The organism is Dyadobacter flavalbus, from assembly GCF_006149045.1.
GTDB lineage: Bacteria > Bacteroidota > Bacteroidia > Cytophagales > Spirosomataceae > Dyadobacter > Dyadobacter flavalbus.
Map to the genome: position 1 here is coordinate 115,343 of NZ_VBSN01000049.1, position 115,343 is coordinate 230,685.

The 115,343-nt window shown below is 47.2% G+C and carries 77 protein-coding genes (2 of these 77 running past the window's edge); 45 read left to right on the top strand and 32 right to left on the bottom strand.

Translation table 11 applies throughout. The features are described from left to right. On the bottom strand, positions 1-139 hold the 5' portion of the coding sequence (locus FEM33_RS16445; protein WP_229214277.1) for a hypothetical protein. 236 nt of this gene lie to the left of the window's left edge; the window shows 139 of its 375 coding nt (coding positions 1-139); the start codon lies at positions 137-139; its stop codon lies beyond the left edge, outside the window. Positions 140-375: 236 nt separating this feature from the next. Here FEM33_RS16445 and FEM33_RS16450 point away from each other — a divergent pair, with 236 nt between their 5' ends. Beyond that, a complete protein-coding gene (locus tag FEM33_RS16450) occupies positions 376-1,770 on the top strand; it encodes a purple acid phosphatase family protein (RefSeq protein WP_139013093.1) in 1,395 nt (464 codons plus the stop codon). A 57-nt stretch (positions 1,771-1,827) separates the two neighbouring features. Here FEM33_RS16450 and dgoD read toward each other — a convergent pair whose 3' ends face one another. Next, positions 1,828-2,976, bottom strand: coding sequence for a galactonate dehydratase (gene dgoD, locus FEM33_RS16455; protein WP_139013094.1), 1,149 nt, complete (start codon positions 2,974-2,976; stop codon positions 1,828-1,830). A gap of 668 nt (positions 2,977-3,644) precedes the next feature. Here dgoD and FEM33_RS16460 point away from each other — a divergent pair. Further along, positions 3,645-3,872 carry a hypothetical protein gene (locus FEM33_RS16460; RefSeq protein ID WP_139013095.1) on the top strand — a complete coding sequence of 76 codons (228 nt, stop codon included), beginning with the start codon at positions 3,645-3,647 and terminating at the stop codon, positions 3,870-3,872. A gap of 665 nt (positions 3,873-4,537) precedes the next feature. Beyond that, positions 4,538-5,473 carry an NADP-dependent oxidoreductase gene (locus FEM33_RS16465; protein ID WP_139013096.1) on the top strand — a complete coding sequence of 312 codons (936 nt, stop codon included), beginning with the start codon at positions 4,538-4,540 and terminating at the stop codon, positions 5,471-5,473. Between the two features lie 283 nt (positions 5,474-5,756). Here the strand turns inward: FEM33_RS16465 and FEM33_RS16470 are convergent, their stop codons facing one another. From FEM33_RS16470 to FEM33_RS16480, 3 genes are all read right to left on the bottom strand, one after another. Continuing rightward, complete coding sequence (locus FEM33_RS16470; protein WP_139013097.1) at positions 5,757-7,628, bottom strand: T9SS type A sorting domain-containing protein; 1,872 nt, start codon at positions 7,626-7,628, stop codon at positions 5,757-5,759. A 152-nt stretch (positions 7,629-7,780) separates the two neighbouring features. Then, positions 7,781-8,497, bottom strand: coding sequence for a YqjF family protein (locus FEM33_RS16475; protein ID WP_310588827.1), 717 nt, complete (start codon positions 8,495-8,497; stop codon positions 7,781-7,783). 364 nt (positions 8,498-8,861) lie between these two features. After that, positions 8,862-9,839, bottom strand: a complete 978-nt coding sequence (locus FEM33_RS16480) for a sugar phosphate isomerase/epimerase family protein (protein WP_139013098.1) — start codon at positions 9,837-9,839, stop codon at positions 8,862-8,864. A gap of 350 nt (positions 9,840-10,189) precedes the next feature. Between FEM33_RS16480 and FEM33_RS16485 the strand changes: the two genes are divergently transcribed. Beyond that, the gene (locus FEM33_RS16485; RefSeq protein WP_139013502.1) at positions 10,190-11,449 is read left to right on the top strand and encodes an Hsp70 family protein; all 1,260 of its coding nucleotides are present in this window, start codon (positions 10,190-10,192) and stop codon (positions 11,447-11,449) included. A 186-nt stretch (positions 11,450-11,635) separates the two neighbouring features. Here the strand turns inward: FEM33_RS16485 and FEM33_RS16490 are convergent, their stop codons facing one another. The 4 genes from FEM33_RS16490 to FEM33_RS16505 all read right to left on the bottom strand — a co-directional run bounded on the left by FEM33_RS16490 (position 11,636) and on the right by FEM33_RS16505 (position 18,732). Further along, complete coding sequence (locus FEM33_RS16490; RefSeq protein ID WP_310588828.1) at positions 11,636-13,690, bottom strand: beta-L-arabinofuranosidase domain-containing protein; 2,055 nt, start codon at positions 13,688-13,690, stop codon at positions 11,636-11,638. An 87-nt stretch (positions 13,691-13,777) separates the two neighbouring features. Further along, positions 13,778-16,297 carry a PAS domain-containing sensor histidine kinase gene (locus FEM33_RS16495; protein ID WP_139013099.1) on the bottom strand — a complete coding sequence of 840 codons (2,520 nt, stop codon included), beginning with the start codon at positions 16,295-16,297 and terminating at the stop codon, positions 13,778-13,780. Between the two features lie 335 nt (positions 16,298-16,632). Next, positions 16,633-17,850, bottom strand: coding sequence for an MFS transporter (locus FEM33_RS16500; RefSeq protein WP_139013100.1), 1,218 nt, complete (start codon positions 17,848-17,850; stop codon positions 16,633-16,635). Positions 17,851-18,084: 234 nt separating this feature from the next. Then, complete coding sequence (locus FEM33_RS16505; RefSeq protein ID WP_139013101.1) at positions 18,085-18,732, bottom strand: START domain-containing protein; 648 nt, start codon at positions 18,730-18,732, stop codon at positions 18,085-18,087. A gap of 301 nt (positions 18,733-19,033) precedes the next feature. Between FEM33_RS16505 and FEM33_RS16510 the strand changes: the two genes are divergently transcribed. From FEM33_RS16510 to FEM33_RS16540, 7 genes are all read left to right on the top strand, one after another. Further along, on the top strand, positions 19,034-19,612 hold the full coding sequence (locus tag FEM33_RS16510; RefSeq protein ID WP_139013102.1) for a hypothetical protein: 579 nt from the start codon (positions 19,034-19,036) through the stop codon (positions 19,610-19,612). Positions 19,613-19,840: 228 nt separating this feature from the next. Beyond that, positions 19,841-23,659, top strand: a complete 3,819-nt coding sequence (locus FEM33_RS16515; RefSeq protein WP_161597160.1) for an ELWxxDGT repeat protein — start codon at positions 19,841-19,843, stop codon at positions 23,657-23,659. Positions 23,660-23,967: 308 nt separating this feature from the next. Further along, the gene (locus FEM33_RS16520) at positions 23,968-24,477 is read left to right on the top strand and encodes an RNA polymerase sigma factor (RefSeq protein WP_139013104.1); all 510 of its coding nucleotides are present in this window, start codon (positions 23,968-23,970) and stop codon (positions 24,475-24,477) included. Between the two features lie 9 nt (positions 24,478-24,486). After that, positions 24,487-25,059 (top strand): hypothetical protein, encoded by a 573-nt coding sequence (locus FEM33_RS16525; RefSeq protein ID WP_139013105.1) that lies wholly within the window; start codon positions 24,487-24,489, stop codon positions 25,057-25,059. Between the two features lie 11 nt (positions 25,060-25,070). Beyond that, on the top strand, positions 25,071-25,964 hold the full coding sequence (locus FEM33_RS16530) for a DUF4097 family beta strand repeat-containing protein (RefSeq protein WP_139013106.1): 894 nt from the start codon (positions 25,071-25,073) through the stop codon (positions 25,962-25,964). Between the two features lie 18 nt (positions 25,965-25,982). Next, positions 25,983-27,236 (top strand): hypothetical protein, encoded by a 1,254-nt coding sequence (locus FEM33_RS16535; RefSeq protein WP_139013107.1) that lies wholly within the window; start codon positions 25,983-25,985, stop codon positions 27,234-27,236. Between the two features lie 269 nt (positions 27,237-27,505). Beyond that, positions 27,506-28,945 (top strand): energy transducer TonB, encoded by a 1,440-nt coding sequence (locus tag FEM33_RS16540; protein WP_229214278.1) that lies wholly within the window; start codon positions 27,506-27,508, stop codon positions 28,943-28,945. A 241-nt stretch (positions 28,946-29,186) separates the two neighbouring features. On the opposite strand, the gene FEM33_RS16545 is transcribed toward FEM33_RS16540, so the two are convergent. After that, complete coding sequence (locus FEM33_RS16545) at positions 29,187-31,601, bottom strand: TonB-dependent receptor (protein WP_139013109.1); 2,415 nt, start codon at positions 31,599-31,601, stop codon at positions 29,187-29,189. Positions 31,602-31,962: 361 nt separating this feature from the next. On the opposite strand from FEM33_RS16545, the gene FEM33_RS16550 reads away from it, so the two are divergent. The 6 genes from FEM33_RS16550 (at position 31,963) to FEM33_RS16570 (ending at position 40,821) form a co-directional block, all read left to right on the top strand. Continuing rightward, positions 31,963-32,160, top strand: a complete 198-nt coding sequence (locus FEM33_RS16550; RefSeq protein WP_139013110.1) for a hypothetical protein — start codon at positions 31,963-31,965, stop codon at positions 32,158-32,160. Between the two features lie 230 nt (positions 32,161-32,390). Next, positions 32,391-32,561, top strand: coding sequence for a hypothetical protein (locus FEM33_RS26425; RefSeq protein ID WP_161597161.1), 171 nt, complete (start codon positions 32,391-32,393; stop codon positions 32,559-32,561). 425 nt (positions 32,562-32,986) lie between these two features. Further along, positions 32,987-34,126: a chemotaxis protein CheB gene (locus tag FEM33_RS16555; RefSeq protein ID WP_229214279.1), complete on the top strand. Its 1,140-nt coding sequence runs from the start codon at positions 32,987-32,989 to the stop codon at positions 34,124-34,126. A gap of 79 nt (positions 34,127-34,205) precedes the next feature. Continuing rightward, positions 34,206-39,470, top strand: coding sequence for a PAS domain S-box protein (locus tag FEM33_RS16560; protein ID WP_139013111.1), 5,265 nt, complete (start codon positions 34,206-34,208; stop codon positions 39,468-39,470). 43 nt (positions 39,471-39,513) lie between these two features. After that, positions 39,514-39,942 (top strand): response regulator, encoded by a 429-nt coding sequence (locus FEM33_RS16565; RefSeq protein ID WP_139013112.1) that lies wholly within the window; start codon positions 39,514-39,516, stop codon positions 39,940-39,942. A gap of 396 nt (positions 39,943-40,338) precedes the next feature. After that, entirely contained in the window at positions 40,339-40,821 is a 483-nt protein-coding gene (locus FEM33_RS16570) for a DUF4385 domain-containing protein (RefSeq protein ID WP_139013113.1), read from the top strand. Between the two features lie 80 nt (positions 40,822-40,901). Here FEM33_RS16570 and FEM33_RS16575 read toward each other — a convergent pair whose 3' ends face one another. Together FEM33_RS16575 and FEM33_RS16580 are read right to left on the bottom strand one after the other, a co-directional pair. Continuing rightward, entirely contained in the window at positions 40,902-41,339 is a 438-nt protein-coding gene (locus FEM33_RS16575) for a putative quinol monooxygenase (RefSeq protein ID WP_201747775.1), read from the bottom strand. A gap of 334 nt (positions 41,340-41,673) precedes the next feature. Beyond that, positions 41,674-42,468: a glycerophosphodiester phosphodiesterase family protein gene (locus FEM33_RS16580; RefSeq protein ID WP_161597162.1), complete on the bottom strand. Its 795-nt coding sequence runs from the start codon at positions 42,466-42,468 to the stop codon at positions 41,674-41,676. A gap of 595 nt (positions 42,469-43,063) precedes the next feature. On the opposite strand from FEM33_RS16580, the gene FEM33_RS16585 reads away from it, so the two are divergent. Next, the gene (locus tag FEM33_RS16585) at positions 43,064-43,633 is read left to right on the top strand and encodes an RNA polymerase sigma factor (RefSeq protein ID WP_139013115.1); all 570 of its coding nucleotides are present in this window, start codon (positions 43,064-43,066) and stop codon (positions 43,631-43,633) included. Positions 43,634-43,814: 181 nt separating this feature from the next. Further along, a complete protein-coding gene (locus tag FEM33_RS16590) occupies positions 43,815-44,729 on the top strand; it encodes a pirin family protein (protein ID WP_139013116.1) in 915 nt (304 codons plus the stop codon). Positions 44,730-44,794: 65 nt separating this feature from the next. Here FEM33_RS16590 and FEM33_RS16595 read toward each other — a convergent pair whose 3' ends face one another. Then, on the bottom strand, positions 44,795-45,661 hold the full coding sequence (locus FEM33_RS16595; RefSeq protein WP_139013117.1) for an AraC family transcriptional regulator: 867 nt from the start codon (positions 45,659-45,661) through the stop codon (positions 44,795-44,797). A 341-nt stretch (positions 45,662-46,002) separates the two neighbouring features. Between FEM33_RS16595 and FEM33_RS16600 the strand changes: the two genes are divergently transcribed. The 5 genes from FEM33_RS16600 (at position 46,003) to FEM33_RS16620 (ending at position 55,173) form a co-directional block, all read left to right on the top strand. Next, positions 46,003-49,068, top strand: coding sequence for a SusC/RagA family TonB-linked outer membrane protein (locus FEM33_RS16600; RefSeq protein WP_139013118.1), 3,066 nt, complete (start codon positions 46,003-46,005; stop codon positions 49,066-49,068). A 21-nt stretch (positions 49,069-49,089) separates the two neighbouring features. Then, positions 49,090-50,637: a RagB/SusD family nutrient uptake outer membrane protein gene (locus tag FEM33_RS16605; protein WP_139013119.1), complete on the top strand. Its 1,548-nt coding sequence runs from the start codon at positions 49,090-49,092 to the stop codon at positions 50,635-50,637. A 108-nt stretch (positions 50,638-50,745) separates the two neighbouring features. Then, positions 50,746-51,531 (top strand): L-fucose dehydrogenase, encoded by a 786-nt coding sequence (locus tag FEM33_RS16610; RefSeq protein ID WP_139013120.1) that lies wholly within the window; start codon positions 50,746-50,748, stop codon positions 51,529-51,531. A 75-nt stretch (positions 51,532-51,606) separates the two neighbouring features. Continuing rightward, positions 51,607-52,620, top strand: a complete 1,014-nt coding sequence (locus tag FEM33_RS16615; RefSeq protein WP_139013121.1) for a zinc-binding alcohol dehydrogenase family protein — start codon at positions 51,607-51,609, stop codon at positions 52,618-52,620. Positions 52,621-52,668: 48 nt separating this feature from the next. After that, entirely contained in the window at positions 52,669-55,173 is a 2,505-nt protein-coding gene (locus FEM33_RS16620) for a glycoside hydrolase family 95 protein (protein ID WP_139013122.1), read from the top strand. A 185-nt stretch (positions 55,174-55,358) separates the two neighbouring features. Here the strand turns inward: FEM33_RS16620 and FEM33_RS16625 are convergent, their stop codons facing one another. Both FEM33_RS16625 and FEM33_RS16630 read right to left on the bottom strand, forming a co-directional pair. Then, positions 55,359-57,686 (bottom strand): DUF7133 domain-containing protein, encoded by a 2,328-nt coding sequence (locus tag FEM33_RS16625; protein ID WP_139013123.1) that lies wholly within the window; start codon positions 57,684-57,686, stop codon positions 55,359-55,361. Between the two features lie 170 nt (positions 57,687-57,856). Further along, positions 57,857-58,294, bottom strand: a complete 438-nt coding sequence (locus tag FEM33_RS16630) for an RrF2 family transcriptional regulator (protein WP_139013124.1) — start codon at positions 58,292-58,294, stop codon at positions 57,857-57,859. Between the two features lie 117 nt (positions 58,295-58,411). Here FEM33_RS16630 and hmpA point away from each other — a divergent pair, with 117 nt between their 5' ends. Then, a complete protein-coding gene (hmpA, locus tag FEM33_RS16635; protein ID WP_139013125.1) occupies positions 58,412-59,614 on the top strand; it encodes an NO-inducible flavohemoprotein in 1,203 nt (400 codons plus the stop codon). 89 nt (positions 59,615-59,703) lie between these two features. Here the strand turns inward: hmpA and FEM33_RS16640 are convergent, their stop codons facing one another. Further along, positions 59,704-60,981, bottom strand: a complete 1,278-nt coding sequence (locus FEM33_RS16640) for a chloride channel protein (protein WP_139013126.1) — start codon at positions 60,979-60,981, stop codon at positions 59,704-59,706. A 311-nt stretch (positions 60,982-61,292) separates the two neighbouring features. On the opposite strand from FEM33_RS16640, the gene FEM33_RS16645 reads away from it, so the two are divergent. Then, positions 61,293-62,177: a YitT family protein gene (locus tag FEM33_RS16645; protein ID WP_139013127.1), complete on the top strand. Its 885-nt coding sequence runs from the start codon at positions 61,293-61,295 to the stop codon at positions 62,175-62,177. 99 nt (positions 62,178-62,276) lie between these two features. Here FEM33_RS16645 and FEM33_RS16650 read toward each other — a convergent pair whose 3' ends face one another. Both FEM33_RS16650 and FEM33_RS16655 read right to left on the bottom strand, forming a co-directional pair. Further along, the gene (locus FEM33_RS16650) at positions 62,277-62,687 is read right to left on the bottom strand and encodes a response regulator (RefSeq protein ID WP_139013128.1); all 411 of its coding nucleotides are present in this window, start codon (positions 62,685-62,687) and stop codon (positions 62,277-62,279) included. Positions 62,688-62,885: 198 nt separating this feature from the next. After that, a complete protein-coding gene (locus tag FEM33_RS16655) occupies positions 62,886-66,857 on the bottom strand; it encodes a hybrid sensor histidine kinase/response regulator transcription factor (RefSeq protein ID WP_139013129.1) in 3,972 nt (1,323 codons plus the stop codon). Positions 66,858-67,104: 247 nt separating this feature from the next. On the opposite strand from FEM33_RS16655, the gene FEM33_RS16660 reads away from it, so the two are divergent. The 3 genes from FEM33_RS16660 to FEM33_RS16670 are packed head-to-tail and all read left to right on the top strand — an operon-like array spanning position 67,105 to position 74,892. Beyond that, on the top strand, positions 67,105-70,119 hold the full coding sequence (locus FEM33_RS16660) for a SusC/RagA family TonB-linked outer membrane protein (RefSeq protein ID WP_229214280.1): 3,015 nt from the start codon (positions 67,105-67,107) through the stop codon (positions 70,117-70,119). A gap of 20 nt (positions 70,120-70,139) precedes the next feature. After that, positions 70,140-71,867 (top strand): RagB/SusD family nutrient uptake outer membrane protein, encoded by a 1,728-nt coding sequence (locus tag FEM33_RS16665; protein ID WP_139013130.1) that lies wholly within the window; start codon positions 70,140-70,142, stop codon positions 71,865-71,867. A 10-nt stretch (positions 71,868-71,877) separates the two neighbouring features. After that, the gene (locus FEM33_RS16670; protein ID WP_139013131.1) at positions 71,878-74,892 is read left to right on the top strand and encodes a PA14 domain-containing protein; all 3,015 of its coding nucleotides are present in this window, start codon (positions 71,878-71,880) and stop codon (positions 74,890-74,892) included. 204 nt (positions 74,893-75,096) lie between these two features. Here the strand turns inward: FEM33_RS16670 and FEM33_RS16675 are convergent, their stop codons facing one another. Then, positions 75,097-76,350, bottom strand: coding sequence for an alkaline phosphatase family protein (locus FEM33_RS16675; protein ID WP_139013132.1), 1,254 nt, complete (start codon positions 76,348-76,350; stop codon positions 75,097-75,099). 653 nt (positions 76,351-77,003) lie between these two features. Continuing rightward, on the bottom strand, positions 77,004-77,309 hold the full coding sequence (locus FEM33_RS16680; RefSeq protein WP_139013133.1) for a hypothetical protein: 306 nt from the start codon (positions 77,307-77,309) through the stop codon (positions 77,004-77,006). A gap of 1,551 nt (positions 77,310-78,860) precedes the next feature. On the opposite strand from FEM33_RS16680, the gene FEM33_RS16685 reads away from it, so the two are divergent. The 3 genes from FEM33_RS16685 (at position 78,861) to FEM33_RS16695 (ending at position 85,443) form a co-directional block, all read left to right on the top strand. Continuing rightward, on the top strand, positions 78,861-79,565 hold the full coding sequence (locus tag FEM33_RS16685; protein ID WP_161597165.1) for a porin family protein: 705 nt from the start codon (positions 78,861-78,863) through the stop codon (positions 79,563-79,565). 419 nt (positions 79,566-79,984) lie between these two features. After that, entirely contained in the window at positions 79,985-81,307 is a 1,323-nt protein-coding gene (locus FEM33_RS16690) for a gluconate:H+ symporter (RefSeq protein ID WP_139013135.1), read from the top strand. 284 nt (positions 81,308-81,591) lie between these two features. Then, the gene (locus FEM33_RS16695; RefSeq protein ID WP_139013136.1) at positions 81,592-85,443 is read left to right on the top strand and encodes an ELWxxDGT repeat protein; all 3,852 of its coding nucleotides are present in this window, start codon (positions 81,592-81,594) and stop codon (positions 85,441-85,443) included. Between the two features lie 81 nt (positions 85,444-85,524). Here the strand turns inward: FEM33_RS16695 and FEM33_RS16700 are convergent, their stop codons facing one another. Next, positions 85,525-85,959 (bottom strand): hypothetical protein, encoded by a 435-nt coding sequence (locus FEM33_RS16700; protein WP_139013137.1) that lies wholly within the window; start codon positions 85,957-85,959, stop codon positions 85,525-85,527. A gap of 297 nt (positions 85,960-86,256) precedes the next feature. On the opposite strand from FEM33_RS16700, the gene FEM33_RS16705 reads away from it, so the two are divergent. From FEM33_RS16705 to FEM33_RS16730, 6 genes are all read left to right on the top strand, one after another. Further along, positions 86,257-87,135 carry a helix-turn-helix domain-containing protein gene (locus tag FEM33_RS16705; RefSeq protein WP_139013138.1) on the top strand — a complete coding sequence of 293 codons (879 nt, stop codon included), beginning with the start codon at positions 86,257-86,259 and terminating at the stop codon, positions 87,133-87,135. Positions 87,136-87,220: 85 nt separating this feature from the next. Further along, positions 87,221-87,736 carry a cupin domain-containing protein gene (locus FEM33_RS16710; protein ID WP_229214281.1) on the top strand — a complete coding sequence of 172 codons (516 nt, stop codon included), beginning with the start codon at positions 87,221-87,223 and terminating at the stop codon, positions 87,734-87,736. Positions 87,737-87,743: 7 nt separating this feature from the next. Continuing rightward, positions 87,744-88,247: an alcohol dehydrogenase catalytic domain-containing protein gene (locus FEM33_RS16715; RefSeq protein ID WP_229214282.1), complete on the top strand. Its 504-nt coding sequence runs from the start codon at positions 87,744-87,746 to the stop codon at positions 88,245-88,247. Positions 88,248-88,283: 36 nt separating this feature from the next. After that, entirely contained in the window at positions 88,284-88,862 is a 579-nt protein-coding gene (locus tag FEM33_RS16720) for a sugar O-acetyltransferase (RefSeq protein WP_139013139.1), read from the top strand. Positions 88,863-88,888: 26 nt separating this feature from the next. Further along, on the top strand, positions 88,889-89,953 hold the full coding sequence (locus FEM33_RS16725; protein ID WP_139013140.1) for an NAD(P)-dependent alcohol dehydrogenase: 1,065 nt from the start codon (positions 88,889-88,891) through the stop codon (positions 89,951-89,953). Between the two features lie 304 nt (positions 89,954-90,257). Continuing rightward, positions 90,258-91,607, top strand: a complete 1,350-nt coding sequence (locus tag FEM33_RS16730) for a hypothetical protein (RefSeq protein WP_139013141.1) — start codon at positions 90,258-90,260, stop codon at positions 91,605-91,607. 74 nt (positions 91,608-91,681) lie between these two features. On the opposite strand, the gene FEM33_RS16735 is transcribed toward FEM33_RS16730, so the two are convergent. Beyond that, on the bottom strand, positions 91,682-92,035 hold the full coding sequence (locus FEM33_RS16735) for a winged helix-turn-helix transcriptional regulator (RefSeq protein ID WP_139013142.1): 354 nt from the start codon (positions 92,033-92,035) through the stop codon (positions 91,682-91,684). A 100-nt stretch (positions 92,036-92,135) separates the two neighbouring features. On the opposite strand from FEM33_RS16735, the gene FEM33_RS16740 reads away from it, so the two are divergent. Next, complete coding sequence (locus FEM33_RS16740; RefSeq protein ID WP_139013143.1) at positions 92,136-92,666, top strand: NAD(P)H-dependent oxidoreductase; 531 nt, start codon at positions 92,136-92,138, stop codon at positions 92,664-92,666. 679 nt (positions 92,667-93,345) lie between these two features. Then, a complete protein-coding gene (locus FEM33_RS16745) occupies positions 93,346-93,603 on the top strand; it encodes a hypothetical protein (RefSeq protein ID WP_139013144.1) in 258 nt (85 codons plus the stop codon). A 105-nt stretch (positions 93,604-93,708) separates the two neighbouring features. On the opposite strand, the gene FEM33_RS16750 is transcribed toward FEM33_RS16745, so the two are convergent. From FEM33_RS16750 to FEM33_RS16760, 3 genes are all read right to left on the bottom strand, one after another. Then, complete coding sequence (locus tag FEM33_RS16750) at positions 93,709-94,134, bottom strand: response regulator (protein WP_139013145.1); 426 nt, start codon at positions 94,132-94,134, stop codon at positions 93,709-93,711. Between the two features lie 311 nt (positions 94,135-94,445). Next, positions 94,446-94,871 carry a response regulator gene (locus tag FEM33_RS16755; RefSeq protein ID WP_139013146.1) on the bottom strand — a complete coding sequence of 142 codons (426 nt, stop codon included), beginning with the start codon at positions 94,869-94,871 and terminating at the stop codon, positions 94,446-94,448. Positions 94,872-94,916: 45 nt separating this feature from the next. After that, a complete protein-coding gene (locus FEM33_RS16760; protein ID WP_139013147.1) occupies positions 94,917-95,141 on the bottom strand; it encodes a hypothetical protein in 225 nt (74 codons plus the stop codon). Positions 95,142-95,514: 373 nt separating this feature from the next. On the opposite strand from FEM33_RS16760, the gene FEM33_RS16765 reads away from it, so the two are divergent. After that, positions 95,515-96,198, top strand: coding sequence for a DUF421 domain-containing protein (locus FEM33_RS16765; protein ID WP_139013148.1), 684 nt, complete (start codon positions 95,515-95,517; stop codon positions 96,196-96,198). Positions 96,199-96,218: 20 nt separating this feature from the next. Here the strand turns inward: FEM33_RS16765 and FEM33_RS16770 are convergent, their stop codons facing one another. The 6 genes from FEM33_RS16770 to treA all read right to left on the bottom strand — a co-directional run bounded on the left by FEM33_RS16770 (position 96,219) and on the right by treA (position 103,553). Continuing rightward, on the bottom strand, positions 96,219-97,484 hold the full coding sequence (locus FEM33_RS16770; RefSeq protein WP_139013149.1) for an MFS transporter: 1,266 nt from the start codon (positions 97,482-97,484) through the stop codon (positions 96,219-96,221). A 105-nt stretch (positions 97,485-97,589) separates the two neighbouring features. Further along, positions 97,590-99,053, bottom strand: a complete 1,464-nt coding sequence (locus FEM33_RS16775; RefSeq protein ID WP_139013150.1) for a TolC family protein — start codon at positions 99,051-99,053, stop codon at positions 97,590-97,592. 23 nt (positions 99,054-99,076) lie between these two features. Beyond that, on the bottom strand, positions 99,077-100,390 hold the full coding sequence (locus FEM33_RS16780) for an HlyD family secretion protein (protein ID WP_229214283.1): 1,314 nt from the start codon (positions 100,388-100,390) through the stop codon (positions 99,077-99,079). Positions 100,391-100,418: 28 nt separating this feature from the next. Beyond that, positions 100,419-101,426, bottom strand: a complete 1,008-nt coding sequence (locus FEM33_RS16785; protein ID WP_139013152.1) for an ATP-binding cassette domain-containing protein — start codon at positions 101,424-101,426, stop codon at positions 100,419-100,421. A gap of 102 nt (positions 101,427-101,528) precedes the next feature. Next, on the bottom strand, positions 101,529-101,762 hold the full coding sequence (locus FEM33_RS16790; RefSeq protein ID WP_139013153.1) for a hypothetical protein: 234 nt from the start codon (positions 101,760-101,762) through the stop codon (positions 101,529-101,531). Between the two features lie 225 nt (positions 101,763-101,987). Further along, entirely contained in the window at positions 101,988-103,553 is a 1,566-nt protein-coding gene (gene treA, locus FEM33_RS16795) for an alpha,alpha-trehalase TreA (RefSeq protein WP_139013154.1), read from the bottom strand. A gap of 378 nt (positions 103,554-103,931) precedes the next feature. Here treA and FEM33_RS16800 point away from each other — a divergent pair, with 378 nt between their 5' ends. Together FEM33_RS16800 and FEM33_RS16805 are read left to right on the top strand one after the other, a co-directional pair. Beyond that, the gene (locus tag FEM33_RS16800; RefSeq protein WP_139013155.1) at positions 103,932-107,198 is read left to right on the top strand and encodes a CBM96 family carbohydrate-binding protein; all 3,267 of its coding nucleotides are present in this window, start codon (positions 103,932-103,934) and stop codon (positions 107,196-107,198) included. A 174-nt stretch (positions 107,199-107,372) separates the two neighbouring features. Continuing rightward, the gene (locus tag FEM33_RS16805; RefSeq protein ID WP_161597166.1) at positions 107,373-110,528 is read left to right on the top strand and encodes a CBM96 family carbohydrate-binding protein; all 3,156 of its coding nucleotides are present in this window, start codon (positions 107,373-107,375) and stop codon (positions 110,526-110,528) included. A 205-nt stretch (positions 110,529-110,733) separates the two neighbouring features. Here the strand turns inward: FEM33_RS16805 and FEM33_RS16810 are convergent, their stop codons facing one another. Next, positions 110,734-112,875, bottom strand: coding sequence for a GH92 family glycosyl hydrolase (locus FEM33_RS16810; RefSeq protein WP_139013157.1), 2,142 nt, complete (start codon positions 112,873-112,875; stop codon positions 110,734-110,736). A gap of 595 nt (positions 112,876-113,470) precedes the next feature. Between FEM33_RS16810 and FEM33_RS16815 the strand changes: the two genes are divergently transcribed. Together FEM33_RS16815 and FEM33_RS16820 are read left to right on the top strand one after the other, a co-directional pair. Next, positions 113,471-114,973: a glycoside hydrolase family 32 protein gene (locus FEM33_RS16815; RefSeq protein ID WP_139013158.1), complete on the top strand. Its 1,503-nt coding sequence runs from the start codon at positions 113,471-113,473 to the stop codon at positions 114,971-114,973. A 239-nt stretch (positions 114,974-115,212) separates the two neighbouring features. Continuing rightward, on the top strand, positions 115,213-115,343 hold the 5' end (the start) of the coding sequence (locus FEM33_RS16820; protein ID WP_139013159.1) for a DUF808 domain-containing protein. The gene runs 745 nt beyond the window's last position; only the first 131 of its 876 coding nucleotides appear in the window; its start codon is at positions 115,213-115,215; its stop codon lies beyond the right edge, outside the window.

The following is a 115,343-nucleotide window of genomic DNA, read 5'->3' on the forward strand; positions in this document are numbered from 1 at the left end:
ATTCGTATTCCGGCGGCACATTGGAAATCGTGTACTTCCAGGTACCCAACAGCTCATCGGCTATCATCACACTTTGTGCAGCAATGGAAATCATGGCCATTGCAACGATCATTGTCAACAAGTACTTTGCTTTCATCATTTGGTCAAAAAGGATTAAAATGTTACATAAATAAGGAACCGCATTCGTTTCCAAATTTATACAAATACATGAATTGTGCAATCTGTCGGACACAAATGTATTCCTTTATCCAAGAATGAATATTAAATTACTGTTATCAGAAATCCTGACACGCTTTACATTTTCTTAACACGGATTTTGTCAGAAGCGCCTGCTATTCCTGTAACATTGTCTTTCAAACCATTTATTCCGTCATCATGCACCCCGGCATAAAGCCCTTTGCTCTTGTTCTGTTACTGATTAGTCTGGTTCCCGCAGTTGTGTCTGCACAGGTGAACAAAGCCTACCCGGCCTCGCGTTTTCCCGACCGCATTATTCTGGGATTCAAAGGGGATGCTTCCCGTACGCAGGCCGTAAACTGGCGGACGGACTCTACGGTGACCCATGCAGTTGTGGCCGTTCATGAAGCCGATCCTTCGCCTGATTTTCAGGAAAATGCACGAATTGTAAATGCTCTGACGCAGCACGTCACGATGGATGGCAGGAAAATCAGTTACCATGAAGCTGCTTTAACCGACCTTAAACCCGCAACGCAGTATATTTACAGAGTTGGCGACGGCACGTACTGGAGTGAATGGTTTCATTTCAAAACGGCTTCGGATAAAACCGAACCCGTTTCTTTTCTTTACTTCGGTGATGCACAGAATGACATTCGCTCGCTGTGGTCAAGGACGGTACGCGGGGCATATTCCGCCCTTCCGGATGCCGATTTCATGATCCATGCCGGCGATCTGATCAACCGGGCCAATGCGGATTACGAATGGGGCGAATGGTTTGAAGCCGGCGGCTGGGTAAACGGAATGATCCCCAGCCTTGCAGTGCCCGGCAACCATGAATATTTTAAAGGTGAAAACCAGAAAGGAATTTTGTCCCGGCACTGGCGGCCGCAGTTTGCACTGCCGGAAAACGGACCGGAAGGCTTGACGGAAACGACTTATTACATGGATTACCAGGGCATAAGATTCATTTCACTGAACTCGCAGGAAGCCATATCCGATCCCGAAGTGATGGAAAAACAAGCGGCCTGGTTTGAAAAAACCGCAAGGGAAAATCCAAACCGCTGGACCATTGTTTTCCATCATCACCCGATTTATTCCACTGCCAACGGCCGCGACAACGATCACTGGCGGGCAAAAATGGAACCGCTTTATAAACAGTATCACGTTGATCTTGTTCTTCAGGGACACGACCATACGTATGCCCGGGGTATAAATATGCCGCTGGGACAAAGCAGGAAAAAACCGGACGGCCCCATCTATGTAGTTTCGGTAAGCGGCCCAAAAATGTACGCGCTCGGCCTCGAAAACTGGATGGACCGTGCCGCTTCCAACACGCAGCTTTACCAGACCGTGCACATAGACGAAAACAAGTTATCTTTCAAGGCATTTACCGTTAACGGCGACACTTACGATGCCTTCGACCTGTTAAAAGACAAAAACGGCCGCAATACACTCGTGGAACTTTCCGGCTCACTGCAAATGCAGGAACGCCTTGATCTTCCCAAAGAACTGCAGAAACGCTTCAAAGAAGCAGAGCTGAAAGAATACAACGAACGCTTCCAGAGATACAAACAAAGAAAAAACCTGAAATAACCGCCGGAGCATTCATTCAACCCGCATCTTACAAAAACACATCTTGCATTTCACTGATTACCATTCCGCTGCGCTGCCGTCATCATGTTTCCAGAGCGGGTTTTTCCAGTTATGGCCTATTTCCGCCATTCTGCGCACCTGCTCCTCATCGATTTCAATACCGAGTCCGGGGCCGGAAGGGATTTTTACAAAACCGTCTTCATAGCTGAACACCGTCTTATCCGCAAGGTAATCCATCAGGTCACTTCCCTGATTATAGTGAATGCCCAGACTTTGTTCCTGGATAAATGCGTTGTGACAAGTAGCGTCAACCTGTAAGCACGCGGCCAGCGCAATAGGCCCGAGCGGACAGTGCGGCGCAGCGGCCACGTCAAAAGCTTCGGCCATGGACAATATTTTTTTACATTCCGTAATACCGCCGGCATGCGAAAGATCGGGCTGGATAATATCGGCGTAACCTTTTGTCAGCAAATCCTTGAAATGCCAGCGGCTGAACATGCGCTCGCCCGTTGCAATAGGAATGCAGGTATGCTGCGCAATTTCCCTCAGCGCCTCGTTGTTTTCAGGCAAAACGGGTTCTTCAATAAACATCGGACGGAACTGTTCCAGCTCTTTGGCCAGCACCTTGGCCATCGGCTTGTGCAGACGTCCGTGAAAATCAACGCCGATATCCAGCGCATACCCTACAACTTCACGGATGGAAGCCACACGAAGCAGCACATGATCAATCTTTTCATAGGAATCAACATACTGCATTTCATCGGTCGCATTCATTTTAATGGCTTTGAAACCAATGTCCAGCGAAAGTTTGGCAGCATTTGCCACATCCGACGGACGGTCCCCGCCTATCCATGAATAAACCTTGATCTTGTCGCGGCATTTCCCGCCAATTAACTGATAAACAGGTGCATTGTAAAACTTGCCTTTGATATCCCAGAGCGCCTGATCAATACCCGCAATGGCACTCATTAAAATGGGTCCGCCGCGGTAAAATCCACCTCTGTACATCGTATTCCAGTGACCTTCAATGTCCATCGGATCTTTCCCGATCAGCGTATCCATCAGTTCAATGACCGCCGCCTTCACCGTTGCAGCCTTTCCTTCTATAACCGGTTCCCCCCAGCCAATCAGTCCTTCATCCGTTTCTATCTTCAAAAACAGCCATCTCGGCGGAACCTGGAACAATTCGTAACTTCTGATTTTCATTTTTGCTTTCAGTTAATTCCTAAAATTACTTTCTAAGCGTACAAATCCAAGTGCATGCATGCGTTCAGCGGTGTTTTTACCTTAATAAAGCCGTATTTTTCTTTTTGCCTCAGAATATTCTGCCTTGCAGACAAGTTGGCTAAAACCCTTTATTTCAGAAACATGCCGACCATTTCGGCAGCAGAAATTCATAACGGGCGCAGCTGAAAATTTCAGCCGCAATGCAGACTTTTATTGGAACCGGTATCAGTGAGACAAACACCAAAACCGGCTTTCTGCACAGACATTTTCATTAGAAAAAACCTGAAAACAGGCCGTTTCGGCATCATTGGTATGATATTATATACAGTTACCGGTATGTTTACCGTAATTCACAGCACATTGGTTAACATTTGCCTGAAACTGGTAAAAACTGCAAAGCACATGGAATAACCTGCTGAAAATACAAGTGTCATTTTGCGGATCTGTCCGTGGAATACGATGAAATGTTTATCTTTTAATTACACAACCAATACTGGAAACAGGAATTGAAAACAGGGTGCATTTTGTAGTGACGGAAAGCATATTTGGCGTACTTCGCTTTGATGCTTTTTATTCCCGTGAAGCGGAATAGATATATGCTTGTCAAAGTACTTGCGATTTTGCTTTATAAAAGATTATCAACAGTTATGGAAGAGGAATTTGAAGCAATGAAGGTATTCCGGAATCATGACCTGATTCTGTTCACGATGGAAGAAGGCCTGAACAGCAGAATTATTTCCAATATGAAAATTCTGGAAACACAGCGTATGGTTGTTTTGTCATGGTCCACAAACCTGGAATCGCTGATTTACGGCCGGCTTACGAAAGAAGGACTGGACTTGCGCAATTACCTGAAACAGCACGAATGGGAATAATGCGGTTTTCAGCATTTTAAGCAACGGCTTTTTAGAAACTAAAATGCCTGAGCAGCCTTATCCTGTAAACTGCTATCCATATACGATGAGATTATTTTCGGGCTTCGTTCATCGGGGCTGCTGACGTACTTCGTACTTGTTTTATTATACAGATTCCGGATCACCTTTTCCCCGACGATGAAACATGCACGGCTTCGTTGATCCCGTATTTCAAGCAGCTGCCTTTGCCGGATCAGAACAGCATACTACAACAATCCGGACGAGTCCCGCCGTGAGATCATCCTCAGCCTTACGGCTCCATACCTAAAAAAGCACCGTTTTGTTATAAAAGGCCGTTTGCCGACTGAACCCATATGCCGGACAAAATGGTTGTACGTTTCAGTATAGAGCTGAAATCATTTTTGTAAGATGACAGTTTAAAACAGAAAGGACCATCTTTGGTAAACAGGATTGTAATACAGGCATGGATCTCCACTACACTGCGCGGATTTCCGAGGTGAAAAATCGGATGAGAATCGATGTTCAGGACGTAGCTGGAATTGCCTGTGACCGGGCTTTGAAAATGCCTCCTGATTTACCGAGATTATGTAAAAAACAACCCGGACAAAATCCTTTGAAGTACAGAAAAACAGAATTGAACTAATTAAATAAATAATCAGGAACAGATGAAAGCCATTGTTACAGAACAGCCCGGAGGCGTTGAAAATCTTCGGCTTGTAAATATTGAAAGCCCCGAAATCCAGGCAGAAGAAGTCCTTGTACAGGTAAAAGCCATCAGCATTAACCCCGTGGATGTGAAAAGCCGTGCAGGAAAAGGCATGTACGGACGCATTAAAGATCAAAGCCCGCTGATACTCGGCTGGGACATTTCCGGTGTCGTAACTGAAACAAAAAGCGATGCATTCAAAGTCGGCGACGAGGTTTTTGGTATGGTCAATTTTCCCGGCCATGGAAAGGCATATGCCGAGTTTGTGGCAGCGCCTGCATCGCAGCTTGCCGGAAAGCCCGGCACTATTTCGCATGAAGAAGCGGCTTCCGCAACATTGGCGGCACTGACCGCATGGCAGGCGCTGGTTAAAAAGGCAAAAGTAGAGGCTGGCCAGAAAGTACTGATCCATGCGGCGGCCGGCGGCGTCGGGCATTTTGCAGTGCAGCTGGCCAAACATCTGGGCATTCACGTAACAGGAACCTCTTCGGCCGGAAACAAGGACTTTGTACTTGCACTCGGTGCAGACGAACACATTGATTATCATGGGTACGACTGGCAGAAAAGTTCGCTTGAATTTGACTTTGTTTTCGATACGGTTGGTGGCGACAACATTGACAATTCCCTTGAAGTGACCAAACCCGGCGGAACACTGATCAGCATTCCTACCGGCCTGAACGAATTGGTTACCGAAAAGGCAAAGGCAAAAGGTGTGAACGGATATTTCTTTCTGGTACAGTCGGACGGCGAGGATATGCAGCAAATTGCGGCATTAATGGAAAAAGGCATTTTAAAAGCGCATGTTTCACAAACTTTCCCGTTTGCGGACATGGCGGCAGCACACCTTCAGGTAGAAAGCGGCAGAACGGTCGGGAAGGTGATTGTTACTTTGTAGCGTATTGCTGGCTTTTAGGGAGAAGGGGGAACGGAGGAAGGGAGAAGGGGGAATGGATAATAATAATAATAATAATAATAATATAAAGCCATTACTTACTTGTAAAACGGATGATTACAAGTAAGTAATGGCTTTGTGTTTGCTGCGGCAGTTATTTTTTTGATATGCTTGTTTCCAACCATTCCGTTTTCCCAAAGCCTGACACTGATTGCCAACAGGTGCGTGACCGGCTTTTACAATCGGATGTAAACGATTGCTCAGCAACACATTTTTGGAACCGTGTTTATTGCTTGGCTATTTTTCCGGTGTAAGTATTTTGTCCGTGCCTGAGCTGATAAATATAAAGCCCGGCGGGAAGTTTTTCTGCGTTGAATTCCACCTTGTATTTCCCGGCTGCCTGCATGCCATTCACAAGTACGGCCTGCTGCTTTCCTTCAGGTGTAAAAATGGCTAGATTTACTTCTTCCGGCTGCGCCAGTTCGTAAGATATGGTTGTTTGAACCTGAAACGGATTCGGATAAGCATACAAGTTATCTTCACGGGCTGTTGACGCTGCAGATTCCTGTGCGCTTAATCTTGCTAAAGAGTTGGCTGTTACCAAATCGGCATTATCGGATACAAAGTTCAGGCTCAGAAAATCGATATTCGGGCCGCTGGTGCCTGTCGCCGTTAACCGGATTTTGTGTGTTCCTGCCTTTAAAAACACTTTTTGACCAGAATAAAAAGCCCAGTTATCCCAGCTCGCCAGAGGTAAAAAAACAGAATTGCCCGCCGGAACGCCGTCCACAGTCAATGCCAGTGAACGCTCGTTTCTGGTATTCGCAAAGATGTAACCCACGCTGTATGTGCCGGGCAAAGCAATCTGTGCCGTCCATTCGATATAATCGCTTCTGTTATTGATAAAATCAGCATAGCCTTTTCCGCTGAAACCCGGATGGTCACTGGCCGCAACGGCTCCCGAAAGTTTTGCATTTTCTGCTTCCAGGTTCATACTTGCCGGCAGCTCCACGGCAGCCACCAGGTAATTCATTTTTGTACCTGATGCGGGACTGGCCAGATTCGCCCCCAAAATGAATGGCCTTGGATAAACCTGCCAGATATCAGCCTGCCTGCTGTAAATTTCCAGATACTGTGAACCCGGATCATTCGTGCCGATGATGTCACCCGTTTTGTGCCATCCTGCCAGCCAGGCCGGCAATACACCGGCCCTTGGATCATAGGCGACATAAACCACCACCTGCTTTTTCATAAAAGTTGTAAGCCAGCTTGCCTGTGTCTGGTTCTTGTCTTCCATGGCCGTCTGGACAAATGACGCACCTTTCAGATAGCCGGGCAGCGAAGTAACCTGATAATCCCGGTCGGTATAAATCCGGGAACCTGCATTTAACTTTGAAACCGTGTATGAACGGCCGTTTGGAACTGAAACCTGTGTGATCAGATTATCTTCCTCCGGCTTTTCCGGTACAGCAGGCTTTTCGGTACCGGGCTTGCATGCCCCGATCCAGTCTACGAAAAAGTCTTTACCCGCAGTCTGCGTAGAAACCTTCCAGCCAAAATGACCTAATTGTTTGTACGTCAGATCAATTGTTTCCAGCACGGGCCATTTTGAATAACCCTGCCCTTTGTCCAGGTAAACCTGAATCAGGCCGCTTTTATAACGTGCTATCTTAAACTTGTACCATCTTGTATCTTCTAGTGCCGGATAAATGCTGAACTCGTCGAGCACACGCGGATGATAAATATTGTCGGTTGCAATGCCAAGGGTAAGGTTTCCGCCGGAATCAGGATAATAAGTCAGGACATACGCTTTTGATTCGGCGGAATTTGCCTGCCCGAATATCAGCCTGAACTCCCGCCAGTAGCTGCCGGTAAGCCCTTTGGCGGATGTTTCGATTACATAGGACTCCGCAGCAAATTTTCCGGCAGTTACAAGCGAGCCAATATCCGATGCGTTGAAAGCGGCGCCGTTCCGTATAGACCATGAATTGTTTATTTTCCAGTTTGCGCCGAGGACGCTCCGGTTGAAATCATCGCGAAAAGGCAGTTCAGTTTGTGCAAAAGCAGTCGTCAGACTGGCGAAAAAAAGCAGGAACATGACGAACATGCCATGCAGTAAAACTGATTTTAGTGAGGTCAACTGTACATGTTTTTTCATATTAAATATTTATATATACATAATGTAAATATAAGAAGTATAATTTAAAGTGACATTTTAACTTTGGCATTAAAATCAGCTAATTAAAATCTGAATTCAGAGTACTGGAATCAGTTAGTAGTTGAATTGTAATCTGGAACTTGCTTACAGCATCAAAAGCGTTTTCTTTCCCATTTCACTGACACTTCGGAGCCTTCTGCTAAAAAAACAGAATGCGGCTCTACTTTGTTTAAAATATTGAATTCAGGCCCGTACATGAATTCGAAATCACACTTTATTTCATAGTAATTAACCTGATTGACCATCCATCTGATGTGATTGACAGTGTACTCTTCTGTTGCAGTATCATTGATTTTAGTGTAACCGTAATAGTGCTCCAATATAAACTCTTCAAAACTGGCTGTTGCTATTTCAGAAGTTACTGCCTCTGCTTCAACATAAATTTTGTTCCAGTCCTTCCCTGTTTTCCATTCGTATCCGATTTTTTTCACCCTGCTGTTTGTTTCCCATCGACGTTTTGTTGGCATAGACTTGTAATGTTCTTTGTACAAGTGATTTGCAAGCCAGGCAACGATTTTGCCGGGAACTACTTCATTGATGAAGACAACGCCTCTCTTGGTTTCTTGTCCTTGCTGCCTTGTTACATAAAATCTAAGGTTAACTTCCTCAAAAGTCCCGAAGTATGGAATGGGTATGTTAAAAACCCTGGTATCGCTGAATAAAAAACCAACCAAGCTCACGAAAGTTTTACCATTGTAAAAGTCCAGTTTTGTACCCTTGGGAATATAAGGCAAAAGCAGTTCAGGTTCAATTTCATAATTGGCCATGATTAGGTTTTTCCAACTTGCTTCCAAGAAATTTGTCATCATGCTTGATTTACTTAACAATGGAGTGATATATATCGATTTATCCTAGACTTTCTTGCTTGTTACCAAGTTATTTACGCACGTTTGCAAAGGTTATTATTACAAAAAGGAACTGCCAACTTATACGAAATAACGCAATTGTTATAAGCTGGCTTACCTTGCGGCAGAAGGCAGCTTTCATTTGGTATATTTAATATCGTACAGGTTCATGCTGTAACAGTAAATGGATTTGATAAAATGCTGCAGGTTGTTTTTATATGCACTTACATAAGTTTGATTATTGAATGATTGTATTACAACCAAAAAGGAGAAACACTCCACGATTGCAAAGTGCTTCTCCTTTTTGGTTTATAAATCTTCAGGCTTTTCAGGCCATAAAGGTGAATGCTTTCCGGAGCAGTTCGAGGCTTTTGGGTACGGATACGTCCGGATTTTCCTTTCCTTCCATTTCAAGGGAAACAAATCCTTTGTAATTCGCTTTCTGGAAAATTTTCCCGATGCGCGTATAATCCATTTCCTTGTCATAAAAAGTCCCGCCGCCATAGTAAGTCTTGGCCTGGACGATGGTGGCATAAGGGGCCAGTTTCTCAAGACCGGCGTATGGTTCGCCTACAAAATTCCCCGTATCCACGTTCAGCCCCATCGAAGGCGAGCTTTTGAGTGCGTTGTACATGCGCAGCAGATAGTCTATATTTGAGGAAAGCCCCCAGTGATTTTCCAGTGCGAGCACAATGCCTTCTTTTTCGGCATATTTCAGGCACTCGCCCATTCCGTCGATTGTCCATTTGATGCCGTCTTCATCCGTATAACCCTCTATCGGCGGTTCAATGCCGTGTGTGTAATAATCAGTCTGTCTTTTATTCTTGATCGTTCCCCACGATCCGGTATTCATTCGCACGCACGGAATGCCCATTTGTGAAGCCATGTTGATGCATTTGTAAGTATGCTCAATGTCGGCCTTTCTTTTGGCCACGTCGGGCTGCAGAAAGTTCTGGTGAATGGAAAGCAGCGGCAGGGCCAGTCCGTTATCAAAAGCCAGCCGTTTCAGTTTATTCTGATAGCCGACCGATTCTTCGGCCATCTGGCGGTGGAGGATTTCAACCCCGTCAAAACCGATACGCGCCGCATTTTCGATTACTTTTTCAATCGGGTACTTATCGCCTGTAAGCGGCCAGTACGAATACGAAGATACGCTGATCGGCAGCCTTCTGATTACCTGAGGTTTCGCCGCTTCGGGCTTTGCATCTGCCAGCGATCCGGTCAGTAAAGCTGATCCCAGCAAGGATGTTTTTTTAAGCCAGTTCCTTCTTGATCCCGAAGTTTCAAGGGCTGTAGAATTTTCCATGATGAAAGGTGAATGGTTAGTAATAGGGCTGTTAATTTAAGTTTATAATCGGTTAAGTAAAACTATTTGCCCGTATAAAGTGGAATTCTGGCTGATTTTCGGCATTTGGCGGTTGGCGGCTGGCAGTTGGCTTAAATCTTGCAGCCCATGGTTGTTGACCATCAGCAAACCGTAAAAATCCGAAGCGCAGACAACTGAAAACTGCTTGCATTTAACTAAAAACCAATTGCATTGAGCCGCCGGCCAAAGGATGATAGCCAAAAGCCAACCGCCGGTTCCGGCAACAATTCAGATTCTTATTTGTAATGCCGGGCAAATAATCAGAAATTGCACCCCCAATTTTTGAAATGATGACAACTTCTGTTTTTTGCGGTATTGATTTCGGCACTTCCAATTCCAGTCTGGCAGTTGCAGATCAAGATAATGTTTTCCTGGTTCCGGTTGAAAACGACAATATTACTATTCCAAGCGCCATGTTCTTTGCACGAAAGGACAATCAGGCATTCTTCGGCCGCGAGGCAACCGAACGCTTTCTTGCCCGGCAGCCGGGAAGACTGATGCGTAGCCTGAAACGGGTGCTGGGCACGCCCGCCATGCGACAGGGAACAATGGTGAACGGTGAACTGATGAAATTTGATCAGATCATTGCTGCATTTCTGGACCAGATGAAGCGCAAGGCAGAAGCGGACTGCGGAACAGAGCTCAGGCATGTCGTAATGGGACGGCCTGTTCATTTTGTTGATAACGATCCGGCAGCCGACCAGCGCGCAGAAAACGAGCTGAAAGCGGTGGGGATGCATCTTGGTTTCGAGCATGTAGGATTTCAGTTTGAGCCGATCGCAGCGGCATTTGCACATGAGGCTAGGGTTACAGGCGAAAAACTGGCCATCGTTGTGGACCTCGGCGGCGGAACTTCGGATTTTACCATCATCCGTTTATCCAGGGAAAATGCCCGCAGGCATGACAGAAGCAGCGATATACTTGCCAATACCGGCGTACGGCTTGGCGGAAACGATTTTGACAAGGATCTGAGCCTTGCCGAAATGATGCCGCAGCTTGGCTTCCGGTCTACTTACGGAGCCAAAAACCTGGAAGTGCCGTCTTACCACTATTTTGATCTTTCCGAATGGAGCAAAGTGAATTTTCTTTATACCAACCGGACTATATTTCAGGCCAAACAACTGCTCCGCGAAACGCACGATCCGGTACGTTATGGCAGGCTGATCAGCGTTCTTGAACAGGAAACCGGCCATGCCGTTCTGGCACAGACAGAAAAAATAAAAATCGGGCTGGCAAACAGTGAAAATTACGGTGCCGCGCTTGATTTTATTGATCAGGACCTGCGGGTTGAAGTTGCAAGGGAAGATTTCAATGCGGCAATTACCACAAAAACGCAGCGCATTTTACAGGCGGCCAGAGAATGTCTGCAAGCTGCCGGAATAGCGCCGGAAGCAATCGGTCTGGTTATTATGACGGGCGGTTCCACCGAAATTCCGCTTATTCAGGAGCAGTTCAGGCTGCTGTTCCCCTCGGCTGAATGGTCTGAGGAAAACAAACTTTCCAGCGTCGGACTCGGCCTTGCCTATGACGCCCGGAACCGTTTTTCATAAGCTTATAGCTTTTAGCTGTTAGCTGTTAGCTTTTAGCTTTTGGTCAGAAACGAACAAGCAACTTAAAGTAATTATCAACTGAAAATCAAGAACTTACATTTCACAACTACAAACTAATCGCTAAACGCTAACAGCTAATAGCTAACAGCTTATAGCTAAAAGCCAACAGCTTCCAAACGATTTGTTCTACTTTCTGCCTGCAACCGGAAACTGCGAAATCCTGAGCTCGGTACAGCCATATGGAACGAGGATTATTTCCTCTTCCGGTCCCGGTGCCACGTTATCAATCATACTGAACGGAACCGGGCCGGCCATTTCATTATATATCTGCCAGGACGGAATGCGCTTGGCCTTTGTTTTCAGGAGAATAGGCGCATTTTCAAGATTCCATGGAAAATCACTTCCTTTTCCTGAATGCTCGACCTTGTAATTTTCGGACAATTTACTTTCCTGCATTTCAAATATCCCGTAATTCCAAGGGGTAGTCGGCCGTACTTCGTAAAAAGAAGCCCCGTATCGAACCGGATCCGTTTCATTTGTGACTTTCTTCGTTTCCTCTCCTATTTTCAAGGCAAAAGTAAGTGGTCCGCGTTCTACGGACATGGAGTTCTCATACCATCTTTCGGTAGAAAGATGCATGGGCAACAGCAATTCCACGACATCGCCGGACGTCCATTCACGTGTCATCTTTACGATCTGGTTTCCTTCTGCTTCCTGAAGATTTTTACCATTGATTCTGACCGTTGCTTTTTTGCACCATCCGGGAACACGCAGGTGAAACGGGAAATGGACTGACTTTCCTTTTTCCATCTGAATGGTAAACCTGATGTTTTCGCCAAACGGATAGGTTGTTTCTTCCTTTATATTCACATGGGTATCATCAGCAACAACCGCCTGAACTTCGCTGGGTGAATAAATCAGGGCAGCAATTCCTTTATCAGCCGTAGCATACCAGAGGTTCTGTGTAAATTTCGGCCAACCCTGATGCATATTGGACGTACAGCACGGATAACCGGTAAGCAGTCCGAAAGCCACATCCGTACCGCCGTGATTCTGATCAAAATTCCGGATATGCCTTGTCGCCATGATCTGGTTTGCCTGCTGGAAATACTGCCGTTCCATGTAATCGTCGGACGTCTGGGCGGGCAATGCATTAAATGCTATTTTCTCCAGCCTGTCGGCATAAGCAACGTCACCCGTAATTTCCAGCGTACTTTCCAGACTGAACATCATTTCCACGGCGCTGCACAGCTCCGAACCCTGGGTAGGATTGTTTCCGTGGAGTGCCTCATCCCCGCCATACAGGCCGTGCGCCATGCCGTTGTATTTGCGAAGATCCGCGTAACCCTTCTGCAAGGCTGACAAATATTTTTGTTCCGGATGATGCTGATAATAAATGGCAGGCGTTTTCATGCCTTGTGCAAGATTTACACAGTGAATGCTTCCGGTCGTTGACAGCAGATCGGTGTTCAGGAAAGCGTCACCATAATTGAACGTCTGCTTGTAAAGCAAATCTGCGAGTTCCAGCAAAAATGGATCACCGGTAATATTGTAAAGCCAGTAAACCGTCATGAGGTTATCGCCGCCCCAGTATTTAGCCCAGAATGTCCAGTGATCCAGCGGTTTTGACGGAAGTTCTTTCAGCTGATATTTAAAATAACCGGTCATCAATCTGATCACTCTCTGGTCACTGGTTGCAGAATAGTATTGTTTCAGGACTTTCAGCATCACCATTTTCGGCCACCAGTCACGACTGTTGTCTCTCTGGATTCCCGGCTCACCCGGATAATCCTGCGAAGGCCCGAAATAGCCGTCCGGAGTTTGGGATTTTATGGCCCACTCTATCCAGGGCTGCGCCTTTGCAATCAGTTCTTTGTCGTTCAGAATGTAAGCCAGCGGCAGCAGCCCGTCAATCCAGTAAGGGCCACGTTCCCACTGGTCGCCGTCTCCGCCGAGCCAGCCATTTCTTTCGTTCATCACCAGCGGATAAAGCTTGTCAAGATGGCCGGTTGCGCCGTTTTTCTGGCGAACCAGCATTTCCTTCAGCCAGCCCCGAGGCTTGATGGCGCCCAACGGCAGCTCGATATAGGGATTGGGCCTTAAAGGTGCGCGGTTTGTTCGGTAGCGCTCAGCAGGAGTCGTTTGCCCGAAAGCCGTCATTACAGGAATGAGTAACAAAACCAGAAAAAAATAGGACAGGTGCATGGCGGCTGCACAACTCCGGTATCCGTTCAGTAGCATTGGTCTATTCATTTTTACAACCTGAAAACCTTCTGATTTCTCATCGAAAACCCATCTCACATTTCACAAAAAACATCTCACCCAAAACTAAACCGGCAAGTAAATGACAAATGTGGCTCCCTGCCCTACCCGGCCGGCCGCACTGATGGCCCCGCCATGGTTGGAAACTACTTTCTCGCAAATAGCCAGTCCGATACCCGTACCGGCATACTCGTTTTTGCCATGCAGCCGCTGAAATACCTGAAAAATGCGGTTTGCGTATTTTTCATCAAAACCGATCCCGTTGTCTGTAATTTCAATGCGGTGGTATTTTCCGGCAAGCCGCGTCGGTTTTACCAATGGCGGCAACTCACTATGTCTGACAGTACCGGAACTCACCTGAATCACAGGCAGCTGATCGGGACGGCGAAACTTAAGTGCATTGCTCAGCAGGTTCTGGAAAAGCTGACCCAATTGCAGGGCATTTCCCTGTATGACGGGCAACATGCCCACCTGAAGCCGGGCCCCTGTTTCAACAATGGTCAGCTCCAGATCTGAAAGAACTGTTATCACAACTTCATTGAGGTCTACTGGTTTGGGATTATCGCGGTAGGTGGAAATACTGGAAAAATCAAGCAGGTCCCGGATCAGCGCAGACATGCGGCTGGCTGCTGCCTGCATGCGCTGCAGATAGCCTGCCCCTTCTCCGATTTCGCCTATATACCGGTTCTTCAGAATATCACCGAACTGCTGGATTTTCCGGAGCGGCTCCTGAAGGTCATGACTGGCTACGTAAGCAAATTGCTGCAGGTTCTCGTTCGAGCGCGTCAGTAGCCGGTTTGCTTCTTCAAGCTCTTCATTAATGGCCAGGTATTCTTCATTATGGGTTGCCAGTTCTTCATTGAGTGTTGCCAGCTCTTCATTGACTGCTGCCAGCTCCCTGGTCCTTAGCTGCACAAGGTGCTCCAGTTCCTCTTCACGCCGACGCTCTGCAGTAACATCCTGAGCCGTGCCTGCAAGCTTATAGGCCTGACCCTGACTATCGTACAAAACTTTGCCCCGGGCATGAACAACACGCTCAACATCGGTAAGGTATGTCACCAGCCGGTATTCTGCATCATATACTCCCGAAGAACCTGCTTCCAGTGCTTTATTGATGGCTTGCTCCACTGTTTCCCTGTCCTGCGGATGGATCGGATTATAAACCTGGGATAAAGCCGTGGAAGCCTGGTCAAAGCCGAACCACGACCGGATTACTTCAGAGTAGCTCACCTGTCCCGTACGCAGGTCCAGCTCCCAGGAGCCCAGCTGGGCGAGTTCAATAGCACCTCTCAAACCGGCATCCGCTTCCTGCAGCTGCTGCTGGGCAACGACCAGATCCGTAACATCTGCGGCGGTGTTCATTACTCCGTACACTTTTCCGTCACTGTCAAAAAGCGGTGTAAAGGTGTATTTAAAGTAAAAAGGCTTCAGCTCGCCGTCGATCATCAGTTCCACATGCTGGTTATGCGCGTAGTAAGCCTGTCCGGTGCGGTAAACGGAGTCCAGCTGTTCATAGATGCCTTTGCCTTCGAGCTCGGGCAAAACCTCGGCATACCGTTTGCCGACAATATCCGGTCCTTTGCCCCAAATATCAATAATGGTCTGGTTAACAAGCCGGATCACCATTTCCGGTCCTACATATACACCAATCGGAAAAGGGGCGCTTTCCACCAGACTGCGCAGACGAGCCTCGCTTCTCAGCAGTTTCTGACTGTCCAGAACCTGCCGCGTTACGTCATTACAGGTTACCGACACGCCGGTAATTTGCCCCTCGTGCCCTTTGTATGGCTGAAATACCAGATCCAGAAACCCTTCTTCCGCTGCCTCTCCGGTTAAAGCGGAATACGGCTGAGCAAAAAGAGACTGTGGCGTGCCTGTTGAAAATACCTTGTTAATCAACTCCGGAAAGCTGTCGTGCATTTCCGGGAGGACTTCAGGCAGGTGTTGGCCCTGAAGCTCATTTACTTGCCGGCCGGTAAGCCGTGCAAAAGCTTCATTCACAATTGTAATCCTCATATCAGGCATACTTAAAACCATGATACCTGAAGATGCATTGCCGATCAGGTTCTGCAGGCATTCCTGCGTACGACCAAACGGACCCGTACTTTCCTTATCATCTTCCGTCTCCGAACAAGTAACCAGAACGCCGTTTATTGTGTCGGTATCGTCAGCAAGCGGGCTGAAAGTATAAGTCCGGTTGCTTACAGTTGAATTATGGTCAAACGGTTGCTGATGATCTTGAAAGGTTGCCGCTTCACCGCCCGCCATGACCGATTGTATGACAGTTTTGAAGTCTGAACGGAACTCGGCCCAGCTTTCCTTACCATACTTTCCGAGCCAAGAAGAATGTTCGCTGCCGCCGGCATGACCCTGCCCGAATGCATCGTTGTAAAAGGTAATCAGCTCGGTACCCCACAGGATAGCCGTCGGAACAGGACTCGCCAGCATCATGCGGATGAGTGTACGCAGGCTCCGCGGCCATTCATCAGGTACGCCAATGGGCGAAGCTGACCAGTTACAGTTCCGGATAAGCTCTCCTGCCCGGCCGCCGCCGGCTAAAAACGGGTACAATCTAGTATGAGACAATTCTGACAACAGATTACTTAGTTAGTGAATGGCAAGTTAAGCAATCTAATGTAAGTCTGCAGAAATCGGCAAAGGCTAAAAGCAGAAATAATCTTGTATTTCTGTTCCTGGCAAAAGCCAGCTCATTATTTTTTCTGATCATTTTAATAAAAACGAAAACGCAGGTTGCAGGAAAACACGCAGCTTCTGAAACTCGGCTCAACTAGTTATTTTCACCAACCTGCTATCTATCAAGTATTTATTTTTCAAAACAGCTAAAAGCCGGTTGGCAACTGCCGTAAATCAGCATGGAAATTGGTCCGCCTGCCGCATGACAGCAGTTGAGTTTGGCATATTCAGATTGCAGGCGTGACGGATACGGAAGACTGCGTATTCAGCGTTTCGGGCATTGCTTTCCAAAGCAGTACGAGTGCTCCCAATGCAAGCGCAGACAAAAACATAAACCCCATTCTGAAACCCGCGGCGTCTACAATCAATCCGGCTGCCAGGTTGCTCAGGGTAGAACCGAAACTGAGTGATGCCGCCAGCATTCCCTGTGCAAAACTGGCACGTCCGGAAGTACCCATGAGGTCATTAACCACCATGATTGCCACGACGCTGAACGTTCCTGCCGCCATTCCGTCCAGGATCTGAAAAGCAAGTAAATGAACGACATTGTCCGTGATCGTGTAAAGAATGCCTCTTGCCGCCAGAAGGATAAAAGCAGCCACAAGCAGCTTTTTACGGCCTTTTTGCGCTAGTTTGCCACATATAAAAACCGTGGGCACCATGACAAGCTGGGCAATGATGATGCAGGCGGCCAGATACAATGTTGAATTTTCCGGCCTCGCTTTCGCAATTTCCTGTCCGACCAGCGGAAGCATGGCACCATTGGAAAAATAGAAAATGATCGTCAGCAGCAGAAACATCAAAAAAGCCCTGTTGCCAATGACATCCTTGAAAAGACCTTTCTGATTTTCTAAACTCTGAGACGGTTCTTCCGGCGCAGCCGCCTTTTGTGAAATGGACAAAGCACTCACTGTACACAGAACAGCCAGCGCCATCATGCAGTAAAATATGCCGGCATTATTGGTAAATCGCGCCACTACCCCGGTAAAAACGGCTGCAGCAACATTTCCGGCGTGATTAAAGCTCTGGTTTTTGCTGATCACGTGATCAAATCCTGCCTTTTCTGATACGACCGAAGCCAGCGCAACCAGCGTAGGCATATAAAACGAAGCGGCCAGACCGATAATGACCTGACAGGCAAGAAGAACAGGAAAACTCCTGAGCGAAGGCAAAAGCAGTGCGGTAGCACCCACCACCAGCGAAGCAACTATTATCGGGTATCTTTTCTGACGGATAATATCAACAATATAGCCGGCAGGTGCCTGTCCGACGACCATCGCGAAGGTTGTAGCCGCGATGGCCATGCCGATATCGCCGGAGTTCCATTTCAGGTTGGTCGCCAGATATACTGCCAGAAACGGGCCGACGCCGTCACTGATATCTGCTGCAAAGAAGTTTAACCAGTTTAATGCGGTCAGGTTCCGGCTGGAAGGCTGTTTGGACATGGCAAGTCATGATTTTAAAAGAGAAAAAGGAAAAAGGAAGAAACAACACCGAAACCGATGCTCATTTTACTTCTAGCCTTTCACCATTTGCCCAGATCTGAAACGGAACCGGGACTTTATAAAATCTGTGCCAGACGAATGTCCTGAGACTTAAAGCATTCACCACATTATTTTACCCTGAAATTCCTGACCTGCATGAACACAGGCCAATCCGGGACGAACAGGGAAATGAGCTTAGCCATTCAGAATAAAAGGCAGTGAAACGTTCCTGTATTTACTCAGCTTCAACTGTTCTTTCATATTTTTAAACGTTTCCAGTGGTCCCTGTGCAGCAAACAAATTAACGGCCCAAGCCGGAATGGCACCGCCCGGATCTACATGCAGGGTATACACGAGTTTTATCTGTCCGTTATTCACCGGCGTGATCACCCACATGCCTTTGGAACTCATGACCCTGACAGTCCCTTCCTTGTTCTGAACCATACCGGCAACAACCGGCCCGTCCACAGTCACTACCTTTGTTGCTTTGTCCTGCAATACCCGGAGATGTGCTACAAAATCGCGGTCTTCCAGCGGCCACGGCAGGCTGACCTCGGAGTAATAATAAAGTTCGGAGGGTGAAACTTTACGCAGCAGTTTGCACGATTTGGTTTTGTAAACCCAGTCCGTGGCAGCTTCCACGTCCAGCAGCAGCGCAACCAGTTCCGATGCCTTTGCTTTCAGCACACATTCCACTTTAAGGGCCTTGATTTTCGATCCGGGCATGTACCGCGAAAAAACCCTGATCTCATCTTTTTCAGTAACCTTTTTCCAATTGTCTTCAGCGAACAGCGGGACAAAAAGAAAACAGAAAAACACGGTATGAACAAGGGTCTTTAACATACCGGTTTGAGTCTAAAACATCCTTTGCAATGACGGGTCATTCTGTTGCTGATTTATATTTAAGAATACTGTGAACGTGCCACTCAACGAATTTAATCTATTTTATCCGGGCTACCGGTTTATTTCCGTTTTTGCTGCGTTTTTTATCAAAGACAAAATGACGGCCGGCTTAGTCTGAACGTTTTTTTGCATGAAACCTGAAACTCTTTTCCTAGCTGTAAATCAGCAAAATACTGATGCATTCATTTCATTTTCCCCTGTTTGGTTTGTAACTTTATTCAGTAAACTTTATCCATTTCTTATGCTTGCAAAAAGAACCCCTGCGCTGATTTTTGTATGCGCCGTAACGCTGTCGTACTACGGCTTGATACGGTGGAAGCACAAGTATGACCGGCCGTGGGCCTATGCAGCGGACCATGCTGCTCCGTTGCTGGTGGGCAAATGGCAGGGCCGGTTTAATGATCCCGATGGTGTCAGCAAGCAGATGGATCTGGAAATCACAGAACCGGAAGTAGATGACGACATCCTGAACCAGAGCAAAAGCAGAGGAAGGCGCGGGAACAGATCATTGAACTTTACCGGATCAGCCGTAATCACCAGCAGCCTCGGGACAGAAAAGAACCGGCTGGAAGGAAAGCTGGGGAATTCGGACGGACATGAAATCACCCGAATCAACTTTATTCCGGTGAATGAGAAAAAGCAGATCCGGGAGTCATTCAATGTAGCCGATACGGAGCCGGGCGGATTATGGCAGGGCGACAGTATTCAGCTCAAACTGGTATTCAACTATATTACAAAAACCGGGTCCGCTTTCTGGAGTTCGGGAGACGCCCGGTTTACGAAGCATACGCCCGTTACCTTGTACAGGAAAAATCCCTGACCGTATCAGATTACCGTATTTTACCGATAAACAATTGCCCCGGCTTACTGTTTTCCACACACTGGTTTTTACAGGATAACGTCTGCTTCCTGCCCTCCGGAACATCGCCCCCTCCTATTCTTGCCGCTTGCTAAAAACCGGTTTCATTATGCCGGCAAAAAGAAGTATCCTATTCATTTCAAAGACTTTACAATGAAGTAACTTTTAACCATCCAGACTCACATGCTTATGAAAAAATTACGATCGTTTTGGGTCATATGTCTGATCAGTATACAATCCCTGCTGGCGCAGCAAGGTGCTCTGGTAAAAGACATTAACGTAACGGGATCGGCAAGCGGGTTCCGAATTTACGAATCAATCGTGGTAGGTGATCTGATTTACATGATTGCCGATGACAGCTTTCAGAACAAAGGATTATGGAAAAGTGACGGTACGGCCGAGGGAACAGTACTTGTAAAGGAAATAGAAGGCATGAACCCTGCCAATCTGATCAGTGCCGGCAACATGATCTATTTTGTTGTTTCCAATTCCATCGGGGCCGCCTATTTGTGGAAAAGCGATGGTACTCCGGAAGGCACCGCCTCTTTGCAGCAAGTAGACAGTGATGTTGTTAATGTACAAACGGGCACCAGGTTTCTTGTCAATGTAAATGGTACGCTTTACTTTTTTGGTCAGGGCGGATTGATGAAAACAGATGGAACGACTGCCGGGACTGTACTGCTGAAACCGCTGGACAGATGGGAACAAGCCAGGATTATAGACATGGCCAATGTGAATGGCAAGTTGTTTCTGATTTTATACGAGAATCAGGTCCGTCGACTTTACAAATCGGATGGCACTGCGGCAGGAACGGTTCCCGTGCAAACCAATACTGATTTTCAGATTTACGAACCACTGGCAGCCGTAGGCAGTAATCTCTATTTCAGAGGGCTGGCTGGTGAGAGCAGAGGATTATTCAAGGCCAGCGATACGAGTCCGGTGACTAAGGTTAAAGAATTCAGTTTTTTCTTATCAAACTTTACGGACGCAGGGAACATCTTTTATTTTACGCATGACCAGAGAGAACTCTGGAAATCGGACGGAACGGCTGCCGGCACGGTACTCGTCAAAAACATCAATACAGGTGCACCTTCTGATCCTTCCATGTTTACTGCGGTGAACGGGCAACTTTATTTTGTAATAAATGACAGTACTTACGGCCGCGAACTATGGAAAAGCGAAGGTACGGCTTCTACGACTGCAATGGTCAAAGACATCCGGCCGGGCGTTACAGGCTCCGGTATCAGGGAACTAACCGCCGTGGGCAGCAAGGTTGCCTTTGTAGCCAATGACGGTTCCGGTGAAAAGCTGTGGCAGAGCAACGGAACGGCAAGTGGTACCAAGGTGCTGGCCGACATGCCTGCTTCCAGGCTTCTGAATGTTCATGGCACTTTATACTTCAACGGCAATGCAGGCGGCGGTCTGGAACTTTTCAAAAGCACCATGGTCACAGGCGGAACCAGCCAGGTCACCGACATTGCCAAACCGGAATCCATACCGCTTGGTTTTACAGAAATAAACGGCATTTCGTACTTCTCTGCGGATGACGGTATTCATGGCCGCGAGTTATGGAAAACGGATGGCACTGCGGCCGGTACGGTACTGGTCAGTGATGTAACCAGTGGAAAAAGCGGCTCCAGTCCCGAGCTGATCACCAATGTAGGCGGAACCGCTTTCTTTACAGCCGGCAACGGCTCACAGGTGCACAGCCTGTGGAAAAGCAACGGAACAGCTGCCACAACCGTCAAGGTCAAGGATTTTACCAAGGCAGACATCCTGAAAGGGCTGATCAATGTGAACGGTACGCTGTTTTTCGGCGTGCTCAACAGCAGCGGCCTGCAGCTATGGAAAAGCAACGGCACCACAGCCGGAACTCAGCTGATCAAAACCATTCCGCAGACAACCGATTTTGCACCGGTAACCATGAACGGCCAGATTTTCTTCGGTGCATACGACGGCATCAACAGTGTCGAACTCTGGAAAAGCGACGGAACAACCGCAGGTACCACGCTGATCAAGGATGTAGCGCCCAACAGCGGACAAAGCATATACACTTCCATTGCCGTAGCCGGTAATTATGTTTATTATATTTCCATAGCTTATACCAACGGGCCAAAAATCATTCTGGTAAAAAGCGACGGCACTGCCGCAGGGACAACAGTGGTCAGGAACATCAAAGAACATCTCACCTCCCGACTTACGGCAGTTAACAATCTAGTTTATTTTATTGAATTCAACGGCAGTGCCTTTGATGATTACCCGGGCGAGGAATTATGGCGGACAGACGGCACCGAGCAAGGCACCTTCCTGTTGACGACAATGCGAACGTACGACTATGAAAACCTTCTGACCCATAACATGACGGCTGTGAACGGCATCTTCTACTTTGTACCTCATGAAGAAGAACAACTCTGGAAAAGCGACGGCACGGTGGAAGGTACCCAGCCAGTCAGAACCATCGGGTCGATGGAAAACGGCGCATCCATCCGGCATACGGCTGGCATAGGAAATACTTTGTACTTTACTACTTCGGACGGGGTCAACGGCCTTGAACTCTGGAAAACGCAGGGCACATCCGAATCCACCAGCCTGGCCTACGAAATGACTCCGAACGGTTCCACGATATTCTACGAGCTGGCAGCCCTGAATAACCAGCTTCTGATTTCGGCCGACAACGGCATGTACGGTGCCGAGCTGTTCAAATACCAGGATGCGGCAGTCCAAGCCGCAGTCCGCATCAATGCTGGCGGACAGGCCTATGCTGCTTCCAGCTCGCGGCAGTTTACTGCCGACGCGTATTACGACGGCACAACCCGTATCTCCCATGCAGCCAGCGGCGATATTCTCAATACCACGGATGACCAGCTCTACAAAGAACAGCGGCTCGGGCAGGCGTTCAGCTACCAAATCCCCGGGGTAAACGGAACGGTGAACGTGGTGCTGCATTTTGCCGAGATTTACTGGGGCGTGCCGGCCCGCACCAGCTCGCCCGGCGCAGGAAAGCGCCGCTTCAACGTAGACATTGAAGGAAGCCGAAAGCTGACCAACTACGACATCTTTACGGCAGCCGGCGGGGCCATGCGCGCCAGAACGGAAACATTCACCGTCCATGTAACGGACGGAACACTCAACATCAATTTCCAGAGCGGCGCAGCCGACCAGCCCATCATTGCTGCCATTGAAGTAGTGCCGGCCCGGCAGGTGACACTTGGCCCGGTTGCCGATGCGTATGTGCGCAATACGCCCTATGAAGCAGCCAACTTCGGCAAGGAAACGGTTCTGGACGTAAAAACAGGCAGTCTGCCGAGCTATCAGCGCCATGCATTCCTGAAATTCTCGCTGGCCAGTGTCAGTCAGGTCCATTCGGCAAAGCTCAGGATTTATGGTTCCAATGTGCAAAGCAGTACTTCAGGCAGCATTTCGGCTTATGGCGTCACCAATGATGCCTGGACAGAAACGGGCATCAACTGGTCGAATGCGCCGGCAGGCTCGGGCGCTGCATTGGGGACCGTGAATGTAAACGGTACGGCCAAATACTATGAAATAGACGTCACTTCCTTTGTAAAGTCCCAGCTGGCAACAGATAAAACAGTAAGCCTGATGCTGACCAATCCGGCAAACCAGAACCTGCAGTTCTCTTTCAACAGCCGGGAAAACACGGCCAACAAACCTCAGCTTCTGATCCGTCTGACAAACCCGGATGCAAGGCTAAACAGTGGAGACGAGCCTCTAACAGCCGCAACACAGGAATCAGCATCGGGCATTTACCCGAACCCGGCAGCAAAACGGTTTACAGTCAGCATATCAGAAAACCACAAAGGAAATGTAAGTCTTCAGCTGACCAGCCTGACCGGAAACAGCTTCCCGGTCACTACACCGGAACCGGTCCGGCCGGCTTCAAAAATCGAAGTGGATATTTCTGCCATATCTGTAGCAAACGGCATGTACATCATGCAGATTCAGTCGGAAGCATTGACAGAAACGGTCAAGGTGTTTATCAAAGAGTAAAACCTGAAATCAATATCCTATAGGGCAGCGGAGCACGAATGCTCCGCTGCCCTATTTTTTTACAAACCCTTTTCCTGACTTTGATATACCGTGAAATGCATTTCACAGATAAAACTTCTCACTTTTCACAAAAGACTTCTCACCCTTTTCCTGACTTTGAAATACCGTGAAATGCATTTCACAGATAAAACTTCTCACTTTTCACAAAAGACTTCTCACAAAAACAAAAAAACAATTTTTCCGCACATCCATACAACCTTTTCCGCTTCTTGCGGCCTCTTTCATACAGATCAACCAAAAGATTGAATATGACCTCGGAGGCAGAACTCATTTCCGGATGCCTTTTACATGACCGGGCTGCCCAGCGGCAGTTGTACGACCGGTACAAAAATGCGATGTATACGCTTGCGTACCGGATTACAGGCGATTTTGATGATGCCAACGATGTACTTCAGGATTCTTTTATGGACGTGTTCCGGCATCTGGACCAGTTTCGCGGGGAAGCTGCGCTGGGCGCATGGATCAAACAGATCGTAATAAGAAAATCGACTAAAAAGAAAAAAATGGTGCTCTGGCAAAACCTGGATGAATACACCGGCGAAAGCATTGACTGGAATGAAATAGAAATCAATACGGCGCACCTGGAATCGGCGGTACTTTCCCTTCCGGACGGGTTCAGGGCCATTTTCGTGCTGGCGGAAGTGGAAGGTTACACGCACCGCGAAATTGCAGTGATGCTGAATATTTCGGAAGGAACGTCCAAATCCCAATTGTTCCATGCCAAAAGAAAGCTGCGCAGAATGCTTTCACCAAAATGAATAACCTTTATGGAAAAGAATAACCACTTGTTAAAAAATGCACTGGCAAAGCTTCCGGATTATACTCCAGATGAAAGTTGCTGGGATTCGCTGAGCCGGAATCTGGATGAGCTTCCATTGAAAACGGCGCTGAAAAAGCTTCCGGAATATGAACCCGACGAAATGCTTTGGGAAATGATCGGCAGCAAACCGGCGGTAAAAAAGAATTTGAACATCCGGCAATATGCCGCAGCTGTCATTTTGATTGCCGGTATGGCCGGCGTATGGCTGCTGGGAAAAGACAATGAAAAACAGATTGCATTCTCACAGGAAAAGCAGGACAAACGCCTGCAGGCCACTGCAGAACAAATTACCGATCAGGAATATCAGAAGCTGAAAGCCTATTGTGAAACGGAAACGCTGATCTGCACCAGCAAGGATTACCGGCAGCTGCAGCATGAATATGAAAAGCTGGCAGGAGCCGCGGCGGAACTGCAGGAAGCCATTGGTGCATACAACACCGAACCGGAACTGGTGCGCCAGTTTGCAACCATTGAACAGCAGAAGGCCGAAGTATTGAACAAAATGGCCGAAATGATCTAAATCGTAAAAACATGAAACCATTTTCATATCCAAAATCCCTGACATGCTGCTTTCTGCTGGTCTGCCTGGCAGTCGGGAGCGTGAGCGCGCAGGGCGTTCTTCAGGTTGCTACCAAAACCATTGAAAAGACAGTTAAAGCTTCTTCGGTACGCACATTGTACATCAGCGCAGAAAAAGCGGATGTTGAAATCACAGCCTGGGACAAAACAGAAATTTCAATCGTCATGGAATTATCGGCCCGGCATCCCGATAAAAATACAGCCGCTACCGATCTTTTCAAGGTAAAGTATATAGCAGACCGTAACGGCAAGGATTACTTTTTACGGAATTATATCGTGTTGAAAAACGGCGAACAAAAGCCGGTTTCCAATCTCAGAACGCGTTACACGATCCACCTTCCGGCGGCATGTGCCGTGGACCTGAAAAATTCCTTTGGGACGGTCAAGCTGAAAGGCCTGACAAATAACTTGCAGCTCAAAGCCGATTTCTGCACAACCAATCTTGCGGACTTGCGGGGAAAAGGGCAGATGAATACCGCTTTCGGTGAGCTGAAAGGCGATGAACTGTCCGGTGAATTTTCCTTTTCAAGCGATCATACCAGACTGTTACTGGAACGCCTTGCGGGCAGTATCAAAGTAAATGCGGAGTACGGAAATGTTGAAATGCATCCGACCGGCGAACTATCGAGCCTTTCAATCCGGTCCAAAAAAGCGGAAATTGCCTTGATGACAAAGAACTGGCAGCACTTCGACTATGCCATTAACAGCGCCTACGCCACGATGAAACTTCCGAACGGCTTCAAATGGAAACGCAATACGGCCGACTTTAAAGAAGCATTTTTCTCTAAAAACCAGTTGGCCAACGTTGACATCAATGCTGAATTCGGGCAGGTGACCATCAAGTAAACACAGTCTCAAACCTTTATGAAAAACATTCTGAGCCCTCTTCTGTTTTTGTTCTTTTACCAGTTATCCTATGCGCAGGACAGCATTCCGATTACATTCCGGCAGGAAACCGACACGCTGGTGAAGCAGCATTTCATCGACCGTTATGAAAATGTTTTTATGACCAAAGTCCCTACAAGGCAAATGTTCAAGGCCACAGCGGCCGGATCGGAAATACAGGGCAGCGGAATCAACTTTGGTTATGAGTACAAACTGCTTCCTTCATTGTCGGTGGAAGCGTCCGTTTATTCCCAGCTCAGTCCGTTCAATACCGGCGTTGCAAGTGAATTGCTGCATTTCAACTGGAAACAGGTTAATTTGTGGGGAAATGCCAAAGCGCGCTGGTATTACAATATGAACAAGCGGATCGAAAAAGGACTGAATGCGAACAATTTCAGCGGTGCTTACATCGGCTTTACCTATGAACAATCGCTGTATCTCCGGAATTCGTACTCCAATAAAAACACGGGCAGACTAGGCTTGCTTTACGGATTTCAGAGCCGGTTTTTCAATCATGGTTTTATAGACTTTGCTGTGGGGCTTTACAATAAAGAAGCCGGTCAGTTTACTTTCTTTGAGCAGCACCAGGGCTTTTTCAGGTTCAACAATTTTGTACTCGGCACGCAGGCCAACATCGGCATTGCACTCGGCGACTGGAAAAAATCAGCAACATCGCCTTTATGCGACGTGATCGTTTGCGACGAACTGATCCATGATCAATTCAAGATGGAAATGCCGAATATCGCAATCGGTCTCCAGCACCAGATCGCAAGAGGAAGCTTCGCCTATGAGCGGAAACTCGGAGACAGCCCGCTTTCCCTTCAGGCCAATCTGGTATATTCATTCTACAACCACAATCAAACCGGCCTCTACCACGATCAGTTTACGTATGCCAGTGCCGGTCTGGAATTCCGGTATTATTTCCTGCAGAAATACAGGATGCGGCGCGGCAAGGCAGGAGGCAATTTTTCCGGGCCGTATGCCGGGCTGAAAAGCAATTACGGCATTAACGTGTACAAGTCAGGATCTGCTTTCCAGCCAGAATTTCATCGGGATGAAACCTTCCGCAGCCTTACCAATGCATTGACATTGGGTTATCAGCAAAGGCTTTTCAAGAGAATTTATATAGACGGCTCCCTCTCTTACCAGAAAACACGTAATTACGGCTACCGCTACTCCGGCGATTCACGACCGGTATTGATGTCGAAAATAGCGGTCGGATTTACGTTCTGAGGTTTTCACTTATTGCAGTTCATTAAAAAGAACAAACGATGCCCATGCCAATTTAAAAGCAATTTTCACATTGGTCATCAAGCATTTTAGTCAACTGCAATATACTTGATCTGGTTAAATTGCAGTTTTTTCAAAGATAATTATTATATTGCTGACACAAAGAAGGACTTGCAACCGGGATTATTTTGTGATCTTTTATCTGAATAGACCTTGTTACAACGCTGTTTTGACGGGTCCTTCCTGTTTCATTCTGTATTCTTGATATGGCCTTGAGAAACTTAGTCGTACTGTTTTGCCTGTTTGCTTTTCCTGCCATTTCGCAACCGATTTATCAGGTCAATGAAGTTGAAAAAGCAGCGGAGCCTGCGGGCGGACTGGCGATGTTCAACCGGTTTGTACTGGCTAACCTGCGAATCCCCATTCAGTCTGCGGCCAGAGGAATGAACGCGCGGGTACTGATCAAAGGCGTGGTGGAAACAGACGGCACCATGTCCGGCCTTGCCATTGCACGCCCGCTCGACAGCCTGTGCGATGCGGAGGCACTCCGCGTGATGAATTTGTATAAAGCCTGGAAACCGGCATCTTTAAAAAATCAGCCCGTCCGGCAGGCAGTAGTATATCCGATCCAGTTCCGCACCGCTCCCATTCCCGCGTATGACAGTGCCCGGCATGCAATGATCGAATATTTTGACAAAAATTACCAGATGGTTTCCGATGAAAAAAAATTCAGATACCGGAACATTATACCCGTGGATCGCTACGGTGATGTGCGCGCAGATATTTTGTTTCAGGAAAAAAGAAGCGGTGACTGGAAAACGGTGAAGGCTTTCCCGTTTGTAAAAAACGAAATCTGGGTACAATTATCAGGGCCGGTGAAACTGGACTCCATAAAAGCGTACCGCATTTCGGCCAACATGGGCAACTGGGAAAGTCCTTCGGAAGAAATTACCGTACAGCCTGACGGAAGACTGCTGTCTTTTGTAGCCTATCCCGGCAGCGGCAAACTGCCTGCGGTGCGCAAATCCTATTACCAGAGCGGCATGTTGAAAGAAGAGCGGATTGCAGCCGACAGCCTCGTTCAGGTAACCAGCTGGTATGATAACGGCCAGCTTGGCAGCGTAATCCTGATCGACAACAAAAACCGTATTTCGGTAAAGGAGAATCGGGACACCGATGGCAATGTGCTGGTAAAAGAGGGTAACGGCATGGCCCGCATTCATGCGGGCACTTACCGGGGTAAAACGGTTTATGAGGAAGGAATGGTTGAAAACGGGTTCAAAACCGGCCGCTGGACAGGAAAACTGGCGGTCAGTGACCTTGTTTATGAAGAATTTTATGAAGGCGGAAAGCTTACCAAAGGCGTGCGGCATACCGGTGAGCAGCCGTTGGAATACACCGTGGACATCGTTCAGCCGAAGTTCAGGGCAGGACCAAAAGAATTTTTCAAACTGCTGCGCGACCATGTTAATTACATGCCGCCGATGAACCCTTCCATCGGACGGCCCGAAGGAAAGCTGCTGATTTCATTTCTGGTCAGTGAAGAAGGCAGATTAAGTGACTTTTCCATAGACCGCGGTGTGGCAAAACACATTGATCAGCAGGTATTGGAAGTAATCAAAATGACCGACGGCTTGTGGGACCCGTGTATTCAGAAAGGGCTGAAAATAAGCTCCCGGCATACATTCCCGATTAATTTCGAGACAAACTGACAAACGGGTTTTGCCTGCCAAACCAACGCCTTTTTAACAAAACAATTTCTGCAGATAATCGCAATCCGAAGAAATCAAAATCCTTTCGATAAGGGCATAAAATGGAATCGCCGGATTGAATTGTTGCCCAATAACAAACACCGGCAGCATGGCTGTTCAACGCCTTGATGCTTTATAAAAAAGGCCGGAAAAAGATTTTCCGGCCTTTAAATGCAACCACTCGTACTTAAAAATCAGATAGCTAGAAAGTATAGGTAATGTTTGCCAGCAAAGCCCGGGGCATTTGCGGCGCAATGGTAGACCAGCCTTTGTAATATTCTTTGTTGAATGCATTGTTGAGCTTGACGCCGATGCGATAATTTTCAGCCTGGTAAAAGAGCGATGCATTGGCAACGGTATAAGCCGGCAGCATAAAGTCTCCCGTAGAAGCATAATTGATCGCGTATCTTTCGCTTGCGCCGTTCACCCCGGCACCGACGCCGAAACCCTGCAGTTTTCCGCCGGGCACTTCATAGTTTGCCCATGCATTGTAAATGTGTTTCGAACCGGCGTCCAGCGGCCTTCTGTTCAGGATGTCAGGATTGTCCGAACGGGTCGTTTTGCTGTCGTTATGGCTGTATCCGCCCCGGATATTCAATCCGTTTACAGGGTTGGCATTCAGTTCTACCTCAAAACCTTTGCTGAATATTTCACCGCCCTGAATTTTGTTGAAAGGCGATGCCGGGTCCGTAATAACCTGATCCGTTACCCGGATATCATAATAGCTGATTGTAGCATTTAGCTTGTTTTTGATGATGTTGGTTTTTATACCGAATTCAATCTGGTTTGCCTGCTCGGGCCGGAATGTCTTGATCGTTTGCGGTCCGTCCTGCGGGTTCCCGACCAGCGACGGCGCCACATTTGTAAATCCGTTCTGGTAATTGGCAAAAACGGAAACCTTATCGGCGACCGGCTGGTACAGAATTCCGAATTTGGGCGACAAAGTTGTCTGTTTATAATCATCTTCAGAAGTCGCTACACTGCCAGCGTTGTCAAAATGATCCAGACGCAGGCCGATCATCAGGGATAAAGTATTGGTAAGATTCAGAACGTCCGAAGCGTAAGCGCTGTAAATGTTATATCTGGATTTTGAATTGGAGACCGGCTGTTTTGCCAGTACGGCATCCACAGCTGCGGTGGAAAGCGGGTAAGCTGTTGTTTCCACATCAGTCGTAAACGGATCATCACCGCTGGAACCGCCTTCAGGCGTTACATTGCCGTAAAATGCATAGCCCGTTCCGTTGCTGGTGGAAGTAGCCGAGAAATAATCCAGACCGATGACAACCCGGTTTCGCAGCGAACCCATTCTGAAATCACCGATGAAGTTCTGCTGAATGTCCGACGTGCCGGTATATTCGTTCTGCTTGTTCAGAAAACGTGAAAAGGTATCGTTTCCTAGAATGCCGTAATCAAATAAATAGGAATAATAACCCCGCGTTGAAGTAGCGCTTTTGGAAATCAGCGTTTGAGATTCCCACGTGTCCGACAGTTTGTAATCCATTTCGACGCGGTAATTCTGCGTAGGGTTCTGAAGCGTCAGATCATTGCTTGTGAACGAGAGTTTATTGTTATACCCAAGCTCTTTCAGGTTTTTAGATGCTGTGGGTGCACTCCGGTTCAGGAAAAGGAACATCGGGTTGGTCTGCTCGGCCTGCGTGATTTCCCCGTAAAATGAAAACGACAGATTGTTGTTTACTTTATACGAAAGCGAAGGCGCCACAAAAAAGGATTTTCTGAAACCTGCATCCTGAAAGCTCCTTTCCGTTGCGTATGAAGTATTAAGCCTGAAATACAGGTTTTTTTCCTTGTTTAAAGCCGTATTGAAATCACCCGTGACCTGGTTCAGGCCGAAAGAACCGGTTGTAAATGAAAGCTCGCCGCCCGTTCCGACATAGGGTTTTTTGGTTACCACATTAATGAGTCCGCCATAGGAACTTACCGCATTTCCGAACAAGGTTGCGGACGGCCCTTTCAGTACTTCAATGCGCTCGATATTCGCCGGATTGATCGTGCCGTTTGTAAGGCCGGGCAAGCCGTTCACCAGTTTGGGCTGCACGGAAAACCCTCTTAATGAAAAATATCCTGCTCCGTCGCCGCCACGGCCTGTGGAAGTCCAGAGGTTTTCCACGCCGGTCGCGTTTTTCAGTGCATCGTCAAAGCTGGTTACAATCTGCGACTTTAAAAGGTAATTCGTTATCGTGCTGTAAACCTGCGTATTTTCAAAATCTTTCAGCGGCAGTTTGGAAACATAGGCTGTCTTGCTCCTCAAAAACTTGTTCTCCCGCTCGCCTTCCACGACTACTTCACGCAATATTTCATCACCCGCATACAAGGTTATCGTGTTAAGGTCCACTTCGTTTTGTGCAATCGTGAAAGGCAATTCTTTGGTTTTAAAGCCCAGCGAAGAAACGGACAGCACATAATGGCCGTCCTGGATACCCGAAAGTTCGAAAAGTCCCGAGTTGTCGGTATGCGTGCCGAGGCCGGTTCCTTTAATCAGAATGTTTACACCGGGCAGGCCGTTTTTCGTGTTGTCCATCACAGTTCCTTTTATCTTGCCGGTCTGGGCAAAACAATGGATTGACAGAAGCAGGGAAATGGATAGAAGAAGTTTCATTAAGTTAATTTAGACAAATTACAAACTATTGCGCAAATGTATTTGGCCAAAGGAACACTTCCAAGCTATTTTTTACCTTTTTGCAAATAACACGATTGTATTCTGTGAAGGATAGTAAAGAAAGCAATTGTTAATTTCCCGGCTTATGCAACCAGTACGTATAGTATCTACAAGCTGTTGCCCAACAGGCACTCATATTTTCAGACATGCTGATTACAACTATTTTAGCCTTGCATTCTGAATGGATATTCTGTGTTCAGCTTTGTTTCCGGCTGCTCTTCCTGATTTAAAAATTTATGATGAAAATCATTTTTTGAGAATCAGAAAGTTGCACTATTTTTGTATTCTAGACTTAGATAAAATGATAGCCAGAATTTTTACATTCATTGCCCTCGCATCTTCAAACATCCTGCTTTATTATTTTCTGATTTTACTTGGACCGGAGCCGGATTTCAGATTGCTTTTTGTACTGGTCCGTGCCGTTCTCGTCACCAGTATACTGATGCAGGTTTTAACAGCATGTGGTTTCTTTAAAAATCAGAAACTCTGGACGTGGTAACGGATTGATCCGGTTTTAACCAAAACGGTTTGCTGTACTGTTTCTGTCCGGTGCAAAACATCGGATTGGCTTTGTATTGCTTTATGTAAAAACAGGCTTACTCTATGCCCGTTTTTACATAAATACGCCTGCATTCAGTAAATACGCAATTATATATGGAAATTCCTGTCCGCAATTTGGAAATCAGCCATTTTATTTTCATATTCATGCAACAACAAACTGCGCTGTTCATGAATAAACTATCCTGGGTAAAATACCTGTTCAGCATCTGGATCGTCGCCATTTCTGTTAGTATGGTTGCCAGATTTCTAACAAACGAAATTTTTCTTCTTGTGCCGCTTTCTCTTGGAATTTACTGGATTTCGGTAAGAAGTCTGGCCAAAATAAAAGGTTATCAATAACAGGATATTCAATTAACGTATAGCAGCAAACGTCAAAAATTCTGCTCTTTTCCCATCCCTCCTTTCCGGTCATTGCCAGTTAGCAGCCGTTGACAATGGCTCATAAACGCTACTTTTCTGTACTGCATAATAAATCAGTTTTTGAAGCCGGCTTTCAGAAATCCTCAGCATTTCAGCTTGTGCCATTCACGACCGTTCACATCCAATCCGGCGACGCCGCTCAGGTTACAGTTCATCCATGTTGATTTTGGGCAGGCTTTTATAAAGCAGGTGCCTCATTTGCGGAGACACACATGATCAGCAATCAAAAGCGCAGCGCATATCTGTGTCTTCACATATGCCGGGCACCACCCATTCACCCGGGGAATAAGCAGGAATCAAAGACAAATTTGGCTTATGGCTCGATTATTTTGTCAAGCAAACATTTGCTAAAATCAGCCCTGAACGTCGATATAGACACATTGTCGCAATGGTTTTACATACCTTTGGTACTTGCAATGACTAACCGGGATTATCAGATCAGTCGAATGGAAAAACAGAATATCATTGTTATGGGAGCTTCAACAGGCGGCTTTGAGGCGTTTAAAAAAATTGTTTCCGATTTGCCACCGGATCTGGACGCAGCCATTTTTATTGTCTGGCATATGGCGCCCACCATTCGTGGAGTACTCCCGCATGTACTGAGTCAGGTGAATTCCATTCCGGCTGCCCATGCTGTAGATGGCGAACCCATTGTGATGAACCGCATTTATGTTGCTCCGCCGGATCATCACATGCTTCTGGAACCAGGACATGTTCGCGTGACCCGCGGCCCGAAGGAAAACCGCTTCCGTCCTGCCGTTGATCCGCTTTTCCGTTCAGCAGCCTATGCGTATCAAAGCAGAGTGGTCGGCGTTATTTTGTCCGGCGCCCTTGATGACGGAACATCCGGTTTGTGGAACATCAAATACCGCGGCGGCAAAGCCATTGCACAAGATCCGAATGATTCCCAGGTTCCATCCATGCCCGAAAGCGCAATTCGTCAGGTGGATGTTGATTACACAGTTCCCCTTGCTGAGATAGGTCCGTTACTTACCAGGCTGGCCAGCGAGCCTGCCGGTGTTAAAAAACAGGTAACCATGAAGGAAGATGAAAAAACAAAAGCTGAAATCAAGATAGCGGCCGATGACGATGCATTCGGCATTAATATTCTTGGATATGGCGAGTTAAGCCCTTTTGCATGCCCGGAATGTCATGGCGTGCTCACTTTGCTGAAAGATGGCAACATCAGTCGCTTCCGCTGTCATACCGGGCACGCCTATTCCGCTGATGTGCTGCTGGAAACCATTACGGAGAAAATTGAAGAAAGCCTTTACAGCGCAATCCGGGGAGTAGATGAAAGCATCATGCTCCTTAACCACCTTGGAGACCATTTTGCCGAGGCTAACCATTCCGCGCTTGCGGCGCGGTATTTTCAGCAGGCGCAAAAAGCGCAGCAGCGATCAGAGCTTGTGCGGAAAGCTGTCCTTCTCCAGGGGCAAATGAACATGGAAGACCTCATCCCGCCCGACGAAGACAAAAGTTGAACATCCGGACGAAATAACGGACTATTTAATCCTGAACAATACATTAACAAACTTACAACGCTGAAAAAAGGACCAGTACGTGAGCAAGAAACAATCCAGTAAAGAAAAGACCAGTGTAATACCGGATGCCCTCCAAAAAGAAGACCAGACACTTATTGTAGGCATCGGAGCCTCGGCTGGCGGCGTGGAAACATTGATCGAATTTTTTGAACAGGTAGATGCCGGTTCAGATATGGCCTATGTCGTCATCCTGCACTTATCGCCTGACTATGACAGCCGGTTGGCCGAAATCCTTGGCCAGGTTGCACCGATACCGGTTATTAAGGTTACTGAAAACGTCCGGATTCAGCCTAATCATGTGTATGTTGTACCGCCCAACCAGCATTTGCAGATCCAGGTTAACCAGATTACGGTATCCCCCAATTTGAACCAGGAAGAACGCAGGGCACCGGTGGATATTTTTTTCCGTTCACTCGCCGATTCCCATGGTTCCAGGGCAGTCGGAGTAATTTTGTCCGGCACAGGTGCCAACGGATCAATGGGTCTTAAGCGGATCAAGGAAAACGGCGGGGCTGTTTTTGTGCAAAACCCGCGCGAAGCTGCATTCAATGAAATGCCGCGTCATGCCATCGCAACGAACCTGGTTGATGATATTCTGTCAGTAGCACAGATTCCGGCAAAACTGATTTCCTATCGCGATAGTCTTGGGTCGGTATCCATCCGGGCAGAAGCACAGATGCGTCCCGAAGATCAGCAGCAGGCACTGCGCGAGGTGTTCACGCACCTGCGCCTGCGCACCGGCCACGACTTTTCCAATTACAAACGGCCAACGCTCATGCGTCGTCTGGAAAGGCGCATCAACGTCCGCAACCTCTCCGATCTTCCTGCTTATGCAGCATTTCTGAGAGAGCATCCGGAGGAAACCCAGGCTTTGCTGAAAGACTTGCTGATTTCGGTCACCAACTTTTTCCGGGACAGCAAGGCGTTTCTGGCCCTCGAACAGGACATTCTGCCCGTGCTTACCCGGGAACAGGATATGGACGGCGTTGTCAGAATCTGGGTGGCCGGCTGCGCTACGGGTGAAGAGGCATACTCGCTGGCCATGCTCATGGCAGAACGCACTATGGACATGATCGATGCGCCCAAAGTGCAGATTTTCGCCACGGATATTGACGAGGCAGCAATAGCCGTAGCCCGGGAAGGGCGTTATACGATAAACGACGCTGCTGATATTTCACCTGAGCGGCTGCGCCGGTTTATGGTACCGGACGGTGATAATTTCAGGGTAAGACAGGAAATCCGTGAAATGGTACTGTTTGCTCATCACAATGTATTGAAAGACCCGCCTTTTTCAAAAATTGACCTGATCACTTGCCGTAACCTGCTTATTTATTTCAATAATGCGGCGCAGGAACGGGTGATGGAAACTTTTCACTTTGCTCTGAAACCCGGAGGTTACCTCCTGCTTGGCCTTTCGGAGACTACCGACGGCGCAGGTGATCTGTTTGCTACTGTCAGCCGTGAAAACCATATTTATCAGAGCCGGCCGGTTTCAATCCGTTCCTATCCCGTTCCGGAAAACACCTTTCTGGTACCGGCCGGGAAAAAGGAAACGCCTGAAATTGCCTTGCCCAAAGACAGCCGGTCACTGCAAAGCAGGCTTAATTTCGGAGATCTGCACCAGCAGCTTCTGGAACAGTATGCCCCGCCGTCAATCATTGTCAACGAGGATTATGATATTCTGCATTTATCGGAGCGCGCCGGTATTTACCTGCACATTGCAGGCGGCGAGCCTTCCAAAAACCTGCTCAAACTTATCAGGCCGGAGCTTCGGCTGGAACTCAGAACAGCTTTCTACCAGGCTGTTCAGCAAAGAACCAATGTAGAAGCGCCCAATCTTCGGGTCAGGATTGACGATAAAACACAGACGCTGACGCTGCATGTACGTCCGGTGCTGGATGAAGCAGATTCCGGCAGAAACAATCCGGCCAAAGGTTTTTTACTGGTCATTTTTGAACCGACCGGACAGCATACCGGCCCCGCAGCCAGTATCCTTGCCTCTGAGGAACCTATGGCACGGCAACTGGAAGAAGAACTGGTCCGGATCAAGGCACAGCTGCGTACTTCAAGTGAACAGCATGAAACCCAGGCCGAAGAGCTGAAAGCCTCCAATGAAGAACTGCAGGCCATGAATGAGGAACTTCGCTCGGCAGCCGAGGAACTGGAAACCAGCAAGGAGGAACTGCAGTCGATCAATGAGGAGCTGACAACGGTCAATCAGGAACTTAAGGTAAAACTGGAAGAAATTTCATTTACCCGGAATAATCTGCAGAACCTGATTAATTCCACAGACCTTGCCACGCTCTTTCTGGACCGAAGCCTGAGGGTCATTCTGTTTACACCGGCTGCACGCACCATTTTCAATCTGATCTCATCCGACAGCGGCCGCCCTTTGACGGATATTACCAACCGGCTCAGCGATGATGACCTGCTAAGGGATGCTGAAAGTGTACTGGAAAAGCTGCAGCCTGTAGAACGCGAAGTTCAGACCAGCGACGGACAGCTGTTCCTGATGCGGGTCTTGCCCTACCGTACGGCCGAAGACCGCATCAACGGTGTTGTATTAACTTTTGTGGATATTTCAAGGCGCAAAGCCGCAGAAGAAGCAGTGCGGCAGTCGGAAGAGCGCATGCGTCTGGTGTTTGAAAGTGCCAAGGATTATGCAATTCTCACCCAGGATCTGGACCGCAACGTCACCAGCTGGAGTCCGGGCGCACACAGCATAACCGGCTATTCGGAAGCAGACATTCTGGGCCAGTCCGCCGATATTCTTTTTACGCCCGAAGACCGGAAAAACGGCGTACCTGAAAGTGAGGAACAAACGACACGGAAGCAGGGATATGCCATTAATGAACGCTGGCATGTCCGAAAAGACGGAACACGCTTCTGGGGCTCAGGCTCTGTCTGGCCATTGAAAGACGGACAAGGCAAACTGCTGGGATTTGTCAAGATCATGCGTGACCTGACCGAACAGCGTGCCGCCGAAGAAGCCCGCTCCTTTCTGGCTGCCATCGTTGAATCTTCACAGGATGCGATCATGACCGTCAATTTTGAAGGCATTATTACCAGCTGGAATCAGGCTTCTCAGGAACTGTACGGCTATTCTTCTTCTCAGGCCATCGGGCATCCGCTAAGCATGCTGACCTTGCCCAAGGATCTGGACCAGTTGCTGAAAGACACTGAAAAGATCAAGATTTCTGAGAAAGTTGAAATCTTTGATACCATCCGGGTCAATAAGGATGGCCGGGAAATGCAACTGGAAGTCATCATGTCGCCTGTCAAGAATTCAGCCGGACAGGTGATCGGTGTTTCTACCATTGCCCGTGACATCACGCTACGCAAGCAGACTGAGCGGGTACAAGCGCTTAAAAACCTGACGTGGCAGCAGCAAACCGAATTGCTGGCCCGCACAGGAAGCTGGGAGTATGACCGTACAAGCGGAGAGTTTATCTGGTCGGAAGGTATGTATCAATTGTTTAATCTGCCTGTGGGCACACCGGTTCATGACAGTATTTATCAGGATTTCACTTCAGGTAACGATAAGGAAGTTGCGCAGCAGTTTACCAACTGGCTCAAAGAAGGAACAGAGCCTATTGAACAGATCCTGCGCATTCATACCGGAAATTCAATCAAGTATTTGAAGGTAAGAGGCGTGCCGTTGATTTCGGAAAGCGGGGCGATCATCAAAATGCTGGGAACCGACTGGGACATTACGGAGCAGGTACTGGCTCAGGAACAGATCAGGCAGAGTGAAGCACAGCTCAGGACACTTGTTGAAAATACTCCCGATGTGATTACCCGATGGGACACAAATCTCCGCCTGCTTTTTGCCAACAGTGCCTTCATCAATAAATCCGGACAGACGCTCGAAAATCTGTTAGGCAAAACAAACATTCAGATGGGACAGCCGGACGACATTGCCGGTCCGTACATGAACAAGCTTCAGCGGACTTTTGATACCGGCAAGCCGCAGGAGCATTATAACTCATTTCCCACGCCAAAGGGCCGCTTTGACTATTATTCCCGGATGGTTCCCGAGCATGGACCGGATGGTTCCGTTCACAGTGTACTGGCCATTGCCCGTGATATTACGGAATTGCAAAAGGCACAGCAGCAAACCCGCGAAACGGCTGAAAACCTGCAGGCTGTACTGGATGCTTCGCCTGCCTGTATCGGCCTGCTGAAAGCCGTAAGGGATGAGGCAAATAATGATATAGTTACCGGATTTCAACTGGCCGTAGGAAACCAGAAACTGGCCGAATTTTTCGGTGAGCCGCTTTATGAGCTGCTGGGCAAGCCGGCCAACCATTTTGAAACATTGCTGTGGGGACCTCAGACATCTGATTTTCTGATGGAGGTTTACAACGCTAACAATCCCCGTTATGATGAAAAATACCTTACTTCAGAAGGACAGGAAAGATGGCTCGCAGTAGCCATCAGCCGGCAGGATGACGGCGTGGTACTGACCGGACTGGACATTACAGAGCTGAAACAAGCCCAGAATCAGCAGCAGTTCTGGCTGGGCGAACTGGAAAATGCCAGTCAGAATGCGCAAGCTGTTGCCCAGCTCCGCGAGGCGCTGAAGGAACGCGGCGAACTGCTCCGGTCTGCATCGCATGACCTGCGGGGGCAGGTTGGCGTTATTGCTTCTGCTGCCCAGCTGCTGGGCATGTCGGGCAATGAAGCCGACAATAACGTGCTGATCCAGATGATCCAGCGCAATACCAAGCAGATGACGCAGCTGATGAGCAGCCTGCTGGATTTTGCCCGGCTGGAAGCTGCTCAGGAAATAATTCACATCAGCCGCTTTGATGTGGCAGGACTTTTGCAGGAGCTGGTACACAATACACAGCCTATGGCAGATCAACAGGGATTGTGGCTGAAGGCGCAAGGACCAGATAACATGGAAGTGGAGAGCGATCCGGTACAAATCCGGCGTGTTGCACAAAACCTGTTGTTGAATGCTCTGAAATATACCCGGGAAGGCGGCGTAACAATAACCTGGGAAAGACTTACGGATGTGCCGGGCTGGTACTTTACCGTAGCGGATACCGGGCCGGGACTGTCGGCCAGACTGCTTGCCCGTCTGAAAGGAGAACCCGAAGAGTCGATGCCGGGAGAGATTGCAATGGTGCATAAGTCAGGAGGAGAAGGCATTGGCCTGGCCATTGTCAACCGCCTTTGCAAGCTGCTGGGTTGTCAGCTTCTGGTGGAAAGTGATCCGGAACAGGGAACCCGTTTTGAAATCCGTTTATTGAAAAAATCCGGAATGGATGATTGTTAAAAGAAATTAAGATTACCGATTATCATATAATACTGATTTACTGATGCCACATCCGCACTTGATTTATTTGGTAGACGACGACGCCGATTATCGCTTTCTGGTCCAGCAGGTCTTTAAAATGTTTTTACCAAACCATCAGGTGCGGTTCTTTTCCGATGGCTCCGAGCTTGCCGGCAATCTCGAAGCGCTCGCAAACGGACAAACTGCTTCGCCCCGGGTGATCATACTGGACATTGATATGCCCGGGCTTAATGGTTTTCAGACCCTTGGCAAACTGAAACAGCATCCTTACTGGCAGACAGTACCTGTCATTATGATGACCAACCGCGATCAGGCCGAGTTCAGGCAGGAAAGCTTCCGGCTGGGTGCCGATGCATTTTCATTGAAACCCATGAGCCTGCCCGACATTAAAGCCGCCATGACAGAAATTTGCGAACACGAAGGTGATTTCATCAAACTATACAGCGAATAATAAACTGGCAGCTTTCAGCAATCAGTTATATTTTAAAAAAAAACAAACCACAGCCACAAACAACTGCAAATCTCTATAAATAACTATAAACACCTATAAATGACAACAAATGACTATAAATGACCATAAATAACTACAAACACCTATAAAGGACAACAAATAACCATAAATGACCATAAATGACTATAGATGTCTATAAATAACTATAAACACCTATAAATGACAATAAATGTCCATAAATAACTACAAACACCTATAAAGGACTATAAATGACAACAAATGACTACAAATGCCAATAAACCCAAAAACAACCCAAACCTCTGAACAACCCATACTACCCTACAAACACCCCCCAATCCCCTGCCCCATTATCAACAAATCCTTACCCAAAAACCATTGAGCGACAAGCTTTCATACCTTCATTTCGACAAGCCTGCATATGCCTGGAAACCTGATATCGATTACAGGGCGCAGTCGGAACTTTACCGGGTCGGAAAAGGCGAACAGGGCGTTCTGATCTGTGAACCATACAAGTCGGAAATCGGTCAGTACTGGCGGTTTAAAACAAAAGCCATTGCGGAGGAAAGCAGTCGTAAAATCTATGAACTCTTCATCGCTTATCTGGATAAGGATGATTTTGTAGGAGCCGATATGGCGCGCAAATACCTGCAAATGGGCTATACGCGCGCACGTCGCTATGCTAATTACAAAGGCGGTAAAAAATACGACAAGGACAATGACTATCAGCAGCTGGAAAGAGGTACCGGCGAGCAGGAAAAAGCGGATGCTGCAGCTGTGTTTTTTGAAAAGTGGAAAGAAGCGGAAAGCAATGCCAGATACAGGGACCTTAAAAGTAACTGGAAACGCACGTTAGGCTAAGCTGCCCATAATCTCTCCAAGCAGCAAAGCTTTATATTCCTGACTGCGGAAAGTTCACAGCCGGCACTCGCCCGGGTTTCCTATTTCAGCTTTCTGAAAATGTTCAGCATTGTTTCGCGGTCAAGTGCATTCATATCCACCAGTTTCAACGACTTTACCATTTTCAGGGTTGAAGTTTTGTAATGCTGAAAATGCGGTGTTTTCAAATGCGAACGATAAGCCGCACTGTCGGCATAAATTTCTACGATCCTGATCTGGTTCGGCTGCTCTTTCAGGCTCATTGGAAAAATGGCAATTACGCCGGGCTCCTTTTCGACGGATGCAGCCGCTTCTTCTTTCAGGATGGTATTGTATTCGCCCAGATGTTCCGGCAGGATGTCAATTTCTGAAATTCGCACCATCATACCGGATTCAATGGCCGGAGTTCCCGATTTTGCAGTAGCCTTTTTCAGTGTACTTGCCTGCGTTCTGCTATTTTCAGTCTGGCTGTATGCTGCAATGGATAATTGTGTCAGCATAAACAACATGATTGTAACCGATTTAAGAATATACTTCATTGCTGGGAATTGCTTTACATCCATTTGATTGTATTGTTTTCTCCGGCCGGGGCTTTCTTACTATGCTATCTTCTTGTCAGCTTAAATTTAGCTGCCAGCAGCCAATTCCTAAATTTAGCCTTATCTCTGGTAACAAAGACCGGTTATACAGCCTGAACCGCTTTATACAGATTACAGCTTTATTTACCCGTTTTATACATCAGGCCCAGGAAATGGTTACTGGCATTGCACTTCATGGATACTAGAATTTTACCTGATTCAGAATCAGTTATTTTAATTATCAGGAATTCCGTTTTCATTCTGCCGCCCTTTTTTGCGAACCAAGTGCGTGGTGTGCTTCTGTGGGAAAATCCGAAATAAGTATATCCAGTTGCTGATTTTTTACTTTCGTGCGGTATCCGTCTGCAGAAAGCGGTTTTCCACCATTCTTTGAATCTTCGCTTACATCTGCCATGATGCGCACTTTTTGCTGCCTTAGCCTGGTGATCAGTTCCGCCGGGGTTTTTGCAGTGATGTACGCAATGCGTTTACCGGGCCGCACCGGGATTTGTTCAAAAGCTTTCCATGCCTGTTCTGTTTCTATCAGCGCAGACAGCAAAACATTCTGATTGGTTTCAGCGACGAGACGGGTAAATTCGTCTTTGAATGTCAGTACCAGCATCCGGTTTTCCATATTGTGCCTCTTCACTTGTTCCAGCGCTTCCTTGTGAACCGGCGCCTTGATATCCAGCATCAGGTTGATATTCCGGTTGCTTATGAATGTCAGTACCTCATCAAAGGAAGGTATATGCTCGTCTGTGATTTTTCCGTCCTTTGTTTTAAGACGAAGGGCATTCAGGTACTGATCGCTCCGTTCTTCCAGCTGGCCAGTGCCCGTTGTAGTACGGTCTACGGTCGGGTCGTGCATCAGATACAGGCTGCCGTCCTTGCTTTTTCGCAAATCGATTTCAATGCATACGGTGTCTTTTCCGAATGACGCTGCGGTAGCATTAAAAAGCTTTATGGAGCTTTCGGGATACGGCGCATACAAGCCGCCCCTGTGGCCAACAATCGCAACCTGCGCCTGAACTGTACCGGTTGCACAGAACATAAAAAACAAAAAAACATAATTAAAGCCTGGGCCCAAAAATGCGGCGAACTTCCTGTCTGTAAACATAAATTTTGATTTTTTCTTACTAATGCGGAAAGAGTACGAGAGTAATACTGCAAACTTAACCACTCAGATTAATTGTAAAAAGCGTATAAACAAAACCTTTTCCCGGTCCTGCTTGCGTTAACAAAGAAGCTGGACATTAGCTTGCGACGGGCACCGGGCCATTCTGCATTATGATTGCTTTTATATGTGCATATCCGGAAGTAGCCTGTATCAATGACGACGAATAGGTTTTTTGAAATGAGTTATGAATATATAAACTCACATTTACTCACTTTGCTGGCTTTTAAACCAGATTTTTCAGTGTCGCCTTAATGCTCTGAAAGCTGACGTCAGCAATGCTGTGAGCCCCGGTATTGTGATTCGCGCATTTCTACACAATTGTAGAATTTGCATGACCATTTATAGCAAAATCCCAGGTTGTTTCAGGAATTTCACAATATTTATTGACGTATATACAGGTATGATTTTATACTATTTCCATGCATATACCAATGTACTTAACCAGGATACCTCCATAAATACCGCCCAAATGAACAAGTCCATCCTCTTTACTGAAAATGAACTGGTTACACTTTTGAAAACGAACAATAAAGCAGCTTACGAATATCTTTACGACCATTATGCGCCTGCGTTGTACGGCATCGTGCGGAAAATTGTAAAAGACGACAGCAGAGCCGATGATGTCATGCAGGATTCCTTTATCAAAATCTGGAAGCACATGGCAAGCTACGATGCAGAAAAAGGAAGTTTGTTTACATGGATGCTGAATATCACCAGACGAACGGCGATTGACAAATTAAGGGCCGATTGTAAATTTGAAAATGATCTGAAATGGGAAGCGGTCAGGGAAAATGACCTTGGCAATCATGCTGTTTTCACCCCTGCGCCAGCCACGCTTGATCTGAAATCCATTGTGGAAAAACTGCTGCCGGAAAAAAAGCAGCTTATCGAACTGGTTTATTTTGAAGGGTACACGCATGAAGAAGCTTCGGAACATTTGTGCTTGCCGCTGGGAACCGTAAAATCAAGAATCCGCAATGCCATGAAAGAATTGAGAAAAGTATTTGACGTTTCATCACCAACAGCCCAGTTCGCCTGAACAACCCTTAATCAAATCATGACAATACATAACAACACATAACAACTCATGACAACACATGACAACTCATGACAATCCATAACAACTCATGACAACCCCCCAACTCCTGAAATAAAATCAACATTTGGCAAAAACATTTACATACCCTAAGTTCGCAGATTGCAGATAACGAAATATCATCATGCTTGATATAGTCATACAATCCCGAAAAGCAGCGATAGTCCCCGGTTTTGAAGTAAAGCGCATCCTGCCCTATCAGCTGCGAAGAATGGTGGGACCGTTCATTTTTATGGACCATGGCGGACCGGTAAATATGCCCGCAGCGACAGCAACCAACCTGGATGTGCTGCCGCATCCGCATATTGGCCTTTCTACGGTAAGTTACCTTTTCAGCGGAAATGTCACGCACAGAGACAGCCTTGGCGTGGAGCAGGTTATCAAGCCGGGCGAGGTAAACTGGATGACGGCCGGAAGAGGCATTGCACACAGTGAACGGTTTGAAGATCCCGCCATGCTGGCCGGCGGTGAGCTGGAAATGATACAAACGTGGGTTGCACTTCCTGAAAAAGACGAAGAAGGCGAACCTTCATTTAAAAACTATACAGCAGGGCAATTGCCCGTATTTACCGACCCGGGTATCTGGATGCGGCTGATAGCCGGTGATGCATACGGACTGAAGAGTAATGTGCATACTACCTCTCCGCTGTTTTATCTCCATGTCGTACTGGATAACGGAGCCCGGTTTGGCTTGCCTCAGGAACACAGCGAAAGAGGTGTATACATCGTCAGAGGCAGTGTTGAGGTAAACGGAATTACTTACACGGCGGGAAAACTGCTGGTTTTTACAAAAGGAGCAGATCCCGTAATGATCGCCATGGAAAAGACTACACTGATGATGCTGGGCGGCGAGCATTTGGGAGAACGTTACATCTGGTGGAATTTCGTATCCAGCCGCAAGGAAAGGATTGAACAGGCCAAGGAAGACTGGAAACAGGGACGAATTCATTTGCCTCCAACGGACAACGAAGAGTTTGTCCCGCTTCCGAAAGATAATTCCCGTCCTGCCGGCGGGCCGCCACCGGAAGCTCTGTCATAAAATCACCATTGCCATTAGCCAACAGCCAGCAGCTAACAGCTAGCAGCCAACAGCCAAAAAAAACATCAACCGGATACACTTACACGGTAATGCTGCGGACTCTGGCCGGTTATTTCCTTGAACCTCCGGTGAAAACAACTGAAATTCAGAAACCCGCTTTCATAACATACTTCTTTGATGTTGATGTTGTCGTTCATCAGCAGCTTGCAGGCGTGCCCGACACGGATTTCGGTCAGAAACTGCAGGTAAGTCTTGCCCGTCCTGGATTTGAAGTAACGGCAAAAAGAATTGGGGACCAGCCCGGAAATACTGGCCACCTGATCAAGATAAATCTTCTTGTTGAAATTATTGAATGTAAATTCATAAATGTCGTTGATCCGGTCGTTTTCGGAATCCAGCAGCATGTTCTGATAGCCAACAGATGACAAGACCGTAAATTCTTCGGAATGGTAAATGGCGTTCAGGATTTTCATCAGCACCATAATACGTTCCGGACCTTCTGCATGATTCAGGCTTTCGATTTCGCCAGCCACTTTTTCCTTTAAAGAACCTGTTAAAAGCAGGCCCCTCGCCGCCTTCTCAAGAACCGATTTGATGGGCTTGTTTTCGGTAAGATCCAGAAACTTCTGTCCCCAGAAGTCCGGCATGAAATGCACAACTGAAGAAACCAGCGAACTGCATGTTTCGTCCTGATCCACATCCGTATCAAATCGCCAGTAATGAGGCAGATTGCTGCCGACAAGCACAATTTCATTCGGAAAAAACCTTTTGATGTGATCTCCGACAAACTGGGTTCCTGAACCTTTATGAAAATGAACAAGCTCGATTTCCGGATGATAATGCCAGCGGTTATTGATGTTGGTCATTTTATCCTGTCGCGTACTGAATGAGTAAGCCTGTACATTCGGGACTTTAAGCAACTGCGGTTTCATGTCTGAAATCTATACAACGAAAATTAACTGAGGCAGAACAAAGATGTTAAAATCTCTTATACATCCGTTAATTTCCGAACCATTCTTTAATTAAAAATATAATTCCTTTGCATTGTTAAATTCACACGAAGGAGTTTTAATCCAGTCTCACACCCGTCTTCCCAATAAACAGATTTCAAAAACAACCAAAAGTATGAGCAACTTCAAATTGAACAATACTTGCATAATATATAAACATATCTAAAAAACGGATTTCACAAGTAAGGTCTCATTTCGTGTAAAAACCTTTTTAATAAACTCCAACTGTTCCACTAAACCAAACATGTAAAACCAGAGACGCGATGACAAGAACAAGCTTTACCCTTAAACCATTTGTGAGATTTACATGCATGCAATTGCTTTTTGCATGTTTATGGATCGCTCACACGCATGCCGGCGTTGCATATGCCGTCGCAGACCGCCTGATTACAGGTAAAATCGTGGATGAAAAAGGCGAAGGATTACCCAGCGTGAGCGTGATACTGAAAGGTACGCAGCGCGGTACGACGTCTGATCTGGAAGGAAAATACAGCATTTCAGTTCCGGAGGAAGCGGCCACGCTGACTTTTTCATTTGTCGGATTTGCTTCACAGGAAGTTGTGGTCGGCAATCAGGCCACCATCGACATTACCCTGAAAACCGACCAGAAAGCGTTGGACGAAGTAATTGTTGTAGGTTATAATTCCCAGAGCAAGCGCAACATCATCAGCGCCGTTACGACCATTTCGGGAGAAACCATCAATAAACGGATTGCGACGGACCCGGTTACGTTACTTCAGGGACAGCTTCCCGGGTTGCAGGTGATTCAGAACTCGGGCGAGCCCGGCAATGAAGGTACCCAATTACGTATAAGGGGTACGGGTACGTTCAGCGGCGCGGGAAATGACCCGCTGGTGATCGTGGATGGACTTCCGGGAAACCTCAACATCATCAATCCGAACAACATTGAATCCGTCACGGTTTTGAAAGATGCTGCCTCGGCTGCTATTTACGGCGCAAGAGGGGCCAATGGCGTGATTCTGGTCAAAACAAAAAAAGGAAGCGGCGGCGGATTTGCATTTGGCTATAACTTCAACCTCGGTATTTCCAACCCGACAGCCATTCCCGAAACCATCGCGAATTCAGCAGAATACATGGAGCTTTCCAATGAAGCAAGGACCAATTCCAACCTGGCGCCTTTGTACACCCAATCCCAAATTGACCTGTACAGAAACGCTACCGACCGGGTAAAATATCCGAACCATAACTGGCTCGACGACCTTTTCCGGCCCGCCTATGTTAAAAACCATTATCTGAGTATGTCCGGCGGAAGCAAGGAAGGCACTACGTTCAATGTGGGTGTCGGAATTACCGATCAGCCGGGCGTCATGATCGGATTTGATTATAAAAAATACACGATGAACCTTGGCTTGTCCGCCAAAGTACATAAAAGAGTTACAATGGGTACCGACCTGCAGTTCCGTGTAGGTGACCAGAAAGCGCCGAGCAACGGAAGCACCGATATGTTCCTTTCCACCATGGCTCAATCGCCGCTTTATCCGCCGCAGACTGCCGATGGGAAATGGATCAAAAGAGCGTATCCCAACGAACTGGGAAATAAAAACACCATTGCAACGGTTTATGAAAACTCCACAACCAAAACAAAGGATTATTACGCACAGGGAAATATGTCGGTTGACATCGACATTGTGGACGGGCTCAGACTGGAAAACAGGGCGGGATTCAATTTTCAGAATACCCGAATCAGTACTTTCCGGCCTGTTGTTCCCACTTATTATTACAATGATTTAAGTGCGGCTGGCGGGCTGGATGTGGGAACGCCGGGGCTTACAGCGCAGCGGAACGATCTGGTTTACACGGTCTTTTACAGCCAGTTAAATTATAACAAAACGTTCGGAAGCCATACCTTGTCCGTACTTGGAGGATTTCAGCAGGAACAGAACCAGTCGAGCACACTTTCCGCTGCCAGAAGACAATTCCCGACAAACTCCCTGACCGAACTGGATGCCGGCCCGCTGGACGGACAAACCAATTCCGGAACTTCTGCACAATGGGCAATCCAGTCATTCTATGGAAACGCCAATTACAGTCTGTTGGATAAATATCTGCTCGGCGCAAGCGTACGTTACGACGGGACTTCGCGGCTGCCAAACGATACGCGCTGGGGCTTGTTTTACTCTTTTTCAGGAGGATGGCGTGTTTCCAAAGAGCAGTTTATGCAAAATATCAAATGGATCAACGACCTCAAACTCCGGGCATCGTGGGGACAGCTGGGTAACCAGAACATCGGAAATTATCCTTATCAGTCCACGCTGACCAACAGAAATTATGCTTTTGGAGGCATTTCAACAGGTTTTGCGGCCTCTGCTTTGGTAGATCCAAATCTGACTTGGGAAACGACCAGATCCGTGAATGCCGGTCTTGACCTGACAGCGTTCAATAACAAAATCACCTTTTCAGCCGATGTGTTCAACAAATATACTTTCGACATTTTGAGAAGTTCACAGGTTCCGCTCTGGCTCGGGCTCGATGCGCCGGTTATCAACAACGGAGCGGTGCGCAACAAAGGAATTGAACTTGCCTTGCAGTACAATGGCCGTGCAGGAAGTGACTTTACGTACTCCATCGGAGGAAATATCCAGGCTTACAAGAACATTCTCGAAGAATTCGGAAAGACAGAAATCAGCAGCAACACGATCCGGGAGGAAGGCCATGCGCTGGATGAATTCTACGTGTACATCTGGGACGGCATTTTCCAGAACCAGTCTGAAATTGACGCCTGGGCCAAGCAGCCGGTTACGCCTACCCCCGGTGATCTGAAGATCAGAGATATAAATGGTGACGGCATCATCAACGATCAGGACAGAACGTATCAGAAAGGCCGGTATCCGGCCATGCAGATGGGCCTCAACCTGTCGGCCAACTGGAAAGGATTTGACTTGTCGGCGCAGGTTTTCGGGTCGGTGGGACAGAAAATTTATGTAAACGGCTGGGGCATCGAGCCATTCAGGCAAGGTTCCGTACCGACAACAGACTGGAGAAATCGCTGGACGCCTTCCAATCCGACCAACTCGATGCCTAAAATATACGTGGCAGACGGCTATGCACCGGTTCAGAATTACAATTCGACCTATTTTCTCAAAGATGCTTCCTTTGTACGTCTGAAAAATGTTCAGATCGGATACAGTGTTCCAAAAAGCCTTCTTGACAAAATAAAAATCAATACGGTAAGATTGTACGTATCCGCAGACAATGTACTGACTGCAAGCAAATTTCCGGGCCTTGATCCGGAACGTGTAAACAGCGGCAATTATCTGGCTTATCCTCAAAACAGGACATTCACATTTGGTATCAACGCTCAATTCTAATCCTGACAACCATTTCAAGAGATGAAAAAATATATTAAAACCTTTGCTTCCGCATTACTTGTATCCACGCTTTCGCTCACATCCTGCAACGATGTGCTGGATGTAAGCCCGCCGGATAAACTCTCGACAGGTATTTTCTGGAAAACAGAATCGGATGCAGACCTTGCCCTGACAGGCCTGTATAATTACTTGTATGCTTCCGGCGGCGGTTACGCTACTTCCCAATATCAGGTTTTTGCCTGGGATACTTTCAGTGACGATGCGTACGGACAGTATAATTACGGCGGCGGCAATTCGGCCCTTTCTTCCGGCATTACCCCGCAGTCCGGCGACTTTGTACTGAATTACTATACCAATAATTACAAAGCCATTGCAGCAATCAACTCTTTTCTTGCGAACGTCGGCAAGGTTCTGACGGACGAAAAGCTGGCACGGTATCAGGGCGAAGCGTATTTCCTGCGCGCATTCAATTACTTCTGGCTTGCGCAGCTTTACGGCAACGTTGTAATCACGACCGAAGATCCGTTTACAATTGATTTCAAATCGACCCGGGCAAAATCGGAAAAAGCGGATGTATTGAAACTGATTGAAGAAGACCTTGCCAAAGCCATTGCCAGTTTGCCGGATAATGCCTACAAAGACGGACATGCCGTAAAGACAACCGCACAGGGTTATCTGGTACGTGTGCTGCTTTATGAAAAGAAATACGCCGAAGCGGCTGCACTGGCCAAAACCATTATCGCAGGTAACAAATATTCTTTGTGGCCGAATTATGCCGGCAACTTTTACAAGCCCGACCAGAACAGCAGCACCGAAATTATGTTTTCGGTTAAATATCTTCAGCCCAACTTGCTGCATCAGGATGTAGCCGTGGCCGTTTCCCTTCAGCGCTGGAAAGGCGAACAGGGAACGCAGGACCTGATCAACGAGTACGAAGCCATTGACGGCAAACCCATTGCAACCTCGGCGGTGTACAACCCTGCCAAACCGTTTGAAAACAGAGATCCGAGAATGCGTCAGACTTTCTTTTTTCCGGGAGACACCAAGGCGCAAGGCTGGCCGTTCACCGGAGACCTTTCGGTAGCTACGCCCGGAAAAGACAGCTGGACGGTAGGGTTTTATCCGGTAAAAAAATGGCTTGATCCCGCTCAGGTAAATCCGGATTACGGCGCTATCGACGACAATGACTTTGTGTTGCTGCGCTATGCGGATATTTTACTCATGTATGCCGAAGCCGAAAACGAAGCAAACGGCCCGGCCGCAGCTGTTGCTCCGGTGAACCTCGTGCGAAAAAGAGCGGGTATGCCGGCGTTGGCAGCGGGTGTTTCACAAAGTCAGTTGCGCGAGATGATCCGTCATGAAAGGCGTGTGGAATTCGCCATGGAAGGCCAGCGCTATTTTGACCTGAGAAGATGGGGAATTGCCGAGCAAAAGCTGAACGGCTTTGTTCAGAACCCGCTGGCTCCGACGATCAAGTCCAAATATGAAGCAAAATATGATCTGTGGCCGATTCCGCAAACTGAAATCGACCGCAATGCACCGGTACTGACGCAGAATCCCGGTTATTGATGAAAGAAATCATTTTATATGTAAAATAACCCAGGGAATGGAAAGCGGCATTCACAACGCTTTCCATTCCCTGAAAAACGAGTTTTATTTGCAACAAAAAATTTCAGCATGGATTTACATTTTGAGAATAAAGTCATCATTGTCACTGGCGGAGCCAAGGGAATCGGTGAAGGAATTACAAGGGTCCTGGCCGGAGAAGGCGCCATTCCCATAATAGTAGGAAGAAATATGGATGACAACCGGAAACTGGCGGACGAACTGACCGGCCAGGGTCTTCAGGCTTTTCCGGTGCAGGCGGAGCTGACGCAGCCGGAGGCTTGCGAAGAGGCGGTGAAAGAAGTACTGGCTGCATACGGCCGTATCGACGGTCTGGTTAATAACGCCGGCGTTAATGACGGTGTCGGACTGGAATCGGGAAGTTATGAAGGCTTCATTGCGTCGCTTCACAAAAATCTGGTGCATTATTATCTGATGGCGCATCATGCATTGCCTGCCTTGAAAGCATCAAAGGGTTCCATTGTCAATATCACTTCCAAAACGGCTGATACCGGTCAGGGCGGCACATCCGCTTATGCGGCATCGAACGGCGGACGCAACGCGCTGACACGTGAATGGGCTGTTGAACTTTTGCCTTACGGCATCCGCGTAAACGCCGTGGTTGTAGCCGAATGCTGGACACCGCTTTACGAACGCTGGATCGAAATGCTTCCGAACCCGCAACAGAAACTGGCCTCCATTACCGCAAATATTCCGCTGGAAAAGCGCATGACCACAGCCGAAGAAATAGCCAACATGACGGTTTTTCTACTGTCCGACAAATCCAGCCATACAACCGGCCAGCTTATTTATGTAGACGGCGGTTATGTGCATCTGGATCGTGCGCTTGAATATTGACCTTTACTTACAGGATTACATAAACAGGATTACATAAACTGATTTTTACACGCTGAAATTACGCTTTACACGATTATGAAAACACTGGTTTGCGAGGCACCCGGAAATTTTGTTTATCAGGATTCAGACATGCCTTCCTTAACGGAAAACCACACCATTTTAAAAATAAAAAACATCGGCATTTGCGGAACCGACCTGCACGCATTTGAAGGAAAACAGCCTTTTTTCAATTATCCCAGAATTCTTGGGCATGAACTTGCCGGCGAAATCGCAGCGACCGATGCCGAGGGTTTTTCCGTTGGCGATGCGGTTACTTTCCTGCCCTATTTCAACTGCGGCCATTGCATCGCATGCCGGAAAGGCAAAACAAACTGCTGTACCCGGATGAAAGTATTCGGCGTGCATATAGACGGCGGCATGTCGGAATATGTTTCCATTCCTTCAGACAAACTGGTTCATTCGCAAGGCCTTACGTTTGAGCAACTGGCGCTTGTGGAACCGCTGGCTATCGGCGCACATGCCATTCAGCGTGCCGGGGTTTCTGCTGACGATACCGTTCTGGTCATGGGCGCCGGCCCGATCGGCCTGGGCGTAATGGAATTTGCAAGGATTGCAGGCGCCCGGGTTATTGCGCTGGATATCAATGAAAAACGGCTGAATTTTTCCGAAGAAAAAATCAGGGTACCGCATTGTATCAATGGATTGACCCAAAATGTGTCCGAAGAGCTGGCAAAAATAACGGACGGCGATATGCCGACGGTTGTGATCGACGCTACGGGAAACCTGAAAGCCATTAATACAGGATTTCAGTATATTTCACACGGCGGAAAATACGTTCTGGTTGGCCTGCAGGGCGGAGAAATCAGTTTTATTCATCCCGAATTCCACAAGCGCGAAGCCACTTTGATGAGCAGCCGGAACGCTGTAAGGCCCGATTTCGAATATGTCATAAAATGCATCAAAAACGGATGGATTGATCCCGAAAACTACATTACGCACCGCGTCGCTTTCGGTGAAGTCAAAACTGATTTTGAAAGCTGGCTCGATCCGGCAACAGGCGTTATCAAAGCAATGGTTTCATTAAAATGACCTTTTGCCGCCATGTTTAACAAATATCAAATCCTAATTCCCGCTTGAATGAAAATAATCAAAAAAACAGTTTTTCCCGCATTGGTCACAATGCTGTCATTCAGCTCGTTTGCACAAAAAACGGCTGATCTGAAGTTATGGTACAATCAGCCTGCAAGCCAGTGGGTGGAAGCTTTGCCGGTCGGGAACGGGCACATTGGCGCCATGGTTTTCGGCGGCGTGGAACAGGAGCTTTTACAACTCAATGAAAGTACGCTATGGTCAGGAGGGCCGGTAAAAACAAATGTAAATCCTGCTTCCGCGTCGTATCTGCCACAAGTCAGAACGGCACTTCTGCAGGAAGGCGATTATCAGAAAGCCAATGAACTGCTCAAAAAAATGCAGGGGCTTTACACCGAATCCTACATGCCGATGGGCGACCTCAAAATTGTCCAGGACCTGAAAGCTCAGAAACCCACCGATTATTACCGCGACCTCGACATCGCCAATTCGGTTGCAACAACCCGTTTTACAGCCGGCGGTGTCGTTTATAAAAGAGAAATTTTCACTTCTGCGCCGGATAACATTCTTGTGATCCGGATTTCGGCATCCAGTCCAAAACAGCTGAATTTTACCGTATCCGCAAACAGTCCGCTGCGTTACAAGCGCGAAGCAACTGCATCCAAAGAGCTGGTGATCAATGGAAAAGCACCTGCACACGTCAATCCGAACTATTATAATCCGCCCGGTCAGGAGCCGATCATTTACGAAGACCCAAACGGCTGCAACGGCACCCGCTTCCAGTTCAGGATGAAAGCCGTGAGTAAAGACGGCGTTATTGTAACGGACACGTCCGGAATCCATGTAAGCAACGCGAGCGAGGTATTCGTGTACTTGTCGGCAGCAACGAGCTTCAACGGTTTTGATAAATGTCCCGACAAAGAGGGCAAGGATGAAAAGTCGCTGGCAAAAAGTTATCTGGACAAGGCGCTGGCCAAATCCTATGCTGTTTTGAAAAAGCGTCATCAGGATGATTTCCGTACTTATTTCAACCGCGTTACTTTCGATGTAACGGACAGCACGGCAAATAACCCGAATGTAAAACTGCCTTCCGACGAACGCCTGATGGCTTATTCCAGGGGAAGTTACGATCCCGGCCTCGAGACACTTTATTATCAGTATGGCCGCTATCTCCTGGTTTCATCGTCACGCGCGGCTTTGCCCGGCGTTCCGGCCGGTCCGCCAGCGAATCTGCAGGGTATCTGGAACAAGGAAATGCGGGCGCCGTGGAGTTCCAATTATACCATCAACATCAATACCCAGATGAATTACTGGCCTTCGGAAGTCACGAACCTGTCGGAAATGCATACGCCTTTGCTTTCCTGGATCAAAGATCTTTCGCAGACCGGCAAAGTCACTGCCAGGGAATTCTATGGCACAAAGGGCTGGGTTGCACACCATAATGCCGATATCTGGGGACAGTCAAATCCGGTAGGAAACGTCGGGGACGGCGATCCGCTCTGGGCAAACTGGTATATGGGCGGAAACTGGCTTTCGCAGCATTTGTGGGAACATTACCGTTTTACCGGAGATAAAATGTTTTTGAAGGAAAAAGCATACCCAATCATGAAAGAAGCCGCTTTGTTTACGCTGGACTGGCTTGTGGAAGACAAGGACGGCTTTCTGGTTACGGCTCCATCTACATCGCCGGAAAACAAATTCAAAGATCCGAAAGGCGGCGAAGCAGCCGTTTCCATCGCCACGACCATGGATATGTCCATCATTTACGATCTTTTTTCCAACCTCATTGAAGCGGCGGATGTACTGGGCAATGACCCGGAATTTAAAAAACTGCTCGTTGAAAAACGCGCCAGACTTTACCCGCTGAAAATAGATAAAAGAGGCAGGATTCAGGAATGGTACAAGGATTTTGAAGAAACTGATACGTTGCACCGCCATGTATCGCATTTGTTCGGGCTTCATCCCGGACGCCAGATTTCACAGGATACGCCGGAATTCTTTCAGGCCGCAAAGAAAACGCTGGAAGTTCGGGGAGATCATGGAACGGGATGGAGTAAAGGCTGGAAAATCAATTTCTGGGCCAGACTGCTGGATGGCGATCATGCCTACACGCTTATCCGTCAGCTGATGAGGTATACCAATGAAAATAAAGGAGATTACAAAGGCGGCGGCACATATCCGAATTTCTTTGATGCACATCCTCCTTTCCAGATCGACGGAAATTTTGCCGGAACAGCCGGTATGTCCGAAATGCTGATCCAGAGCCATCTGAAAGAGATTTACCTTTTGCCTGCATTGCCTTCCGCCTGGAAAAACGGCCGGATCAAAGGACTTCGTGCAAGGGGCGGATTCGAGGTGGACATGGACTGGAAAAACGGAAAACTGACCGGCTCGGTTATAAAATCGCTGAACGGGGAACCGTGCATTATCAAGACCAATACGCCTGTAAAAGTAACCGGCATAGCTTCCACAACGGAGAAAACAGATTCCGGCTATATCAGTAAATTCCAGACGGAGAAAGGAAAAAGTTACAGGATTGTGGGTGAAATGTGAGAAGGCTGGTGCAAGATGTTTTTGATGGAATATCTTGGCCGATATTGAATATAATTCCTGAATCAGCTTTTACAGAAAAAACAGAATTACTTGTTTTCTCAAAGTTGATTCAGGAATTTTTATTTTAGAATACGAATCCTTTTAATACTTTAAAAATGTTAATAGCGGCCAAAAGACCGGCAACCTTACTCCTGCTGTTCCGGTTTTAGTTCCGGAATGGTCCACGCCGTTTTACGGCCGGCGCTCTCTTCTCTTATTTTCCTGACCTCTTCGGCAGTTACAACCGGCGAAGAAATTTTTCTCACCGGAAAGCCGGATTCATTGCTGGTTGCCGCGGGTGCCATTCCCGGAATTTCTCCTTTTTTTCTTGGAGGTCTGCCGCCGAAATCGTGACGGATGTAGCTGACGACAGAAGCAATCCATTCGTCGCTGTTTGCTTCCATAACGGGCATAATGCTTGTATATTCCTTGCCTTCAACCGGCCCGGTAAGACCTTTGAGCACGATGCGGATCAGGTTATTCTTTTCTGTAAATTCCAGTCGGGGCGAGCCGGCGAGCGGAGGCGCAGCCATACCTGCTCCGCCGATGGCCAGTCCTTTGGCATCTGCTCCGTGACAGCTTGCGCACAACGATTTGAAAATGCCGGCTCCATTGATAATCAGCTTTCTGGACGCTTCGTCCATTTGTCCCAGCCTGCTTCCGAATGTCCGTACGTTTTCATTTTTGTCGAGGGCGGTTTTTGTTGCCAGCAGCATTTCATGCGATTGTCCATTTTCCAGGATTTGGTTCACGATCGTCTTCGCCTGCTCAGACTTGCTGTTATACAATGACAGCAGCAACTGCACCCGCACATCGTCATCGGTATCCTGCACCAGCTTTCCGGCGTGTTCGAGCAGGACAGGATTGCCGGATCGCAAAAGCGGCTCGCTGATCCAGACAGCCGTTTTTCTCACCCGTGCATCCGGATCGTTCATCGCTGTGGCAAGCAGATCCGTATCAATCGATTGCATTCCTTCCAAAGTCCACAATGCGTGTATTTTTGCAAGATGTCCGGTTTCTTTTCCTGCAACAGTCCGCTTGCCTGCTGCAATTTCCTTCAATGCAGGAACAACGGACTGATCAGCGCGGGTAATCAGCTCTTTCTGTGCATTGTCGCGCCACCAGCCATTGGCATGTCCCAGATAAGCCAGCAGTTCGGCAGGTTTCTGGTTTAACATTTTTGGTTTTTCAACTCGTTTGGAACCCTCATGCACAATGCGGTAAATGCGTCCGTGCCCCACATTTGCGGCAAGGCCGAGGCTGTCAATTTTTTGTCTCAGATAAGATCCCGGCTGCGTCCAGTTGCCCTGCTGAATGATTCCGCGGTGCATATCCACAATGTACAGATGGCCGTCCGGCCCCGTAGCCGAATTGACCGGCCTGAAATTCATATCCGAAGACGACAGAAATTCCTTGTTCTGATATACATTCCGAAGGGTGGTCTTTCCATTCTGATGCACCACTTCTGCCCGCCTTACAGCCCTTGCCACGGGTTCGCAGACGAGGTAATCGCCGGAGAAATCAGCCGGAAACTGATCGCCTCTGTAAATGGATTGCCCGGTCGGGGCTGTAAAATGGTTCAGTGTCTGGTTGGGACGCAGCCTTGGAAGTCCGCCCTGTACGTCCGGTGTGGCAATGATCGGCCACACTTCTGCGAATGCTGCATTGTACTGGTCCGGAAAGTCCAGCGTTCCGTATTTCGGGTTGATCTGGAAGCCCAGTGCCGGAATTTCACCGCCCGCCCGTGAATAGAAGAGCCGGCCATAATCATCGTGCGTCATGCCCCACTGTCCGCTCGATCCGCTTACGATTGTATCTGCAAGCATTTTGCCATTCGTATACCTGAAACGCACGGCATCATAAGTAAGGTACATCCAGTTGTCGAGGTTCCAGTCCAGACCGCTCCGCTGATGTTCCATGTTCATGTCATTGACCACGTATTTGTCATTCCGGTAAACAGGGATTTTAACATCCGCTTTTCCGTCGCCGTTTGTGTCGCGGTAACTGTACATGTCAATGGTATTGCTTTCATTTACAAGCAACTCATTTCCGACGGGCTGCATCATTCTGGGAAGCAGCAGGCTGTCAATAAAAACAGTGCTTTTGTCCATGACGCCGTCACCATCGGTATCTTCCAGCAGTGAAATCCGGCTGGTTTTTTCCTGCTCGTGCGACGCATCGGCATCCTGCATATACGTGCGCATTTCCATTACAAACATTCTTCCGTTGCCGTCCCAGGCAATTGCAACCGGCTCCTTGATCATTGGCTCACTGGCAACAAGCTGCAAACGATAGCCCGGCGGAAGATGCATGGTCTGCATGCTTTCCTTTGGAGACAAAAATGTACTGGCCGGGTCCGGTTTGAATTCCGGAATCTTGAAGTCTTGAGATACAGCGCTTTTTTTTACCCCCGAACAATTGTAAATCAGTGAAGAAATAAATATCAGTCCCAAAAACGCTATTGTGCTTTTCATACGCATAGGAATCATTGCAGGCTTGTTGCAGGTTAAAGAGCCAGAATTTCTTGTCAGCTTACCAAAGCACCAGATCAGCAGAAACTAATGATATTGCTAAAAGAAACAAGAAAAATCCAAAGCCCCTTCCTCCTCTTCCCTTCCTCCCTTCACCCCTTCCTCCCCAAAAACTACTTCTTCAAAGAAAGCAACCCGCCGATCAGTTCTTCATTGAACCCGCCTATCGTGGTGCGGTGCAGTAAATCGGATATCTGGCCGCGAATGGATTTGAACTGGTCGTGCAACGGACAAGGGTTGATTTCCGAGCATTGTTTCAATCCCAGCGCACAGCCGTGAAAAAGTCCTTGACCATCCACTGCCTCTACAATGTCGCTCAATGGTCTGGCGAGTGAATCCGCATCCACGTAAAATCCGCCGTTCGGACCCTTTACGGAACGGATCAGTCCTTTTCTGCTGAGATCCTGAAGAATTTTGGCCAGATACAGTTCCGGCGAATCAATGCCGGCTGCAATATCTTTGAGTCCTGCCCGGTCGCCGGAAGCCGATTTATGCGCGATGTAAAACACAGCGCGGATTGCATACTCGCATGTTTTGGAAAATATGGCCATTGTATTTGATAGTAGAAACAAAGTTAAAAATAATAAAAGGATATTCTTGTCCTTTATTCAATAAATACCCACCTTTACATAAAGGATAAAAAGATATTTATATATTAAATTATAGCAATGACAAACGAGCAAAAAGAACTGGTAAAAGGAACCGTTCCCGTTTTGAAAGAACATGGCGTGGCTTTAACCACTTATTTCTACAACCGGATGCTTACACAAAACCCGGAATTAAAGAATGTATTCAACAGTGCCAACCAGCACACCGGCGCACAGCCCACTGCTCTGGCCTTGTCCGTACTGGCTTATGCAGAGCACATCGACAACCCTTCCGTACTGGCATACGCTGTGAACCGCATCGCCAACAAACACGTAAGCCTGGATATAAGGCCGGAACATTATGCCATTGTAGGCAAACATCTGCTGGCTTCCATCCGTGAAGTGCTGGGTGAAGCCGCAAGTCCTGCGCTGATTGATGCGTGGGCCGAAGCATACGGACAGCTTGCCGAAATCATGATCGGCGCGGAAGCCGGACTGTACAGCAACTCCGTAGCAAAAGAAGGCGGATGGAGCGGCTGGCGCCCGTTTGTGGTGAAACAAAAAGTAAAAGAATCGCAGGAAATCACTTCTTTTTACCTGTACCCTTCCGACGAAGGCCATGTCGCCGCTTTCCTTCCCGGACAGTATATTACGGTTCGGTTATTTGTACCCGAACTCCACGTGTTTCAGCCGCGGCAGTATAGTATTTCGTGTGCGCCCAATGGCAGATATTACCGGATTTCAGTAAAAAGGGAGCACGGCCATCCGGATCGTCCGGAAGGCTATGTAAGCAATCTGCTGCATGAACAGATTCAGGAAGGAACTGTTATCGAGGTTTCGCCTCCGTCCGGTGACTTTGTTCTGGATCTTGACGATACCAATCCGGTTGTATTTATCAGCGGCGGTGTCGGGCTTACCCCGTTTATGAGTATGCTGGAATATATGACCGGATCCGGCAAAAACAGACCGGTAACCTGGATTCATGGCTGCCGAGGATACGAAGTACATGCATTCAGGGACACGGTAAAGGAACTGGGCAGCAAACATGGCACCATGTCCGTGCATACTTTTTATGACAAAATGGAGAATAACACGGAAGACAACTACTATGAAGGCTATGTTGATCTGTGCAGGATAAAAGATGCCATCGTTCCGGATGCAGCGTATTACATCTGCGGTCCGGGCGTATTTATCAAAAAGCACTTTGCCTATCTGTGTGCTCAGGGCATTGATCCACAGGCTATTCACTTTGAGGAGTTCGGACCTGCCGTTCTGGTGATGTAATAAAACAGCAAAAGCCCGTTACGGGCTTTTGCTGTTTTATTTGTAAAGCCGTAGCAACTCCGGAAATCAAACTTCCGAAAAACGGTTTTTTAGCTTACAGTATTATGGACAGCAGGCTTGTAGGTATATACCGAATAAGGGAAAATATACTGCGCAACGGCCCACGAAATCAGACTGGCAACGGCAATCGGGATGAAAAGCACGTAATTGTCAGCAATTGCGCAAACCAGGAAGATGGATGTGAGCGGCGCATGAATGCTTACACTTAAAACCGCCGCCATTCCGATCACAATAAAATTCAGCGGAATCAGTCCCAGCCCGAAAAAATGGTTTAATGTTACACAAACGATCATGCCCAGAAATGCGCCGATAAACAGACTGGGTGCAAATACTCCGCCATCACCTCCGACGCCCAACGTTACAGAAGTGACCAAAGGTTTCAGCAAAAGCACCAGAAGCATGGGCAGCATCACGGCAAGGGCGGGCAACGGCCGAGAAGCAGCGATGGTTTTTATACCGGCATAACCTTCGCCGTACAAACTCGGAAAAGCATACAGGATGACAGAAATGGCCAGTGAGCCGCCTATGATTTTCAGGTATTCATTGGAAATGGACTGAAAGAATTTTTTATAAAAGAGCACGCACTTTGTGAGATAAACCGCATTGAAACCTGCTATAACCCCCAGTAAAACCATGTACGGCAAAGCCGAAGCATTCCAGTTTGATATATTAAAGTGAAAAATCTGTTTGTAAAAGAAATAGTTGGTCAGCAAAGAGGAAGCCAGCACGGCAGTAATGACCGAAACGGTATGCAGCTTGCTTTTTCTTTTTGTAAAAACCTCAAAAGCAAACAGAAACCCGGCAACCGGCGCATTAAAAAGAGCCGTTACGCCTGCCGCCAGCCCGGCACAGACCAGGTCCGTTTTATACTTATGCAGAAAGCCCGCCTTTCTGCTGGAAAGCGCACCGATAGCCGCCGTAGAAACTACGGTAGAAACCTCGATGCCCGTTGAACCGCCGAAAATAACGGTCAGAAAACCGTTCAGATAATGAGACGGGATTTTGTAGGCAGGCAGGGAATTTGACTTTTTATTGACCACATCCAGTACTTCCTTAATGCCTTTGTTTGCTTTATTTTTAAATAAAAAACGTCTCAGCAAATGGATCAGGGAAAGTCCGGCCAGCGGCAGCAGAAAAACGAGATACTGCTCTTCATGCAGCTTTTCAAGGAACTGCTCTTCATAATGTTCGGTTATTACTTTGAGAGAATCTGCCAGCAGGGCGGACAGCACTCCTGTAAATGCAGCAGCAGCCAGGACGCCGCCGACTCTTCTGATTTTTAATACCTGATAATAAGTAAGTTTCATGCGATAATTGTAATAAAAACAGACTTTTGCAAAAGAATCGGCAAATGAAGCGTATAAGCCTGGCAGTTGCGCAGAGAAAACTTTAAAACCGGCTTTCCCACTTTTACAGATTGTACCTTCTGAAAAACGAATGGCCGCCCTGAATAGTTTCTGACAAGGATTGCATGCCAGCTTCAATCCAACGGCTTTGACAGCATGCAGGCTCCGCATATCGCATTTCACGGGCATGCAGACGGGATTACAACGGTGACTTTTACACAATACCCTGCCGGATCCAATCCGTAATTTCTTTAATTTAATGACTTGTACATATGAATTCAAAATCTAAAACTCCGTTTAACCTCTCCAATGAAATTAAAAATGCCGTATTGATCCTTCTGGGAATCCTCTCGGCCAGTATGGGCCTGAAAGGGTTTTTGTTGTCCAGTCATTTCATTGATGGCGGCGTAACGGGTATTTCCATGCTGCTCACGCATATTTTCGGCATTCCGCTGCCTTACCTGCTGATCGTTATCAATCTGCCGTTCATCTTTATGGGTTACAAATTTATGGGAAAGACATTTGCCATTAAAAGTGCGCTGGCCATTATCGGCTTGTCTGTATGCCTTGCCACCATTTCGTTTCCCGACATTACGCCCGACAAATTGCTGACGGCCATTTTCGGCGGAGTTTTTATCGGTGTAGGAATTGGGCTGGCCATGCGCGGCGGGGCTGTTCTGGACGGAACCGAAATTGCAGCCATGCTCGTCAGTAAAAGCACCCAGATCCTGAAAGTAAGCGACGTGATCCTGATTGTTAACATCATCATATTTGCCACCGCAGCCTTTTTCCTGGGTATTGAAGTAGCCCTTTATTCGATTCTGACCTATTTTGCCGCTGCCAAAATGATTGACTTTCTGCTGCACGGCATTGAACAGTACACCGGCGTAACGATTATTTCAGAGCAAAGCGAAAACATCCGTCAGGTTATTACCGAAAAGCTGGGCCGCGGCGCAACGATTTATCAGGGAAAAAGAGGTTACGGCAAACGCGGCGACCGCAACATCAACATGGACATTATTTTTACGGTTGTTACCCGGCTGGAGATCCCGCAGCTCCGGAAGGAAATCAAACTGCTGGACGCGCAGGCCTTCATTATTCAGCATAGCATCGATGATACGGAAGGCGGCATGATCAAGAAAAGACCGTTGCATTAGCATACAAATACCGCAGATGCTTTGCAAAAAGCAGCCGCTTATTTGCTGTTTATAAAAAAAGGACGCCTTTGCGAAGACGTCCTTTTTTATGCATAAGTTTCAAGCCGGCATGGTGCCGCTCAGGCCGAAAATGAGCTGTTTGGCCAGTTGCAGCAACTCATTTATTTTGGTCGGTTTTAAAAAATAATTTGCTGCACCAAGCTTTTTTGCCGATTCCATTAATTCCGATTTACTGGATGTAGATACCATAACAGCCGGTATGGCAGCCAGGTCGGGAATGCCGCGTAATCTGGCCAGTGTTTCCAGACCGTTCATTTTCGGCATGTTAACGTCCAGGATAATCAGGCTTTGCTGCGTCGGGGCATCGGATTGCAGAATATCCAGAAGTTCCTTACCATCCTCTGCCTCAATGATTTCAATGCTCGGATCAATGCTTTTGATTGCATCTATCAATAACATGCGATCATCATAGTCATCATCTGCCAAATATAACGTCTTGCTTTTTACCATTTACGAAGATAAACATTTTCGTAATCTACCAAACCGATAGATAAATTTAGCAAACAAATTTAATCAACACGCTGCAAGAATTTCCGGGCCGCTTTACTCGTAACCGACTGTAATTCAAGCGCCTGTATACCCATGCAATGAAATCATGACATTCACAACTTCAAACGCCTTCACTTTCTGTTTCAAAACGGAAAGTGGTCAGGAAATTCCATTTTGCAGTTTGTTCACATAATTGGAAGGGCTTACTCCGAACTGCTTCTGAAAATCCCTGGAAAAATTGGTAGGCACACTGTAACCGATCATATCCGCAACCTCGTTGATCTTGTATTTGTTCTCGGCAAGCAGTTCAGCGGCCCGTTTCAGTCGTGATAAATTGATCAGCTCGTTTGGCGTCAGGTCCGATATGCCCTTGATCTTGCGGTACAAGGTCGGGCGGCTCATGTTCATAAGCGATGAGAGCAGATCCACATCCAGGTTGCTGTCTGCGATATGTCTGGAAATAATCGCGTTCAGCTTTTCCAGAAACTTCTTGTCAGCCGTCGAGAAAGCAATTCCTTTAATGTGCGTCAGCGGCGAGCGGGCAAAATATTCCTTGATGATATTCCGGTTGTTCATCAGGTTCGTGATCTGGGCAGCCAGATGATCCAGCGAAAACGGCTTTTCAATGTAAGCGTCCGCTCCTACTTCCAGTCCTTCAATTTTGGAATTGATCGAACTCTTGGCAGTCAGAAGAATGATCGGAATGTGGCTAAACTGCACGTCGCTTTTCATTTTCCTGCACAGCTCGATTCCGTCCATGACGGGCATCATGATATCGCTGATCACGAGCTGGATATTATCACGCTGCATCACTTCAACTGCCTGCTGACCATCCAGTGCCCGCATGACGTTATAGGAAGCACCCAGTTCCTTGCCTAGGTAATTCAGGATTTCCACATTATCCTCCACGATCAGAATCATCGGCTTGGCGGGATCGGCCGTTTCAGTGGCCTCATTATCTGCAAAAAAATCGGCCGGTGTGTCCTCCTCCGTTCCTTTCAGGTCCATTTCATAATCCTGATGGATCGGCAGCGAAAGCAGGAATATATTCTCCTGCATGGCATTGCCTTTAAGTTCCAGCTTGCCTTTGTGCAGCTCGGCCAGCGAACGGGCAAGCGGCAGGCCTATGCCCGTACCTTCCTGTTTCTGGTTGGATTCCAGACGGTAGAACGGTTCGAAAATCTTTTCCCTGTTTTCACTCCCGATTGCAAAACCGTCGTTCCGGAACTCGATATGAAAGAGCAGGTCGTCACTGTTGAAAGGCAAAAGCTTTACCTTTACGCTGCTATCCGCATATTTCACCGCATTGTTGATCAGGTTGCTGATGATCTTTTTGCATGCTTCGATGTCAACATACGCGTGCAGGGTTATTCTGGGAAGCTCAATTTTATAATTCAGGTTCTTCTGTTCAGCTGCCGGCCGGAACGTGGCAAATACGTCGCCCAGCAGCTCGTTGATGTCCGTTTTTGTAAAGTTCAGACTGAAATTATTAGCCTCGGCCTTGCGGAAATCGAGCAGCTGATTGGTCAGATCAATCAGGCGGTTGGCATTTTTATTGATCATAGTCAGGTTATCCAGTGTTTCCGCATCGGCATTTTTATTGGCCAGCATCTTGTCGAGCGGCATTTTGATAAGCGTCAGCGGCGTTCTTATTTCGTGTGCAACGTTGGTAAAAAAATCAATCTTGGCATTGTAAATCTCACGCTCTTTCCCGATCTCGATGGCTTCAATTTCCCTTTTGTTCTTTTCGCCCATAGCCAGATGGTAGTAACGGAAGAGGATAACTGCGATCGCGGTCACAGCCGAGGCATAAAGCAGATAAGCCCATACCGTAGCCCACCAGGGCGGCAGGACATCAATATTCAGCCTTGTTTCCCGGGCATTCCAGACCTGATCGTTATTGGATCCTTTGATTCTTAACACATAACGGCCCGGCGGAAGTTTTGAAAAGGTGATTTTTCTGTTACTCGTCAGATCAGACCATTGATTGTCAAGACCTTTCATCTGATATTTATAACGGTTCATTTCCGGGATTACGTAGCTGAGCGCGGCCACGTCAAAGCTCAGGCTGGAACGGTCGTATGGAATCCTGATCCATCCGGTATGGATCGGCGATCCGGTCAAAGGCGAGTCTTTGCCGCCGATGGGAAGTTCCTGGTTATTGGCCTGGATGCCTGTAATGTACACCGGCGGGACATACGTATTCTTGATAAACGAACCCGGCCTGAAGCTGATCATTCCGGCTACGGTGCCGAAAAACAGCGTTCCGTCTTCATTTTTATAGGACGAGTTGTAGTTGAACTGTTCGCTGGGCAGTCCGTTTGCTTCATTGTAATTCGTAAATTTTCCTGTTCTGGAATCCAGCATCGACAAGCCCCGTGAAGTTGAAATCCAGAAATTGCCCATATCGTCTTCCAGCACCCGGAAAACCTGATTGTCCGGCAGCCCGTTTTCGATGCGGTAATTCCGGAATCGACCCGTAACGGCATTGTATCTGGAAAGTCCGTGTTCGGTGCAGAACCAGAAATCGCCGTTTTTACTTTGGTACAGACTGTTGATGTAGTTGTCCAGCAGCCAGTCGGTTTTTCCGGCCACATACTGAATCCTGCCTTTCCTGCCGGTTTTCGGGTTATAATAAAAGATTCCTCCGCCGTAGCTCGCTGCCCAGATTGTTCCTTGTTCATCTTCATGAATGCTCTGCACCTGCGCATTGAAAAACGGCATCGGCGTAAAATCGTCTGTCTTGCGGTTGTACCTGAACAATCCCGACCATGTCCCGACCAGAATATCCGATGCACGGGTTTTGTATAAAGTCACGATGAAATTGCTGCCGAAAGTGTGCGGCATACGGGTGCTGTAATGCCGTATCACTTTATTGGTTTTCAGGTCCATTACATCCAGGCCATGCTCATAGGTCCCGATCCACAGTTCATTGCCGTCGGCTACCAGCCCGTGCAGGTTGCGGTACGAAATACTCCCTTTCTTGCCGTCGGGTAAAAAGGACCTGAATTTTCCGGTCTGCAAATCAAGCTGGTTAAGCCCCGCATCCTCGGTACCGATCCATAGTTTGCCATATTGGTCCTTGATAATTTCATGGACCAGATTTCCGCTGATGCTGTTGCCGGGCTGCGGAAAATACTTCTGAAAACGGTTGTATTCCGAGGAGTAATAATTGACACCGCCGAACTGTGTACTGATCCAGATCCCGCCTTCGCGGTCCTTGAATATGGCATTGATGATGTTGTCGGTAATGGCATACGGGTTATATTTTTCCTTGACAATCTGGTTCATTTTCCTGCTTTTCAGATTCAGAATGAACAAACCCGATTCGGAACCCAGCCAGTACTCGTCCTTGCCGTTTTCAAAAAACGTATGGATATAAATGTCTTCCTTCTGCCCTGTTTGTTCGGAAATGTCTGTGATCCTGTCGCTTTTGAAGTTGAACAGCAGCAAACGTTTCATGTTGCCGATCAGCAGAGCGGAATCTGAAACCGACTGCATCCGCATATTGGAAAAAATCTCCTGTACCCGACCCGAAAGGTTGTATTCGAAAACCTGGCCTGTTTCAGGATTGTAGCGCCGGATGATGCCGTTGTTACTGGCCGCCCAGACTTTCCCATTGGCCGAAATGTGGATTGAAACCGTGTTTGCAGCGTCGGGAAGCGTTTTTACTGTGTTTTTTTCTGAGTCAAACCGGTACAGCTGATTATCAGAAATGATCCAGATGCCGCCTGCCTTGTCGCCGCGTATCGTCCGTACTTCGCCCGGCGGGATCAGTTTGAAAGGAGCAAACTGATCACTGACCGGATTATACAAGTAAATTCCCTTATGTGTACCGATCCAGAGTTTTTCATTTTGGTCTTCATACAACGAAAAAACCGAATTGCTTCCCAGACTGGTGGAATCGCCCTGCCTGCTCCTGAAAATCTTGAACGAATTGCCGTCAAACCGGTTAAGTCCGTTGCGGCTTGCGATCCAGATGAATCCTTTTTTATCCTGGATAATATCGCCCGTCGCATTGCCCGATAAGCCGTCGGAGACCTTGTAACTTTTGAAATAGTAAGATGCATTCTGGGCCGGACAGGCCAGATGTAAAAACAGGCAGCAAAGTGTTACAAGCAGATTTTTCACTCCATCAATCGAACATATACCGGGACTTTGCTGTCCGGTTTTCTTTTATCATTTATAAATATATCCCTGTAAAATCATTGCTAATTAACAAATATAAATGTTGAGACAGTTTGATCTGAAATTGAGACACAGAGATCATTCCATTAATCAGCAAAGAAGGAACTTCGCAACGCTTTAAATAAATCCAATAATTTAATCAGAAAGTAACAAGAACGGACCTAACTGATCCGCTTAAACAACAATGTTAATGAAAAATAATTTGTACAAACCGGCACAAACTGCTAAAAAGCCCCTGTCCATGCTGTGGTCTGCAAAGACTATGCTGGCCATGCTTTTAGGCATTTTCGTAGCCATGTCCGGAGTGGCCCAGGTTCAGACCGGAACTCAGCTTTCGGGAAAAGTTTCTGACAAACAAGGCGCACTGCCCGGCGTTTCTGTTGTCGAAAAAGGCACAAGCAACGGAACCACGACCGATGCGGAAGGAAAATTCACATTACAACTTTCGGCAGGTGCCAAAACAATTACCGTTTCCAGCGTAGGCTATACCTCTCAGGATGTGGACGTAAGCAACAAATCCACCGTGAATGTCACCTTGCTGGAAGATCAGAAAACCCTGAACGAAGTGGTTGTGATCGGGTATGGATCTTTGAACAAAAAAGAAGTTTCCAGCGCCATCACGCACTTGTCAGGCAAGGATTTGCTGCGCGTAGGCGGCAATAACCCGATGATGGCGATTCAGGGCAAGGTTGCCGGGCTTACGGTAACCAACACGTCAACGGCCGATCCGAACTCTTCGCCGAACATTCAGCTGCGCGGTGCATCTTCACGCAGTGCCGGTCTCGGGCCATTGTTTGTCGTGAACGGAATTCCGGGCGGTAACATCGACAACATCAACCAGAACGAGATCGAATCCATTGACGTGCTGAAAGGCGGCGCAGCTTCGGCTATCTACGGTACGCGCGGAAGCAACGGGGTCATTGTGATTACAACCAAGAAAGGCTCCGCCGAGCCGCGCCTGTTCTATGACGGCTATACTACTTTTGACTTTCTGGCCAACCAGCTGTCGGTGCTTTCCAAAGATGAGTTCCTGGCCAACAAACGGGGTTATGATTTCGGAGGAAATACCGACTGGCTGAAAGAAGTGAGCCGCCAGCCATCGTTCTCCCACAAGCATACCCTGCAGTTTTCAGGAGGAACCGGGCAGACCAACTATTTCACTTCCGTGGATTTCCGCGATGCAAACGGAATTGACCTGCGTTCGGGAAAAAGAGAATATGGCGGCCGGGTGAACATCAATCATACTACTGCCAACAACCTTCTGGCACTTACATTCAGTGTTGCGCCGCGTTATGCAAAGGTCAGCGAGGCTGATTACAGTGCATTCAACTATGCACTGACGCTGAACCCGACGATATCGGTGCGGGACTCTACCGGCAAGTACAGTTACATCAACTCGGGCTTTTTTGCCAACAACCCGGTTGAGAATGCCAAAATGGTGGTTCGGGACCGTGAGCGCAAATCGCTGGACCTGAACGGCTCGGTGAAGCTGAACATTCTTGAAAACCTGAACACGACACTGACATTCGGAGAAGTAAGCACATCCTATCGCCTGATGGACTTTACACCTTCCAACATCACGCCGGTCATCAACGGAACCGGACGCAATTCGGCATCGCAGCGGCTGGAAGAGAACGACCAGAAAAGCCTTGAATGGCTGGGAAATTATTTCCTTGACCGCGGCAAACATTCTGTAAAGCTGCTGGCAGGTTATTCTTTCCAGTATTTCACTGCATCCGGATTTAACGCAGGCAATGAAAATTTTCCTTCCAATGTACTTACTTACAACGGACTCGGAACCGGATTATGGAACCTGGAAAAAGGAGTTAACGGCGTAGGTTCTTACAAAAACAGCTCGAAACTGATCGCCTTCTTCGGACGTCTGAACTACGATTTTGATCAGAAATATTATTTGTCTGCCAGTCTTCGCCGTGAAGGTTCTTCCAAGTTCGGTTATGACAACAAATGGGGCTATTTTCCGGCAGCATCTTTTGCATGGCGCATCACACAGGAAGGTTTCCTGAAAGACAATCCCTGGCTTAACGAGCTGAAACTGCGCGCGGATTACGGTGAAACGGGAAACCAGGATTTCGGCAACTACTTGTCGCTGGATACGTACGGCGGCTACGGCTACTATCCTTACAACGGAAGCTCCTATCAGGTTTGGGGACCCAACCAGAACACCAACTACAACCTGCGCTGGGAAAAAGCGGCCAACTTCAATGCCGGTGTTGACTTTGAACTGTTCAGCAGCAAGATCAGCGGTAGTGTGAACTACTACGTTCGTACCAACAAGGATCTTCTGGGTAACTACAATGTATCCAATCCCCCCAATATCCAGGGACAAACGTTTGCCAACGTGGGAACCATGCGCAATACGGGTGTGGAACTGCAGTTGAGTGCAGCGGTGGTCAATAAAGGTGCATTCAGCTATAACCTGTCCGTTACCGGCGCGTTCAATGACAATAAATTCGTTTCGTTTTCCAACAACCTTTTCAAAGGCCAGAGCTACATTGATGTCGTAGGCATGCCGGCACCCGGAAGCCCGGGAACACTTCAGCGCTTGCAGGAAGACAGACGTATCGGAGGTTTCTATGCGCTGAAATCTGCCGGAGTAAATGATGCCGGTGCATTGCTGGTGTATAACAAAAATGGTGAAATCGTGCCTGCCAATGAAGCCAACAACGATGACAAGCAATTCATCGGAAACGGGCTTCCCAAGTTCACAACGGGGATCACCAACAATTTCACGTATAAAAACTGGGATCTGAGCGTGTTTCTCCGCGGTGCATTTGGCTACAAGCTGTTCAACACCTACGCCTTTTACCTCGGAACACCGGCTGCCCAGGAAAATGCCAACCTGCTGACCTCGGCTTTCGACGGCGGAAAATATTCCAAGCTGACGAGTACCTCCACGTACTCTTCCTTGTCGGATTATTTTCTGGAACCGGGTGGATTCCTGAAAATAGACAACATTACGCTCAGCTACACACAGCCGCTGAAATCGAAATTCATGAAATCGGCACGTATTTATGCTACCACGCGAAACCTGGCCACATTCACCAAGTTCACAGGCGGCGATCCCGACCTGATCCAGATCAACGGTTTGTACCCGGGCGTAAATACAAACTCGGACAACAACGGTACGCTCAACTACTATCCGTCAACAACGCAGCTGTTGCTGGGATTACAACTTACTTTTTAATATCCTGATTTGATTCAAAAATGAAAAGAAATCATATTTCAAAATACGTATTCAGGTTTGCTGCCTGCGCGCTGCTCTCGGTGACGGCGGGCTGCACCAATCTGGACGAAGAATTATACGACCGGATCACTTCCGAAAACTTTCTGCAGACACGTGAAGACGTTACGCGCGACTTTCTGAGAGCATTTGAACACAGTTACTGGAGCATTCAGGGCGGCAATACATTCATGCTGCAGGAAAACAGCTCCGATGAAATGATGACCATCAACCGGCAGGGCGACTGGTTTGACGGCGGGCAGTTTCAGCGTGTGCATTATCATACCTGGACGCCTCAGGACGGTTTTACCAGCGATCCCTGGAACGCGCTTTACGGCGGCGTAACGCTGGCGACCAACTCGCTGGAAGATCTGGAAGGCATTACCGATCCTTCCAAGTTCGAAATGACGCGTGAAGAGCTGGACGGCATGATCGCCGAGCTGAAAGTACTCCGTGCATGGCTGAACATCCGTTTGCTGGACTTTTACAGAAATATTGTAATTGTTACCAAAGTGAAAGGCCAGACAGAAGGCGGCCCGCAGGTTTCGCCGCAGGAAGCATTTGCTTTTATCGAGCAGGAACTGAAAGATGCGCTTCCAAAGCTTTCGACCAATACAACTTTGGGCGACAATGTAGTGGGGCGCTGGACGCAGGGCGGCGCAGCTTCGCTTCTGGTGCGGCTTTACCTGAATTCAAAGGTTTACACCGGCACGGACCGCTATGCAGATTGTGCAAAAATGGCTCAGGACATCATTGATGGAAAATACGGCAACTATGCACTTGAAAGTCGCTGGGATGCACCATTTGATTACACCAATCCGGCATCCAAAGAAACGATCTTCGGTTTTCCGGGAAGTTTCGCGCAGACGCACTGGCAGTATGACGGCGGTATGTATTTCTGGATGCTTCCCAACCTCGCGCCAAGCTATTTCGGGTTCACCGATTTCGGTAATGCCAACCCCAAGTACGCCATGCAGCCGGGCCGTGACGTGGACAGCGTGGAATACAACTTTGCTCTGGGAAAACCATTTATCAAATTCCAGAAATACAAGGATGATGTCCGTTTGAAAAAGTATAAAAATCTGGGCAACAGCAAACGCGAGGGAATGTTCCTGTACGGCTATCTGCCTTATACCAATTCGGCGGGCAAACAGGATACCGTAAGAGGTTTCAAAGGCCCCTACCCGCTGTTCCTGCGTGACCAGGTGGGTAAATTCCTCGATGCCAAGCCCGGAACCAAAATTGCTGACAAAGTTTCCAACATGAACAATGGAGACAACAATTCTGGTCTGTATCCGGTAAAGTACCCCTACTATCCAAGTGACGATCCGAACAAGATTTCTTCGGCTTATGCAGAAGTACGCTTTGCCGAAATCTATTATTCTCTGGCTGAATGTAAATACCGCGCCGGCGATAAGGCAGGTGCCGCAGCATTGCTGAACACCGTGCGCAAGCGCTACTATCCGGCCGGCTCGCCAAGTCTTTACAAGGCAGACGGAAGCCAGCTGACCGACCAGGAAATGCTTGATGAATGGATGCGCGAGTTTCTGGCAGAAGGCAGAAGAAGAACGGACCTGGTTCGCTGGGGCGTGTTCAGTACCGGTACATGGTGGGATAAAAAACCGGATGCAGACAACCACACGGACATTTTCCCGATCGGACAGAATGTGCTGAACTCTTCGCCTCAATTGAAGCAAAATCCCGGATACTAAACTTAATCAAATGAAATTTCACAAGCCTTTGGCCGTGCTGGGTGCCGCAACTTTGTTTGCGGTACTTGGCGCAGTCGGGCCGCGTTCGGTCGGGCCGAACGCGGCCAATACTTTTATTAACCCGGAGCCGTCTGATGTAAAACGTCCGCGTGAAGCATGGGTACTGCGTTCGGTGCTCGATGCCCGGCCGAGAATTCTCAGCATTGCCTTGCATGATAACCTGTGGCTCGCCTACAACACCAAAACAGCAGCATTGTACAAAGCCTGGACGGGAAAAATCAACTTCGGCGGTCCGGTCTATACCTCTTCACATGGTCCGCAGCCGGTTTCTGCCGGAACGACCTATATGGAAGAACCTGATGAAAATCCATGGCGGATTGAGGCGGACGGCAAGCAGGTTACGCCTGAAATCAGCTACAAAGGCCATACGATCCTGAACAATCAGGTTACTTTAAAATACGAGCTGGATTATCAGGGCAAGAAAATCGCGGTGGAGGAAAAACCGGAATTTTTTGACGCTGAAAACGGAAAAGCCGGTTATGAACGCGTTTTTACGGTTTCCAATGTGCCTGCCGGCGCTTCCTTGTCACTGAATATGCATTTGAATTCTTTGTCAAATGCAACAGATTACAAGACGGACGGAAAATTTTCTGTAACCGAACAACGTGACGAAAATGCCGGAAGCCAGTCTTTCAAGGCAATAGACGGGAAACTGGTGCTGAACAACAATGGAAAGACTACCTTTTCTGTTAACCTGACCAAAAAACCCGAACAGCCGCAAACAGAGCAAAGGGTAAGCAGATCGGAAATGGTGGCGGGTCTTTTTGCCAAAAGCGACTGCAATACATGCCATAACCAGGATGTAAAAACGGTTGGTCCGGCTTACAAGGCCATTGCCGAACGTTACGAAAATAACGATCAGAACAAGAATGCGCTGGTTACCAAAGTGATCACCGGCGGCGCGGGCAACTGGGGGCAAATCGCCATGTCGCCTCATCCGGACCTGAAAAAAGAAGATGCCGAAACCATGGTTTCCTACATTCTGAACCTGGATGCCGAAAAGGAAAGAGCGCAGGCAGCCAGCAAACTGATGCCCAAGCCGGCCTATCCGATAAGCATAAAACCGGTTGTTCCTTCCAAAGTTGCTACCGCTACGGAAAAGCCCGGCATTGCCGTGAACATTTACCAGTTTGCAGGCGGCATCGGCAACGTACCAGAAGTCAATGACGAAATGCTTCCCGTAAAATCCGGATCAATCAATGCGCTGCATCTGGACGATAAGGATTTCGGTGATCTGAAAGACAACTTTGCAATTTATGCAAGCGGCTACATCAACATCAAAAAGACAACGAACATCGTTTTCCGGCTGGTTTGTGACGATGGCGGCAAGCTGTTTATTGATAACAAACTCGTTGCGGACAATGGCGTTAACCACGGACTTCAGCCTACGGACGGCGAAGTGATCCTGAAAGCAGGCAAGCACCCTTTTAAAGTAGAATATTATCAGGGCTCCTTCGGCAAAGGTCTTTCGCTGCAATGGCGGCCATACGGCAGCAAGGAATTTACCGTAGTGCCGCCTTCGGTTTTCACTTACAAAGGTGCCGACATTAAAAGAACGGGACAAACTGCGATTGAAGTAAAGAAAAACGACGTTCCCGGCGACCAGTCACCGCTTGTTGCCGTGCACCCGAGCTTTACATTGTCACAGGCACGGCCGGATGATTTCCAGCCGAGAGTGGGCGGAATGGATTTTCTGGCTGACGGAAGAATGGTTGTAAGCACCTGGGATTCCCTTGGCTCTGTGTACATCGTAGATGGACGGAAAGCCGCTTCTCCAAGTGATATCAAAGTAAAACGCATTGCCTACGGACTGGCCGAGCCTTTGGGACTGAAAGTTGTGGACGATGAAATATATGTGATGCAAAAACAGGAACTGACCAAACTGGTTGACCTGAACAAAGATGAGCTTATTGACGAATACCAGACCATTTGCAACGGATGGAAGGTTTCTGCCAACTTTCATGAATTCGCGTTCGGGCTGGTATACAAAGACGGTTACTTTTATGGCACACTTGCAACGGCCATTAACCCGGGTGGCGCCAGTACCAAACCGCAAATTCCGGACCGCGGGAAAGTAGTAAAAATTTCTAAAAAAGACGGCTCATTTACTTTTGTAGCATCAGGTTTACGTACGCCGAACGGTATCGGCCTCGGAGTGGATAATGAAATATTCATTGCTGACAATCAGGGTGACTGGCTGCCTGCCAATAAAATCATTCATCTTCAGGAAGGCGCATGGTATGGCTCGCGCTCGGTGGATTTTGAAGGAACGGCAAATAAAAAGGAAACACAGCCGGTCGTATGGCTTACTCAGGATGAAATCGGCAATTCGCCCAGTCAGCCTGCCAGGCTGAACGTAGGGCCTTATCAGAACCAGATGATCCACGGAGATGTAACGCACGGCGGTATCAAGCGGGTATTTGCAGAAAAAGTAAATGGCGCTTACCAGGGAGCTGCATTCCGGTTTACACAAGGTCTGGAAGCAGGCGTTAACCGTCTGGTTTGGGGCCCTGACGGCTCGCTGTACATCGGCGGCGTTGGTTCCACGGGTAATTGGGGACATACCGGCAAGCTGGGTTACGGCTTGCAAAAGCTGACTTTCAATGACAAGGTGGCTTTTGAAATGCTGGCAGTAAGGGCCAGACCGGATGGCGTGGAAATTGAATTTACAGAACCTTTGAAAGAAGGCGTTGGTGAAAAAGCATCCGACTATGAAATCCGTCAGTGGTGGTTTAAACCAACTGGTGATTACGGCGGCCCCAAGCTGGATAATGAAAGTCTAGCCGTGAAATCGGTCAAGGTATCCGCAGACCGGAAGAAAGTGTCACTGCAGCTGGCCGGCATGAAAAGCAGACATGTCGTCTACATTCATCTGAACCGCAAAACCATCACCAGCCAGAACGGCAACAGCCTCTGGAGCACAGAAGCCTGGTATAACATGAACGAGATACCGGAGAATATCTGAATGATCCGTTGATAAATCGCAAGGGCTATACCCGGAGTGTTGTTCAACTCTGGTTATAGCCCTTTGTTTATTGATTTGCTGTTTTTGGCTGTTTGTTTTTAGCGATGAGCTTTTGGCTTTTAGAAAGACAGCGTTTCCTAATTGACAGATTGCGAAAAGCCGTTAGCCTCAACTTGTTTCAGGCAATGACCCGACTTCAGCATTTCAATTTACAATCCATCTGTTAACGGTATTGTATTTTCCTTCAATAACGATTTTGAAAAAACCTTTCGGAAGCTTTGAAATGTCAATAACCGCATTTTCCGCGGTAACCGGAAGCTGCTGCATCAGCATGTAATTGTCACTGCCGCCTTCTTCGAAATGATTTGTTACAGCCAGCCAGATTCTGACATTTCCTTCTTTTTCCACTGATTTCCAGCTTACACTGATTTTTTCTTCTTCCATTTTTGCAGCTGGACTTATAACCGACAGTTTTCCTGTTAACGGAATACCGTCCAGTTCAAAAGCCTGTTCTTTCGGGAAAGGAATCTGCAGATGCCTTCCGATTGTCGGCATAATGTCCACAATACCGGGAAACTGTTTTGTCTCCGAAGATTTCAGGAAATAATTGTTTAATCCGGCTGTGTTGGTCACGATCCAGGTACTGCGTTCAGCGTCTGACTGGCCGCCATGATTTTTTCCCGTGGGCTCGCTCCTGCCGTGATCCGTAGTGATGAAAATCTGCCATTTTTCACCTGATTTCTTCTGCCTGTTTTTTACAGCCTCCCACAGCCGTCCCATCTGTGCATCCATTTTCCGGATGGCATCGTTGAACTGCTCGCTGTTTCCGTATTTGTGCCCCATATCGTCCGTATATTCCAGATAAACCCAAGAAAGATCCGGTGCCTGTTCCTGAATGTAGTCACTGGCTTCGTTTACAACCATTTCATCAATGCGGTTTATGTATGCTGCATTTTTGTCATGCGGAAAGTTGACGGTATCCAGTTCAAAACCATCGTAGTAATAATCCATCTGCATACGGCCCGTCTGCGGCAGCCCCGTCCCGATCAGTTTGGTGCGGTTATCCAGCCAGGTTGAAAAAACAGCCGTTCGTTTATTCGGGTAAGCTTGTTTGAAAAACCTGAAGATGGTCCAGTAATTGTAATTGGGTGCTTTGATTTTGTTGTCCCAGACATTGTGCTTATTGACCCAGGTACCTGTCAGCAGGCTGTTGTAGCCTACTGCCGAAATGGTTGGCGTTTGTGAATAAGTATTTTTTTCACCGCCGACAAAAGCCCGTGAAAAACCGCCGGCTTTGGCAATGGCATCCAGATTGGGCGTCGGGACTTTCTTTAACTGCTCGTAAGATATTCCGTCAACAATGACGAACAATGCTTTGTTTTTATCATTTTGCGCGGCACAGATGCTGCTGACAAACAAAAAGGAAAACAGAAAACTGCGGTAGTAACGAATTGACATAAATTTTGATTTTCGATAATAAAAAAGACCGGCAGCAGTTTCTACCCGTTGCCAGCCATTAACAAAAGCAGATATTAACGTGAACCTGGTATTTTGAAACGTTCAGAAATGCCTTCTTCATGGGCAATCATGATAATGAAATGAAGCAAACTGTCATCTCAAACACCGGAAACTTTTACAAAATTGCCGAATGCTTGCTACTTACGTTTTAAGTCAATGTTAAGAAATGAACAGCATTATATTTGAACACCGGATGAACGGTGTACCGCGAATAAGACTTGCTTGCTGCAGCAGTTTGTTTGTGTGATCCTGTTCAAGCACCTTACCGGGACCTGACAACCGTTCAGGCGGCCCCGCCGGGGCCAAACATGGCAAATGCTATGAACCCTACAAACAGAGGGCCGCAGAGCGCCCAGCATGGCTGCGCGCCTGCAGAAATTGACAACTTAATAAAGTAAATGCTGCTCCGGAGGAGCACCCTGTTTGTAGAAATCCGAAATCCGGCAAAACAAATGCGGCTCCGGAGGAGCCTTCTGAAATCAGGCATTAAGCAGGCGGCCCCGCCGGGGCCAAACATGGCAAATGCTATGATCTCTACAAACAGAGGGCCGCAGAGCGCCCAGCATGGCTGCGCGCCTGCAGAAATTGACAACTCAATAAAGTAAACGCTGCTCCGGAGGAGCACCCTGTTTGTAGAAATCCGCCAGTTGATCAATAAGTTCATCAGATTGGTCGAGGTATTGTGCTTCGTCGAGCAGGCCCTGCTGGTAGGAACGATAGAGCACATCCAAATCCGCCTTGATCTCGCGCCGACGTCTTGGACGTGGCGGCTTTTGTTTGCGGGGAAATTGCATTTCTATCCATTCAGCAATTTTACTGACGATAAAAACAAACGTCCCGATGAAAATAAAAAGAAGCAGTTCTAGTAGCAACACGGTAAAAGCCTGTTTTCTGATCACTATAACCCTGACCGGGTACCAGATGTAAACTTAACAAAAACAGTTGGTGCTGCAATAGTTAAATCCATCTCATTACCCGATGCAATGATACTTTTTATTTATTATATCCATCAATAATTGTAATTACAGCTTTAAATAACGGCTGCCGGCTATGTAGCCGCATGGTCAGGCGAGCTGGAATTGATTGAAATATAAAATGCCTAAAGTCATAATTGAGTATTTCGGCACTGAAGCAATGGCTGTTTGTAAAATTAGCAAATGTGCATTTTTATATACCTGATGCAAACTGGTTTATGATGCCTGTTATATCCTATATCTTGGTCATTGCCTGTGTATATTCCTTTGGAGTGAGTGCAGATACTTGATTGACAACCACACCTCCCAATGGCATCCAGCCTTCTTTGATGTACGCATTTACGATTTGAGCCAATCTGGTCAGACCATTCGATTCGACTATCAGGTATTTGGTATCATCATCAATAGGTGAGCTTTTTACATTATAGTTGAAAATCATAGGTGAAAGGAATTGGATGTCAGAACTTACTATCAAAAAAGCTGTATTCAGTGAATGCTTCGTCCTCAATTTTCAGAATATGTATTACTGTCTCGTTTGTACTTGTAAACGCGAAATACATTCGGATAAATTCTTCCTGCTTTCTTTTTACCTCAGCCAAATATGCCAAGATACCACTTTGTAAGGGCAGCTATAAACTTGTCAAACTCATTTATTAACCCAAAAAAAAACGCCTGATTGCTAATGGATTACGAGTTTCTAATGAATTGTGCTGAATGATTATTTACTATTTAAAATGTACTGAACAGATTACTTCCTGCAATAGTAACCATTTGGATATCTAATGCCAATCCTGACTTATTTAACGGTATTCTTCAACATTTCAAATGCAGATAAAACGTTGTCATCATTTAAAAGTTTGTCAGTTGATCCGTACGTTGGCGCCACGTGGGCCAGCGGTAGTTGCATCCGGACTCTCCTGTCGTCGCGGTACATTAGTTAGCTGAAAATCACCAAAGTTTCCCGTTATCAAACAGGTTTCTTTGCAGCAGAAATCTGATGGGAATGATTGTTAGCTGTTTTATCTGCGCCGGCACACCGAACAACAAAAGCCGGACCTTCTTTAACGCACTTGACTATACGTTTAACATATTGCAGCGATGCATCTGAGTTGATCCTTTTGATAGGCTTGTTTCGGAATTTGTAGACCTGTACCGATGCCTGCCCGGCTTCCTGGATGGCCTTCCGATGACTTTCATAAGCCTTGGCGCATGTTGAAATGTATTTAGGGTAATGGTTCAGAGAGTGTGCCGGATCAAAAACAGGAAGCAGCACTTTAAACAGGTTGTAACGGACTTTATCCGAATTTTCATTTAACCTTCATGGGTGCATGCCTTTTTGTACAGAATTGGGATGTTTCAAATAATTAATGAATTAATAATAAACGGGCAACTTGGAGTGTGGTATTGTTTTTCTTTCTTTAAAGTAACAACTTAGGACATTACTCACATATTCATTTACTAAAAGCCATGACTATTATGAAAAAAACGGTATTGCAATTATCACTGTTGATATTTTGTTGTTTTTCAACCGCTGATTCCTGGGCACAGCTGAGCCTGGGGCTCAGAACAGGCATTAACTTCGCAAATCTGGCAGTAACGGATGAGGAAAGTTTTCCTTTTAAGCCAAAATCAGGCCTGAGTTTTGCTTTATTGTTTCATTTGCCCCTTGGTGCTTCAACCGCCATTCAGATTGAACCGGGATTTTCTCAGCGTGGTGGCCGGATTTCAACAAAGACCAATGAATTTATCAATAATCAACAGATTAAAGCCGACATTGAAGGCAAGTTACTGGTGAATTATATTGAAATGCCTGTTTTGTTCCAGTATAAACCAAAGCTGGGAAAAATGGAAGGGCTTCTTTCCATCGGACCTGAATTTCGTTTGATGACCGGCAATTTAAGGGCAAAATCCAGTTCCAGGGTTTATGTTGACGGCGTACTTATTACCAGTACAAGCGGAGATGAATCGTATGCGTCGGGCAATGATACCCGTAAGTTTGATATTGGTCTGGCTGGCGGTGCCGGACTGGCTTATCCCCTCGGAACAGTGAAATTTTTTGCAGAGGGGCGTTACCATTTGGGACTGGCAAATCTTGCGACGCCCATAGAAGGCGGCAATTCCAAAGTGCATAACCGCGGGGCGTCCGTTCATATCGGCGTACTTGTTCCGGTTGGAAAGTAATACCGAGAAAGCAGCATGTGTTTGGACTGCTTCAAGAAGTGTCCAACTTTTTTGGGACAGTGCACAGCCGCAGAGCGGCTTCCTGTTTGTAGAAAGGGTTATTTCGTTTACAATGTCGGGCCCCGGCGGGGCCGCCTGAACAAATGCCATGCTTCAGGAGGCTCCTCCGGAGCCGCACTTCTTTATGCTGGATTGGTTTCTACAAACAGGAAGCTCTTCCTGAGCGGCTTTGATTAGCGGAGTTTTTTTTGCTGGATTGTACTTTTAAAAATCCGGCGAAGTAAACCGTATTTTTTTGAAGGGATCAATGGTCCGCTTCAGTCTGGTGCCCTCTTCCCTTCTTGCCGGCAAGTAGATTAATTGCATTCTCCAGTTTGGTATTTACCAAAAAAAACCTTCGGTATTTAATAAACTGGCGAATGTCTTTAACGATTACCCTCACCGGTATTTTGGCGCTGATTGCGCTTATCTCTATTGTCCGGCTCAATACTTTCCTGTCTTTTCTTGCCGTAACGACTGGCGTCGGTCTGGCTCTCGGGCTTCCTGTGCTGTCGATTGTTGATTCCATCCAGAAAGGCATCGGCGGCACACTGGGTTCCATTACGGCCATTATCGCGCTGGGCGCCATGCTGGGCAAACTGGTTGCCCAGAGCGGTGCTGCCGAACGCATTGCCTTCAAACTGATGGAAGTGGTCGGAACTTCCAATGCGCGGTGGGCATTTATGCTGACCGGTTTTATTGTCGGTCTGCCCTTGTTCTACTCCGTCGGATTTATGCTGCTGACACCTGTTGTCATTACGGTTGCATACCGTTACAAGTTGCCGGCGCTGTACATCGGGCTGCCCATGCTGGCATCTTTGTCTGTCACACAAGGGTACCTGCCGCCGCATCCGGCACCGCTGGCCATTCTGAAGCAATTCAATGCGTCCATGGGCACGACCCTTTTTTATGGAATTCTCATTTCGGTGCCCGCCATACTGATTTCAGGAGCATTGTTCGGGTCAACACTGAAAAAATATACCAATCTGCCCAATCCGGCATTCATTGCGCCGGATCTGAATCTTGATAAAGTGCCTTCCACTTTCACCAGTTTTTTCACCCTTCTGTTTCCGCTTTTACTGATCGGGATCAGTACATTGACGAGTCCTTTTTTACCTGCCGATTTATGGATCACCAAAACTTTGCTTTTTACCGGTGAGCCGATTATCAGCATGTTTCTGGCCGTGATGCTGGCCATTTTCACGCTTGGCTTGCGACTGGGAAAATCCATGCAGGAAGTAACGGATCTGCTTACCGGTTCGATGAAGGACGTGGCCATGCTTTTTCTGATCTTTGGCGGAGCAGGCGCTTTCAAACAGGTTTTAACAGACGGAGGCGTAAACCAGTCCATTGCAGATATGATGGAACATTCAACGCTTCATCCTTATGTTCTTGGCTGGGGTATGGCCGCGCTGATCCGCGTTTGTGTGGGGTCATCGACGGTTTCAGGCATTACGACTGCTGGCTTTATGGCCCCGCTGCTTGAATCGACCGGCGCAGACCCGAACCTGATGGTTCTGGGCATCGGTGCCGGCAGTATGATGTTCTCACATGTAAATGATACCGGTTTCTGGCTTTTCCGGGAGTATTTCCAGATTTCCATGACGGACACACTGAAAACGTGGTCCATCATGGAAACACTGGTTTCGGTCACCGGGCTGGCCGGAGTCATGGCGCTTCACTGGTTTCTTTCCCTGTTATAATCAAAGCTTCTGCAAGGTGCTTTAATTGCAAGTGCAGTTTTATTAAATAGTTTATTTTCAACTAATTAAATATTCACAAACCTAAACATAAGCTTTATTTTGTCACAGGATGTGCAACTGCTGTGATCCTGGTGGATTACCGAATAATAAGTTTTGTATATGAAAAATAATTATATGTATAACTGTTTCAGGCTAAACGTGCTTTTTTGCGTTTTATGAGCAAGGAATCAAATCCTGTTTCTATTTAAAACTTCAAGCAACTGCTCAACTTTAAGCAAAAAAACATGAAAAAATCGATATTGTATTTAGCCTTGTTCCTGATGAGTTTGCAATCCCTGCTGGCGCAGCAAGGCTCATTAGTAAAAGACATTAATGTGACGGGATCTGCTAACGGGTTCCGCATTTACGAATCAATTTCAGTCGGCAATATGATCTACATGATTGCGGATGATGGATTTCTGCAAAAAGGAATCTGGAAAAGTGACGGCACAGCCCAGGGTACCGTGCTTGTCAAGGAACTAACCGATGCCACTTTTGTCGGCAGGCTGACCAGTTCCGGAAAACTCGTTTATTTTGCCGTTACTTCACGATTTGATTATGATTATAAAACCTATTTATGGAAAAGTGACGGTACTTCCCAGGGCACTGTTCCTGTTATGGAAATACGAAGTAATATTGTCGGACCAGACGGAAGACATCTTGTCGATGTGAATGGCACACTCTACTTTAATGGTATCAATGGATTGATGAAGACAGATGGGACAACACAAGGAACAGTACTGCTTCTTCCAAGCCAAAGCGCAATTGAAGACATGGTCAATGCAAACGGCAAATTGTTCATGATCATGTACCTGAATGGCAACTATCGCCTCTACAAATCGGATGGTACCCCAGCTGGAACAGTAGCCGTTGAAAATAAAGCGAATGGAGGGGTTATTTGGCCATTGGGTGTCCTGGGCAACGAAGTATATTTCAGATACAGTTCCAGTGTGGACGGTCTGTACAAAGCCAGTGATATCCTGCCTGTAACTCCTGTTAAGGAGCGGTTTTCCGATAGTCAATTTACTTTCTATTCCGTAGGCAGCACCCTTTACTTCACCGTACGCAACGGCAGCATCAATGGAAATGAACTCTGGAAAACCGATGGTACTACGGCGGGTACGACGCTGGTCAAAGACATCAATCCGGGCGCAGCATCTTCAGATCCCGTGCTGATGGCAGCAGTAAATGGACAGCTGTATTTTACGGCAAACGACGGAGTAAATGGCCGGGAACTCTGGAAAACCAGCGGTACTGCATCCACTACGACCCTGGTCAAAGACATTCGTCCGGGTAGTGCAGATGCTAATATAAGCGAAATCACGGCTGTGGGCAGCAAGGTTGCCTTTGTGGCCAACGATGGCACCGGCGACAAATTGTGGCAGAGCAACGGAAGCCTGAGCGGGACCAGCATACTGGCTGATTTTCAGGCCTCGGCATTGCTCAATGTCAACGGGACTTTGTACTTCAACGGAAATGCTGGCGGCGGAAGGGAACTGTTTAAAACTACGATGCTGGCAGGTGGCACCAGCGCAGTCACCGATATTGCCAGGCCTGAATCCATTCCGGTTGGCTTTACGAAGGTCAACTCGGAATCTTACTTTTCGGCCGATGACGGCATCCATGGCCGCGAGCTCTGGAAAACAGACGGAAGTACGGCCGGTACCATGCTGGTCAGGGATGCAACAACCGGTGCAAACAGCACAAATCCCGAGCAGATCACCAACGTAAACGGAACGGCTTTCTTTGTTGGTGGAAACGGGTCACAGGTACATAGCTTGTGGAAAAGCAATGGAACGACTGCTACAACTGTCAAGGTCAAGGATTTTACCAAAGCAGACACATTGCAGGGATTGATCAATGTGAACGGAACCCTGTTTTTTGGAATTATCAACGGCAGCGGCAGCATGCAGCTCTGGAAAAGCGACGGCAGCACGGCGGGAACACAGCTGGTTAAAACTTTTCCGCAAACTTCTACTTTCTCACCGGTCACGATGAACGGGCAGGTATACTTTGGTGCCTGGGACGGCATCAACAGTGTGGACCTCTGGAAAAGCAATGGAACGGCCCAGGGTACTGTGCTGGTCAAGGACGTAACTCCTAACTGGGGCGAGAGCATGTACACTTCTATTGCAGTAAAGGGTAATTTTATTTACTATATCTTATCAGAAGATACTCCGTCAAGTATTGATTATTTTCTGGTGAAAAGCGACGGTACGGCCCAGGGAACAACTGTTATCAAAGAATTTGATGCCTATAATAATCTTTTTTCCAAGTTCACAGCCGTCAACGATCTGCTATTTTTTGTTGTCTGGGATGGTGCTGCTTTTGATGATATTTTTGGGGAGGTTGTATGGAGAACCGACGGTACGGAGCAGGGCACCTTTCCAGTAAAAAAGTTGCGTTCTGACGATGGAGACCCTTCGATTCATACGCATGATTTGGTGGCTCTGGATGGTTTCTTTTACTTTGTACCTGATCTTCAGGAAGAACTATGGAGAAGTGACGGGACAGAAGCAGGCACTCAGCAGGTCACAAACATTGGTTCGCAGGCAAACGGAGTAAACATCCAGTACGCAACGGTCGTAGGAAACACGTTGTATTTCAGTGCTTCTGACGGGAAAAGCGGTCGCGAACTGTGGAAAACGAATGGAACTGCCGAAACAACCAGTCTGGCCTTCGACATGACACCGAACGGCTCTACTAAATTCTACGAACTTGCAGCCCTGAACAACCAGCTTCTGATTTCTGCCGACAACGGCATGTACGGCGCTGAGCTCTTTAAGTATCAGGAAACCAATACGGCTAACACCATCCGGATCAATGCCGGCGGGCAGGATTTCACGACCGCTACCAAAAAACTGTTCATTGCAGACAAGTATTATGCAGGTATTGACCGGACCAGCTCGGTTGCAAGCGGAGATATCCTGAATACGACCAATGACGTGCTTTATCAGTCAGCACGCTGCTCGCCTTCGTTCAGCTACAACATTCCGGTTCCCAATGGCACCTTTGATGTATACCTGCACTTTGCTGAAACCTACTTCGGGGCTCCGGGCAAAAAGGGCGGAAAAGGCAGCAGGCAGTTTCACGTCAACATGGAAGGCAGCCGCAAACTGACCAACTATGATATCTTTGTCAAAGCCGGCGGGGCCATGCGCGCCACGGCAGAGACCTTTACCGTCAACGTTACAGACGGCATGCTCAACATCGACTTTCTGACCGGCGCAGCCGATCTCCCCCGCGTTTCAGCCATTGAAGTCATTGCAGCCAGCCAGACCTTGAATGCCGTTGCAGATGCCTATGTGCGGGATGGCAGTTACAGTGCCACAAACTACGGCAACCTGCCTGAGCTGAATGTCAAGAATGCAGCCGGTGATGCTTCCATTAAACGCTCGTCTTACGTGCGCTTTCAGCTGCCGCAAACGGTTAACGCAGGCTCGGCCAAGCTGCGCATCTATGGTCATAACCATGAAAACAGCAAGGATATTTACCTGCATGCATACGGTGTGGATAATGACAGCTGGACTGAAAACGGCATCAGCAAAAACAACGCACCGGCTGCTTCGACTGCTTCACTGGGCTCGGTGGCTGTGAATGACAAATACAAATATTACGAGATCGATGTGACCAGTTATGTAAAAGCGCAGCAAGCGTCCGGCAGTAATCTTGTGACTTTGCTTCTGGCTGACCCGAACAACCGGAACACCAGACTGGTTTTTAACAGCAAGGAAAACAGTGCCAATCCGCCGCAGTTGGTTATTCAGCCTGCATCTGTCAGCAACAGCTCGGCCCGCTTAAATCAGGAAGGGATCATGGCAGAAAACGCGCAGGCTGAACAGGGATCAAGCATTTACCCCAACCCGGTTAAGAAACAGTTTACGGTTTCACTTTCCATGCAGCATGCAGGCCCAATTTCCTTTGAGCTGGTCAGCAGCGCAGGAAAAGGGTATGCAGTCCGGACAACTCAGGATGCAAAAGCAGGAGAAAAAGCGGAGGTGAATATTTCTGATCTGACTTTGAGCACAGGCATTTACATGCTGAAAATACAGTCGCAAGCAACAACCGAAGTCATCAAAATGCTCGTTACTGAATAAAAAAGTCCGAAGTTAAAATCAAGAAAGCCGCTTATCTTGTCAGATAAGCGGCTTTCTTGATTCCGGAATAAAGCGATCCAGTTACTTTTCCCGCACCAGTGAAGTATAGGTTCCTTTGCAGGTTTCAATCAGCAGGTTGTCTGCGGCCGGTGTCGTTATGGCCATTTCAGGGCAGCCGGCACAATATACATTTTGACAGGCCGGATCGAATTCAACGGGCTTAAGAGGTTTTGCCTCAAAAAATTTTCCGTTTAAAAAGTAGTTTTGTGGAAGGCAGCACGGTCTGAAACCTTTTTCGTTCACAAGAACGCCGTCATACCGGAACATATAAAAAACAGCATTTTCTCTGGCAACTGTGTCGGTGATCAAGGAATCGCCGGAAGCCCGGGAATACCCAATAACCCGCCATTTGCCTGCAATGGCTGCAATTTCCGGAAGCGGTTCAGGATCAGCTTTCCTGCTTTCCCTGCATTGTACGAATGCAAGAAAAATCAAAATGAATAATGGTTTTTTCATAAGTTTTTGTGTTTGATGTTCAGACTCCGGACGGCGGATATTGGTTGTAAAAGACACAGCTAACTGTTTTCAAAACTTCGCTTTTCCAGTTTTGCTGCCGCTTCATCTTTCATATTGCGATTAAAAAAATGGTAAAGGCACTTTCGGGTAAAAGCAGTCCACTTAGGTTCTTCAAACAACCGGTTAAGGATTTCAAACTAAAAACAACTTTAAACTCAGCATTGAGGTTGAAGGACTGAAGCAGCCGCATTTTACAAAGGCCGTTTACAAATGTCATGGAATTCTTAATTTTGTGTAATGGAAAATACAAAGCAACGCCCGGTATCGGAATTCAACAGTCAGTTAAAGCTGAAAGGGTTCAATGCCTTTGAACTTGAACGGGACACCAATGCCACACGCATTTACAGCCGAAAGGATTTTTATAAAATCTGTCTCACAACCGGCAAAAGCAAAATTCACTACTCGGACAGAAGTTTCGAGACAGAAGGAACCGTGCTCTTTTTCGGGAATCCGCATATTCCGTATTCCTGGGAAACGCTTTCGACTACTTATGTCGGCTACACATGCCTGTTTTCGGAAGAATTCCTTTTAGCCTCGGAGCGTACCGAAAGTCTTCAGCAATCCCCGTTTTTCAAAATCGGCGGAACGCCGATTCTGAACATTTCGGACAAGCAGCGGGAATTTGTTAATACCTTGTTCCAACGCATGATTGAAGAACAGAAAACGGATTATTCGTTCAAGGACGAACTGATTCGCAATTACATCAACCTGATTATCCATGAAGCGCTGAAACTGCAGCCGTCCGAAAACTATAGCCAGCATAAAAATGCTGCCGGCCGCATCACATCCGTATTTCTGGAACTGCTGGAAAGACAATTTCCAATTGAAAGTGCCGATCGTCCGCTGCAACTGAAGACGGCGCAGGATTATGCCAAAAACCTGAATATGCATGTCAATTACCTGAACCGCGCTGTAAAACAAGTTACAGGAAAACCCACGACAAGCCATATTACCGAGCGGATTGTAAGCGAAGCCAGATCACTTTTGCAGCATACGGACTGGAACATTTCCGAGATCGCCTACGCGCTGGGCTTTGAATATCCAACCTATTTCAACAACTTTTTCAAGCGGATAACCGGAACGAATCCAAAAGCTGTCCGAATGGAAGAAGTTTGAAATTCTTAATGATTGGTTTGATTGTCTTTATCTGAACGGCCTGCCGATTGAGGAAATTTGTCATGGATTCAAATTATGAATATCTATGACAAATCATCTTCATTTCAGACTGCTTGGTATTTCTGCAAAACAAATCCTGGTCATTGCACTGCTGGCCATGCTTGCAGTGCCGTGCATGGCGCAGCGCAATGAAGAGGCATCAGCTGCAAGCAACGGCATTTTCCCAAAAGGCAAGTTGGGTCCTTCCGACAATTTCACCGGAAAAGCCTGGAACTACGGCCTTGTCGCCGCCGACAGCACACTCACAACCGTATTAGGCAACGTATACTTTGAACCGGGAGCGCGGAGCCACTGGCATACGCATCCCGCCGGGCAAATCCTTGTGATCACTGACGGCTCCGGTTATCATCAGATCAAAGGCCAGCCACGGAAGACACTCAAAAAAGGCGATGTGGTCACCTGTCCGCCTGACGTACTGCACTGGCACGGAGCCGGCCCGCAGACGGGCATGCAGCAACTCTACATTGTACCCAATACCGAAAAAGGAATCGTAAAATGGATGCAGGCGGTTACAGACGAAGAATATAACAATCCGAAATAACAGCAACATGGAAAAACACAGTCACAGCAAACCCGTTCCTTCCAGAAGAAAATTCATTCTTCAAACTGCAATGGCCGACGCGGGATTAACGCTGGCCAGCCGGTCCGGGCTCTTTTCCCAAGCTGGCGAACATTCTCCGGTTTTGAAAAACATAAAATCAAAAGGCTACGCTGCAAAAGATACATCGGACAAACTCAGTCTCTGGAAATTTGAACGCAGGCCCGTTGGCGACAACGACATTCTTATTGATGTAAAATTCGCCAGCATCTGCCATTCGGACATTCACCAGCTGAAAGGTGACTGGGGCCGGCATCAGTATCCGCAGGTGCCGGGCCATGAGATTGCCGGGATCGTGGCGGCAGTCGGCAGGAATGTTACCAAATTCGAAGTTGAAAACAAGATTTTTTTGCAGATTCAGATAACCAAGGCAGCAGACGAGAACGATGCATGGGATAAAGTAACAGATAAAAAGGCGCGGTACAGATTTGTTATTGATGCAGCGACCATTTAGAACGATCTGCCGAAAAAGGCAAAATCACCGATTTATATGAATGCATCCGATACTGAAAAAACGATTTTTGACCGGATGAAGGCCGGCGAGCTGATCAGAATGGACGATCCGGGGTATGAAGATTTCAGTAAAGCCGTTGCCCGCACCATTCAGTTATGTGTGGAAATGAATGCCGGCGCAACGGACACGGACGAAGTGCGGCGACGGTTGGGTGAAATTACCGGAAGACCTGTTGACCAATCGACAACCGTTTTTCCGCCGTTTTATACGAACTTCGGCCATTTCATCAGTCTGGGTAAAAATGTGTTCATTAATCATGCCTGCTCGTTTCTGGATATTGGTGGCATTGTTATTGAAGATGACGTCATGATCGGACCGCGGGTGAATATTACATCCGAAACCCACCCGCTTGAACCGGCAGACAGAAAGACACTGATTCCAAAAACGGTTTTCATCCGGCGAAATGCCTGGATCGGTGCAGGTGCCACGATCCTGCCCGGCGTAACAGTTGGCGAGAATGCCGTGATAGCAGCCGGAGCGGTCGTAAACCGCGATGTGCCCGCGAACTCGGTTGTAGCCGGAATACCCGCAAAAGTTATAAAAGAACATATATAAACACCCAATCACAACCAATTTACAACATGACAGAAACAACAAACATCAAGGCATACGGTACGGAAGCAGCCGAAGCCCCTTTAAACCAACTTGGCATTGACCGCAGAAAACCGACCGCACACGATGTGGAAATTGACATTCTTTACTGCGGAGTATGTCACTCCGACCTGCATACCGCAAGAAACGAATGGCACGGCACAATTTACCCCTGCGTACCCGGTCACGAGATCGTAGGCAGGATCGTCAGCGTTGGTGACCACGTGAGCAAGTTCAAAGTAGGCGATGTTGTAGGTGTCGGATGTATGGTGGATTCCTGCCGTGAGTGCCAGTATTGTCAGGAAGGCCTGGAACAGTATTGTGAACCCGGCATGACCGGAACCTACAATTCTCCGGATAAATACCTCGATACGCCCACATTCGGCGGCTACTCCGAAAGCGTTGTCGTTGACGAAAATTTCGTACTCCGCGTTCCTGAAAACCTCGAACTTGCTGCAACGGCACCATTGCTATGCGCAGGCATCACAACTTATTCGCCATTAAGGCACTGGAATGTCGGTCCCGGCAAAAAAGTAGGGATTGTCGGCATTGGCGGTCTGGGCCATATGGGGATTAAAATTGCAAAAGCCATGGGTGCCGAAGTAGTTGCATTTACAACATCAGAATCCAAATTCGCCGAAGCAAAACGCCTGGGAGCAGACGAAGTGGTTATGTCCAAAGACGCCGGGCAAATGGCCGCTTATCAGGGAAAACTGCATTTTATTCTGGATGCGGTTTCTGCCGAGCATGACATCAATGCATATCTGGGCCTGCTTCGTGTGGACGGTTCGCTGGCGCTGGTGGGTGCACCGGAAAATCCGCTTCCTGTCGCCGCATTCAGCCTCATTGCCGGACGCAAAAGCTTTTCAGGTTCCATGATCGGCGGAATTGCCGAAACACAGGAAATGCTGGACTTCTGCGGCGAGCACAATATTGTTGCAGATATTGAAATGATCGACATCAGGCAAATCAACGATGCCTACGAACGCCTGCTGAAAGGCGACGTGAAATACCGCTTCGTCATTGACATGGCCTCGCTGAAAAATCAGGATTGAGGAAGGCAGGATTGAAGGAGGAAGGATGAAAGGAGGAAGGATTGAAGGAGGAAGAATTGAAGGAGAAGGGAGGAAGGATTGAAGGAGGTAGGATAAAAGGACTGTAACTGGCCCCCTTTCTTTCCTCCGTCCTCCCTTTTTCCCTTCCTTCCCTCCTACCTCCTCCCTTTCCTCCATTTTCCCTTTCTTCCTTCCTCCCTCTTTCCTTCCCACCTTTTCCTCGCTCCGCCGCCCGTATCTGCTTCATTGAACAGGCATTGCAATGCGAGGGTATTTTTTTATCTTACAGAAAAAATATTCCTCTATGAAGCGGACACTCCACCTTATCCTGTGCCTGGCCTGCCTTTGCTGGCAATGTAAAGAGACGAAAGAACCCGTACCCCAAACCGGTGAGATAAAAAAAATCAATGTGCTGGAGTTTACGATTCCCGGAGTAGACCCGAAAAATATCAGCATCGGGAAAGATCTGATTGTAATAAACCTTCCTGAAAATTATGCAGCGGGCGACTATATCAAACCGGAAGTCATACCGGAAGCCGGCTATACTTGTACGTCGCCAGCGCTGGATGGATTCAAATATGAAAATCAGGAAGTTAGCATTTCACTGCATAGCGCCAATGATACCAGAAACTTCAATATTATTGTTATTCCATTCAAAGCGATTCAGATCGCAGAACCTCCGAAAAACCTGCAGCTGACGCTTGAACCGGAAACGCAAATCAAAACGGCCATTAAGCTGAAAGGAACAGTGGCCACCGTTTTTGAAGGCGAAAAGCTGATTTATGCACCTAAGATCCGTTTTACAAGCAAGGTAACGGGGGAAATAGCGTATGAGCTGTATGCTGATCCTAATTATAGCCGTTTTCAGGATTCCATGTCCGTTACATTGCCGGCTACAATAGTACCTGGTGAATACAAGGCGGAAGTAGTGTGGGGCCCGAAAGCGGAATTGCTGTCTTCACAAATCACTGTCAAGCCCGGAGCAGTTTCTTTTAAAAGGGGTTCCTGGCATATGCTGGAACCGGACCGCTATTTTGAGGTAAACGGATTTAATTTTTCGCCCGCAGGCAAGTACGAAGCCATTGTTGAGAATGATTTCATAGTGCCGGAACGCATTGCTCTGAAATACGAAAAACCGGGATCCTTGTCCGGCAATCTGCCGGAAAGCATCGGTTTGGGCAATTACAAAATCACTTATCTGGAAAACGGAAAAGAAAAGAAGCCTTACTCTGAAAAACAATGGCTGCTTCAATATTCCGGTGAAGATCACTTTTTCATAACCAAGACCCGCACCCAGCCTATTGCAAGAATTGTGACGCAACCTTCACGCCGCAGTTCATTTGAAACTTACCTGAATTCCAGCCTGCACTATTTTCCATCTGTTACCGAAATCAGCCGGAAGGAACCAATATTGGTTTACAGCGAAACATGGGGTCCAACGCCAAACAAGATCGAACTGATTCTCGTTGATCATCGAAGCAGAAAAGAATATGTATTACCTTTTTCAGGCAGTGTTTACGGGATTTTTGATGGCTTTCTCTCGTTTCCGGCATTTGCTGTCACCGAAGACGTTCCCGACGGAGCCTATGAAATGTACATTGTTCGCGGAACGGAGAAAACAGAGCGGTACAGCCGGATTATTACTTTGAGGTGATTTTTTGTGAGATGTGAGTTGTGAAATGTAAGATGTAAATTGTGAAAAGCTGGACGTGAGATGTTTGGTTGTTTTTACAGGTTTTTATGTTTTTCTCCCCATTTTTCCAGTTCCTTAATGACCGGCTTCAGATCGTAGCCGATGGGTGTCAGTTCGTATTCAACGCGTGGCGGGACTTCCGCGTAAACCGTGCGTTTTACAATATGGTTTGCTTCCAGCCTTCGCAGCTGCAGCGTCAGCATTCTTTCGGTTATGTTTGGCAATAGCTTCTTCAGCTCGCTAAATCTGAGTTTTCCCTGCAGTAACCAGGAACATATCACCAAAGCCCATTGGCCGCCGATGAGGTTGGCCGTATACACTTCCGGACATTCATCGGACAGGGCTGTTTTGTTGGCGAAATTGGTCGACGTTTCTTTGATTTTAGACATTACTTACATTTCTTATAGTACCGCACAATGGGTTGCCAATGTACGAAATTGATGTTATGCCCTATACTTTTGCATCATGAAATAGGCAAGTTTTAACAAAATGAAAACATTGATAATCGTTGTTCATCCGGATATAGCGCATTCGGCTGTGAATAAAAGATGGATTGAAGCACTGAACCAATTCCCTGAAAAGTACGTCGTTCATCCGTTGTACGAAGTTTATCCCAATGAAAAAATCGATGTCGAAGCAGAACAGAAATTGGTGGAGCAATATGAGAAGATTATTTTCCAGTTTCCTTATTACTGGTTCAATTGTCCTCCGCTTTTCAAGAAATGGCTGGATGAAGTACTGACGCACGGCTGGGCTTATGGCAGCAAAAGCGGCTACAAACTTGCGGGCAAAAAAATAGCGCTTGCGATCTCGCTGGGCGCTGATGAACAGGAGTACGGGCCATCAAAAATATTCAAGTATTCCCTTACAGAATTGACCCGGCCTTTTGAGCTTACGTTTGAATACGTAAAGGCGGATTATAAACCTCCGTTTGCTGTCTACGGAATTGAATACAATGCTTCGGCTGAATGGATTGAAAACAGTGTTGTGCAGTATCTGGATTTCCTGAACGCTTTTTGAGACAACTTTTCAGTTTATAAACTTTTCTTAAATATTCTTTCCGTTTTTACCGGCTTGTTATAAAAGCATAATCGCTGGTCCGGCCAATGATCCGGTTTTGTTCAAAAGTATTTTTTCCGGTGCATGGTGACATGATGATAAGTGCATTGTGGTTTCTGCTTTCGTCATTATACGGAAAACGTTCGTCTCAACTTTATTCAATGGGCACTTTGCTCCTAGCAGCATCCTGATCGTAGAAAGCAGAATATATATAATTCATAGCTCCGAAGGAGCACCGTGTTTGTAGAAATTGCAAAACAAGCAGAAATCATCGCTCCGGAGGAGCACCCTGTTTGTAGAAAATGCGAAACAAGCAGAAATCATCGCTCCGGAGGAGCACCCTGTTTATAGAAATTGCAAAACAAGCAGAAATCATCGCTCCGGAGGAGCACCCTGTTTATAGAAATTGCAAAACAAGCAGAAATCATCGCTCCGGAGGAGCACCCTATTGGTAGAAATCAGAGAATACAATCAAAAAATAATTGCCAATCCATCAAAGCAAGGAAAGGTGGCGCTGAAATGAGGATGACAACACAAGGCAAAGCAAACAATAGATTTTCTTTTTGGAAACCACAACCTGAATTGCATTGCAGGTAAAGTTTTATTTAATTGCAAATCAGGAACATAAACAAGTATTTCAATGGAAAATTTTGATTTGAGCTGGAACCTTACGGAATATGACAGGATCTTCAATCTGCTGCCAGACCAACCTGAACATAACCAAACCATGGAACTTGCTGTTCATCTCATAAAACACTTGCGTACTTCCCCGCATGAACCCGCCCTTTACAATCCCGGCAGTACAACACAGGAAGTTGTAACTTTTGTATATGATAAAAGTAAAGACAAGTGGCTGTCTTATTTACACGGGGTTGAAAAAGAAATACTTGTAAACTGATCCGGAATAAAGACCGTAAACCTTTCCATTTTACTTTTTCCGGAAGCAAATAGGACCAAAAAACAAGCGTTCTGAACTTGCTTCCTGATTACAAAGCTATCATAATCAAACCCTCTGGCCAGGCAGGATAGCACGTTCCCAATATCCGCATATAGACTGAAGCTGATCTTTCAAGCCGTCATAAGTAGGCGCTTTTACGTAAAATCCTTGAACCAGCGACATATAGGCTTCTTCCACATCCCTGGGATTAACAGACTCGGACAAGAATATAAACGGTATGGAATGCTTCTTCAGCTTGATATCGGAATTGATTTCTTCTTTTAGTTCCATGCCCGACATTCCGGTAAGATGAAAGTCGCAAAGGATCATAAAAGGTCTGCTCTTACTGTTATTAAGATAATCGATCAGGGCATTGCCGTTATCAAAATTGACTACCTGATTTGTGCATCCAATGTCTCTTAATGCATCCGTTACCAGGTAACGATCGTCTTCATCTCCTCCAACATAGAGGATTGGGCCATTTTCCATCATTTACTTTACGTATATCAATATAAAAATCCAGCCGGTAAACGTCATTATTGACTTGAATCAGATATTTATTTTATAGCCTGTGCTGTTTCAGGGCAGATTTAACAAGGATATAAAAACGAATGCCAGGGATGACGTCACAGGCTGCTTTAATTCACACCGGATCATCAGCGTATAGTACCAATCGATGTGCCATATAGGTCTGATAATTCGACTGATATGTTTTTCTGCAATTTCTAAAACAACGATGACCTTTCAGCAAAGCCGGTTGCGCACGCAGTTCTTAGCCATTTGAAAAACTATTTTTATTCAAGTCAGGTGACCCGGTCCGGCAACAGGCAAAGTTGCCAGTACTTGAAAATGATAGACAGATCTTCTTTGAGCTTGTTGTAATTGTTGGTCTTGACAAAAAATCCCTGAACGGTATACTTGTATGCTTCCTTAACCGTAAGAACATGATTCGAGGTTGTAAAAAACAAAAACGGTATGGATCTTTCTTTCAAGAGCGGAGAATTTTCAATGTATTCTCTGGTTTCCAACCCGTTCATGGATGGCAGATTAATATCGCAGATAATCAGAAAAGGCTGCTGCATACTTGATCCAAGGTATTTGATCACCTCAACGCCGTCCTGAAAATAAACGACCCGGTTTGTAATCCCCAGCTCCCGTAATGCTTGCGTAATCATCAATTGATCATCTTCATCGTCTTCAACTAAAAAAATAGGTCCTGAATGTGGCATAAGTTAATATGTCGTGCTGTTTTCTTGTTCTGATCAAACTGCTTTTTAGGTTGTGATATACGTTCCCAGCCTGACTGCCATGAAAACTGCTTCAACAATACCTGGTTTATCATCTTTGCTGCTGCGATATACCGGATCCGACGTAATCAGATACTCGTACCCGTTGTACCGGAAATACTCCCCTGCTTTCAGCCCTTCATCACAATAGGCCGTAAATTCATAAGCATTGGTCAAATCATTGAATTTGCTGTAAAGTTTTATATCAATCATTCCGCTGTTTTGAGTTAAACAATGCCGCCAAATTGCTTAAATAATCTGGTATTTTTTACAATAACGTAGACTTTATACGTAAATTAATTTATATTTTAAATAAACATATAATCATAATCAGGTCACATATAAATTAAACTAGTTCTACAATGCAAATACTTACATCCAGGCGGTTCTTTGCAGCGGGCTGAAGGTTTGGAGAACATTCCGCTTTTTACCGGATTAAACCGTTTTCCATGCAAATCAATACCAGTAAAAGCAGCCGGTTTTTCGTTTGTTTACCGGCATTTCTCGTTGGAAAAGTTTATAAGACAGGCTGGTACATTTATTTAAAGACAGTAAGATAGTAACCTCACCATACTGTAATCAACCAATGGAATTTGACTGGAATGAAGTGTTTATCAATGATCTTGACTGGAATTTTACCTTACAGATTATTGTCCGCACCCTGATCATGTTTTCGGTCATTCTCATTTTTCTGAGAATGACTGGCAAAAAAGGAGTACGCCAGCTCTCGATTTTTGAAGTAGCCATTATCATTGGATTAGGCTCTGCGGCGGGCGACCCCATGTCCAACAAGGATAACGCCATCATTCCTGCGTTGATCGTATTTCTTACCGTTCTGGGCCTTTACCGGCTGATTACCTGGATCGCAGCCAGGAACGAAGCCTTTGAAAGTGTTCTGGAAGGAGATCCCGTTTACATCATTGAAGACGGCATGTTCAACCTCGACACCGGTGAAAGAACCTTTGCCAAAGACGAATTTTTCTCTGAAATGAGGCAGCAGAACATTGAACATCTGGGGCAGGTAAGAACGGCAATTCTGGAAACAAACGGAAATGTAAGCTTTTATTACTTTGAAGACAGCGATGTGAAACCCGGACTGCCCGTAATGCCCAAGTTGTACCAAAAGAAAAGCAGTATCATCAAAAGCACCGGAAATCACGCCTGTACATACTGCGGTAATGTGGAAGAATTAAAAGGTAAATCAAAAAATTGCAGCCGGTGCGGAAAAAACGAATGGGTGCAGGCAATCCGGTCTGCCAGACTTACCTGACCGGTCATGTTGCAGTATTCTTAAGACTCTGCATGCATCTTTCCTGCAATCCAAATCAGTACGGTTGCCAGCAGTATGGCCAGTCCGCAAACCATCCCGATAGCCGGCGCAGAAAAGCGAATGAACAAGAGTCCGGACATATAAATACCCAGTACATCCGCCTGATTGCTGAGGGCCATGTAAAACCCGAACTGTGCAGCAGCTATCTTTCGCCGGCAAACACTCATGAGTACAGGCAAGGCTGCTATACTGAACAGAGACTCAAACATCTGCCGCAGAAGCAGACCTGACGTAGATACCATGGAATGCGTCCACGAAGCCCGAAACAGGGAAAAGCAAACAAAGCCCGCGCCCATAACCAATGTTACGCCGAATAACATGCGCAATGCCCCGATACGGTCCGACAGCCAGCCGCCGATTAATGCAATGGTTACAGCCGTCATGGTGCCGTAAGTTCCGCTGAGTACCGACACCGATGTATCGCTCCAGTTTAGTTTCTGTATCAGATGAAGTGTAAAGATGCGCTGGAACAGACGCTCGCTGATAAACACAGCAGCTACTGCACAAAAGAGAAACAGGCTCCTGCGTACCAATATGGCATTTACAAGTTCCTTTGCCAGTTTGAAAAAAGGCTGTTTGCCAGAAGAATCCGTATGCTGCGAACTTGCAGCCCGGAATGACAAAAAAGCATGCTGCGGTTTTTCCCTGATAAAAAAAGTAAGTACGGTAAGCACCAGCAAAACAGCAGATTGAACAACAGCGGCAGTCTGGAAGCCGGAATGATGCATTACTACCGCAAGACCGGCCGAACCTATGGCCTGGCCACTTACCATGCCGCTCTTCATCAGCGCGTTGGTCCGCCCTCTCTCCGGTTCCGGCACTACCGTAATGGCCATGGCATCCACGCTGATATCCTGCAAAGAAGCAAACACACCATGCAGTACAAACGCACTGACCAGCACATTGAATTCAGTTACCGGATCTGTAAAGAAAAGCAGCAGAAGGGAAGCCAGAAAAGCCATCACCTGCGAGAAAAGCACCCAGGGACGCCGCCTGCCCATGCCGGAATCCTGGAATTTATCCACCAACGGCCCCCAAACGAACTTGAATGCCCAGGGCAATCCGACAAGAACGCCGAAATTAGCCAGTAACCTGGCATCTATCTGCTTTGCTGCAAGGTAATTTGTCACCGCGATCAGGGCAAAACCGGCAGGTATGCCCTGCATCACGTACAGGTAAAAAAAATAGAAATAACGCAGCTTTTGACTTTCTGTAAGCGTTTTCATGCAGGTAAGCTACGTAATTTTTGCTGTAGTTATAAGTTTTTCAAAAAAACGCAGCACCTGTTTGCGTAAGGTTTCGGCTGATTTTCAGCAAATACCAGTGACAGTTTACCTTTCTGCAATGGACCCTACCGAATAGTAAAGCTGCGCAACGGCTTTCTGATACCCGGTTACAAGTTCGGCCATTTTAATTTTCATGTCAATCAGTTTGGTTTCACGGCTGTTTATCAGGAACAATGTACTCTCTCCCAGATCAAATTTGGCAAGTTCGCCATTGAGCAGGGTTTGCTGGTTTTCAATGCTCAGGTTCTGGATCGCCAGCTGTGATTCGTAAGCTACGAGATTGTTATAAGCATTGAGAATATTGGTGTTTATCTCGCGTCCGGTCTGTTTTACATCATACTGCAGGGCAAGTTGCTTTACTTTTATTTCCTGCAGTTTACCGCGCTGGGCTCTTAGGAACAACGGAAAAGAAAAGTCTACACCGAGCTTGTAATTACTCCATTGCAGGTCATAATATTCCGGAACGTAATTGCTGAAATCGGTTCTGCTGGTGATCAGTGAAGCACTGAGGTTGAGCTTGGGTTTTAGCATTTCCCGCCGGTAATTTCTTTCGAGCTGAAGCTGCAGGCTCTTACTCTTCAGCAACAGGAGTTCCGGATGTGTGCTGGCTGCATTGCCGATCAGTGTCTCAAGCTGGTTTCTGTAATAAGCGGAAGCAGGCGGCTCGGTGTTCTGGGGAATTGTATTTTCGGCCAGTTCTACCGGTTCTTCCCGGTCATTCCAGAGATGATTGGACATCAGCAGGCGCGAGTTGTTCAGTTCCACTTTAATTTTTTCAAGCTGAAGACTGCGCTCCTGAAAAGTAATGGCAGCTTCTACCGAATCGATGGCGGGCTTGTCACCGAGCAGCGTTTGGTTTTTCACAGCCACAAACCTTTTGTATGCCAGATCGGCGCCTTCACGGATCAGTTCAAACTGGCGGTAAGCATAAAACCAGTTCCAGTAATCTTTCACTGCGGCAAACCAGACCTGATTGATCTGTTTGATCTTCTCGGCTTCTGCATAATTCACCATTACTTTAGACTGCCTCAGCGTATTTCTTCTCGAATCAATCAGAAATCCCTGTCCGATGGGAATGCTCAGCCCGAGCCCGGTAAGACCGGGTACGCCCGTCCGGGTTTCCGGGTTTGTATAAGTCCCTACAAAGCGGTCATATCCAACCTTCAGGTCTGCTCCTCCAAGCCAAACAGGAACTTTAAGTTCGTTCGACCAATTGTTGTAATACTCCGTATTGCCGAATGTTTTCCTGCCAAAATAGCTTTTCAGGGCCGGATCAAAATCGCCCCAGGCCTGCTGTACTTTGGCCCTCGCCTCATCGGTCAGCAGTCCGGCCTGCTTCACAACAGGATGATTGGCAAGAACAATCTGCTCGAAATCCTGCAATGCAAATACCCGCCCGGAACGGTTCAATGTGTCAGTTTGTGCATGACATGTCACAAAATGGATAACAAGCAGGAAAACCAAAGGAAGTACCGGCCTGTTTTTCGTTAATTGCTTTATGCTGAACATTATTACTGCCCCTTTTATTGTCATCATTTATTTGTTGCCTGTTCCTTCGGCTCGGCATTCAGGCTCGGCGGAAATCCGTTAAGCAGTCGCCAGATTTCGTACCATAACGGAACAGACCTGAGAATAACACGGCCATAAACCCCCGATCCCTGCCGCAGCTGCTTGGGCCAGGGCTGATCTTTTTCAGGAACGGGATATGTTGGCTTCACCAGCAGACGGTACTTGCCGCCTTCGCTGCTCACAAGATCAATGACCGACACTTTTCCTGCAAAAGTACCCACAGCAACAGACGGCCAGCCGGAAAACTGGACGGACGGCCAGCCTTCAAACTGCAGACGTACGTCACTGTTGTTCAGGATCAAAGGAACATCCATCCCGTCCACATAAATTTCTGCTGCTACCATCGGCGCCTCAGGCTGAAGCGTTGCAATGGATTCACCTTCCTTTATATTCTCACCGATCCCCGCCTTAAGCGTTTTGACCACAAATCCGCTCTGAGGCGCACGGACGACATACAGGCCGCGACGGATGTTGATATTTGAAATCTCATTGCGCAGTTTGGAGATTTCGCCCTGCACACTTACCCTGCTGGAAACCGCCGAGCTCATATCAGACTGTGCCTTCGCCAGCGACTGTTCATATTCCGCTCTGATATTGTCCAGCTCGATGCGCGCATTCTGCAGCGACTGAATGGAATTGTTGAGCTTGTTTTGCTGACTGACCACTTTGGCATTGTCTTCCTGCAGTTTAAGCCTGCGGGATTCAATATCGGTCAATGAAAAAAGACCGTTGCGGTAACCGGTTTCGTACCGTTCAAGGCGCGCTTTGGCAATTTCATAAAACCGCTCAACCGCCACAAGCTCCGCACTGTCAATTTTCACGTAATTTTCAGCCTGCCGGACTTTGTTCTGCGCTGCATTGAGCTTGATCGTCAGACCTTTGTTCAATGCATTCATCTGAGCTGTTGTGGCTGCCATTTTCTGGGCTGCCGCTTCTTCGCTTCCCTGCTTGGCCCTGAGCTGTTCCTGCAGACGCAGCGGCAGTTCAGGGTCAAAATAGGACTGGCTGGTTTCCGAAATAATCAGGATTGTATCCCCTTTGTTTACCTGCTGTCCTTCCCTTACGGCCCAGTGTTCAATGCGGCCACCAATCTGGTTCTGAACCGTCTGCGGCCTGTCTTCCGGCCTGAGTGCGGTAATATGCCCGCGGCCGGAAATGGTTTGCCGCCATGGCAAAAACAGAACTATGATGAAGAGCAGAAGCAGCACCAGCATGATCCTGCCCAGAAGCTTCGGCCCTCTCGTTTTCAGGATCTCGTTCCTGGAAAGAACGCTCATGTCCTCCCAAGTCTCATTTTCCAACAGATTACCAGTCATTGTTCACCTCGCTTTCTTCCAGTTCAAGATCCGTAACAACCGCGAGCTTTTCGCTTCCTGTTACCATATCAAAGATTGTGTTCAGACTTGTCATAAATTTTTCAACGGCATAACTGATTTGTACTATAATGACCTCTGCGGCTACAAACTGGCCCAGCGTCATCTGTCGCTCGATCACATAATAAGAGCCCAGCAGCAAGAGTCCGCCCATCAGGATGGTGCGTAAAACGACCGAACTTGCAAAGAACTTTCTCAAAATCAGAAAATGGGCATTTCTGGCTTTCAGGTATTTGGACGTGATCTTGTCGGTTTCCAGAATCACTTTTGAGAGCTGTTCTGACCGGTACCGGTACTGGTCGAGATCCGCAGCTACGGATTCAAGATAGGCTACAACTTCATACTTGTACTCCGACTCATCTATGCTGGTAAGCACACCTCTTTTGTAAAACAGAGCCAGCATCAGGAGAATGACCAGCACCGTAAACACCCCGAAAACGACAAAAATCGGATGATAAAAGGAAAGCAGGATTGCCGCAAAGAAAATCTGGACGGTGGATGCAACTACGTCCACAAGCAATTTGGTGAGCCCTTTCTGGATGGTGATCACATCAAAAAAACGGTTTACAAGTTCCGGCGGGTTTTCACCGCTGAGCTCTTTCTTTTTGATCCTCGGAAAACGGTAGGCAAATTCAAGTGCTGCTTTTGCAAAAATCTTTTGCTCGATTACTTCAACCAGTGTCAGCTGGCCGATCAGCAACAAGCCACCTGTTATAACGCCAAGCAGCACAACACCAATCAATATATACGTAGAACTGTAGAGCGCGCCGTTGGACAGAAAATTAAAAACAGCAGTTGTTCCCAGCGGGAGCGTAAGTCCGATCAGACCAATCAGTATGGCATAAATAAAAATATAGTTGATTGTAGTTCTTTCTACATAAAGTATCCCCATTAACCGTTCCCAGGGAGTTGGAGTTTCGACATGATGTCCTTTCTTCATCAGTTAGTATTTGTTTGTTTTCATTACATCTGCCTTTTAGTTCAAAAAGACCTTTTACAGCCAGGAAACCGGCCAGCGACTTTGTAATCTCAGAATTTTTAACTAAGCACCGGTACGTTTACAACTACGGTTTCCATACGTTGCCGGCTTCATTGATATAACTTTGTATTTACTTAAAAACCAAAGCATTGGAAATACGAAAAAAACTTTAACCGCTGAAAACATCCATGCAGCCGGAATACTTTGTAAGGAATGCAACAAGTAAATATTTAAAAAAAGACTGATATGGAAGGCGGCAAAGTCTACACTTCCTTGACGCTGGATAATTTTAATCATAATTTAATGTGTTGAAACTTCATGTTCGTTTCACAAAAATATTGTGCCCGGCAAAGTGCATTGCCGGTTCAGAACAGACCGTCTGAACATCATAAAACAGGGCCTTACAGCGTTAAAACGGCCTAAAAACCTGCATTTAAGTAACTGATATGCCTGTTTTCGAATACAGCCATATTGTCAGGTTATGTGCCAATATTTCGTAAAAGTTCCGGGAAAATTACAGATTCAACCTTCCAGTGTTCTGAATAACCTTTTATTCTTCATTCGCAGGTAAACCCCGTTTGTCCAGCCAAAACCTTCCTGGACTTCGTATTCTCCGCCGCCGGCGATGAGGTTGGTGTCAGAGACATTGTATTTTTCGAGCATCTTTCCGGAATGTCTGAATTCCTTATCGATCAGTCCGAGCCATTCTGCCGACAGTTCGTCAGCAATCTGGTGAAAATCATAATTCCGCAGTCCTTTGTAAACAATCCATTGCAAAGGCGCCCATCCGTTCGGGGCATCCCATTGCTGCCCTGATTTCACCCGGGATGTTAACAAGCCGCCGGATTTCATAAAACTCAGACGGATATATGCCTTCACAAAGCGCGCCTGCGGTTTGGAAGCCAGTTTGAAAAACAAGGGAAATGCACCGGCAAGCGTCACTGCTTTCGTAAAATCACGCTTTCTGAAATCATAGTCCATGTAATACCGCTTGCTGGCGTCCCAGAAGTAAGTCCGGATGGCACCGGCTCGTTTCCCCGCCTTTGTTTCGTAAGCATGTTGCAATTCCGTATTTTCTTCAAGCCGGTATGCTTCTGCAAGCGTTTTTTCCAGAAAATACATCAGGCAGTTCAGGTCAACCGGCAGAATATCCGTTGTGTGGATCGTTGCAAAATCATTTTCATCGGCAAACCAGCGACTGCTGAAATCCCAGCCGGATTCCGCCGCCGCCCTGATGTGGCGACAAGTAACTTCGGGCTGCACCTTGTGCTTTGTAAATGCTTCATGGCCAAGTTCCACATCTTCGATGTAGGATTCCGGCCTCGGTGTGCATTTATCATCCCAGTATCTGTTCAGGACATTTCCGTCAGGAAGTTTTACAAGCCTCCGGTGCGCACTGAAATCCCCGTTTGTATCGCCTGCATCCATCCAGTAATCGTATTCGCGCTGCATGTGCGGAAGGTATTTTTTCAGGATCTGCTTTCCTGCCACTTCGCTGTACAGCTTCACCATCAGGGAAAAGAAAGGCGGCTGCGAACGGCTCAGATAATATGTACGGTTGGCAGTAGGAATAAAGCCGAAACTCTCGATCAGATAGGCAAAATTATTGATCATATGCCCCATCAGTTCTGTCTTTCCGGATTCTTTCAGTCCCAGCATTGTGAAATAAGTATCCCAGTAATAAATTTCCCGGAAACGTCCGCCCGGCACCACATAAGGTTCGGGCAACGGGATCAGGGAACCGCCGCGTTCCTGCTCTTCCGGCTGCCTTGTCAGCACAGGCCATAATCTTTCGATATGTTCTGAAACGGAACGGCTATGGTCGGGTTCAAACGGAGAGAGAATGTGGGCGGATATGCGAAAATATTTGTTGACAAAACCGGCGAGATCAAATTCCGGGTGATCCTTTTCCTGTTGATATTTTTCATTGATCCATGCCGGATCCTGTAATGGAACAGCATCGGCAAAAGTTTTGGAGTCTTCAAAAATATGGCTGTTCTGAACGTCCTGGAACAAACTTCCGTACAAATCTTCCGGAGAAACAGGCGTATTTCCATAAGTAAATGAAGGTTCGGCAAGTGGGTACAATCTTGTTCTGTTTAGGTTGGAAACGGGAGTATAAAAAGCATCAGACCAGGCTTGCGCAACGCTCTCTTTTCAACCAGCAATTCACTTTTTCGATTCGGATCCAATCCTTTGAAAAAGTTAAAAGCCTGCTTTTCAACAAGCTTGTTTGCCGTACTCTTCCTGGCATGCACCGGTATTACATTTACAGACCCGTAATTATCATGCCACTTGTTTGCCAATGCGCTCTTTCCGGCTTACCTCGCCAGAACATGTAAAACTGAAAAACAAGCCGGATCACCGCCGGGTCGACTTCCGTTTAATAACTTTCCCCAAAGTTTATAGTAAACGGCAGCAGACATATGGATTATCTTTGATAAAAGTCAAACCAGCTCACGTTCTATGTCAATACATTTACTTTACCGATGCCTTGCAGACAGGAAACTTCTCTTCTTGTCCTTTTTTCTTTTCACAGCGGCAGTTGCCTTTGCACAGCCCGGCATTGAGTGGGGATGGCTGTACCCGAAAGCGGGCGTAGATAAATTAAGGTCTGTAACCGCAACCCGGGATGGCGGGTATATCGTTGCAGGTACTTTTTCTGCAATTCCCCCGTCTTCAGACTTTCAAAATTTTGATGATTTCCGGGTCATAAAAATAGGATCATCCGGAATCGTTGAGTGGGAAAAGACATTGGGCGGCGCAGGATCGGAATACGAACCGCGCATCATTCAGACAACAGACGGCGGCTATCTGGTCGGAGGTACTTCGGGCTCCGATAAAAGTGCGGATAAATCGGAAAATGACCGCTCTGCAGTAGAACACGAACGCGGGGATTTCTGGGTTATCAGGCTTGCCGCCAACGGAACGATGCAATGGGAAAAAACCATTGGAGGCAACAAGTCGGACCGCTTGGCAGTAATAAGACAAACTGCTGACGGCGGTTTTTTGCTGGGCGGTTCATCCTTTTCGGATATCAGCGCGGATAAAACAACAGCTGCAAGAGGCTGGGATGATTTCTGGATTGTCAAGATCAATGCGAACGGAGCGATACAATGGGACAAAACTTTCGGAGGCAGCGGACAGGAAGGACTGGGCGGCTTGCTGATTACCCGTGACGGTATTCTTTTGGGAGGCTACTCGGATTCCAATGCAAGCGGCGACAAAAGCGAAAATGCGAAGGGTATCTGGGATTACTGGCTTGTAAAACTTTCACCCGACGGAACGAAGCTTTGGGACAAAACAATCGGCGGTGACCAATTTGACGAAATGGTCGATATGCAGGCTACCTCTGACGGCGGAGTAATCATCGGCGGAAACTCTGAATCAGGGATAAGCGGAGACAAAAGTGAAAAAAGCGGTGGAGAATGGTACGACTACTGGATTGTGAAAACCGATGGTTTGGGGAATATACAGTGGGACAAAACCCTTGGAGGTTCAAAAGCGGAAAGTCTGGGATCGGTCAGACAAACTCCGGATGGAGGCTACATCATAAGCGGCGTGTCCAAATCAGGCATAAGCGGCAGTAAAACACTGCCCAGCAGAGGCACTTTCAGCGCATGGCTTGTGAGGCTGGATGCAACGGGTAAAAAGCTTTGGGAAAAGACCCCGGGCGGAGACGGAAGTGATGATTTTGCAAGAGGAACACGCACGATCCCTACCGCAGATGGCGGCTATCTGATGATCGGATCGGCAGGCGGCTCTACCGGATCGGGTGACATCATGCAGAAACCTTTGCAGGAAGACGGATGGATTGTCAAGCTGCAACCGGAAGGAAATACCCGGAAGCTGGCATTTTCTGCCGATTCACTGAATTTTAACCTCCTGAGTACAACGCCTGATTCTGCTCAAAACGTAAGCATTTATGCCGACTCAGGTGTGCCCGCAATTACGCTTCGTACAACTACTGCCGACTGGCTTGATCTGCCTGCACCGGCTTTGGGATCGTTGCCGATTACGGTTAAAACATCAGGTATTACGCCAAACCGGTATAGCGCCATGGTTACAGCCATAGCTCCCGGGTATGTAAGGGCGTTTCTGAAAGTTAAACTGGTACTTAAAGAGGCATCAATGCCTCCGAATCTCAGCCCGATTGAAGACAAGGCAGTGCTGCCGGGCGGGACACTCCGGTTTACTGTATTTGCGACTACAAGATATGGACAAACCAAGACATTTTCGCTTCTGAACCCGTTACCGGGTGCCACGATTAACGCCTCCACAGGTGCTTTCAGCTGGGCTGCATCTTCTGAGTTAGGATCCTATCCGTTTACCGTGAGAGTCAGTGACGTAAATTTCCCACATCTTTATGAAGACGAAACTTTTACAGTGCAGGTTGTGGAAGCCGCAGATATGAATGTCATCCGGATCAATGCAGGCGGCAAGGCTTTCACGACTGCCGACGGCCATGTGTTCCAGGCCGACACGTTCTATGTCAGCAATACCCGCACCAGCTCGATTAAGGGTGTCGATATCCTGAACACACAGGAAGACGAGCTGTATCGGACCGGCCGTTGCGATCATTCTTTCAGTTACCGGATTCCTGTGCAAAGCGGTATTTACAGGGTTACACTGCATTTTGCCGAAATATACTGGGGCGTTTCTCCCAACCGTCCTGCCAATATTTACCGGCGACGGTTCCACGTTGATGCAGAAGGCCAGAGAAAACTGGATGATTACAAAATTTTACAGAAAGCAGGCGCGCCGCTCACAGCGGTGCAGGAATCTTTTGAAGTAGGCGTTACTGACGGTTTTCTAGATCTGGATTTCCTGGAAGGCCGCAGTGACCTGCCCAGGGTTTCGGCCATTGAAGTAAGAGCCATTAAACCGTTGACAGTGCTGTCAGCAGCGCCGGTTGCGGATGCCTATGTACGCTACGGAAACAGCTCGCAGACCAATTATGGCCTTGAACAAACCATTGACCTGAAAGCGACCACAAAGGACGAACTTGCCCGTACGGCATATATCAAGTTTTCAATGGCAAGTGTAAGAGATGTTATCGGTGCAAGGCTTCGCATTTATGGGCGAAACTACGAAGGCACCAACTACGTCCAGGTCGGACTAACCGGCATTGACAACGATAACTGGTCTGAAACCGGCATTACCGGAAGCAATGCACCAACCGGTCCTTCCACATTTCTGAATTCGTTTGTTATAAATGACTACAGACACAGGGCCAAGTTTTTTGAAATCGACATTACCGAGTTTGCAAAAGCGCAGTTTGATCAGGACAAAACACTGACTTTGATGCTTGCGGATATGTCTTCTGCCAATAAAAGGATCATTTTCAACAGCAGGGAAAATACGGTAAACCCGCCTGAGCTACTCTTATTTTCATCTTTGCCGGCAATTACCAATACGAGAACAGGTGAAGCGAAGAATTCAGACGAAGTAAAAGTGGATACCGAAAGCGAACGAACTGCTTCCACTATTTTCCCGAACCCGGCACAGAAACATGTTACCATCCAGATCGGCAACAAGCATCAGGAAAATATTTCCTTGGAGCTGATCAATGCAGCGGGCATCAGTTATCCGGTCAATACAAAGGAAGAACTGCATGCCGGCAGCAAAGTGGAAGCGGATATTTCCGGTTTGTCTTTAAGCAAAGGAATTTATCTGCTGAAAGTACATTCCAGTAATACTTCTGAAATACTGAAAGTGTTGATTACAGAGTAATCTGACTGCTGAAATGCCCGGTTTTATCCGGACATTTATTTCATTTTGATAGAAATAAATCTTTTCTACTTAACCCTTAACTGCTCACATCACATGCATTTACATTTATCTGCTCACAATCCTTTACCCAAAAACTGTTTTCACCGGACTTTTTTGAAGTACCTGAAACCCTACATGATTTTCATCCTAGCTGCTTTTTTTACAGGAAACCTGCTGGCGCAGCCAGCGGTGGAATGGGACAAGCTGCAAACACTGTCTGAGAACTTTGGACCTTATGTCCGAGTAGCATGCCCTACTGCGGATGGCGGATTGCTTGTTGGATTATATCCCCAAAGTAATGTTGGCTCAAATTACTTTATTGTTAAGCTGGACAGTAAAGGAAACAAAGAATGGGAAAAAACATATGGAGGAAATAAAGAAGACGAATTGCAGTCTGTTATCCCGACATCCGATGGCGGATACCTGATTGGAGGCCAGTCCGATTCTGATGCCAGTGGTGATAAGACAGATTCGGCCTACTCGATTAGTACTGATTACTGGATTATCAAGATTACCGCAGACGGAACCAAACAATGGGACAAAACGTATGGCGGAACAGGCACTGACAATCTGGCAACAGCAATACAGACTTCTGACGGAGGGTATCTCATTGGCGGTTTGTCAAGTTCTCCTGCAAATGGGATTAAATCCGAAAATTCGTATGGAGAATTTGATTACTGGGTGATCAAACTTGACGCAAACGGAAACAAGCAATGGGACAAAACCCTGGGTGGATCCTTGCGAGATCGTGTTTCATCGTTAATACAGGCACCGGATGGAGGTTTTATCGTAGCTGGCGAATCCGATTCAGAAATAGGTGGAAATAAAACAGCAGATTCCAAGGGTTCGTATGATTACTGGATTGTAAAACTTTCAGCCAGCGGCACCAAACTCTGGGACAAAACCTATGGCGGCAGATACTTTGACCGTGATCCTATTATCACGCGTACCGAAGACAACGGTTTTTTGCTTGCCGGAATATCTTCATCTGAAGTTGAAGGAGACAAAACAGCTCCCGTTTTCGGCGATTATGATGTATGGGTGGTCAAAATCAATTCGGAAGGAGAAAAGCTGTGGGATAAAAGCTATGGAGGAAGCGATTTTGATTTGATTAAATCCATTCAGCCAACCTCTGACGGCGGGTATTTGATTGGTGGAATAGGCGGAACATCTTTATCTGATCCCCACACAGATCCGGAATTGCAGGGATACGGTTTCTGGGCCGTGAAAATTGATGCCAGCGGATCAAAAATATGGGACAGGAATATTGGTGGAGGAATTGTTGAATTAGCCGGGGCTTTCCCTACGTCTGATGGCGGATACTTCCTTACCGGGCATGCATTAACCGATAATGTAGAAGGCGGTAAAACCGAATACGGACAAGGTATCTGGACTGTAAAGCTGCTTTCTGAATCAAATGACAGAAAGCTCACATTTTCTCCCGGAGCACTCGATTTCACGCTTCCAAACATGCCTGCTGACTCTTCCCGAATTGCAAACCTGTCTGCCAGCACAGGCTCACCAGATATCTCGCTTCGCAAATCTGCCGCCAAATGGCCGGATTTGCCTTCGCCCGCACTGGGCTCCCTGGCCTTCCATGTGAATACGGAAGGTTTTGCGCCCGGCAGGTATATTTCCGTCATTTCTGCAACAGCACCCGGATATGCCAGAGCATTGCTGAAAGTCAACCTGACGGTTAATGAAGTCACCAATCCTCCGGTACTCAGCCCGATTGGTAACAAATTACTGCAGCCGGGCGAAATACTGAAGTTTACAGCGGATGCAACAGCAGGATTTGGACAAACCAAGATCTTTTCGCTTGTAAACGCGCCTGCCGGCGCTGCCATTGATGCTTCTACTGGCGCTTTCAGCTGGAACACGCCGTGGGAATCCGGTACTTATCAGTTTAATGTCAGGGTCAGTATTGCCGGTTTTCCGAACCTTTATGATGAAGAAACCATTACAGTTATCCTGAAGCTTACTGATCCGGCAGATGTTCCTGCTATCCGCATCAATGCGGGCGGCGATGATTTCACAACTGCCGACGGACGTGTTTTTCAGGCTGATGCATTTTTTAACGGTAGGCGCACAAGCTTTGTGGGGCAAGTTGATATCCTGAACACACCGGATGACGATTTGTACCGCAACACCCGCAGTGATGATTCTTTTAGTTACGACATTCCGGTACAAACCGGCGTATACAAGGTTACGCTTCATTTTGCAGAAATATACTGGGGCGTTTTTCCCAACAGGCCGGCCATTGATATCAGGAGGAAGTTCAATGTGGAGGCTGAAGGCCAGATAAAACTGGATAATTACAGCATTCTCCGGAAAGCAGGCGCGCCGCTCACAGCAGTGACAGAAACTTTCGAAGTAGACGTCCGGGATGGTTTTCTTAGCCTGTATTTCAGGAAAAATGCAGACCGGGCTTCCGTAGCAGCCATAGAAGTTGAATTTATCAAACCATTGGTAGAACTGTCGACTAAACCTGTTGCAGATGCTTACATACGTTTTGGAAGCAGCTCGCAGACCAACTTCGGACTTGAACAAACCATTGACCTGAAAGCAAATACAAACGCCGATTATGACCGTGCGGCATATATGAAGTTTTCACTGGCCGGGTTGAGCAGTATCAATAGTGCAAGGATCCGCATTTACGGGCGTAACTATGAAGGCAGCAAAACCGTTCAGGTTGGCCTCACCGGTATTGACAACGATAACTGGACGGAAACCGGAATTACGGCGAGCAATGCGCCAACCGGCACTTCTGTATTTCTTGGAAAATTCAATTCGATGCGGAAGGCCCGGTTTTATGAAATTGATATTACCGACTTTGCAAAATCGCAGCTTGCACAGGACAAGACGCTGACGCTGATCCTGGCCGATATGTTCGCGGCCAATAACAGGGTCATTTTCAACAGCAGGGAAAATGCCGTAAATCCGCCCGAACTGATTGTAACGACTACTGAACCGGTAATTTCATCAGCAAGAATGGCCGAGTCAGAAACAGCAGACGATGCTGAAAAGGAAACGGAAAGCTCAATCATTTATCCAAATCCAGTAAAAGACCGCTTTACGATCCGCGTGGGAAGCCGGCATCAGAATGCTATCGGCTTGTCGCTTGTCAGTGAAACGGGCAACATGATCCCGATCGGTACGCCTGAAGGTCTGCATGCGGGTTCTGTTTCCGATATTGATATAAGTCGCTTTCGGCTTCCGGCAGGCATTTATTTGTTACATGTGCAGTCGGCTTCCAACTCGGAAACGCTGAAAGTGCTGCTTGCAAATTAGAATAATTTTATTTTGTATTTAGCAAAAACGGGTGCCTGACAAGCACCCGTTTTGGTTGAAAAACGTATGAATAATTACGGAATTCCGTACAAGCTTTTATAAAAAATCCTTCAACCAGTTTCCAAAACAGTTTAATTACCAATCAATCAACCCAAAACCTTTCTTCCCTTTCTCCTTCTTCCTTCCTCCTTCCTCCATTTCCCAACTACCGCGTCACCATTTCAATTTCCCCGCCATTGAGAAAAAGGCTGTGCGGCACAAAATAGCCGTTCGTCTTCTGCCCGTTTACTTTGATGGCCGTCAGGTTCCTGCCTTTTGCCGGTTTTTTGATGGTAAGCATTTTGCCGCTGCTGGTTTTCCATTTCACCTCGTCAAAAAGCGGAACGGTCACAATGTACTCCGGATCGGTAGCCGAAAACGGGTATAATCCCAATGCGCTGAACACATACCACGCCGACATTTCGCCTGCATCGTCCATCCCGCAAAGCGCCAGCCCTTCGTCACCGATACCGTACAGATTATTGAGAATATGGTCAATGATTTTCTGCGACTTTTCTGGTTTTCCGATGAAATGGTAAGCAAATGGCGCCTCGTGGTCGGGCTGGTTTCCGTGGCAGTACTGGCCGATCATCGTTTCCACATTGCGTGCAATGTAGGACGGGTTCCAGGGAACCGTAAAAAGCGAATCCAGTTTCGACTCAAAGCCTTTCGGGCCGCCGTAAAGTGCAATCAGTCCGGGCATATCGTGCGGCGCAAAAAATGACACCTGCCACGCATTGGCTTCACGGTACATGTATTCATAATAAGGGTATTGCGGATTGAACGGCTTGATCCAGTCACCGTTTTCGAGCCTGCCGCGCATAAACCGGGTGGAAGCATCGAACATGTTTTTATAATTTCCGGACCGTGCCATCAGCACCTTGTAATTGGCCGTATCGCCCAGACTTTTCGCAAGCTGCGCCACCGAGTAATCATCATATGCATATTCCAGTGTTTTGGAAACGCCTGCTCTGGCTTTGGTTTCCACATGCGGATTGGGCACGTCCGGGTCCGAGATATAGCCTTTCTGAATGTACTCGGCAACGTACGGCCGGGCGCCGTCTGGATTGTTCGCATTTTTCAGCAGGATTTCATAAGTACCTTTTATATCAAAATCCTTGATTCCCCGAAGGTAAGCACCTGCAATGGATGACGATCCGTGATCCCCGTGAAAAAAGGTGGGAATGAAGCCCGTTTTATCACCGACATCCTTCATGGATTTGATCACATCCCGCGTTACATCCGGCGAAATCAGTCCGAGCAGCACATCCTTGTTCCGGTAAGTATCCCAGAGCGAAGGCTCTGTGTAATAACGAAAATCAGCTTTGACGACATTTTTCTTTGCATCTGTAAACGAGCCATTTACATCGCTGCGCAGCGCAGGCCACAAAAACGACCTGTAAAGGCTGGAATAAAGCATCTGTTTTTGCTTCTCCGTACCGCCTCTGACCTGCACCGATGACAACAGTGTTTCCCACGTACGGGTAGCTTCCGCGCGGACACTTTCGAATGTCTTGCTGCCTATTTCCTTTTCCAGATTCTCTTTTGCATTAGCCGTACTTACAAATGAAATCCCGATTTTAAGTTCCACAGGCTCTTTGCTCCCGTCGGCCAGATGCACGATTGCATAACCGCCCGTTGCGCCTTCTTCTTTCTTTTCCAGTTTCTGAACAGGTGTATTCAGCACGGCATAAAAGTAAATTTTTTCGCCTGTCTGCTGAAATCCCTGAACGGCATGGACTCCTGCCTGTTCCATGCTCCAGTTGGAAATTTTGTTATTGGCCTTTGCAAGATCGAAAAGAATCTGACGGTCCTTGCTGTTCTGGTATTCATACCGGTGATACCCGGCGCGGAGCGTGGAAGTAAGGCTTACCTTTACATGATAATCATCCAAATAAACCTGATAAAATCCCGGCGCGGCACTTTCCTTATCGTGACTGAACTTTGACCCGAATTTCCCGCCCGGATTGGAAAGCGGCAAAACCGGAATATTGCACAGGTTCCAGTGGCCTTTGTTGGTGTGGGTAAAACCCAGGATTATGTCGTCTTCATACTCATAGCCCGCGCCCGAGCCATATTCTGTCATAGGGCTCAGCTGCACCATGGCATTAGGCAGCGAACTGCCGGGGAAAGTCAGTCCGGCCCATGAACGCCAGCCTTCGGGCAACTTGTACCCGAGTATTTCCGGATCAGTAAGTGGTGCCGTACCGATGAACGTATTGACGTACTTTGTGTATTGCTGGCTTTGTCCGGGAACAGAGGCCATCAGGATCATTAAAAAACCGTACAGGGTCTTTGGAAGCTTCATTAAAATATAGTTTTGTTTAAGTAAATACGTTAAGTAAGAGCTGGTTAGATTTTGTGCCTGCATATCCTGAAAAGACAGCCTGCCGTATGCTTCCGGAACGCCTTCAACGAACAGGAATTGTTCCTTAACCGCTTGTTGTTAATGATTTTGCTAAGTAGGACATCTTTTTACAATATTGAAAGTTTATGTTCAAATATTGCATACTGCTGCTGCCTCCGCAAGGCATGAGCATGTACCGGCTGCCTGAAAAGCTCAGGATTTCCGTGATTTTCCGATGCGGTGAGCCGGGGCATGGCCGGGAAAACATTAAATGTGTATCTTGAAGAGGAAAAAGCAAGACGGCCATTTTTATCAACCGCCGAATTCCGGATTCCCGGCAGGATGCGACGTATATCTTCCTGTCGCGCAAAGCAAAATCAGTTTTGCAAAAGGATTATATAATCAAAATCCGGGCTTTTAGTTTTTAGCCGTTAGCTTTCAGCAGATAGCGGCCTGACATTTGCTGTACAGCCAGAAGCAATAAATCAAAAACTGACATTTATAATCCCCAATTCAACATTTCAAAAGCCAACAGCCAAAAACATCCAGCTCATACATGAAAAAAATAACGATCATCCTGTTTTACATTTCTGCATTAACCGCAATTCAGGTTATGGCGCAGGAATTTAAGGAAAAGTACCGGCCGCAGTTTCATTTTACACCAAAAGCCAACTGGATGAACGATCCGAACGGCATGGTCTTTCACAACGGGACTTATCACCTTTTTTATCAGTATTATCCTCATGACAAAATCTGGGGGCCCATGCATTGGGGCCATGCGACAAGCAAGGATATGGTTTCGTGGAAAGAACAGCCGATTGCCCTGTATCCCGACAGTCTGGGTTATATTTTTTCAGGAAGCGCAGTGGTTGACAAAAACAATACGGCCGGATTCGGGAAAGATGCGCTGGTTGCCATTTTCACGCATCACGATCCCGTGCAGGAAAAGCAGAAAACCGGCAAACATGAATCCCAAAGCATTGCTTACAGCCTCGACGAAGGCAAAACATGGACCAAATACAAGGGAAATCCCGTTGTAAAAAATCCGGGCATCAGCGATTTTCGTGATCCGAAAGTAAGATGGTTTGAGCCTCAGAAAAAATGGATCATGACGCTGGCAACAAAGGACCGGATCACCTTTTATTCTTCCCCCGACCTTAAAACATGGACTCGCGAAAGTGACTTTGGTGCAAATGAAGGCGGGCATGGCGGCGTATGGGAATGTCCGGATCTGTTTCCGATCATGCACGAGGGAAAAGAAACCTGGGTTCTGATCGTCAACATCAATCCGGGCGGGCCCAACAAAGGTTCTGCGGGACAGTATTTCCTGGGAAATTTTGACGGAAAGACTTTCACGTCCAATTCAAAGGAAACCAAATGGCTGGATTTCGGAGCAGACAACTATGCAGCCGTTACATTTTCCAATACAGGCAGCCGCAACATTCTGATGGGCTGGATGAGCAACTGGCAATATGCCAATCAGGTCCCGACCGATCCATGGCGGAGCGCAAATACCATTGCACGTGAGCTAGGCCTGAAAACGGTCGGAAAAGAGCTTTATCTTACTTCTGTTCCTGTAAAAGAGCTGGATGCGCTGAACGCAGCAGGGTTTTCAATGAAGCATGTACGGGTCAAAGATCAGCTGGACCTGACGGAAAAAGCAAAAAACAAAACAGGTTTGTTCCGGCTAGATCTAAGCACTGAAAACACGGCGGATTTTTCCGTTTTGCTGGCCAATGAAGCGGGCAATGAACTCATTGTAGGATACGATAAAGCTGCAAACCAGTATTACATAGACCGTTCAAAATCCGGCAAAACCGACTTTGAAAAAGGTTTTGGCGAAAGGCACAAAGCGCCCAGATTTGCAACAGAAGAAAAAATTTCATTCACATTGATTGCGGACGTTGCTTCGGTGGAGCTTTTTGCGGATAACGGGCTTACGGTCATGACCGATATTTTCTTTCCTGAAAGCGAAATGTCAAAGCTTTACATCAAATCGGCATCCGGAATTGCATTGGACAACCTGAAATATACCGTATTGAAAAGTGCTGTAAAATAAACTGCTGCGACGTTCCCAAAATGCTGTAAATCCAGAAAGGCCTTAACCGGTTTGTAAGGTGTGAAATCAGCTGAAATCCATGTCTGTATAATAAACCGGACATGGATTTTTAGTTAAGGCTGTGTCAGGGCTGTTCAGATGGTTTGGGCATGTTTTTTACCATCCCGGTTACCATTGTATTTTGACAAACCCTGCTGGATCGGTTTTTTATAATATATTCGCGCAAGATAAAATAGAATATGGCATCAGGATTTTTTGCGATTTTAGACGATATAGCATTCTTAATGGATGATGTTGCGCTGGCAACAAAAGTGGCAACACGTAAAACGGCGGGTATTCTGGGCGACGACCTGGCTGTGAATGCGGAGAA

Coding starts and splice junctions, on each gene's coding strand:
- FEM33_RS16450 (WP_139013093.1), top strand. CDS start 376: ATGCACCCCGGCATAAAGCCCTTTGCTCTTGTTCTGTTACTGATTAGT.
- dgoD (WP_139013094.1), bottom strand. CDS start 2,976: ATGAAAATCAGAAGTTACGAATTGTTCCAGGTTCCGCCGAGATGGCTG.
- FEM33_RS16460 (WP_139013095.1), top strand. CDS start 3,645: ATGGAAGAGGAATTTGAAGCAATGAAGGTATTCCGGAATCATGACCTG.
- FEM33_RS16465 (WP_139013096.1), top strand. CDS start 4,538: ATGAAAGCCATTGTTACAGAACAGCCCGGAGGCGTTGAAAATCTTCGG.
- FEM33_RS16470 (WP_139013097.1), bottom strand. CDS start 7,628: ATGAAAAAACATGTACAGTTGACCTCACTAAAATCAGTTTTACTGCAT.
- FEM33_RS16475 (WP_310588827.1), bottom strand. CDS start 8,497: ATGATGACAAATTTCTTGGAAGCAAGTTGGAAAAACCTAATCATGGCC.
- FEM33_RS16480 (WP_139013098.1), bottom strand. CDS start 9,839: ATGGAAAATTCTACAGCCCTTGAAACTTCGGGATCAAGAAGGAACTGG.
- FEM33_RS16485 (WP_139013502.1), top strand. CDS start 10,190: ATGACAACTTCTGTTTTTTGCGGTATTGATTTCGGCACTTCCAATTCC.
- FEM33_RS16490 (WP_310588828.1), bottom strand. CDS start 13,690: ATGCTACTGAACGGATACCGGAGTTGTGCAGCCGCCATGCACCTGTCC.
- FEM33_RS16500 (WP_139013100.1), bottom strand. CDS start 17,850: ATGTCCAAACAGCCTTCCAGCCGGAACCTGACCGCATTAAACTGGTTA.
- FEM33_RS16505 (WP_139013101.1), bottom strand. CDS start 18,732: ATGTTAAAGACCCTTGTTCATACCGTGTTTTTCTGTTTTCTTTTTGTC.
- FEM33_RS16510 (WP_139013102.1), top strand. CDS start 19,034: ATGCTTGCAAAAAGAACCCCTGCGCTGATTTTTGTATGCGCCGTAACG.
- FEM33_RS16515 (WP_161597160.1), top strand. CDS start 19,841: ATGAAAAAATTACGATCGTTTTGGGTCATATGTCTGATCAGTATACAA.
- FEM33_RS16520 (WP_139013104.1), top strand. CDS start 23,968: ATGACCTCGGAGGCAGAACTCATTTCCGGATGCCTTTTACATGACCGG.
- FEM33_RS16525 (WP_139013105.1), top strand. CDS start 24,487: ATGGAAAAGAATAACCACTTGTTAAAAAATGCACTGGCAAAGCTTCCG.
- FEM33_RS16530 (WP_139013106.1), top strand. CDS start 25,071: ATGAAACCATTTTCATATCCAAAATCCCTGACATGCTGCTTTCTGCTG.
- FEM33_RS16535 (WP_139013107.1), top strand. CDS start 25,983: ATGAAAAACATTCTGAGCCCTCTTCTGTTTTTGTTCTTTTACCAGTTA.
- FEM33_RS16545 (WP_139013109.1), bottom strand. CDS start 31,601: ATGAAACTTCTTCTATCCATTTCCCTGCTTCTGTCAATCCATTGTTTT.
- FEM33_RS16550 (WP_139013110.1), top strand. CDS start 31,963: ATGATAGCCAGAATTTTTACATTCATTGCCCTCGCATCTTCAAACATC.
- FEM33_RS26425 (WP_161597161.1), top strand. CDS start 32,391: ATGAATAAACTATCCTGGGTAAAATACCTGTTCAGCATCTGGATCGTC.
- FEM33_RS16565 (WP_139013112.1), top strand. CDS start 39,514: ATGCCACATCCGCACTTGATTTATTTGGTAGACGACGACGCCGATTAT.
- FEM33_RS16575 (WP_201747775.1), bottom strand. CDS start 41,339: ATGCTGACACAATTATCCATTGCAGCATACAGCCAGACTGAAAATAGC.
- FEM33_RS16580 (WP_161597162.1), bottom strand. CDS start 42,468: ATGTTCTGTGCAACCGGTACAGTTCAGGCGCAGGTTGCGATTGTTGGC.
- FEM33_RS16585 (WP_139013115.1), top strand. CDS start 43,064: ATGAACAAGTCCATCCTCTTTACTGAAAATGAACTGGTTACACTTTTG.
- FEM33_RS16590 (WP_139013116.1), top strand. CDS start 43,815: ATGCTTGATATAGTCATACAATCCCGAAAAGCAGCGATAGTCCCCGGT.
- FEM33_RS16595 (WP_139013117.1), bottom strand. CDS start 45,661: ATGAAACCGCAGTTGCTTAAAGTCCCGAATGTACAGGCTTACTCATTC.
- FEM33_RS16600 (WP_139013118.1), top strand. CDS start 46,003: ATGACAAGAACAAGCTTTACCCTTAAACCATTTGTGAGATTTACATGC.
- FEM33_RS16605 (WP_139013119.1), top strand. CDS start 49,090: ATGAAAAAATATATTAAAACCTTTGCTTCCGCATTACTTGTATCCACG.
- FEM33_RS16610 (WP_139013120.1), top strand. CDS start 50,746: ATGGATTTACATTTTGAGAATAAAGTCATCATTGTCACTGGCGGAGCC.
- FEM33_RS16615 (WP_139013121.1), top strand. CDS start 51,607: ATGAAAACACTGGTTTGCGAGGCACCCGGAAATTTTGTTTATCAGGAT.
- FEM33_RS16620 (WP_139013122.1), top strand. CDS start 52,669: ATGAAAATAATCAAAAAAACAGTTTTTCCCGCATTGGTCACAATGCTG.
- FEM33_RS16625 (WP_139013123.1), bottom strand. CDS start 57,686: ATGAAAAGCACAATAGCGTTTTTGGGACTGATATTTATTTCTTCACTG.
- FEM33_RS16630 (WP_139013124.1), bottom strand. CDS start 58,294: ATGGCCATATTTTCCAAAACATGCGAGTATGCAATCCGCGCTGTGTTT.
- hmpA (WP_139013125.1), top strand. CDS start 58,412: ATGACAAACGAGCAAAAAGAACTGGTAAAAGGAACCGTTCCCGTTTTG.
- FEM33_RS16640 (WP_139013126.1), bottom strand. CDS start 60,981: ATGAAACTTACTTATTATCAGGTATTAAAAATCAGAAGAGTCGGCGGC.
- FEM33_RS16645 (WP_139013127.1), top strand. CDS start 61,293: ATGAATTCAAAATCTAAAACTCCGTTTAACCTCTCCAATGAAATTAAA.
- FEM33_RS16650 (WP_139013128.1), bottom strand. CDS start 62,687: ATGGTAAAAAGCAAGACGTTATATTTGGCAGATGATGACTATGATGAT.
- FEM33_RS16660 (WP_229214280.1), top strand. CDS start 67,105: ATGAAAAATAATTTGTACAAACCGGCACAAACTGCTAAAAAGCCCCTG.
- FEM33_RS16665 (WP_139013130.1), top strand. CDS start 70,140: ATGAAAAGAAATCATATTTCAAAATACGTATTCAGGTTTGCTGCCTGC.
- FEM33_RS16670 (WP_139013131.1), top strand. CDS start 71,878: ATGAAATTTCACAAGCCTTTGGCCGTGCTGGGTGCCGCAACTTTGTTT.
- FEM33_RS16675 (WP_139013132.1), bottom strand. CDS start 76,350: ATGTCAATTCGTTACTACCGCAGTTTTCTGTTTTCCTTTTTGTTTGTC.
- FEM33_RS16685 (WP_161597165.1), top strand. CDS start 78,861: ATGAAAAAAACGGTATTGCAATTATCACTGTTGATATTTTGTTGTTTT.
- FEM33_RS16690 (WP_139013135.1), top strand. CDS start 79,985: ATGTCTTTAACGATTACCCTCACCGGTATTTTGGCGCTGATTGCGCTT.
- FEM33_RS16695 (WP_139013136.1), top strand. CDS start 81,592: ATGAAAAAATCGATATTGTATTTAGCCTTGTTCCTGATGAGTTTGCAA.
- FEM33_RS16700 (WP_139013137.1), bottom strand. CDS start 85,959: ATGAAAAAACCATTATTCATTTTGATTTTTCTTGCATTCGTACAATGC.
- FEM33_RS16705 (WP_139013138.1), top strand. CDS start 86,257: ATGGAAAATACAAAGCAACGCCCGGTATCGGAATTCAACAGTCAGTTA.
- FEM33_RS16710 (WP_229214281.1), top strand. CDS start 87,221: ATGACAAATCATCTTCATTTCAGACTGCTTGGTATTTCTGCAAAACAA.
- FEM33_RS16715 (WP_229214282.1), top strand. CDS start 87,744: ATGGAAAAACACAGTCACAGCAAACCCGTTCCTTCCAGAAGAAAATTC.
- FEM33_RS16720 (WP_139013139.1), top strand. CDS start 88,284: ATGAATGCATCCGATACTGAAAAAACGATTTTTGACCGGATGAAGGCC.
- FEM33_RS16725 (WP_139013140.1), top strand. CDS start 88,889: ATGACAGAAACAACAAACATCAAGGCATACGGTACGGAAGCAGCCGAA.
- FEM33_RS16730 (WP_139013141.1), top strand. CDS start 90,258: ATGAAGCGGACACTCCACCTTATCCTGTGCCTGGCCTGCCTTTGCTGG.
- FEM33_RS16735 (WP_139013142.1), bottom strand. CDS start 92,035: ATGTCTAAAATCAAAGAAACGTCGACCAATTTCGCCAACAAAACAGCC.
- FEM33_RS16740 (WP_139013143.1), top strand. CDS start 92,136: ATGAAAACATTGATAATCGTTGTTCATCCGGATATAGCGCATTCGGCT.
- FEM33_RS16745 (WP_139013144.1), top strand. CDS start 93,346: ATGGAAAATTTTGATTTGAGCTGGAACCTTACGGAATATGACAGGATC.
- FEM33_RS16750 (WP_139013145.1), bottom strand. CDS start 94,134: ATGATGGAAAATGGCCCAATCCTCTATGTTGGAGGAGATGAAGACGAT.
- FEM33_RS16755 (WP_139013146.1), bottom strand. CDS start 94,871: ATGCCACATTCAGGACCTATTTTTTTAGTTGAAGACGATGAAGATGAT.
- FEM33_RS16760 (WP_139013147.1), bottom strand. CDS start 95,141: ATGATTGATATAAAACTTTACAGCAAATTCAATGATTTGACCAATGCT.
- FEM33_RS16765 (WP_139013148.1), top strand. CDS start 95,515: ATGGAATTTGACTGGAATGAAGTGTTTATCAATGATCTTGACTGGAAT.
- FEM33_RS16770 (WP_139013149.1), bottom strand. CDS start 97,484: ATGAAAACGCTTACAGAAAGTCAAAAGCTGCGTTATTTCTATTTTTTT.
- FEM33_RS16775 (WP_139013150.1), bottom strand. CDS start 99,053: ATGTTCAGCATAAAGCAATTAACGAAAAACAGGCCGGTACTTCCTTTG.
- FEM33_RS16780 (WP_229214283.1), bottom strand. CDS start 100,390: ATGAGCGTTCTTTCCAGGAACGAGATCCTGAAAACGAGAGGGCCGAAG.
- FEM33_RS16785 (WP_139013152.1), bottom strand. CDS start 101,426: ATGAAGAAAGGACATCATGTCGAAACTCCAACTCCCTGGGAACGGTTA.
- FEM33_RS16790 (WP_139013153.1), bottom strand. CDS start 101,762: ATGATTAAAATTATCCAGCGTCAAGGAAGTGTAGACTTTGCCGCCTTC.
- FEM33_RS16800 (WP_139013155.1), top strand. CDS start 103,932: ATGTCAATACATTTACTTTACCGATGCCTTGCAGACAGGAAACTTCTC.
- FEM33_RS16805 (WP_161597166.1), top strand. CDS start 107,373: ATGATTTTCATCCTAGCTGCTTTTTTTACAGGAAACCTGCTGGCGCAG.
- FEM33_RS16810 (WP_139013157.1), bottom strand. CDS start 112,875: ATGAAGCTTCCAAAGACCCTGTACGGTTTTTTAATGATCCTGATGGCC.
- FEM33_RS16815 (WP_139013158.1), top strand. CDS start 113,471: ATGAAAAAAATAACGATCATCCTGTTTTACATTTCTGCATTAACCGCA.